Below are 114,520 nucleotides of genomic sequence, written 5' to 3'. Positions count from 1 at the left end.
GCTGATCGTCGCGCAGATGGTCTTCGTGGTGGTCTTCATCGCGTTGTCGCTGAGCCACCTGGGGGCTCAGGCAGAGCCCGTGCCGCTGGTCCAGCCCTTCTATGACGAGCACTTCAGCCTGCCGCTGGTGATGTCCGGCGCGGCGGTGCTGTGCCTGTCGTTCCTCGGCTTCGACGCAGTGTCGACCATGGCCGAGGAGACCCCCGAACCGCGCCGGCAGATTCCCGCGGCGATCATGCTGGTGACCCTGATCGGCGGCGTGCTGTTCATCGTCATGGCCTACTTCGGCCAGCTGGTATTCCCCGAGTGGCAAGCGCTCACCGATGCCGACTCGGCTTCGCTGGACGTGCTGCGCCGCATCGGCGGCGAATGGCTGGTGACCTTCTTCACCGCTACCTATGTGGCCGGCTGCTTTGCCTCGGCGATGGTGTCCCAGGCCAGCGTTTCCCGCGTGCTGTTCGCCATGGGCCGGGACGGTGCGCTGCCCCGCGTGTTCGGCAAGCTGGTGACGAAGAAGCGCGTGCCGGCCACGGCGATCCTGCTGATCAGCCTGCTGTCGCTGATCGCCCTGTTCGTCACCCTGGATACGGTCGCCAACATGATCAGCTTCGGCGCGCTGTTCGCCTTCTCCGCGGTGAACCTGGCCGTGATCAAGCACTATCTGGTCGACGAGCGCCTCACCGGCAAGGGCAACTACCTGCGCTACGGCGCGCTGCCGGCGGTGGGCTTCCTCAGCACCATCTGGCTCTGGTCGAGCCTGTCGGGCATGTCCTTCATGATCGGCTTCGCCTGGATGTGCCTGGGCCTCGTCTGCCTGGCCAGCGCCACGCGGATGTTCCAGCAGCCGCTGCCGGACTTGAACATGGCGGAGTGACCGCTGGCCTGCGCGAAGCCGGGTTTGCCCGGCTTCTTTCAAGCCAGCCCGATACTGGTTAAGGTGGCGCGACTTCGAGGAATCGTCCGGAGCTCGCCATGAAACTGCATCAATTGCGCGCCCTGCGCACCATCGCCGAGAGCGGCAGCATCCAGGAAGCCTCGCGGCTGCTTGACGTCACCCAGCCGTCGCTGTCCAAGGCGGTGAAAGAGCTGGAAGGTGAGCTGGGCGTGCCGCTGCTGGTCCGCTCCAACCGTGGGGTGACGGTCACGCCTTATGGCGAGCGGCTGGTGAGCATGGCCCGGCTGGTCACCGAAGAAGTGCGCCGCGCGCGGGACGAGATCGATACCCTGAAGGGCGAGATGGCCGGCCGCGTGGCCATCGGCGTGTCGCCGGTGACGCCCAATCGCGCCTTCGCCAACTGCTTCCGGCGCTACCGCGAGCTGTACCCCAACGTGCAGCTGCAGATATTTGAGCTGCGTTCGGTGCAGCTGTTCGAAGGGCTGAAGGAAGGCCGGCTGGACCTGGTGCTGACCACCCAGCCGGAGGCGGAAGCTGGCGACGGGCAGGTCTGGCGCGAGTTGGCACCGCAGCCCTCGGCACTGGCCGTGCGCAAGGGGCACCCGCTGGCGGGGGCGCAATCGCTGCAAGAGCTGCTGGACCTCGAATGGCTGCTTTCCGACCCGCTGGAAGTGGCCCTGGCCGGGCAGTTCTTCCGTGAGCGCGAGGTAGCGCCACCCAAGCGCATCACCGAATGCTCCTCGTCGCTGCTCTACCTGGAGCTGGCGGCCAGCACCGATGCGGTGAGCTTCTGGTCGCAGCGCATGCTCGGCCTGCCGATGGTGGCCCAGGTGCTGGAGCCCTTGCAGATCGCCGAGGCCACGCCAGTGGCGAGCATCTCTCTGGTTACCCGGCCGCAGGAGCTGATGACCCGCGAAGCCCTGTTGCTGGCCGAGGAAATGATCGCCGCTTTCCGTGCGGAGCAGGCATAACCAGCCTCAATGCTCATGTGCAGAGATCATTACTCCGCGCTTTCGCGCTGATGCATCCTGCCGGCCGCCATCTGCCCCAGGAAACGGCCGGAGTCCCCATGAATGCATCGTCGTATTTCTCCCAGAGCTACGCCCAGGCGCGCAGCAAATTCCTCGACGCCTGCGCGGCCGCCGGCCTGCTGGTGGAGTCCCACGTCCACCCGCTCACCGGCCGCGACGGCGAGACGCTGGCGGTGGACGTCGCCCGTGAAGGACCGCTGGATGCCAAGCGCCTGCTGATCATCAGCAGCGGTTGCCACGGCGTCGAAGGCTTCTGCGGCTCGGGCGTGCAGAGCGCCCTGCTCGCCGATGCGGCATGGCGCGAGCACGCGCGCCGCAACGACTGCGCGGTACTCTACCTGCATGCCGCCAACCCCTACGGGTTTTCCTGGTGGCGCCGCTGGACCCAGGAGAACGTCGACCTCAACCGCAACTTCCGTGACTTCACCCAGGCCGCGCCGCAGAACCCCGGCTACGCGCAGCTGGACCCGGTGCTCGCGCCCCGGCGCTGGCCCAGCCCGCTGGGGCGCCTGCGTCTGCTCGGCTACGCGCTGCGCCATGGTCGCTGGGAGTTGCAGAAGGCCATCTCGTCGGGCCAGGCCAGCCATCCCGATGGGCTGTTCTTCTCCGGCTCGCAGCCGACCTGGAGCAACCGCACCGTGCGCGAAGTGCTGCGCCAGCATGGCCGGCAGTGCCGCGAAATGGCCTGGATCGATGTGCACACCGGCCTCGGCCCGAGCGGCTACGGCGAGTACATCTACTCGGGCGATCCGCGCCCCGAAGCACTGGTCCGCGCCCGCGCCTGGTGGGGCGACGAGGTGCGTTCGACGGAGGAGGGCAACAGCGTCTCGGTGAAGCTCAGCGGCAAGCTGGTGCACGTGGCGTTCGAGGAGTGCCCGCAGGCGCTGCTGATTTCCATGAGCCTGGAGTTCGGCACCGTGCCCGGCCCGCAGGTCCTCGAAGCACTGCGCGCGGACCAGTGGCTGCACCGCACGCCCGATGCGCCGGCGGCCAAGGTGCGGCGGATCAAGCAGCAGCTGCGCGATGCCTTCTACATCGACACGGACGAGTGGAAACAGGCGGTACTGACTCGCGCGCGGGACGCAGCCTGGCGCGCGGTGGAGGGGTTGCGCCGGGAGATTCCGGCGGAGTTGCGTGGAGGTCATTGCCGCTGACCGGAAAGCGGGGTGAGGCCGGAGCATCGCTTGCCAGGCATCAGCCCCTGGCTTCGAGCGCCTCCAGCGTTCGCGCAGTAACGGCCTCGATCATCCTCGGGTCCTGGTAGATCCGCGCCAGCAGGATGGCGCCTTCGTAGTCGGCCACCAGCTGTCTGCCCAGGGCACGGGCAGCCTCCCTGCCATAGGCGGGGCTGAGTATGTGGGTGAAGGCGAGAGCCCAGTCGTCCATGAAGGCGCGGATCGGCTGCATGAGGTCGGCATTGCTGTAGCTGGCGTCGACCGCGACCACGCCCATCAGGCAGCCGATGGTGTCGTCCTGGAACAGTTTCTGCGCCTTGCGCCCCAGCGTCGACAGGCGCTCGGCGGGGGCCTTGCTGTCGTCGTAGGCGACGGCGAACAGGGATTCCTTGAGCTTCTCATGGGTGGTCTCAAGCACATCCCGCAACAGCGATTCCTTGTTCGGGTAGTGGTGGTAGAACGAGGCCTTGGTCAGCCCGCAGGCACTGGACAGCATGTCCATGGTTGTCCCGTTGTAGCCGTAGCGCTTGAAGGTACTGGCGCATCGTTGCAGCAGCTCATCTCGACTGATCTTCGGCGGGCGCACGGGTCTTTCCTGCTCATGATTCGGTGTGCTGATTGTATGGCATAAGCGATAGCGTCTCAATTTGACGGTTACCGAATGTTTGTTTAGTTTGGACTTACCGAACGGTTGGTAAGTAATTGTCGACCGACGGAGACCCATTCCATTCATCACCCAAAGGTCAGCAAATGAGCGAAGCGAACAGTGGGGCGGGGCGCGTAACCCGCGAGCAGAGAGGGGCGATCTTTCTCATCGGCCTGGACCGGGCAGGCAAGCGCAATGCCTTCGACAGCGCGATGCTGGAGGACCTTGCACTGGCTATCGGCGAGTACGAACGCAACGACGAGCTGCGCTGTGCCGTGATCTTTGCCCACGGCGAGAATTTCACCGCCGGGCTCGATCTCCTGGAACTCACCCCGAAACTGGTCTCCGGCGGTTTCAAGTATTCCGATCTAGGCATCGATCCCTGGGGCGTTTCCCGGCCGCGTCGCACCAAGCCGATGGTGCTGGCGGTGCAGGGCACCTGCTGGACCGCCGGCATCGAGTTGATCCTCAACGCCGACATCGCGGTGATCGCCAGCAATGCGCGCTTTGCTCATCTGGAAGTATTGCGCGGCATTCCACCATCCGGCGGTTCCACCGTGCGCTTCACCCAGGCAGCGGGGTGGGCGGATGCCATGCGCTACATGCTGACCGGTGAAGAGTTCTCTGCCGAGGATGCGCTGCGCATGCGCCTGGTGAACGAAGTAGTGGAGCCAGGCCAGGAGCTGCCGCGGGCCCTGGAGTACGCGGAGCGCATCGCCAAGGCGGCGCCGCTGGCGATCAAGGCCACCTTGCGCTCGGCATTCCAGGCCCGTGACGAAGGTCATGATGCCGCGCTCTCCCAGCTCAACGAACTGCTGTTCACCCTCATCCGCACGGACGACGTTCGCGAGGGCGTGATGGCCATGATGCAGAAGCGCGAACCGCAGTTCCAGGGACGCTGAGCTTCACCCGCAGGGGGCCTTCCGCTTTTCGGGGTGCCCCTGATCACCTGGTTGACCCTTTGGATTGCTTGGCATGAATGCAGTAATGGAACACTCGGAGTGCGCCATCGAAGTGTCCCCGGCCAGCCTGCTGGCGAGGGATGGCTTCAGGCTCGCGGCGTATCGATACAAGGCCGCGGGCCAGGCCAGGGGCAACCTGCTCGTGGCCGGCGCGACGGGGGTGTCGCAACGTTTCTACCGTCGCTTCGCCGAATTCGCCGCCGGTCAGGGCTTCAACGTCCTGACGCTGGATTATCGTGGTATCGGGGAGTCGAAGCCGGGGTCGCTCAAGGGTTTTGACATGTCCTATCTCGACTGGGCCTACCTCGATCTGGCGGCGGCGGTCGAGCTGCTGGACGAGGATGGCCTGCCGATCTACTGGGTCGGGCATTCCTTTGGCGGGCACGCCATCGGCTTGCTGCCCAATCACCGGAAGCTGGTGGCGGCCTACACATTCGGCAGCGGCGCCGGCTGGGCCGGCTGGATGAGCCGGACGGAGGCGCTGAAGGTGCGGCTGCTGTGGCGCTTCGTGCTGCCCGCCATCGTCCGCTGGAAGGGCTACATGGCCTGGAGCGTGCTTGGCATGGGCGACGATCTGCCCCTGGGCGTGTACCAGGACTGGAAGCGCTGGTGCGCCTACCCGCACTACTACTTCGACGCACCGGACATGCAGCACCTGGCCGAGCAGTACGCGCAGGTCCGCACGCCCTGTGTTTTCGCCACGGCGGTCGACGATCCCTGGGCGCCACCGCTCTCGCGCAACGCCTTCGTGAAGGCCTACCGCAATGCGCCGATCCTGCGGCGTGACATCGAGCCCACGGCCGAACTTCCGGTGATCGGGCACATGGGGTACTTCCGCGCGGGGGCGCAATCGCTGTGGGGCGAAGTGCTGCATTGGCTTGCCGCCCAGCCCGCGGGGGCGCAGGCCCGATGCGGAGCGTTACCATGAGTTCCCGGCCGGTACCGGTGCTCCCCATGTCCTGCGCGGCAGAGTTCCGGGCTCTGGTGGAAAGCCGTCGGGCGATCCGACGCTTCACTGCCGAGCTCGTGCCTGACGGGGTGATCCTCGATTGCCTGCAGACGGCGGTGCTTGCGCCCAGTTCGTGCAATCTCCAGCCCTGGTCGTTCCAGGTGGTGCGCGATCCTGCGCTGCTGCAGGAGTTGCATCCGGTCTGCCTGCGTCAGGGGGCGGCGAAGGCGCCTCTGCTGATTGCCGTCCTGGCGCGCCCCGACACCTGGAGACAGGCCTGTGCCGATGTGATCGAGCACTGGCCTGAGCCATTGGTCCCGGAACGCATCCGTCACTTCTACGAGACCATCGCACCGTTCCAGTACAACCAGGGGACTTTTGGTCTGCGGGGATTTTTCAAACGTCTGTTGCTGCGCATGACCGGCCTGAAGCACCCGGTGATGCGCTCCCCGAACAGCCATGAGGAGATGCGCTTGTGGGCCGTCAAGTCCACCGCGCTGGCGGCGCAGAATCTGATGCTGGCCTTCCAGAGCCATGGCTATTCGACCTGTCCCATGGAGGGTTTCGACGACATGCGTCTGCGCGAGGTCCTGCCGATTCCCCCGCACGCGATTCCCATTCTGCTGCTGGCGGTTGGCAAGGAAGGGGAGCACGCCGTCTACAACCCGAGGTTGCGCTTTCCACTGGAGGGGCACGTCACGTGGCACTGAATCGGACCGGATTCTTATCGGCGGGGTTGGGATCATGACCTTGCTCCTGCAGCTTCACCTGTTTGCCGTGGCCTTCTGGTTGGGCGTGGTGGCCGTGGAGTTCCTGCTGGAACGCAGCCGCAGCCAGAGTCGCGGACAGGGCTTTGCAGTGGCTGATCTGCACGGGCGGATCGATCTGCTGTTCGAGACGCCGGCCTTCGTGACCGTATTGTTCAGTGGATTGCTGTTGCTGGACGCTGAGCGCTTCTCCGGGGTTTACGCGGTCAAGGTCGTGGCGGGGATGGTTGCTGTGCTCGGCAATGTGCTCTGCGTCATCCCGGTGCTGCTGCGGCGCACGGCCGCTGGGGCGGGGGACCTGCCGGCGGTAATCCGGTTCTCCCGGCAGATCGATGTCATTTCCCTGCTGGCGATTCCCGCCGGCCTGCTCGCGTTATTGCTCGGCACCTACCTGGTGGTCACTCGCTGACGGGAGTGCTGCCTGTTCCGCGCTGGGTTCGACAGCGCTTTTGGGCCGCCTTCGGGCGGCCTTTTTTTGCACCCGCACACGCCGAGGGTGCATCAATCTTCCAGTTGATTGCGCTGCTCCTCGAACCAGTCGAGCACCGGCTGGCAGGCCGGGTGGGCGGCGCCGCTGTCGCGCAGCCAGAGGGCATAGCGGCCGCCGGTTTTCAGCGCCTCGCCGAAGGGCACGATGAGATCGCCGCGCTGAAGGGCGTCGTGGGCCAGCAGGCGGTCGGTCATGGCCACGCCCAGTCCGCGGGTGGCGGCATCCAGCGCGAGGTCGTCGAGGTTGAACAGCATGTGCTTGAACGACGTGGGTGGCGGTGCGGCCTGGGCACGCAGCCACTGCGGCCATTCCAGGCCGCCGCTGGAGGCGTGGATCAGCGGGTGGCGCGCCAGCTCTTCCAGCGAGCGCGGCGGCGCCTGGCCGTCGTCCAGGCGTGGGGCGCAGACCGGGATCAGGTATTCGTCGTACAGCGGCATCAGCGTGCGGCCCTGCGGGTCGCTGCCGCTGGGCAGGTAGAGCACGTAGGCGTCGCAGTCGCCGCCGTCGTCCACCACTTCGCCGCCCACCGTCTCGATGGACAGGCACAGCTCCGGGTGCCGCGAGTAGAAGGAGCTCAGGCGCGGCAGCAGCCAGCGTACCGCCAGCGAAACGAAGATGCGGATGCGGAAGGGCCGCTCCGCCGAGGCCGGGGCGAGGCGCTCTTCCAGGCGCAGCAGCTGCTGGAGCATGCCCTCGGCCACTGCGTGCACTTCGCGGCCGGCGTCGGTCAGCGCCACCTTGCGGCTGGTGCGATCGAACAGCGGCACGCGGTAGTACTCCTCCAGTTGCTGCACCTGTCGGCTGATGGCGCTCTGGGTCAGGTGCAGCTGTTTCGCGGCGGCCGTGAAGCTGCCGGAGTCGGCGACCTGTACCAGCGCCTGCAGGGCCTGCAGAGAGGGAACGCGAAGCAGTTTGTCCATGACCCTTCCGTGCGCGATCTATGCGCCAATCTATGCGAGATAGGAATACCAGGATGAAAAATGAGCGTTGGTGCGTCCAGCGCAACTGCCCGTAGATTCTGACCATGACGCGCCATCGGGGAAATCGCTTGGATACGCCCGGCGCATGGATTGTGAAGGAGTGCCGGGCAATGAACAATCACTGTGGCTGGATCGCCCTGGCGGGCGAATTGCCCGCGCGGCCGACGCTGAGCGGCACCGAGCGGGCGGACTGGCTGATCATCGGTGGCGGCATCACCGGATTGTCCGCGGCCCATGCGCTGGCGGCGCGATTCCCGCAGCAGCGCGTGGTGTTGCTGGAGCGCCAGCGCATCGCCCAGGGCGCCTCGGCGCGCAATTCCGGGTTCGTCGTGGCCCATGAACTGCCTGCCGCCAGCGAACGCCTCGGGCAGCCCGGCCACGCCGCGTACCAGGTCGCCTCGCGCATCGGCATCGCAGCGGCGCAGGAAGTCCGCCAGTGCATCGCCGCGCTGGGTATCGACTGTGAGCTTTTCGAAGACGGCTATCACTTCGCCGCACACCGGCCCGAGCACCTGGGCGATGTCGACGGCATCCTCGCCACGCTGGCCTCGGTCGGCGCCAGCGCTCGCTACTACGAAGGCGCGGCGCTGGAGCAGCGGCTCGGCAGTGGCTTCTACGCGCGGGCCATTCACTGCGCCGGTGGTAACGCGCTGCTGCAACCGGGGCGCTATGTGAAAGGCCTGGCGGAGAATCTGCCGGAGTCGGTGGAAGTCTTCGAGCAGAGCGGCGTGACCGACCTGCGCCGCAGCGGCCAGGGCTGGGTGGCGCGTACCGAGCAAGGCGAAGTGCATGCGCCACAGGTGCTGGTCTGTCTGGGCGCCTTCATCGCCCGCGTCGGTCTGCACGACAGCGGGGCCTTCCCGCTGGAACTGAGCGCCAGTATCACCCGCCCGCTGGACGAGCCGCGCTGGCAGTCGCTGTTCGGCGAGCGCCAGTGGGGCGTGCTCGCGCCGTTGCCCGGCGGCGGTACCATGCGCCTGCTGCCGGGCCGCCGGCTGCTGATCCGCAACACCGTCGAATACCGTCATCGCGACCTCGACAACCACGCGCTGGCCGAGCGCCGTCGCCGTCATCTGAGCGGTTTGCAGAAGCGTTTCCCCGGCATCGTCGAAGCCGACATCGCCTACAGCTGGACCGGCCACGTCAGCGGCACCCGTTCTGGCGAGCCGTACTTCGCCCGCGTCGACCAGGGCTTGTACGCGGTGGCCGGCTGCAACGGCTCGGGCGTGGCGCGCGGCTCCCTGTGGGGCCGCCTGCTGGTGGAAATGGCCGCGGGCGACAGCTCGCCCGTGCTGGCCGACGTGCTGGCGCAGGCCAGCCCCGGCTACCTGCCGCCCAGCCCGTTCTTCGATATCGGCGCCTCGTTGCGCATGGCCTGGGAAGTGCGCCGCGCACGCGCCGAGGCCTGATCCATCGCTTTACCCACGCACGCAATCCATGAAGACCATCTCCAGAAAACTATTCCCAAGAACAAAAAAACCGAGGGCAGCATGATCAATCGTTCCAAGACTCTGGCCAGCTTCACCCTGGCAGGCCTCGCACTCGCAGCAGTGACCGGCACCACCCAGGCGGCGCAGACCGTCACCATCGCCAACTGGAGCGGCTACATCGCCGAAGACACCCTGGCGAACTTCACCAGACAGACCGGCATCCAGACCACCTACGACCTCGTCGACAGCAACGAGACCACCGAAGCCAAGCTGATGACGGGAGCCAGCGGCTACGACCTGGCCAGCCCGTCCAACCACTTCCTGCCGCGCCTGATCAAGGCCGGCGCCATCCAGGAACTGGACAAGAGCAAGCTGCCCAACTGGAAGAACCTCGACCCCAAGCTGATGAAGATTCTCGAGGCCAACGATCCGGGTAACCGCTATGCCATTCCCTACCTCTGGGTGACCGTCGGCATCGGCTACAACGAAGACAAGATCAAGGCCATCTTCGGCAACACCGACGTCACCCACAGCTGGCAGTTGCTGTTCGATCCGAAGAACGCCGAGAAGCTCGCCCAGTGCGGCATCGCGGTGATCGACAACGCCACCCAGATGGTGCCCATCACCCTCAAGGTGCTCGGCCGCGACCCGGCGAGCCAGAACCCGGACGACTTCAAGGCGGCCGAAGCCGCGCTGCAGGCGGTGCGCCCGTCGATCCGCTACTTCCACCAGTCCAAGTACGTCAGCGACCTGGCCAACGGCAACATCTGCGTCGCCATCGGCTTCAGCGGCGACGTGCTGCAGGCCATGACCACCGCCAGGCAGGCCGGCAACAGCGTGAAGATCGGCTACAGCCTGCCGCGCGAAGGCAGCACCATCGCCGTGGACACCGTGACCATTCCCAAGGGCGCGCCGCACCTGGACAACGCCTACGCCTACATGAACTACCTGCTGCAGCCGGAAGTGATCGCCAACATCAGCAATGCCGTGCAGTACCCCAACGGCAACGCCGCCGCGACCCAGTACGTCGACGCGGAGCTGCGCAGCAACCCGGCCGTCTACCCGCCACAGGAAGTGCTCGACACCCTGTTCCCGATCAAGACCCTGTCGCCGTCCGGGATGCGCATGAGCACCCGCCTGTGGACCCGCGTGATGAGCGGCAAATGACCCAGCCCAAGGACCTGCGCCGCCACGCCCTGGTGGTCGGCGCCGGCGTGGTCGGCCTGGCCACCGCGCTGCAACTGCAACGCCGCGACCTGCGCGTGACCCTGCTGGACCGCAATCCGCCGGGCCTGGCTACCTCGTTCGGCAATGCCTGCACCTTCGCCACCTACTCGGTGGAACCGGTGGCCACCCCCGGCATCTGGCGCAAGGCGCCGGGCATGCTGCTGCGCCCGGACAGCCCGCTGGCGATCCGCCCGGCCTACCTGCCGCGCATTGCGCCCTGGCTGCTGCAGTTCCTGGCGGCCTCGCGGCGTGACCGGGTGGAAGCCATCGGCCACGACCTCAACACCCTGCTGCGCCCCTGCATGGGCGCATGGCAGGGGCTGTTCGACGAGGCAGGCGCCAACGACCTGATCCGCCACGACGGCTCGCTGTACATCTTCGAAGCCCACGAGCGCAGCGATGCGCAAGCCATGGTGGATTACCACCGGCGCTTCGAGGTGCCGATCCGCTTCGTCGAGGGCTCCGAACTGCGCGAGCTGGAACCGGCGCTCAACGCCCGCGCGAGCTGCGCGGTGGAGCTGCCCGGCGTGAGCCGCACGCTCGATCCCTATGCGCTGAGCCTGCGTCTGTTCGAGCGCTTCCTCGCCAGGGGCGGCGAGTTCCGTCGTGGCGAATTGCTGGGCCTGGAACCGGCCGGGCAGGGCAGGGATGCGGTGCAGGCGCAACTGACGAGCGGCGAGCGACTGGCGGCCGACCGCGTGGCGCTGTGCACCGGCGCCTGGTCGCGCACGCTGGTAGACCAGTTGGGCGATAGCGTGCCGCAGGACACCGAGCGCGGTTACCACGTGCTCTTCGGTCACGCCGGGCAGGTGCTCAATCGCCCGGTGTGCTGGGGTGCCGGCGGCTTCTACATGACGCCCATGGCGCAGGGCCTGCGCGTGGCCGGTACGGTGGAATTCGCCGGGCTGGAAGCGTTGCCGAGCCCGGCGCGCTACCGCTACCTGACCCGTGGCGCGCGGCGCTTCCTGCGCCTGCAGCACGAGCCGGTGTCGCAGTGGATGGGCTTCCGTTCCTCGGTGCCGGACAGCATGCCGGTACTCGGCCCGTCCCGGCGCCTGCCGCAGGTCTTCTACAACTTCGGCCATGGCCACATCGGCCTGACCCTTGGCGCTATCACCGGCCAGCTGCTCGCCGAGCAGGCCAGTGACGTCGTCACCAGCGTACCGGTGACGCCCTTCCTCGCCAGCCGCTTCGGCTCTCGCTGAAGCACTGGCATTCACCCCGGACAACAGGAGATTTCGACATGCCCCAGCTGACCCTTGTCGCCCCCCGCAGCCATGCCATGCGCAGCGTGGGTCTGATGCTGTTGTCGATGTTCTGTTTCGCAGTGGTGGATGCGCTGGCCAAGGTGGTGGCGCTGAAGTATCCGGCCAACGAGGTGACCTTCTTCCGCATGGCCTTCGGCGTGCTGCCGGCGTTTCTCCTCTGCCTGCGCGGCCGGCCGCTGGCGCAGCGCTGGCGGCAACTGGACGTGCGCGGCCAGAGCATCCGCGCGGTGACCCTGCTGGGCTCCTCGGCACTCTTCTTCGCCGGGCTGCCTTACGTGGCGCTGAGCGAGGCCATCTCCATCGCCTATTCCGAGGCACTGCTGGTGATCGTGCTGGCGCCGCTGCTGCTGGGCGAACGCCTGCTGCCGCGCAACGCGCTGGCGGCTGTGTTGGGTTTCGTCGGTGTGCTGATGGTGGTCAAGCCGGACAACGCCGAGGCCAGTCTGGTCGGGCCGGGCCTGCTGGTGGCCAGCGCCTTCTTCGGCGCACTGTCGATGATCCAGATCCGCCGCATCCGCGAGACCGACGATTCCACCACCACGGTGCTGTACTTCACCGTGGTCGGCACCCTGGTCACCGGCGCCACGCTGCCGTTTTCCTGGAGCACGCCAAGCCTGCCGGACCTCGGCTTCATGCTCGCCCTCGGCCTGCTCGCGACCCTCGGCCAGCTGCTGTTCACCATCGCCGTGCGCCGCGCCCATGCCGCCACGCTGGCGCCGTACACCTACACCAGCATCATCTGGGCGAGCCTGTTCGGCTACGTGATCTGGGGCGAGGTGCTCAGCCTGCTGTCGCTGGTCGGTATCGTGCTGATCGTCGGCAGCGCCGTGGTCGTGGCGGTGCTGGAGCAGCCACCGGAAGGCTCGGTGGTCTGATTTTTCCTGCTTCCCACCCGGCGCGATGCGCCGTTTCACGAGAGAGATTGCATGCAACACAAAGCCGTACTCGACCAGACCGACGTCACCCGCATCGTCGCCGCCGCTACCGATGAAGCCCGGCGCCAGGGGTGGGCGGTGTGCATCGCCGTGGCCGACGATGGCGGCCACCCGCTGGCGCTGGTGCGCCTGGACGGCTGCGCCCAGGCCAGCGCCTACATCGCCACCGAGAAGGCGCGCAGCGCGGCGATCGGCCGGCGCGAAACCCGCGAGTACGAGAACATGGTCAACGGCGGCCGCACGGCCTTCCTCAGCGCGCCGCTGCTGACTTCTCTCGAAGGTGGCGTGCCGATCCTGGTGGGCGGGCAGGTAGTGGGCGCGGTCGGCGTTTCCGGCGTCCGCGCGGAACAGGACGCGCAGGTCGCCAGAGCGGGGATCGCCGGGCTCTGAGGTACACCCTGGATTTCCCCTGTAGGAGCGGGCCATGCCCGCGAACCGCCGGCAGGGCCGGCGCCTCCCTCCGCCCCGATGTTGGTCCTGTATTGCTGCGTTAGCTTGGGTATATCTGCGTCGCTTCGGCGTGCGCGCGGACTTCGTGTTTCGCCCCCTCGGGCGAGTCCCTTTTGGCAAACGCCCCAAAAGGAACCAAAAAGTCTTGCCCCGGACATCCGGTTTTTCGCTTAGGCGAAAAATACCCTCGTTGAAGCGAAGTTTCAGGGGCACGCGTCGAAGGGCCATCCCTGGCCCATCGCCGCTCTCGCGACATCCATGTCGCTCAACCCCTGAAACTCCGCTTCAACGAGGCCTCCTGAACGGGGCGTTCGGCGTGTGCGGATATTTCGCTGGAAGCCTTCTAAAAGCTCAAAGCCAGAGATATGGGCTTTTCGTAGGAGCGGACTTCATTCGCGATGGTATCCAGGGCGATGCAAAGCTAGGGGGCACCGCCTCGACTACCGGTCAGAATCCGGCCTGCCAGTCTGGTACCATGCCGCGCCGGTATGCCAGCTGGCGCGTGATGCCCCCGCGTCTGGCGATGCCCGCTTCCTTTCGTTCCCACTCTGCTGCAAACAGGCCGCATCGATCGGAAAGCTCCCCTGCACGGCAGGAGCGAAGCGCTTTCCACCGGGTCGATGGGGACCTTCTGGAATCCCGATGCACGATCCGATCAAACTCAAGGACCACCAGCAGGAGGCGACGCTGGTCAACCGCCGCCTGATCGCCTGCGGCGCGCTCGTGGCCCTGATGAGCGTGACCCTGGTGGCAAGGATGTACTTCCTCCAGGTCACCGACTACGCGACCAACGCCACCGTCTCCGAGAACAACCGCATCCATGTCCTGCCGATCCCCCCGGAGCGCGGGCTGATCTTCGACCGCAACGGCAAGGTGCTCGCCGAGAACCTGCCCAGCTTCAACCTCACCCTGACCCGCGAGCGCGCCGGCAATTCCCAGGCGGTGCTGGACCAGGTGACCGATATCCTCCAACTGAGCCCCGAGCAGCGCCTGCAGTGCGACAAGGCGCTGAAGAAGAGCCGCCATCCCTTCGAGCCGGTCGCCATCCTGCATGATCTGAGCGAGGAGCAGATCGCCCTCATCGAGGTCAATCGCTACAAGCTGCCGGGTATCGATGTGGATGCCGAGTTCGTCCGCCACTATCCCTACGGCGAGCACTTCGCCCATTCGGTCGGCTTCGTCGGGCGGATCAACGAGCGCGAGGCGGCGCGGCTCGACAGCACCGAATACCGGGGCACCGAGTACGTCGGCAAGACCGGTGTCGAATACTTCTACGAGCCGCAGCTGCACGGCCACGTCGGCTACGAGGAAGTCGAGACCAATGCGCAGGGCCGCGTCATGCGCGTGCTGAAGAAGGTGCCCCCGGTGGCCGGCGAGAACATCGTGCTGGGCCTGGATGTGGACCTGCAGGTCGCCGCCGAGAAGGCCCTGGGCGATCGCCGCGGCTCGGTGGTGGCGCTGGACCCGAACACCGGCCAGGTGCTGGCGATGGTCAGCAACCCGAGCTTCGACCCGAACCTGTTCGTCAACGGCATCAGCTCGGCGCAGTACGCGCAGCTGCGTGACTCCATCGACCGGCCGCTGTTCAACCGGGCGCTGCGCGGGCTGTATTCGCCGGGCTCGACCATCAAGCCGGTGGTGGCCATCGCCGGGCTGGATACCGGCACCATCACCCCGGCCACGCGGGTCTTCGATCCGGGTTACTTCCAACTGCCCAACTACGACCACAAGTACCGCAACTGGAACCACAGCGGCGATGGCTGGGTGGACCTGGACACGGCCATCAAGCGCTCCAACGACACCTACTTCTACGACGTCGCGCACAAGCTCGGCATCGACCGCATGCACGACTACCTGACACGCTTCGGGCTGGGCAGCAAGGTGTCCATCGACATGGCCGAGGAATCCTCCGGCCTGATGCCGTCCCGCGAGTGGAAACGCGCCACCCGGCGTCAGGCCTGGTTCCCCGGCGAGACGGTGATCCTCGGTATCGGCCAGGGCTACATGCAGGTGACGCCGCTGCAGCTAGCCGAAGCGACCTCGCTGATCGCCAGCAAGGGCGCCTGGCATCGTCCGCGGCTGGCCGAGTCGGTGGGCGGTGAAGACGTGGTCGACAACAATCCCATGCCCGACATCCACCTGAGCAATCCCCACGACTGGGATGCGGTGAACTACGGCATGCAGCTGGTGATGCACGATCCGGGCGGCGGCGCGCGGGCCGCAGGGCAGGGCGCGCAGTACCGCATTGCTGGCAAGAGCGGCACCGCGCAGATCGTCGCGATCCGCCAGGGCGAGCGCTACAACCGCCTGAAGACCAAGGAGCGCCACCGCGACAACGCGCTGTTCGTCGGCTTCGCCCCGGCGGCCGAGCCTTCCATCGTGGTCTCGGTGACCATCGAGAACGGCGAGGCCGGCGGGCGCGTAGCCGGGCCGGTGGTGCGCGAGATCATGGATGCCTGGCTGCTCGATGCGGACGGCAAGCTCAAGCCGCAGTACGCGGTGCCGGCCGAGACGGCTTCGGGCAAGCACGCCTGAGGTCTGCCGCACCCGACCCGGCGCACGAGCCGGGTGCGGTGTGGTCGGTCAGGCTTGCGCCGTTTCCGTCAGCGCCGCCTGCACCAGGGCATGCAACTCGGTGCCCGGATGATTGGCGTGCCAGGCCTTCAGGTCGCGGCGCATGGCCGGCGTCCAGAAGTTCTGCAGGTGCTGCTGCACGCCGTGGACCGCCAGGGCATGGTCCGATTCGGTGGAGAAGTACTGGCCGATCTGGTTGGCCATCTTGATCAGGTTCTCGACGCTCATCGACGGACCTCGGCTCTTTCCTGGTGACGGCGCTCCTTGAGCAGGCGCCGCTGTTCGTCACTGAACGCCTGGTAGCGCTTCTGCCATTCCGAAGGCTGGAACACGCGCACCACCTCCACCGCCGTGACCTTGTATTCCGGGCAGTTGGTGGCCCAGTCGGAGTTGTCGGTGGTGATCACGTTGGCGCCCGATTCAGGGAAGTGGAAGGTCGTGTAGACCACTCCCGGCGCCACGCGCTCGCTGACCCTGGCGCGCAGCACCGTCTGCCCGGCGCGGCTGCCCACGCCGACCCAGTCGCCATCGCTGATGCCACGGCTCTCGGCGTCGCTGGCGTGGATTTCCAGGCGGTCTTCCTCGTGCCAGGCGACGTTGTCGGTGCGCCGGGTCTGCGCGCCGACGTTGTACTGGCTGAGGATGCGCCCGGTGGTGAGCAGCAGCGGGTAGCGGGCGTTGACCTTCTCCTCGGTGGGCACGTAGCCGGTGAGCATGAAGCGCCCCTTGCCGCGCACGAACTGCTCGATGTGCATGGTCGGGGTACCGTCCGGTGCGGCATCGTTGCACGGCCACTGCAGGCTGCCATGGCGGTCCAGTTCGGCGTAGCTGACGCGGGTGAAGGTCGGCGTCAGGCGGGCGATCTCGTCCATGATCTGCGACGGATGGGTGTAGTTCATCGGGTAGCCCAGGGCATTGGCCAGGGCCACGGTGCCTTCCCAGTCGGCCTTGCCGCCGAGGGGCTCCATCACCTTGCGCACGCGGGAGATGCGCCGCTCGGCGTTGGTGAAGGTGCCGTCCTTCTCGAGGAAGGAGCTGCCCGGCAGGAACACGTGGGCGAACTTGGCGGTTTCGTTGAGGAAGATGTCCTGCACCACCACGCACTCCATGGCGGAGAGGGCGGCGGTGACGTGCTGGGTGTTGGGGTCGCTCTGGGCGATGTCCTCGCCCTGGCAGTACAGCGCCTTGAAGGTGCCGCCCAGCGCTGCTTCGAACATGTTGGGGATGCGCAGGCCGGGATCGGGCTGCAGGGTCACGCCCCAGGCCTGTTCGAACTGGCTGCGCACGGTCTCGTTGGAAATGTGCCGGTAGCCGGGCAGCTCATGGGGGAAGGAACCCATGTCGCACGAGCCCTGCACGTTGTTCTGGCCGCGCAGCGGGTTCACCCCGACGCCCTCGCGGCCGACGTTGCCGGTGGCCATCGCGAGGTTGGCGATGCCCATCACCGCGGTGCTGCCCTGGCTGTGCTCGGTGACGCCCAGCCCGTAGTAGATCGCCGCGTTGCCGCCGGTGGCGTAGAGGCGCGCGGCGGCGCGGATTTCTTCGGCGGGTACGCCGCACACCGGGCCGAGCACTTCCGGGGCGTTCTCCGGCAGGCTGACGAAATCGCGCCAGCGGATGAAGTCCGCGGCCTCGCAGCGCGCGTCGACGAAGTCCTGCTTGACCAGGCCTTCGCTGACGATGACGTGGGCCAGGGCATTGAGCATGGCGACGTTGGTGCCGGGGCGCAGTTGCAGGTGCAGCTCGGCGCGGGCGTGGGGCGAGTCGACCAGGTCGATGCGCCGCGGGTCGATGACGATCAGCCGGGCGCCCTGGCGCAGGCGGCGCTTGAGCTGCGAGCCGAACACCGGGTGCGCATCGGTGGGGTTGGCGCCCATCACCAGCACCACGTCGGACTGCATCACCGAGTCGAAGCTCTGGGTGCCGGCGGACTCGCCCAGGGTCTGCTTGAGGCCGTAGCCGGTAGGCGAATGGCAGACCCGCGCACAAGTATCGACGTTGTTGTTGCCGAACGCCGCGCGCACCAGTTTCTGCACCAGGTAGGTTTCTTCGTTGGTGCAGCGGCTGGAAGTGATGCCGCCGATGGAGTCGCGGCCGTATTTCGTCTGGATACGCCGGAACTCGCTGGCGGCGTAGGTGACGGCCTCGTCCCAGCTGACTTCCTGCCACGGGTCGCTGATGTGCTGGCGGATCATCGGCTTGGTGATGCGATCCGGGTGCGTGGCGTAGCCCCAGGCGAAGCGGCCCTTGACGCAGGAGTGGCCGTGGTTGGCCTGGCCGTTCTTGTCCGGGACCATGCGCACCAGTTGGTTGCCCTTCATCTCGGCGCGGAAGGAGCAGCCCACGCCGCAGTAGGCGCAGGTGGTGATGACGGCGCGTTCCGGCTGGCCGATCTCGACCACGCTCTTTTCCATCAGCGTGGCGGTGGGGCAGGCCTGTACGCAGGCGCCGCAGGAGACGCATTCGGAGTCGAGGAAGTTGTCGCCGCCGGCCGCCGCCACGCGGGACTCGAAGCCGCGCCCTTCGATGGTCAGGGCGAAGGTGCCCTGGGTTTCCTCGCAGGCGCGCACGCAGCGGTTGCAGACGATGCACTTGCTCGGGTCGTAGTCGAAGTAGGGGTTGGAGACGTCCTTCTGGTCCTTCAGGTGGTTGGCGCCGTCGTAGCCGTAGCGCACCTCGCGCAGGCCGACCTGGCCGGCGACGGTCTGCAGTTCGCAGTTGCCGTTGGCCGAGCAGGTCAGGCAGTCCAGCGGGTGGTCGGAGATGTACAGCTCCATCACGTTGCGCCGCAGGTCCGCCAGCTTCGACGTCTGCGTGCGCACCACCATGCCTTCGCTCACCGGCGTGGTGCAGGAGGCCGGGTAGCCGCGCATGCCGTCGATTTCCACCAGGCACATGCGGCACGAACCGAAGGCCTCCAGGCTGTCGGTGGCGCAGAGTTTCGGGATGGTCGTGCCGAGCAGGGCGGCGGCGCGCATCACCGAAGTGCCGGCGGGCACGCTGATCTCGCGGCCGTCGATGCTCAGGCTGACCTGCACGTCGCTGTCGCGCGCCGGTGTGCCGAAGTCGATGTCGCTGGCGCTGCCAGCAGACGAGGAGGGATCGAAGTAGTTGATCACTGGTCGGCCTCCGAAGTCGCCAGACCGAAGTCGGCGGGGAAGTGCTTGAGGGCGCTGGCCACGGGGAAGGCGGTCATCCCGCCGAGGGCGCAGAGCGAACCGTATTGCAGGGTGTCGCAGAGGTCGGTGAGCAGTCGCGCCTGTTCTTCGCGCGCGCTGATGTCGGTGGCGGCGATCAGCCGGTCCACCACCTCCACGCCACGGGTCGAACCGATGCGGCAGGGCGTGCACTTGCCGCAGGATTCCTCGGCGCAGAATTGCAGGGCGAAGCGTGCCATGCGCGCCATGTCCAGGCTGTCGTCGGCCACCACCACGCCGCCGTGGCCGAGCATGGCGCCAACCGCGGTGAAGGCTTCGTAATCCAGCGGGGTGTCGAACTGCGCCGGGGGCACCCAGGCGCCCAGCGGGCCGCCGACCTGCGCGGCCTTCAGCGGGCGGCCGCTGGCGGTGCCGCCGCCGTAGCCTTCCACCAGCTCGCGCAGGGTCAGGCCGAAGGCGCGCTCCACCAGCCCGCCGTGACGGACGTTGCCGGCCAGCTGGAAGGGCATGGTGCCCAGCGAACGGCCCATGCCGAAGTCGCGGTAGAACGCTGCGCCCTTCGCCAGGATGATCGGCACCGAGGCCAGGGTGAGCACGTTGTGCACCAGCGTCGGCAGGCCGAACAGGCCCTGCAGCGCGGGCAGCGGCGGCTTGGCGCGGACCACGCCGCGCTTGCCTTCCAGGGAGTCCAGCAGGGCGGTTTCCTCGCCGCAGATATAGGCGCCGGCGCCGACGCGCACCTCCAACTCGAACGCGCGGCCGCTGCCGCAGACGTCTTCGCCGAGGTAGCCGGCGTCGCGGGCGAGCTTCAGCGCCTGGTTGAGGGTGGCGATGGAGTCCGGGTATTCCGAACGCACGTAGAGGTAGCCCATGGTTGCGCCGACGGCGAGGCCGGCGATGGCCATGCCCTCGATCAGCAGGAAGGGGTCGCCCTCCATCAGCATGCGGTCGGCGAAGGTCCCGGAATCACCTTCGTCGGCGTTGCACACTACGTACTTCTGGCTGCCGGCCGCCTCGCGCACCGTGCGCCACTTGATGCCGGCGGGGAAGGCCGCGCCGCCGCGGCCGCGCAGGCCGGAGTCGAGCACCGCGGCGACGACGTCGGCGCCGTCCATGCCGATGGCGCGGGCCAGGCCTGCGAAGCCGCCGTGGGCGCGATAGTCGTCCAGCGACAGCGGCCGGGTGATGCCGGCGCGGGCGAAGAGCAGGCGCTGCTGGCTCTTCAGGTAGGGCAGTTGTTCCACCAACCCGAGAGCCAGCGGATGGCTGGCCGGGTTGCCGGAAAGCGCGTCGAGCAGGGCCGGCACGTCGTCGACCGTGAGCGGGCCGAAGCCCAGCCGGCCGGCGTCGCTGTCCAGCTCCAGCAGCGGCTCCAGCCAGTAGAGGCCACGCGAGCTGGTGCGCTGGATGTCCAGCGGCAGCTGGCGGCGCTCGGCCTCGGCGACCAGGGCGTCGGTCACTTCGTCGGCGCCCACTGCGCGGGCCACCGAATCGCAGGAAACGAACAGCTTCAGCATGCGGCGTCCTCCCGGCAACCGTTCACCAGTTCGCGCAGGCGTTCGGCGGTGAGGCGGGCATGCACTCGGCCGTCCAGTTCCAGCGCCGGCGAGCAGGCGCAGGCGCCCAGGCAGTAGACCGGACGCAGGGCGATACGGCCGTCGGCGCTGGTGCCGTGGTCGTCCAGTTCGAGCTGCTCGCGCAGCTGCGCGGCCAGGGCTTCGGCGCCCCGGCTCTGGCACGACTCGGCGCGGCACAGGCGCAGCGTATGGCGGGCCGGCGGCGCGCTGCGGAAGTCGTGGTAGAAGCTGATTACCCCGCGTACCTCGGCGACGCTGAGGTTCAGGGCGTGGGCGATTTCCGGGAGGGCATCGTCGGGGATGTAGCCGACGCAGTCCTGGATGGCGTGGAGCACCGGCAGCAGGGCGCCGGGCGTGGCCTTGAGACGTTCCAGCACATCGTGGATCAGGGGCAGGTGAAGCGAATCATCAGGCATACAGCGCACCTCGACATCGCGGGCGCCTGCGATGGGCGGCGGCCCGGAATCCTTCGGCGGCGGCGTACCGGCGGGTCTGCGTGGTTCTCCGGGGCGCCATCGTTCTTATGGGGTGTTGCCGTCCGGCCAGGCATCTTTGCGTGCCTGGTCCTCGACAGTAGGAAAGATTGCCATCCCTCTGGATTAGGGATAGCACTCGAACGACCCTGCGCATCCTGAAACCGACAAGGGACCCAAACCGCCACCTTGTCCGCTCAGAGCCCCCTTGTTGGCCGGTAATGCCCTCGGGCGTGGCCGCTGCCCGGCTTAACCTGCCAGCTACCCATGACAACAAGAATCCGCGCCGTCGCCGCGCGCGGGAAGAAAAGGGGAGCACCATGCATAAACCCGCAACACCCTGGCTTGCGCTTGTCTTGCTGGCCCTGACCGGCCTGCTCGGTGGCTGTGGCGAAGAGGCCGCGCCACCCGCTCGCAACGCCGCCACCTTGGCGCCCAGCGACCCCGCGCTGGCGAAGATCTATGACAGCAGCTGCAAGCTCTGCCACGCCAACCCGGCCTCCGGAGCGCCGCAGACCGGTGACGCGAAGGCCTGGCAACCGCGTGTCGCCCAGGGCGCCGACAGCCTGCTGGACCACAGCATCAACGGCTTCAAGGGCATGCCGCCGATGGGCATGTGCATGCAGTGCTCGGAGGAGGAGTTCCTCGCGCTGATTTCCTTCATGTCCGGCCAGTCGGTCCAATAAGCGCGGGGTTCCTTCGATGCCAATTCATCTCACCCGCCGTCAACTGCTGCAGAACGCGGGCATTGCCGGCGCATTCATGGCGTTGTCGAGCAGCCCGCTGGCGGCCGAGCTGGCCCGTGCGCCGCGACTGATTCCCTGGCGCAACTGGTCCGGCGGGCAGAGCTGCCTGCCGGCGGCGCGCCTGGCGCCACAGAGCCTGGACGAACTGGTCCAGGTCATCCGCCAGGCCCAGGGCAAGGTCCGCCCGGTGGGCTCGGCGCATTCCTTCAGCGCCCTGGTGCCCACCGACGGTACGCTGGTTTCGCTGGCCTATTTCAACGGTCTGCTCGACCACGATGCCGACACGCTGCAGGCGGAATTCGCCGCCGGCACGCCCATGTCGCTCATGGGGCCGGCGCTGAAGGAGATCGGCCAGGCGCTGCCGAACATGTCGGACATCGACTACCAGACCCTGGCCGGGGCGATCTCCACCTCGACCCACGGCACCGGGGTTGGCTTCGGTTCCTATTCCTCCCACGTCGCCGGCCTGCAACTGGTGACCGCCAGCGGCGAGGTGCTGGACTGCGACGCCCAGCGCCATCCCGAGGTGTTCAACGCCGCACGGGTGTCCCTCGGCGCCTTCGGCATCGCCACCCGCGTGCGTCTGCAGAATCGCGCGGCCTTCCGCCTGCACGAGCGGCAGTGGATCGCCAGCACCGAAGAGCTGCTGGAGGACGTGGAAAAGAACACCCGCGAGAACCAGCACTGGGAAATGCAGGTGCTGACCCATTCCGACTACGCGCTGTCCATCGCCCTCAACGAGACCACCGACCCGGCAACGCCGCCGCTGGACCCGGCCAAGGAGGGCGGCAACGAGTACGTGAGCATCATCGAGGGCCTGGACAAGTACGGCAGCGATTTCCCCGCCGCGCGACGCTTCCTGCTCAACAGCCTGCGCCACATCGCCAGCTTCGACGACCGCATCGGCGACTCCTACGACGTCTTTGCCAACGTGCGCAACGTGCGCTTCAACGAGATGGAGTATTCGGTCCCGGCCGAACACGGCCCGGCCTGCCTGCGCGAGATACTCAAGCTGATCAACGACAAGGACCTGCGCACCTGGTTCCCCATCGAGTACCGCTACGTGAAGGCCGACGACATCCCGCTGAGCATGTTCGAGGGGCGCGACAGCTGCTCCATCTCCGTGCACCAGCACTACAGCATGGATCACCACAACTTCTTCGCCGCCGTCGAGCCGATCTTCTGGAAGTACGCCGGCCGGCCGCACTGGGGCAAGCTGCACACGCTGAACGCGCGCACGCTGCAACCGCTGTATCCGCGCTGGAAGGAATTCACCGAGGTACGCCGCGAGCTGGACCCGCAGGGCAAGTTCCTCAATGCCCACCTGTCATCGATCCTGGGCGTGGCCTGACAAGGAAGAAAAATCCATGAAACGACGCAACTTCATCGTCGGCGCGGCGGGGGCGGGCGTCCTGCTCGCCGGTGCCGGCGCCTGGCTGCGCCCGAGCGACCACGGCGCCCCGTACGACGACTACTTCGCCCGGCTCAACCGCGAGCTGCGCGAGCACGGGCCGATGCGCCCGGTGATGCTGATCGACCTCGACCGTCTGGATCACAACGTCGACGTGGTAATGCAGTCGGTGGCCCGCACCGGCAAGCACCTGCGTGTGGTGGAGAAGTCCCTGCCGTCGCCGCAACTGCTCGACTACATCGCCAGGCGCGCCGGCACCCGGCGGATGATGTCCTTCCACCAGCCCTTCCTCAACCACGACGCCGAGCGCTTCCCCGATTCCGACCTGCTGCTGGGCAAGCCACTGCCGGTGGGCTCGGCGCAGCAGTTCTACGAGAACCTGCGCGGCCCCTTCGACCCGACCACCCAGCTGCAATGGCTGCTCGATACCCCTGAGCGCCTGCAGCAGTACCTGGCGCTGGCACAGGGACGCAATACCCGTCTGCGGATCAACATCGAACTGGACGTCGGCCTGCACCGGGGTGGCGTGGCCGATCATGAAACCCTGGGCAGGATGCTCAGGATCATCGGCGCCAACCCGCAGCACCTGGAGTTCGCCGGCTTCATGGGTTACGACCCCTTCGTCGGCATGGGCGTGCCCGAGGTCCTCGGCTCCTCGGAGGAACTCTTCGCCAAGGTGATGACGCTCTACGACGGCTTCGTCGACTACGCCCGCACCCAGCACCCGACGCTGTGGAAGCCGGGCCTGACGCTGAATACTGCCGGCAGCCCGAGCTACAGGATGCACGAGAACGAACGCACCAGCACCGAGGTATCGGTGGGCTCGGCGCTGGTCAAACCGACCCACTACGACCTGCCTTCGCTGGTGGACCACCAGCCCGCCGCGTTCATTGCCACCCCGGTGATCAAGAGCACCGGCCCGGTGCGGATTCCGGCGCTGGACGACAAGTCGAAGCTGTTCTCCTGGTGGGACCCGAACCTGCGCGAGACCTTCTTCGTCTATGGCGGCAACTGGATGGCCGAGCCCGAATCGCCCAGGGGCCTGCAGTTCAACGGCCTGTACGGACGCAGTTCGAACCAGGAGATGGTCAACGGCTCCAGCGCCGTGGGCCTGAAGGTGGACGACCAGATGTTCCTGCGGCCGACCCAGTCCGAGTCGATCCTGCTGCAGTTCGGCGACCTGCTGGCGGTGCGGGGAGGGCGCATCGTCGAGCAGTGGCCGGTCTACAGCTGACTGGCGCAGCGCCGGCGCAAGATGGGGAGTCTTGCGTCGGCAGCTGTTTCTACGGCTGCCTGTAATATTCTGTTACGCCCGCTCTTGGCGGGCCTGCGAACGCGTTATGATGCGGCCATCGTGCGCCAGCCACATAACAAGAATCGCCGGCGCCCCCGATCGAGAGCAGCCTGCATGCCCAGTACAAGCATCGATGCGCAATACGACCTGGCCCTGGTTTCGCCCTTCCTGCTGCAGACCCTGGCCGAGGTCGCCGGTGACGAAGGCGTCAGCGGCGAGCGCCTGTGTCGTGGGCTCGGCTTCACCGCCGAGGAGCTGCAGGACCCGGACCAGCGCGTTACCTACCGGCAGACGGTGGCGATGATCCAGCGTGCCCTCGCGGCACTGCCTGAGCGTGGCCTGGGGCTCTGGGTCGGCCACCGCAACGTGCTGGGCACCCTCGGTTTGCTGGGCCATGTGCTCTCCCTCTGCAAGAACCTGCGCGATGCCTTCGAGCTGGGCCGCCGTTTTCAGCACACCACCGGCGGCATCGCGGTCTGCAACCTGATCGAGGGGCCGCAGGAGAGCTTCATCGAAGTGGAATGCCGGCTGCCCTTCGCCGACATCCAGGTGTTCGCCGTGGAGGAGTTCTTCGCCAGCCTGCTGGTCTACAACCGCACCCTGATCGGGCCCCAGTTCCAGCCCCTGCGCTTCGAGTTCACCCACGCCGCGCCGGCCTATGCAGCCGAGTACCGCCGCCTGCTCGGGCCGAACCTGCAGTTCGGCTGCCTGCACAACCGCGTGGCCATCGCCAGCCACTGGCTGGATGTGCAATTGCCCAGCCACCATCCCGTCGCCCTGCGCCAGGCGCTCAGCCTGCTGGAGGCGGAGTCCGCCCCGGTACAGCAGAAGACCGGCCTGCTGGAAACAGTGGAACGCGCCATCGCCCGCGACCTGGCCCACGGCAGCCCGATCGACAAGGTCGCCAGCGAGCTGAACATGAGCAGCCGGACCTTGCGTCGTCGCCTGAGCGAGCACGGCATCACCTTCGATGCGTTGCAGGACCAGGTGCGCCACGCCCGCGCCATGAGCCTGCTGAACAACCCGGAAATGCCCATCGAGCGTATCGCCGAGGCGCTTGGCTACAGTGACGTGCGCGGCTTCCGCCGCGCCTTCAAACGCTGGACCGGGCTGAGCCCGTCCGCCTGCCGTGACGAGGTCGCTCCGGCGCACTGATGCGCCATGGGGCGATTACATTGACACGGCACAAGGGCGTTCCTGGCCCGGGCAGTTAAGGTCGAACTGCCCAAACAACGAGGAGCACAGCATGTACGAGCACGTACTGGCCGCCGTCGACGGCAGCCCCGTTTCGTTCCGAGCCCTGGCCGAAGGCGCACGGCTGGTCCGCATGAGTGGCGGTGAACTGCACGTCATCACCATCGTCGACCGTCCGCTGGGACACCTGCCTTATTACGCCAAGTACTATGACGCCGAGGCGCTGCAGGCCGCCGCGCTCAAAGCTGCCGACGACATCCTGAGCAAGGCGCGGGAGGTGGTCGGCGAGTACGCCGTACCCGCTACTTACCAGCGCGTCACGATGGAGACCACCGGTGAGGAAGTGGCTGACCGCATCGAGTCCGAGGCCGATGCCGTCAAGGCCGACGCCATCGTCATGGGCACCCACAGCCGCCGTGGTGTGCATCGTCTGATGCTGGGCAGCGTGGCCGAAGGCGTGCTGCAGTCGAGCAAGCGCCCGGTGCTGCTGGTACGCGATCAGTAGGCGCGGCTGGGGCCGGCTGCGGGTAGCCGGCATTGCCTTTCGTCGTCCAGTGCGGCGAAGCCTTCGCCGTCCCCGGCAAGCCCCCGGGAAATCGGCTGTACTGGATAGTCCCGATCCCTGCGCGACAGGAGGTGCTGCCATGACCCGTTCCCTGTTCACCGCGATGCTCGCGGCGACCTTCCTCTTCGCCTCGGTTGGGACCGCCTGGGCCACCGAGCAGGGCAGCCAGCGCCGCCAGGCGCGGGATGTGCGCCAGGAAACCCGCCAGGATGCGCGCCAGACCAAGCAGAACTGCCGTGCCGCGGACCAGCAGTACAACGCCCAGTGTCGGCAGGACAAACGCCAGACCAAGCAGCAGGGGCGTGAGACCGCGCGGGACATCAAGTACTGAAAGCGCCAGAGCGCGAAGTGCCGCACGGTGGATGGCCGGGCGGCTGCTACGCTCGGTGTAGCCACGCAGCCATGAAGGAGCGACATGCGTGTTCCCGTACTTGCCCGCAAACCCCGAACGCAAACACCCTGACGCAAGGAGTCGCCTGATGAGTGTGTCCCGTTGGATCTGCCTGTCCCTCGCCGCTGGCGTGCTGGTCGGCTGCCAGAGCCAGAAGAACGATGAGCTGAGTTACCAGTACGACAGCACCGAGTCGGTTGCCAAGGGTGTGCCGGGCGGCGCGATGACCGAGACGGAGGAGATGCAGGCCAGCGTCACTGCCATCGATCGCAGCAAGCGGACCTTCACCCTCAAGGATGACCACGGCAACAGCCGCACCCTCCAGGCGCCGCCGGAGATGCGCAACTTCGACCAGCTCAAGGTGGGTGACAAGGTCCGCGCCATCGTTGCGCTGGAGCGCCTCGTCTTCCTGCGCGAGCCGGGCCAGGAAACCGGCAGCGGCGGCGCCGGGCTGCTGGCTACGGCGCAGCCGGGCAGCAAGCCGGGCATGCTCGCGGCCGACACGGTGGAAATCACCGCCACCGTCAAATCCATGGACACCGCCAAGCGCACTGCCACCCTGCAGTTCGCCGACGGCAGCCAGCACACGGTCAAGGTCCGCCCCGACGTGGTGATGAAGCCCGAGTACCTCGGCCGCCAACTGGTGATGCGGGTGACCTCCGCCGTCGCCGTCAGCGTCCAGCCGCAGTAGGGCGTCCGTTCAGGGCTGGCTCTCCAGCGGCGAGGGCAGGTGGAGCACGATCTGCGCATCCTTGACCACGTCCAGGCGCAGGATGCGCGCCGCGCCCAGGCCATCGAGCAACTGGCTCAGCGGCCCGCCGTTGCGGGCAAGCCGGACGTTGCCGGGCAGCAGCTTCTGCGCGTAGGCGAGGGTGTTGCTCTGCACGCGCGTCTGGTGCCAGCGGCCATCGACCTGATGGACCATGGTGGCAGTGCCCAGGCGCGATTGCGGGGTGGCGATCTCCAGCGCCGGCAGCGGCGCCTGCAGGACGAGGTCGGCTTTGCCGTCGGGCCCCTGGATGCTGGCCGACACTTCGCTGCCGATCTTCACTTCGATACCGGTGCGCCATTTCGGCAACTGGTAGCCATGCACGCCGCGCACCCGCGCGATCTCGGTGGAAACCGGCAGGGCCAGCACATGGGCGACGAAGCTGCGGCGGCGCACGGCGTCGAACAGTTCCAGGGCATGGCTGCCCCTGGCGCCCGGCCTGCGGATGACGATGGCGACCGAGACTTCATCGTACGGGTCGTTGTCGCACACCGAGTAGGAGAAGAAGGTCAGCGCCACCAGCCCCTGGCCGGGCAGGGCGCGCAGCGGTTCCAGCGGCACCGGCAGTGTGGCGCGCAGGCGGTCGATGGGCGCCAGGAACAGCAGCTGGATGCTGCTGGTGCGGTAGTAGAAATTCGGCGCCCAGGTTTGCCCGACGCGCGAGGCGACCATCTGCTTGGGAATGCGCCGGAAGTAGTCGATGTTGCCGGCGGCGGGGTCCTTCGCCACCTCGTTCAGGTCCGGGTTCATCCGGTAGCGGTCGTAATAGCCGCCCTCGATCACTTCAACGCTCTGGGTGCCGAACTCGACTTCCTTGAACCGCGCCTTCATCTGCTGACCTCTGCTTGACACTGGTGGGAGCCGCCCAGTGTTACGAGCCGGGCGGCGGATGGGCTTACCCTAAGTTTAAAGTTAACTTTAATGTCAAGCGGGTTGCTGCGGGGCCGGTGGGTTGCGTATCGGGGGCACAGACAGATAGCGCGCGTCTGCTTCACTGGCTGGCATGGACGTTCCATTGTAGGAGCGCGCCATGCCCGCGATCGCGCGCATGGCGCGCTCCTACAGGCACGTCGTCAGTGGGCGCAGGCCTCAAGGCATTGCCGTGCTCTGCGCTGGTCCGGTGAGTCGAATCCCTCGGTAAAGCGCTGGTAGACCGGCTCCAGCAGTTGCCGCGCGGCCTGCTGTTTGCCCTGCGCGCTCCACAGCTGCGCCAGGCCGGTGGCCGATCGCAGTTCCCAGGCCTGTGCGCCTTGCTCCTGTGCCAGCGTCAGGGCGCGGGTCAGCAGGGTTTCGCCGCCGAGCAGGGATTCGCGGTCGCCGCGCGCCAGCAGGGCGACCGCTTCGTTGCGCAGGATTTCCGGTGCGCACCAGCCGGCCGCGCCGGTGCGTGCGCGCATCAGCTGGGCCTGATCGGCAGGCAGGGGGCGACCGCCGAGGGTCTGCACGATGTCGCGCACCAGGCCGACGGCGGGTGCCGTGGCGCTGGCTGTTTCATCGAGTTGCATGGCCCACGCATAGTGCCGTGCCCAGTCGGTGAACAACGGCACGCGGTGGCGCTCGGCAACCTCGATCATCTGCCGCACGCGGCTGCGGGCCTTGTCGAACTCGCCGTTGTAGAAGGCGATGACGCAGCCGGCCACCGCAAGGCTGTAGGCGATGGAGGCGCTGTGGTCGATCTCGCAGGCCAGCTCGATGGCCTGTGTCGCCATGCGCTCTGCCTGCTCGGGAAAACCGCGTAACCAGAGCGTACGCGCTTGTGTCGCCAGGGAGGCAACCTGCTGGTCGTACTGCACGCCCAGGCAAGGGGCGAAGCGGTTGGCCCGGCGCTGCTCCTCCAGACGCCGCAGCACTTCATCGCCGACGGCCTGGGCGCGTACTTGGTTGCCCGAATAATGCAGCGCCAGCACCTTCAGGCGCAGGGCGCTGGTGGCAAGCATTTCGCCCTGGCCATCGCTCAGCCGGTCGAAGTGCCGGCTCTGCTCGGCCGCCTGCTGGTACTGGCCGGCCCACAGCAGCACGGCCAGGCCGCCGGACAGCGCGGTGAGTTCACCGTTGAGGTCGCCGATCTGCTGGGCGAGGTAGCGGGCGTTCTGGAAGGCTTCGTCCGCCTGGCTGTTGCGCACGTCGTGGTAGGTCGTGTTGCCCAGCGCCAGTTCCAGGCGCATGGCCAGTGGCAACGATGAAGCGGATTCGGCGCTGAGCAGGCCGAGTGCCGCGCTCACATAGGAGCCGTATTCGTGCAGCAGTGACAGCTCCTGCCAGAGCGGCGCCGAGCAGGCCGCGAGGTGAATGGCCTGGGTGTGCCGGACCTCCGCGTGCAGCCCCCAGTCGAGGGCCGCGCGAACCTCGGCGAGCCATGGTGAATGTTGCTTGAGCCAGCCCAGCGAGGCGGACCTTTCCCAGTCGTTCTGCGCGGCCTGCATCGCGCTCTGGCACAGCTGCAGGTGGCGTTCGCGGGCCTCGTGCAGCTCGCCGGCGGCCTGGAGTTTCTCCAGCGCATGCAGGCGGGTCGGTTCGAGCAACCGGTAGGTGACTTCGTCGCTGCGAATCTCGGTGGTCAGCAGCGACTTGGCGGTCAGCTGGTTCACCAGCACGAAAGCCGCACCCAGGTCCGCCGGCTGGCCGAGGACGGCGGCGATGGAGTCCAGGGTGAAGCTGCCGCGGAACACGCTCAGGCGACGCAGGCAGTATTGCTCCGCAGGGCGCAGCAGTGTGTAGCTCCAGTCGAGCATCGCGCGCAGGTGTTCGTGGCGGCTGGGCGATTCATCGGACTGCAGCGGCAGGTCCAGGTAGCCGTCCTGCAGCAGCGCGTCGATGCCGCCGTCGGCTTGGCCCAGGTGGCCGGCGGCCAGTTCCAGCGCCAGCGGAATGCCCTCCAGGCGTCGGCAGATTTCGCCGACGCGGGGGAGGTCTTCGGGGCGGAATTCGAAGTCCTCGTGGGTCTCCTTGGTCCGCTCGATGAGCAGTGCGACGGCGGGGTAGGCGAGGGCGTCCTCGACGCTGCCGACCTGCGCCGGCGGGCATCCGAGCGGCCGTAGCGGCAGGATGTATTCGCCGGTGGCGCGCAGGCTCTCGCGGCTGGTGGCGAGGATGTGGATCTGCGGCGCGTGGCGCAGCAGGCACTCGACCAGGTGCGCGGCCGCCTCGATCAGGTGCTCGCAGTTGTCGATGAGCAGCAGCATCTGCCGGTCGGCGACCTGGCGGCAGAGATGTTCCAGCGATTCGCCGGCCAGTCCCGGAATGCCCAGCGCGCCGGCAAGCGTGCTGTTCAGCGGCCGCGCATCCTGCAGTGGGGTGAGGTCGAGCATGCGGATGCCGTGGGGATACCGGCCGATGAAACGCTCCGCGGCCTGCAGGGCGAGGCTGGTCTTGCCGATGCCGCCACAGCCCACCAGGCTGACGCAGCGACGTCGCGGCAGCTCGGCGACCAGGCGCTCCAGTTCGGCCTCGCGGCCCAGCAGGCGGTTGCGCCGGGGCGGCAGGTTGTGATCCGCCGACTGGCTGTCATTGGGGGCGGGCGTCGCCTGCGCCGACGCCGTCAGTGGCTCGACGAAGCTGTAGCCGCGCAGGGCGACCGTGACGATGAAGCGCCGACCGTTCTGGCCGTCGCCCAGCGCCTTGCGTAGGGCGGTCATGTGGACCCGCAGGTTGCCTTCGTCGATGTCCTGGCCGGGCCAGGCGCGGGCCAGCAGCTCGCGCTTGCTGACCACCTGGCCGGCGCGCTCCAGCAGTGCCAGCAGGATGTCCAGCGCGCGTTGCCCCAGGCGCAGCGGGCGGCCGGCTTCGAGGATCACGCGGGATGCGGGATAGATCTGGTAAGGGCCGAAATGAAGCACGGTTTCGACCGTGGCCGCGGGCTCGGGAGTCATCGTCTGGTAGTCGCTTTCGCACGCTGGGGGCAGATTGCGTGCCGGCCCGGGCGTCAGCCCCGGTGGCACAGGTCCATCGACTCTGCGGTCGATTGGCCATTCTTCTGTGAACGGTAGTCAGGGTAAACGACGGCTCGGCGTTGAGCCATCCTGCGCCGGGCGTGGCGTTCTGCCGGCGGGCTTAATAACGATTAACGCCGGGCCAGCTGCCCCGCTGCCCAACGAGACCAGCCCGGCGCAACGCGTTTTGCCCTACAGGCCCCGCTGCGCGAGGCCCGGCGGCTGATCACAGGTACTTCCACGGGGGGGGGGGAGCGACAGGGCGGCCCCTGGAAACCTTTGCTCGCGAGCGTCGAACCGCTGCTTTTGTTCTGCTGCGGATTAATGCGGTTTAACCAGCTTTAACTCGCCGGTACCCCTGCACCCACAAAGAATGGTTCGCAGACCGCAGGGGAGAGACCAGCATGCTTCAGAGACTCATCAGCCAGATTCCAGTGGACGCCCCCAAGCGCGACCTGGCCCCCTGGCAGAAGGAGCGTGCCCAGGCGCTGCTGCTCAAGCATCTGGACAGCGGCATCACGGTCAGCGACCTGGCCGCCGCCTGCGCACTGTCACGCAGCGACTTCACCCGCAAGTTCAAGGTCACCACCGGCCATTCGCCCCAGGCCTGGATGCGAATCCAGCGGGTGGAGAAGGCCAAGCAACTGATGCGTGAATCGACCTTCCCGCTGGCGGAGATCGGCCTGCAATGCGGCTTCTGCGACCAGGCGCATTTCTGCCGGATCTTCTACCGCATCGAAGGCGTCACGCCGCTGAGCTGGCAGCGACGCTTCTTCGATGGGGTGCGCGAATCCACCTGGCGGCACGCGGGTTAGCCCGATCACCCGGCGGCACCTTTGCGGCAGATCGTTCTTTATATGGAACGCTAGAAGCAATTTTTGCCGTCTGGTGGATCAAGGGTGTCGAATTTAATCTTTGTTCCATGCAGTGACGCACTGCAAACGAGTCCAAACCTTCCCGGCCCAGCCGGCACCCACTGAAAGCAAATCGAGGATTTCACCATGACCAACCCCACCTACAACCGCCTGGACAAAGACAACGCCGCCGTACTGCTGGTCGACCACCAGGCCGGTCTGCTCTCGCTGGTCCGCGACATCGATCCGGACAAGTTCAAGAACAACGTGCTGGCGCTGGGCGACCTGGCCAAATTCTTCAACCTGCCGACCATCCTCACCACCAGCTTCGAAACCGGCCCCAACGGCCCGCTGGTTCCCGAGCTGAAGGCACAGTTCCCGGACGCGCCGTACATCGCCCGCCCTGGCCAGATCAACGCCTGGGACAACGAGGACTTCGTGAAAGCGGTGAAGGCCACTGGCAAGAAGCAGCTGATCATCGCCGGCGTGGTGACCGAGGTCTGCGTGGCGTTCCCGGCGCTGTCGGCCCTGGCGGAAGGCTTTGACGTCTTCGTGGTGGCGGATGCGTCCGGCACCTTCAACGAGATGACCCGCGACGCCGCCTGGCGCCGGATGGAAGCGGCTGGCGCCCAGCTGATGACCTGGTTCGGCGTAGCCTGTGAGCTGCACCGCGACTGGCGCAACGACATCGAAGGCCTGGCTGCACTGTGCTCCAACCACATCCCGGATTACCGCAACCTGATCACTGCCTACAGCACCCTGACTGCTGGCAAGTAATCGCACGCTGAAATGAAAAAACCGGAGCCTCGAAAGGGGCTCCGGTTTTTGCTTTTTCAGAGATCCATCTGCACGTCAAATCACCGCGGAGTACCAACGTAGGATGGTGTGGAGCGCAGCGATACCCATCGCTCCTGTGCACCGAAAACAGCGAGGGTATCGCAGGCTCCACCCATCCTACGCAAGCGTTTGCCGGGGGAGGGTGGCAGAGCATCGTAGGGCGGATAACGCGCCAGCGTTATCCGCCGATGTGGCATCGGCGGATAACCCGTTCCGGGTTATGCGCCCTACGGGGTGTATCCCTTTAGCGGATCGCGGGCATCAGCGGGTGAAATCCTCCGCGCTGTGTCGTTCCGGCAGGGCGTCGTCGCCCCAGGTGCGGTTGACCCGGCGGCCACGCTGCACCGCCGGGCGAGCGGCGATCTCGTCGGTCCAGCGGCGCACATGGGTGTAGCTTTCCACGTCGAGGAATTCAGCCGCCTCGTACACCTGGTTGTTCAGCAGTGCGCCGTACCAGGGCCAGATCGCCATGTCGGCGATGCTGTATTCGTCGCCAGCGATGTAGCGGTTCTCGGCGAGCTGGCGGTCGAGCACGTCGAGCTGGCGCTTGACCTCCATGGCGTAGCGGTTGATCGGGTACTCGTACTTCTCCGGCGCGTAGGCGTAGAAGTGGCCGAAGCCGCCGCCGAGGAAGGGCGCGCTGCCCATCTGCCAGAACAGCCAGTTCAGCGTTTCGGTGCGCTTGGCCAGGTCCCTGGGCAGGAAGTGGCCGAACTTCTCCGCGAGGTACACCAGGATCGAGCCGGATTCGAAAATGCGCAGCGCCGGCTCGACGCTGGTGTCCAGCAGGGCGGGGATCTTCGAGTTCGGGTTGATCTCGACGAAGCCGCTGCCGAACTGGTCGCCGTCGCCGATCTTGATCAGCCAGGCGTCGTACTCGGCGGCGCTCACGCCCAGCTCCAGCAGTTCCTCCAGGAGGATGGTGACTTTCACGCCATTGGGCGTAGCCAGCGAATACAGCTGCAGCGGGTGCTTGCCGCGCGGCAGTTCCTTGTCGTGGGTCGGGCCGGCGATGGGCCGGTTGATGCTGGCGAAGGCGCCGCCGTTGCCCTTGTCCCAGGTCCAGACGCGGGGTGGAGTGTAGGTATCGTTCGCCATCGTGAGTTCTCACCTTGTGGGTTGAATGCCATGGATGCTAACCGCCGGGTCTGCGTTGCGTCAGCCGTTTTTCGGGCGGCTGTTGCTGGGCGAACAGTACGCCTGTGCATGCGCAGCCGGTTGTTAGCATATGCATAAACGATATTAAAAATTAGTTGATGCATGGTTTGAGATTATAAAAGAATCGCCGCTCAGTCCAACGGCGAAGCTCTGAAACGGCGCTTTCGCTCTGCCGCGTCGTATCGAGAGCCCGATGTCCGTCCAACCTGTTTCCGTCCCGTTCCTCCGCCTCGAAGGTGTCGGCAAGTCCTTTGCCGAAAACCGCGTGCTGGTCGATCTGGGCCTGGAAATTCGCCCCGGCGAGGTCCTTGCCCTGCTCGGCGCCAACGGTGCGGGCAAGTCGACGCTGGTGAAGATCATCGCCGGCTCCCATGGCCACGACGCCGGGCAGTTGCTGATCGACGGCCATGAGGTTCATTTCACCTCGCCCCACGACGCCCGTCGCCACGGCATAGTTGCCGTGCATCAGCAGGTGGAGCAGGGTGTGGTGCCCGGCCTGAGCGTCGCCGAAAACCTCCTGCTGGACGAATTCTGCGGCGCCTCCGGTTCCCTGATCTTCCGTCCGCGCGAGGCGCTCAGGCGCGCAGCTGAAATCGCCGCCGGCCTGCAACTGCACCTGCCACTGCAAGCGCCCATCGAAACCCTCGGCACCGCCGAACGGCAACTGGTGATCCTGTCCCGCGCGCTCGCGCTGAAACCGCGCCTGCTGATTCTCGACGAGCCCACTGCATCGCTGTCGACCGTCGAGGCCGAGCGTCTGTTCCATCTCATCGACCACCTGCGCGAACGCGGCGTGGCGATCCTCTACATCTCCCATCGGCTGTCGGACCTGCAGCGCGTGGCGGACCGCGCGCTGGTCCTGCGTGACGGCCGCCTGGTGGGCGAGTTCAGTGCACCGCTGGATCTCGGCGCCGCCGTGGAATCCATGCTCGGCGCCGCGCTGGGTGCAGTGCAGTTGCAGCCCCTGGAGCGCGGCGAGACGGTGCTGTCCCTGCGCGACTGGCAGCTGGAAGCTCACAGCGCAGCATTCGACCTGGACCTGCACGAAGGCGAAGTGGTCGCCCTGACCGGCCTGCTCGGCGCCGGCAAGAGCGAGATCGCCGAAGTGCTGTTCGGCCTGCGCCGCCATCACGCCGGATCGATCCGCCTGGATGGCCGCGACTGGCTGCCCCGCACGCCGCGCGAAGCGATTGCCGCCGGCGTGTTCTTCGCCGCCGAGGACCGCGCGCGCAACTCGCGGGTACCGGGCTTCTCGGTGCGAGCCAGCATGACATTGCCGTTCCTGTGCAGTTTTACGCGCTTCGGCTTCATCGATCGCACGGCCGAGCGCGCCAAAGTCGCCGAGCAGATCGAAGCGCTCGGCATCAAGGGGCCCGGCCCCGAGCATCCGCTCGAACTGCTCTCCGGCGGCAACCAGCAGAAGGTCATCCTCGCCCGCTGGCTGCTGGGGCAGGGCCGCGTGCTGATCCTCGACGAGCCCTTCCAGGGCGTCGACGTGCGCGCCCGCCGCGACATCGGCCAGCGCATCCGCGCCAGCGCCACCGGCCGCGCCACGCTGGTGATCTGCAGCGACCCGGACGAAGCCCTGGAAATCGCTGACCGCATCCTCGTCGTGAGCGACGGCGCGGTGGTCGCCGAGCTGCCCCGGCACAACCTGCAACGCAGCGAAATCGTCGCCCATTTCACCCCATCCAACCCTTCACGCCAGGAAACTGCGCGTATCTAGAAAGGAGCCGTGCGTGTCCAGAACTGCCGTGGGCAGCCCAGCGACGTCGCCCGTCGCACGCTTGCTCGACTTCCTCATCCACTACGCGCTGCTCTTGCTGCTGGCCCTGTTGGTGCTGGTGTTCGCGCTGCTGGAGCCGGCCTTCCTGCGGGTCGGCAACCTGTTCCTGGTGCTGCAGTCGGTGTCCATCGTCGCGCTGCTCGCGCTGGGTGTGACCCTGAGCATGGCCGTGGGCGGGCTGGACCTGTCCATCGGTGCGGTCGCCGCGCTGAGCCTGATGACCGCCAGCTATGTGATGGTGGTGCTGGACTGGGGCCCGCTCGCGGCGATCTTCATCAGCCTAGGCCTCGGCACCCTGGTGGGGCTGCTCAATGGCTGGCTGATCGTGCGCATGCGCGTGCCGGATATTCTCGCGACCCTTGGCAGCATGTTCCTGGTAGTCGGCGTGCAACTGATCCCCACCGGCGGCCGCTCCATCGCCGTCGGTATGACCCTGCCCAACGGTGACGAAGCGCCGGGCGCCTTTGCCGGCTGGTTCATCGCCCTCGGCCGCGCGCAGTTGTGGGACCGCGTGCCGGTGCCCGTGGTGATCATGCTCGGCTGCGCGTTGCTGGTCTGGCTGTTCCTCGAGCGCACGCGGCCGGGCCGGCTGTTCTACGCCATCGGCGGCAACGAGCAGGCCGCACGCCTCGCCGGTGCGGCGGTGGAGCGCTACAAGCTGCTCGCCTACGTGCTCTCGGCGCTGCTCGCTTCACTGGGCGGATTGCTGCTGGCAGCGCGCCTCGGACGTGGAGACGTCAGCTCCGGCAACGGGCTGGTGCTCGATGCCCTTGGCGCTGCGCTGATCGGTTTCGCCGTGCTCGGCGCGCAGAAGCCCAACGCCTTCGGAACCCTGGTGGGCGCGGTGCTGGTCGCGACCCTGCTCAATGGCCTGACCATGCTCAACGCGCCGTATTACGCCCAGGATTTCGTCAAGGGCGCCGTGCTGGTCTCGGCCCTGATGTTCACTTTCGGTCTGGCCCGGCGCGGGCGCTGATCGTCACCTTATTCGGAGATTCAACGGATGAAATTCACCCCTCTGCGCGCGCTGTTCGCCGCCGGGCTGTTGTTGTCCGGCGCAGCCAGCGCCGTCGCCGCCGGGCTACCCGGTGCGCCCGCACCCTTCGACAAGGGCGGCGTGCAGATCGCCCTGGTCGGCTACCTGTTCTCCGGCGACTTCCCCGAGGCCTATCTGCGTGGCGTCGAGAAGCAGGCCAACGCGCTGGACGTGAAGCTGCGAGTGTTCGACGCGCGCCAGCAGGCGGCCACCCAGCGCGAGATGCTGGAGCAGGCCATCGACCTGGGCGTGGACGGCATCATCGTCCAGCTCGGTCTCGCCGAAACGCTCAAGGACTCCATCGACAAGGCACTGGCCAAGGGCATCAAGGTGGTGACCTTCGACGTCGACGTGAACGACCCGCGCATCACCCGCGTCGAGCAGGACCACCGTGAGCTGGCGCGCCTGGCGCTCAAGCAGGTGCTGCAGGACAACGGCAACCAGTTCGACGCCGGCTACGTGTACATCGACGGCTTCACCCCGATGGAGCGTCGCGACGAAATCTGGCGCCAGGTGAAGGCCGAGAACCCCGGCATCGTCGAGAAGGCGAGCTTCGGCACGCTCAACGCGCCGATCGCCAACTCGGTGGCCGACCAGGCCAGCGCGGTGCTGCGCGCCAACCCGGACATCACTGTGTTCTTCGCGCCCTTCGACGAGTTCGCCAAGGGCGTGAAGATCGCCGTGGACGAAGCCGGGCTGGGTAAGCAGGTGAAAATCTACAGCGCCGATATTTCCACTGCCGATATCCAGATCATGAAGGAGCAGGGCAGCGCCTGGAGCGCCACCGCCGCGGTCAACCCGGAAGTGGCCGGCGCCATCAGCGTGCGCAGCCTGGCGCTGCGCATCGCCGGGGAGAATCCCGGCGAGCAGGTTCTGGTGCCGCCGACCCTGATCACCCGCCAGCAATTGCTCGACCTCGACGTGAAGAACGTCCGTGACCTGGCGCGCAAGGTGCCCGCCTTCGGCGAGGCGCAGAAGGTGGCGCAGGCGCCGTGGATTCCGCTGGCGAACTGAAGCATGAGCCTGCACGACAAGGCCCGGCGCCTGAAGAGGGCGCGCTCGCCGGCTGGCGACCCGCGTTATGGCGAGCGCCTGCCTCCGGGTCAGGTGCTGACCGAGCGCTTCCCGATCCTCCACGAAGGCGAGGTACCCGAATACGACCGCGCGACCTGGCGCCTGCGCCTGTCCGGGGCACTGACCAAAGCGCTGGAACTGAGCCTGGACGACCTGCTGGCGCTGCCGCAGCGCGAGCTGGTCTGCGATATCCATTGCGTCACGCGCTGGTCCAAGTTCGACACCGCGTGGCGCGGCGTGCACCTGTCTGACCTGCTCGCGCACTACGGCGTGGAACCGGCCGGGCAGTTCGTCATGGCCTACGCCGACCATGACTACGAGACCAACCTGCCGCTGGAGGACCTGTTGCGCCCTGACAGCCTGCTCGCCACGCATTACGCCGGCGAGCCGCTGACCCCGGTGCACGGCTGGCCGCTGCGGCTGGTGATCGCCGGGCGCTATTTCTGGAAGAGTGCGAAGTGGCTGCGCGAGCTGGCATTCAGCGACAGCGACCGCCTCGGATTCTGGGAGCGCAATGGCTTCCACAACGAGGCTGATCCGTTCCGCGAAGAGCGTTTTTCCGGCGAGGCGCTGGATATTCCCGAGGACGAATGGCAGCGCAAGGCCTTTGATTGACGGGCGTCGCTGTTGCTGGGCAAACACTTTGAGCTGTTGCTCGGCGAACACCGTAACCAGTTATAAACAAAGCATTTTTTATTCGTTTGAAAGCACTCTGCCACTAGCTAGGATGACGCCTTCCCCATCTGGTCAGGGATGACCGGCGATACCGAGAGCCGCGCCTTTTCGCTCATCACGAAGAGAGACCGGCCGTGACACCTGGAGCGCTTTCCCGAGCACTGTTTTCTCCATCCTGAGGGGAACAGTCGCTCGCGGTTTCCGGACTTCCGACACCAACCGCTCGAGCCCATCAGAAAAACACATCAGCGGAGTTCCGGACTCGCCGCCAACGGCGAGTGGCGCTCTTTAAGCGAGACAGGAGTACTTCGCGTGTTATCCCGTTCCCTCATTGCCGTTGCGGTGGCCTCGGTCATCGCCCAGTCTGCCGCGCACGCCGACGAAACCCCGTCGACCTCCGAGGCCACCACCAAACTCGAAACCGTGCTGGTCACCGGCACCCGCGGCAACAACCGCACCCTGCTGGATTCCCCGGTGCCGGTGGACGTGCTCACCGCGCAGGACCTCAAGTCCACCGGCGCTGTCGGCGGCGAGCTGGGCCAGGCCCTGGCGACGCTGCTGCCGTCCTTCAACTTCCCACGGCAGTCCAACTCCGGCGGCGCCGACCATGTGCGCGCCGCCCAACTGCGCGGCATGAGCCCGGACCAGGTGCTGGTGCTGATCAATGGCAAGCGCCAGCACACCTCGGCGCTGGTCAATGATTCCTCGAAGATCGGCCGTGGCACCGCGCCGGTGGACTTCAACTCGATCCCCATCAGCGCCATCAAGCGCATCGAAGTGCTGCGTGACGGCGCCGGCGCGCAGTATGGCTCCGACGCCATCGCAGGGGTGATCAACATCATCCTCGACGACGCTCCCGAAGGCGGCGAGGTGACCACCAGCTACGGCGCCTACCACACCCACCAGGACGCGATCGACAAGACCACCACCGACGGGCAGAACTCCTACACCGCCGCCAAGGCCGGCACGCGCCTGGGCGAAGACGGCTTCGTCCGTGGCGGCGCCGAGTTCATCAACCGCGAGCCGACCAACCGCGCCGGCTACGACGGCTTCGCCGATACCCCCGGTCAGCGCAACTACGTGATGGGCGATGGCCTGGCGCGCGACGTCAATGCCTGGTTCAACGGCGACCTCGCGCTGGGCGGCGGCAAGCTCTACTCCTTCGGCCTGTACAACGAGCGCCACACCACTGGCGCGGAGTTCTACCGCTACCCGGACGAGCACCCGGAGATCTACCCCAACGGCTACCTGCCGCAGTCCCTGGGCGACAACACCGATCTTTCCGCCACCCTCGGCTACAAGGGTCTGATCGCCGACACCTGGGACTACGACGCCAGCGTCACCCACGGCCGCAACCGTTTCGAATCCTCGACCCGGCGCACCCTCAACGCATCGCTCGGCGAGGACACGCCAACGCGCTTCGATACCGGCGACTACGAGCTGCGCCAGAGCGTCGCCAACCTCGACCTCAGCCGCGAGCTGAGCCTCGCCGGGCGACCCTTCGTGCTCGCGGTCGGTGGCGAGTACCGCTACGAAAACTACATCACCACCGCCGGCGACGAAGCCTCCTACTACGGCGTTGGCGCGGACGGCGCCAACGGCCTGCGCCCGAGCGAAGAGGTGGACATCGATCGCAACGTCTTCGGCACCTACGTGGACCTGTCGGGCGATCTCACCGACAAGTTCTTCGTCGACGCCGCCGCGCGCTGGGAACGCTACGACGACGCCGGCAGCAAGCTCACCGGCAAGCTCAGCGGGCGCTATCAGCTGACCCCGGTGCTGGCCCTGCGCGGGGCGGCCTCCACCAACTTCCGCGCGCCCTCGCTGGCCCAGGTGGGCTTCCAGAACACCACCAGCAACTTCGGCGACGGCGGCACGCTCACCGACATCCGTGTGCTCTCGGTGAACGACCCGATCGCCCGCGCGCTGGGCGCCGAGAAGCTCGACCCGGAGACCTCGAAGAACTTCAGCCTGGGCCTGACCGCGCAGCTGAACGAGCGCTTCGACCTGTCCTTCGACGTGTTCCGCATCGACGTCGATGACCGCATCACCCTGTCCCAGCGCATCGGCAGCGACGCCATGGAGCAGTTCATCCAGGACAACTTCGGCGTGGCCGGCGTGCATGACGTGAACTTCTTCACCAACGCCGCCGACACCCGCACCGATGGCGCCGAGCTGGTGCTCAACTACCACCAGCCCTTCGTTGGCGGGCAACTGGGCGTGACCACCGCGTACACCTACAACCACACCAAGGTACGCAGCACCAAGGGCACGCCGCAGCAGCTCTCCAACCTCGGCATCGGCGAGGACGCACTGGTGGGCGTGGAGGAGCGCAACACCCTCACCGATGCCGCGCCCAGGGACCGCTTCATCCTCACCACCACCTGGAGCGATGCGCAGTGGAACCTGCTCGGCCGTCTGACCCGACAGGGCGAGACCACCCGCGTGTTCGACTTCGGCGACGGCTACCACCCGGAGCAGACCTACGGCGCGGTCTGGCAGCTGGATGCCGAGGTGGCCTACAAGTTCACCCCGCAGTTCAGCCTGGCGGTGGGCGGCAACAACCTCACCGACAACTACCCGGAACGTTCCAGCTCGGAGATCAACTACGGCGGCAACCTGCCGTATGACGTGCTCTCGCCGATCGGCTCCAACGGCGCGTACTACTACGCCCGCGCGAGCTATTCGTTCTAGAGGCAGTCGCTCTGGTAGCTGGCGTTCTGACCGGGCCGCCTTGCGGCCCGCTTACTTTTGCGGAGCCGACTCATGGCTGACAATTTTGCCGCTGACAGGCCAGCCGGCCCGCGCCGGCACCTGGGCGCCGTCCACGCGCTGCTGCTGACGCTGGGCATGGTGATCACCAGCGACATCCTGAAAACCGCGCCCACCGTGGCACTCAACGTCGGCCAGGAGCATTTCTACCTGGTGTGGGTGCTCGGCGGCGTGCTGTCGATGGTCGGTGCGCTGTGCTACGTGGAGATGGCCTCGGCCTTCGCCCATCCCGGCGGCGACTACCACTTCCTCGAGCGCGCCTACGGGCAGCGGGTGGGCTTCCTGTTCGCCTGGTCGCGCTTCGCCATCCTGCACACCGGCTGGATAGCGCTGATGGCCTTCCTCTTCGCCGACCACTTCAGCGCCTTGCTCGGCCTCGGCCGGCTGGGCAACGTGCTGCTGGCGGGCGGGCTGGTCAGCGCGCTGGTGGCGCTCAACCTGATTGGCTGGCGGGTCAGCCTTGGCACCCAGGCCGGGTTGGTGGCGCTGGTGGCGGCGGGCTTCCTCGGCATCTTCGGCGCCGGCCTATGGCTGGAGTGGCGCGGCTTCGTGCCACCCGCCGTGGCGCCGGTGCAGCCGGAGCAGGTCGGCGTTGCCGGGTTCTCCGCCGCGTTGATCTACGTCTTCCTCGCCTTCGGTGGCTGGAGCGATGCAGCCACGCTGTCGGCGGAGCTGCGCGACAACCGCCGGGGCATCTTCACCGCCATGCTCGGCGCGCTCGCCGCCTTGCTGCTGATCTACCTGGCGCTGAACTGGGCGTTCATTCGCGGGCTGGGCTTCGATGGCCTGGCCGCCAGCGGCGCGCCGGCACTGGAACTGCTCGGGTTGGCCTTCGGTGCGCCGGGCATAGGCCTGATCATGGCGGTGGTGGTGGTGTCCGCCGTCACCAGCATCAACTCCACGCTGATCGTCGGTAGCCGCACGACCTACGCCGCCGCGCGTGACGTTCCAGCGCTGGCGGTGCTCGGTCGTTGGGACGTGCGCCATGGGGTGCCACGCGCCGCGCTGCTGGCCGAGGGCGTGGTGGCGCTGCTGCTGATTGCGGTCGGCGGCTGGAGTGGCCAAGGCTTCAACACCATGGTCGAGTACATGACCCCGGTGTACTGGCTGTTCCTCAGCCTGAGCAGCGTGGCGCTGATCGTCCTGCGCCGCCGTCACCCGGAAGTGCCGCGGCCGATCCGCGTCCCGCTGTACCCGTGGCTGCCGTTGGGCTTCCTCGCGGTGTGCCTGTACATGCTGTATTCCAGCGTCGCCTATGTCGGCTGGGGCGCGTTGCTCGGCGTGGCCGTGCTGGCACTGGGCGCGTTGTTGCAGCTGCTTCTGCGCCCGCGAGCGGCACAGACGCAAGGCTGGCCGGAGGAGGGCGCATGAAGCGTGCAAAAGCACTCTGGCGCAATGGCGCCGTGGCTGTGTTGCTGGCGGCTCTGGTCGGGCTATGGCTCAACGAGCCGTCAGCCAGCGCCAGTGGTGAAGCCAGCGGCCGGCGCATGCTGCGCACCGAGCTGTACCTGGAAGCGGTGGAGCTGTCGCAGTGGGAAGACTTCCTCGCCCGCGAGGTGACGCCGCGCTTCCCCGACGGCCTGAGCTGGCTCGACCTGCACGGCCAGTGGCGCGGCCCCAGCGGCGGGCCGGAGAAGCTGCCGTCGCGGATGCTGATCCTCATCCACGCCGACAACCCCTACACGCGCCAGGCACTCACGGATATCGGCGCGCACTTCAAGCAGCGCTTCGGCACGGCGGTGCTGCAGGTCAGCAGCCCGGTTCGCGCCCGCGACCCGGACTGGACGCCGCAGCGCCTGGACAACCCTCAGCTGTCGCGCTGAAGCCCGGCCTCGATCAGGTCGAGCATGTAGCGCGGCAGGGCGAACGCCGCCTGGTGCACCTCGGGGGTGTAGTAGCGGGTCACCAGGCCACTTTTCGCGAAGCGCTGGCGCAGGGTTTCCAGGTCGGTGCGGCGCACCTTCTCGCTGTTGGACGCCCAGCCGAAGGCCATGCTGCCGCCGATATAAGTCGGCACCGCCGCGTGGAAGAAGCCCCAGTCGGCGAAGGTATCGGCCAGCCGCCGCGCCGTACCGCCCAGTTCCTCCGGCTGGAGGAAGGGCACGCCGTTCTGCGTGGCGAGGATGCCGCCGCTGCCCAGGCGCAGCTGGCAGTTGCGGTAGAAGGCGTCGGTGAACAGGCTGGCCGCCGGGCCGCCCGGATCGGTGGAATCGCAGAGGATCAGGTCGAAGGTCTCGCGGCTCTGCGCGAGGTACTCCAGGCCGTCGGCGTAGATCAGCTGCAGGCGCGGATCGTCCAGCGCGCCAGCGCAATGCAGCGGCAGCAGCTCGCGGCACAGTTCGACCACCTGCGGGTCGATCTCCACTGCGACTATCTCCTCGATGCCGGCGTGACGGACGATCTCCCGCAGGATGCCGCCGTCGCCCACGCCGATCACCAGCACGCGGCGCACCGCGCCATGGGCGAGGATCGGCACATGGGCGAGCATCTCGTGGTAGACGAACTCGTCCGCCTCGGTGGTCTGCACCACGCCGTCCAGCGTCAGCACGCGGCCGAACCGGCGGTTGCGGAACACCTGCACCTCCTGCTGGCCGGTGTTGCCCTGGTAGATCGGCTCGTCGACGGTCAGCGCCTGCGCGTAACCGTCATGCAGCGACTCGCGGAATTCGCCCATCAGAAGGAAACCTGCGCCGGTTGCGACAGACGCAGCACGGAGAGGTCCCCGGTGATGCGCTTCCACGCCAGGCGGATCGCCTCGATGTCCTTGCCGCGCGCGGCAGTGTCTTCATGCAGGATCACGATCACCTTGGTGCTCAGCCGCTCCGGTTCCGGCGCGCCGTGGTCGCGCCACTGGCCGTAGGCGTCGTAGGCGGTGAAGCCATCCGGGAAGCGCGGCGTCACCTCCTGGTCAAGGAACTGCCGCCAGCGCTGCTCGCTGATCTTCTCCTTGCCGCTCTCCTGGCCCAACGCGAAGTACAACTCGGTACGCAGCCACTGCGCCTGCGCCGGCCGGGTCGGGTCGCCCTGCAGGGTCGAGGTCGCGGGGTCGGTGGTATGGACGGAAGGAGCGGGCGGGGTGGCGCAGCCGAACAGCGCCAGGGCGAGGCTGGCGGCGAGCAGATGGCGGAGCATGGGACTTCCTTGCGCTGATGAGAGTTGAACCAGATCGCCACTATAGGATGTCGGCTGTTATTTCCTTAAATACTGAAAAAGCATTCTCATATGCTTATTTAAGAGTCTTGTCGAGAAGGCAGCGAGCTCTCTAGGACGGGCTTCAGCGCCAGGAATGGTTTTTTCAGGGGCTGGTTAGATTCAATATTCACTACGGTTCTTTGCTCAGCACTGGATGAGATATCCATGTTGCTGAAATAGCGGCTTTCAGTTCGAGCGTGTTCGCTATAGCGCCAGTGTTGAAAGCATTGCGAACAACATCTCCGACATCGAATCCGAATCGTGGGTCGAAACAGCAAAACCCGCCGTTCCCTCGCCATCTTGTCCCTCCGCCGCGCCTTCCTAGAATCGGCCCCATTCGCAGCACTTCATTCCAATCGATTCAGGGAGCCCCACCATGATGAACGCCATGCAGATGCCGATGAACACCAACGCCATGATGCCGATGATGGGCATGCCGATGATGATGGCGACCATGGAATGCGAGATGCTCGCTGACGGCATGATGTGCAAGATGAAGCCGGCGATGGGCATGGAAATGGCCATGTTCCGCAACAGCGCCGAGATGATGGCGATGATGATGAACTGCGGCATGCCGATGATGATGCACTGCGGCAACATGATGATGATGGGTATGTCCCAGTCCGCCATGGCCATGATGCCGATGATGGGCATGATGAACCCGATGATGCAGATGCCGATGATGGGCATGAACATGGGCGTGCCCGGCATGAAGTGCATGATGGAATGCTCCATGCAGGGCGACATGATGATGTGCAAGATGATGCCGATGCAGGGCATGAGCATGGACATGCTCAAGAACTGCTGCCTGCTGATGAACAAGATGATGGAATGCGGCATGCCGATGATGATGAGCTGCAACGGCATGCCGATGATGTGCTGCACCTGCTGATCGCGGGGCGCTGAAATGAAAAAGGCCCGGTGGGGAAACCCGCCGGGCCTTTTTTATTGCCTTGGTTTCAGTATCTGGAACGGCTCAATCCAACCGCTCCGCATAGGTCGTCACCAGGTACGCCACTGCCTCGCTGTCCGCCGGGTTGCGGTAACTGTGCGGCTGGTCGGCGTAGAAGAGGATGGAGTCGCCGGTGCCGAGGAGGAAGCGTTCTTCGTTGACGCTGATTTCCAGCACGCCCTGGGCGACCACCAGGTTTTCCTGGGTACCGGGGGCGTGGCCGGTGGAGTGTTCGGTGGCCAGGCCCTTCAGGCGCAGTTCGTAGAATTCCACCTGGCGCGAGACGTCGAAGGGGAACAGGGCGCGGCTGACGAAGGCGCCATCGCCGCTGACCAGGCGTTTGCTGTCGCGCGCCGGCAGCACCGCTACGCCGTCGAAGGCGCGGTCATCGAGGAAGGCGGCGACCGAGACCTTGAGGCCCTGGGCGATCTTGCTCAGTACCTTGATCGACGGCACGCTGCGGCCGGATTCGATCTGCGCAAGCATGGTACGGCTCACGCCACACAGGCGGGCGAGGCCGTCGAGAGAGAGGTTGCGCTTGGCGCGCAGGCGCAGCAGGTTGCTGGCGACGCGCTCGCCGATGGGATCATCCGACGCGCTGGAGGTATTTTGTGCAGCGTCGAACGCCACGGCGGGCAGGTCCGTGGCGAGCGGCAGGCCCATGGATCAAGCCTCGCGGCGGCCGCTGTCGCGGCTCTGCTGGACGATCTGGAAGGCGTCGTAGCCGGCGCGCTGGGCATACAGCATCCACATCAGCTCGGCCTGGCGGCGGGCCTGACGGCGCGTGCGGTGGCGGGCGAGGTCGATGATGTTGTCGGTGCGGTCCATGGCGGCTCCAGAAGGCTTGCAGACAAGCCGGTTGCGGTGAGTTGGAGCTACCTTAGCCGTGATCCTGTTAGAACAAGAAATACTGAATTAGCATTTGTTAATTACTTATTCGGCTATATCGGGCGTGAAGGAAAATCCGCCTGAACCGCCACGGACACCGCGTCCGGCCGCCAGAATTCCTGGTCGAATTCCACCAGCAAGCCGTCCTCGGCGTAGTTCAGCCGCTCCAGCACCAGGTTGCTGGCGCCGGAGGCCAGTTGCAGCAGCTCGGCGTGGTCGTCGTTGACCGTGCCCAGCCGCAGGTTGAGCGTGCAGCGCGTCTGCACCTTGCCGAAGCGCTCGCGCAGCACGGTGGTCAGCGAGCGATCCAGCCGCGCGTCGAGCAGGTCCGGGCACCAGCTGGCGAGCAGGGTGTTGATCTCCACCAGCACCGGGCGGCCGTCGATCAGCCGGCGGCGGTGCAGGCGGAACACCGGTTCGTCCGGCGATGGCAGGTTCATCCGGGCGGCGAGCCAGGCCCCGGCGCGGCGGCGTTCGGCGCTCAGGCATTCGGTCTGCGGTTCGCGGCCCTGCAGGCGCACGTAGTCCATGAAGCTGACCAGCCGCGTCGGGTCGTAGTCGATGCGCGGCGGGCTGAGGTACCAGCCGCGGCGGTTCTCGCGGTAGATCAGCCCCTCGGTTTCCAGTTGCTGCAGCGCCCGGCGCAAGGTCACGCGGGTGCACTCGAAGCGCTCGGCGAGGTCGCGCTCGGGAGGCAGTTTCTGCCCGGCGAGAAAGCGCTTCTGGGCGATGTCCGCGGCCAGCTGGTCGCGGATGCGCGCGTAGTGCGGCGGGATGGCCTGGTAGAGCATGACGGTCCTCAGGAATTGCCGCTGGCCAGCGCCGGAGTGCTGGGTGGTTCGTCGTGCAGTTCGCGCCGCCAGGCCAGCAGGCCGTAGATAGCGAGGCCGACGAAACCGGCGTACAGCCCGGCGGTGAGGTACAGCGCCTTGTAGAGGAATACCCCGGTGTAGAGCACATCGAGGATGATCCACAGCCACCAGCTGGCGACGTACTTGCGCGCGGCCCAGAAGCTCGCCACCAGGCTGAAGGCGGTGAGCGCGGCGTCCAGCCAGGGCAGGGCGGCGTCGGTGTGGGTATGCATGGCCCAGCCCAGGGCCAGGGCGCCAACGGCACCGGCCAGGCAGCTGGAGAGGGCGGTCGTCAGCGGCAGGCGTTCCACGCGAACCTTGCCGTGGTCGCTGCCACCCTGGCTCCACTGCCACCAGCCGTAGAACTGCAGCACCACGAAGACCAGTTGCAGGAGCATGTCGGAGTAGAGCTTCACGCTGAAGAAGATCCACGCGTAGAGCAGCACCGCCACCACGTTCACCGGCCAGCACCAGCGAATGCGCCGGGCCGTGAGCCAGACGCCGAGCACGTTGACGATCACCGCGATGATTTCCAGAGCAGACATTGCCGCTTTCCTCAGAAGTTGACGCTCGCCGTCAGGCGAGCCGTGCGCGGCGCACCCTGGAACAGGTAGCCGTCGCCGAAATATTCACCGACATCGCGCCAGTAGCGCTTGTCGAACAGGTTGTCGACGCTCAGCCGCAGCGTGGTCGGGTAGTCGCCGATCCGTGTGCTGAAGCGCGCGCCGGCGTCATAGACGGTGTAGCCGCCGACCTCCACCGCGCCGTCACGGTCGGCGTACTTGGCGCCGCTGTAGCGCGCCGTGCCCAGCAGCGAGAGCCCCGGCACTTCGGCCAGCGCGTAGTCGGCCTGGAGGCTGGCGCGCAGGCGCGGGACATTGATCGCCTGGTGGCCTTCGTAGTCGTCCGTGTCGCTGCCCACCACCCGCGAGCGGATGGCCGCGACGCTGCCGCTCAATTGCAGCGCGGAGGTTACCCGGCCACTGGCGGACAACTCCAGCCCGCTGTTCTTCTGCTGGCCCTGCTGCACATAGGTGAAGGTGCCATCGCCGTTGGGCCGGGCGAACTGGTAGGCCTGGTGGATCTGGAACAGCGCGGCGCTCCAGTCGAAGCCGGGCAGTTCCTGCTTGACGCCTAACTCGACCTGGCGCGAGGAGGTGGGCGCCAGGGTATCGCCGGCGTTGCTGGCGAACCAGGGTGCCTCGCCGCCCAGGGACAGGCCCTTGCTGTAGCTGCCGTAGATCGAGATGTCCTCGCGCGGCTTGAAGATCAGCGCGCCATTGGGCAGGAACTCCGAGCGCCGGGTGTGGCGGGTGGTGTCGCCGTCACTGTCGAAGGTGCGTTCGTCCAGGCGCACCTGGCGACCGCCGAGCACCAGTTGCCATTGCTCGCTCAGGCTGATGCGGTCGCTGGCGAACAGGCCGTACTGGCGGCTGTCGAGGTGACGGTAGCTGTGGCCGGGCTCGCCAGCGAAGGGCTCCACGGCGCCGATGCCGGTGTAGATGTTGCCGGTGCCGACCCATTCGTTGAGTTCGGGGCGGCTGTCCAGTACACGGCGGAAGGCCGAGGTGCCGACAGTCAGCTCGTGGCGCAGCCAGCCGGTGGCGAACTGGCCGTGCAGCGCGGCTTCCAGTTCGTCGTTGCGACGGGTGTCGTCCGGGCTGCGGAAGTCGTAGAGGTCGTAGTCGCCTTCGGGGCTGAAGTAGTTCGGTACGGCCGAGTCGGCGCAGCTGGCGGCGCCGTAACAGCCCCACGGGAAGGCACTGTAGTCGTCGATTACCACCTTGCTGCGCGAGGCGCTGAGGGTGCCGGTCCAGGCGTCGTCGAAGCGGTACTCGAAGCGCGTGTTGAGGTTCAGCGACTCGATGCGTACCGGGTCGGCCCAGCTCTGGTAGCCGATGCGGTCGTGCGGGTCGATGCCGTGGGGCAGTTCGCTGCCGCCCAGCAGCTGGTAGCCCGGCGCCGAGGGCTGGCGGCGGTTCTGGTATTCGGCGTCGAACTGCCAGATGGCGTTGGGCGAAAGATTCCAGTCCAGTGCCAGGGAGGCGAAATCACGGTTGCCGTCGGTGTGGTCGATGTAGGAACGCAGGTCCTCGTGGGCCAGGTTCACCCGCACGCCGACGGTCTGCTCGGCGTCCAGCCAGGCGCCGACATCAGTGGCCAGGTAGCGGCCACCTTCCGCGTCGGTGCCGAGGGTTACCGAACGCACGTCCTGCGGCCGCTTGGTGACGTAGTTGATTACCCCGCCGGGTTCGGACACGCCGCTCTGCAGGCCGGACAGCCCCTTGAGCACCTCGACCTGTTCCTTGTTTTCCAGCGCCACGTTCTGCTCGCCGGTGATGGTACGGCCGTTGATCTTGTAGCTGCTCGCAGCATTGAGCGAGTAGCCGCGGATCTCGAAGTTCTCGTAGTAGCCCACCGGCGCGTAGGCTTCTCCGGTGGAGGCGTCGTTCTTCAGCACGTCGCTGAGCAGGCGCGCCTGCTGGTCCTTGAGCAGCGCCTGGTTGAACACCGAAATGGAAGCGGGCGTATCCAGCAGCGGCGCCTCGCCGAAGCCGCCGACCGAGGCGCGGTCGCTGGCGTAGCTCCCGGTGTCCTGGCCGATCACCGTGACGGTATCCAGGGTGGTGGCTTCTTCGGCCTGGCCGGTGCCGCTGGCCAGCAGCACGGCCAGGGTCAGCAGGCTGAGGGGAAATCGCGTGCGCGCGGGGCGCGGCAGGTACTGCATGGAACGCTCCTGAATATTGCCGGGGCGTGCGCCGGGAATGTGCGGGGCAGAACCCCTCCCGCGCGAAACGGATGGCCTTGGATGTGAGACGTGATTGCCCGCGGGCGGGCTGTCAGACCGGAGCTGCTCCGGTGGTCAATGGCAGGGAAGGCTCTGCGGCCCACTCCTGCAGCGAGCCGTCGTAGATCGCGACCCGCGTTTCCCCGGCCAGTGTCAGCGCCAGGGCGAGGGCGGCGGCGGAGATGCCGCCGCCGCAGTACAGCAGCAAGGGTGGTTCAGCTTGACGCAGCCCGGTGAGGGCCTCGCTCAGGGCTGCACCGCGCCGGTAGCAGCCGTCTTCGTCGAACAGGTTGCGCGCCGGCAGGTTGCTGCTGCCGGGGATGTGCCCGCGACGGGCATAACGGGTGACGGCGCTGCCGTCGAACAGGGCGGCGGACAGGGCGCAGACCAGCGTGCCGTGAGCATTGCCGGCCACCACCTTCTCGACGTCGTGACGTTCGATCCAGAAGCCGCTTTGGTACTTCGCCGGGGTCGAAAGCTTCCCGCGTCGGGCAACGACCCCCTCACCTTCTTCCAGGGGGAAGCCGTGAGCGATCCACGCCCGCAGCCCACCATCCAGCACGGCCGCGTCGATGCCCAGGCTGCGCAGCATCCACCAAAGGCGTGCGGCCCAGAAACCATCGGTGCGGTCGTAGATCACGATCAGCGAATCGTCGTGGATGCCCAGCTTCTGCAACGCGTCCAGCGCTGCCCGAGCTTCCGGCAGGGCGAAGCTGAAGGGCGCGTGGGCATCCGCCAGATCGCCCAGCAGGTCGGCATGCCGCGCGCCGCGAATGTGCCCGGCGAGCCAACCGGCGCAGCCGCTCTGTGCGCGGTAGTCGCCGTCGAACTGCGGGGCGGCGAGTTCGACGCTGGCGTCCAGCAGGCACAGGCGCGGGTCGTCCAGTGCGTTGGCGAGCCAGTCGGCGCTGACCAGAGGTTCGCTCATCTCAGTTCACCTTCGCGGCCAGTTGACGCACATGGTTCAGCAGCCGCTGACCTTCGCTGTCGAGGAACCAGCGGGTGTGGCCGATCAGGTAGTTGTCGTAGGCCAGCGAAGCGCTTTCGGCCGAACCGAGGATGCCGTGGAAGTAGATGACCTCGGACAGCGCGAAATCCGCATGCACCAGCGGCAGCAGCGCGGCCAGCGCGAGCAGGTCGTCGCGGCTCAGCGGGCGCACGCTGGAGTAACCCGCCAGCAGTGCGTCCAGCGCGTCGAGGTCGGCCACGGCGGCGCGGCCCTGGTCCAGCTCCAGCCAGGGCACCAGGTTGCGCTCGATGGCGGTGGCCAGGTCGAACAGCGCGAAGCTGCGGTCGCTCAGGCCGAAGTCCAGCACCGAGACCACCTGTGCCTGCGCGCCGTCCTCGCTCCACAGCAGGTTGGAGGCGTGCCAGTCGTTGTGGGTCCACAGCGCCGGCTGGCGCCGCAGGTAGGGCAGCAACTCGCGTTGCAGCGGCAGATGCAACTCGCCCAGGGTCTCTTTCCACGGCCGCGCCTGCAGGTAGTCGGCGAGGGCGGGGGCCTGAGGGAAGGTTGCTTCAATGGCAGCGAGCGGGTCCGCCGCGCCGAACAGGTTCAGGTTGCTGAGCAGCACACCGGCACGCCGCGAGGGGGCATCGAAACCTTCGGCGGCGCGGTGCAGTTTCGCCAGCGCGGCGCCGGCGGCGAAGGCGTGGGCGTTGTGCTGGAAGGGCGTCCAGGACAGCGCATCCCGGTACAGGTCCAGGCCTTCGGCCTTCTCATGAACCTCATAGGTCCAGCCGTCCCGCTCGATGGCGCTGCGGCCATGGCGGTCGCGCAGCACGCGGGCGACCGGCGCGCCACGGCGGGCCAGGTGATCGAGGAAGGCGTGTTCTTCGGCCAGCCAGTCAGCCGTGCGCACGCTGGGGTGGTGGCGCTTGACGAACAGCGGGCCGTTGTCGGTCTCCACCAGCGCGGCGGCGGAGAAGGGGCGGGGGCTGTGCCAGATCAGGCGGGCGTCGCCGCCCGCCTCGGAGAAGTCCGCCAGCACGGCGGCGACTTCCGCTTCGGTCAGCGCGGGCCAGTCGGCCTCCACCGGTTCCAGGCCCATGCCGTGGCTCAAGCGTTTCGTCATGCTGGGCTCTCCCCTTGCCAGGCATTGCTGGTGGCGCCGCGCCAGATTTCCGGGTCGCGCAGCACACCATGGTCATGCAGCCACTGGGCATAGGGCTGCAGCAGTTCTTCGCGCTGCTCGCCCCAGCGGCCCTGATGCAGCCAGCTGGGCGCGATGCGCCGCAGGGATTCTGCCAGCATCTCGCGGGGAAAGTAGGGAATGGTGCGTTCGTAGACCGGCAATGCGGCGTCCGGCTCGGCCGCCGCGGCGAGGAATCCCCGTGCGGTGACGGCGATAAAGCGCCGGGCGACGTCTGCGTTTGCATCCAGCCAGTCCTCGCGGGCACCCAGCAGGTAGCTGTGGTAGGGCGGCGCGCCGATCTCGTCCACCGGCAGGACGACGCGGCGTTCGTCGGCGATGGAGCTCGGCAGCAATGCCTCCCAGGCCCAGTAGCCGCCGAAGCTGGCATCGGCGTGGCCGGCGGCCAGGTCTTCCGGGCGCAGCTCGCGGAAGCCGGCATCGACCAGTTGCACCGTGTCCGGGTCGCCGCCATCGCGGGATACCAGGTGGCGCACCATGGCCACGCCGCGCGGCGTCGGGTTCAGAGCCAGGCGTTTGCCCTGAAGGTCTCGGGGGCGGCGGATGCCGCTGTCGGTGAGGGTCTGGATCGATTCCAGAGCGCGATGGTTGATCGCCGCCACGCCGATCAGCGGCTGACCCAGTTCGCGCCGCACCAGCAGGCGATTGCTGGGGAACACGCCGAAAGCAGCAGCGCCGCGCGCCAGGTGGTCCAGGGTGTCGCCGTGGTAGGGGTCGTGCACCACCAGTTCCACGTCCAGCCCCGCGTCGCGGTACCAGCCGCGTTCACGGGCGAGGTAGAAACCGGCCGAGTTGGGCCAGGGATGGAAGTATTCGAGCATGACCCGCAAGGCAAACATGGAACCTATCTCCGATACGGCCAGCGGCCGGCGACTGCGATGGAGCGTATTGAAGAGGAGGACATTTGGTATATACCAATATGAATTTAACTGGTTTTTATAATCACATGGAATAAAAAGACTGTCGGCGGGCTGAGCAGGACCTGCAGGACATGGAAACCACAAGATTCTCGCGAATCGCTCTGGCGCGGGCGTTTCGGGTTATGACCTCATGCGATTTAGATATTTATGGTTATAAGAAGTCGGGGATAAAGTAACGGCTTCATCTAAGGCAGGCTGCAAGCAGGACCCATGAGCCAATCACCCTGGGGCGCGACGCCCGTGCTGACCTTGCCGCAGGGCGAGAAGCAGCCGCTGTCCATTCGCGCCAAGGCGCTGGTGTTCGCCGATCCGCGCTCGCGCCAGTTGCTGGAATTCCTCGACCGCGTCGGCCCCAGCGAGGTACCGGTGCTGATCAACGGCGAGACCGGTACCGGCAAGGAACTGGTGGCGCGCTACATCCACAGTGCCAGCGGGCGCAAGGGCGCCTTCGTCGCGGTGAACTGCGGCGCGATCAACGAGAACCTCGCCGAAAGCGAGCTGTTCGGCCACGAGGCGGGGGCCTTCTCCGGCGCCACCGGGCGCCGTGCCGGATGGTTCGAGGAGGCCGACGGCGGCACCCTGTTCCTCGACGAGATCGGCGACCTGCCGATGCCGCTCCAGGTGAAGCTGCTACGCGCCTTGCAGGAGCAGGAGATCGTCCGCGTCGGCTCGCGCAAGCCGATCAAGGTGGACATCCGCCTGGTCACCGCCACCAACGTCGACCTCGAGCAGGCGGTGGATGCCGGCAATTTCCGTCTCGACCTGTTCTATCGGATCAATGTCGCCCAGGCCCGCGTGTTGCCGCTGCGCGAGCGTCCGCTGGACATCATGCCGCTGGTGGAGCACTTCCGCCGGCTCTACGCCCAGCGCCTGAAGATTGCCGAGCCGATGTTCTCCGAGGCCGCCGTCAGCGCACTGCTGGACTACGCCTGGCCGGGCAACATCCGCGAGCTGGAGAACGTCGTGCACCTGGCCCTGCTGGTGGCGGGGGAGAAGGCGGTGCGACCCGAGCACCTGAAGTTCTCCGCTGCGCTGTCGGGGCAACGGATGGGCTCGGGAGCGCCAACCGGACTGCCGCAGGAGATCATCCGCGACCAGTTGCAGCGCCTCTTCGAAGTGCCGGGGGAAACCCTGCTGCATGATCTGGAGGACCTGATCGTCCGCGAGTCCTTCGCCCACTGCGGCTTCAACCAGCTGCGTACCGCCGCGCTGCTGGGCATCAGCCGCAATGCCATGCGCACGCTGCTGGTCAACCACGGCCTGCTCAAGGGCCGCGCCAAGGCCTGATCAGTCGCGGCGGCGCTGGCTGCTGCTGGCCACGGCGGCGTCACGGCGCAGCAGGGGCAGCAGCTCCTCGCCGAGGTGGATCGCTTCTTCCAGGTGCGGATAGCCGGAGAGGATGAAGGTGTCCACGCCCAACTGGTGGTACTCCTCGATGCGCTCGGCCACTTCCGCGTAACTGCCCACCAGCGCGGTGCCAGCGCCACCGCGCACCAGGCCGACACCCGCCCAGAGATTCGGTGAGACCTCCAGGTCGCGCACGCTGCGCGCACGGCCCTGGGTCAGGCTGATCTGCCGCGATTGCCCCACCGACTCGTAGGCCGCCAGCTGTTGCTGGGCCCGTTCGATGGCGTCGCGGGGAATCTCTTCCAGCAGGCGTCCGACGTGGGCCCAGGCCTGGCGCGAGTCCGCGGCGGCGAACACGTGCAGACGCAGGCCGAAGCGCAGCTCGCGGCCGTGTCCAGAGGCCAGCTCGCGCATGCGCAGGATGCGCTCGCGGATCATCGCTGGCGGCTCGCCCCACATCAGGTAGCTCTGCGCATGGCTGGCGGCGATACGCTCGGCCACCTCCGAAGCACCGCCAAAACAGATGGGCGGCAGCGCGGCTTCGCGGGCGATCGGCACCGGGCTGCCGGTGCGGTAGTGCCGACCATGGTGCTCGCGTCCGGCCCAGGTGGCGCGGAACACATCGAGGAATTCGGCGCTGCGGGCATAGCGCTCGTCGTGTTCGAGAAAGTCGCCCAGGGCGCGCTGCTCGAAGCGGCTGGAGCCGCTGACCAGGTGCAGCAGCAGGCGGTTGTCGCTGAGTTGCTGGAGAGTGGCGGCCTTGTGCGCGGTGTGCGCGGGCAGTTCGACGCCAGGACGCAGGGTCAGCAGGAACTTCAGCCGGCGTACTTCCTGGACCATCAGCGCGACGATCAGCCAGGGGTCTTCGAAGCCGCTGGCGGTCGGCACCATGATGCCGTCGAAGGCCGCCTGCTCGGTGGCGCGCACCACCTGGCGCAGGTAGTCGAGGGTCGGCGCGCGCTCACCCTGCTGGAACAGGCCGACCTTGGGCAGGCCGCTGCTGGTGAGGTGGTGGCCGTCGCCGTTGGTGGGCAGGAACCAGTCGATCTCGATGCGTTGGCGTTTGGGTTCAGCGACCAATCCGGGTGTCCTTTTCCGCTTCGTTGCGCAGCAGTGGCAGGACCCGTTCGCCGAAGCGCAGGACCTCGCGCACCGCGTTGGGGGCATGCAGGATGATCTGCTCGAGGCCGGCGCCGCACAGCTCATGCAGGCGGCTGACGATCTGCTTGTAGCTGCCCACCAGCACGGGCGATTCGCCGGGTGCGGGCAGCCACAGGTTCGGGTGGATCTCGCTGCGCCGGGCGGGGTGCTCGGCGCGCTCGGCAAGCAATTCGACCACCGTGGCATCGGCGCGGCGTTTGCCCCGGGGCGGCGCGGCTAACGCCTGGGCCTGGCGAGCGGCCTCGTCCCAGGCCTGCTCCTCGCTGTCGCGGGCGATGATCCCGAAGCTGGCGACATGGCCCAGGGAGCGGCCGGCAGCCAGCGCGGCCCGGTTCAGGCGCTCGATGGTTTCGCCCAGCTGCGCGACGCCGTTGCCCTGGACGAAACAGAGGTCCGCGCGGCTGGCGATGCGTTCGGCGCCCAGGGTTTCGTCCAGCAGCAGCGGCGTGGGTGGCAGGTCGCGCAGGCCGAGGCCGGCGTTCTCCAGCTGGAAGTAGCGGCCGTTGTGGTCCAGTGGGGTGGCCGGGGCGTGCAGCAGGCGTTGCAGGATGTCGAGGAACTCGTCGATGCGTTCGTGGCGCTGGTCGCGGTTGAGCACCTCGCCGAAGGCCCGGCGCAGGCTGCCGCGGTCGCTGTCGGGCAGGTGCAGGCGGACCCGTCCGGCGGACAGCGATTGCAGGCTTTGCAGGGTGGCCGCCAGCGCGGCCGGGAGCATGGCTTCCGCCGGCAGGCTCAGGGTCAGCCCGAGCTGCCGGGTATGTGCGCACAACGCAGCGGCGACCATCAGGCTGTCCGGCTGGCTGGGGCCCCCGGGCAGGTAGAGGTCGTCGAAGCCTGCGTATTCCGCGGCCTGGGCCAGCTGCACCCATTCCGATGGCTGCGCCTGCCAGTCCAGTCCGCGCCGGGTGCCGCCGGCGCAGAGCTTCCAGGCGAAGCGCAGGCTCATCCGGCGACCGCCAGACGCTCGCCGGCGCTCGTCCAGCCCAGCGCCGGGGCGATGTCACGCGCCAGTTGCTCCAGGCGCCGCAACACCTGGGCCTGGGTGGAACTTTCCGACTGCACCACGGCGATGAAGTAGTCCGCGTAGGGCAGCAGCGATGGGTCGTTGCGCACGCTGGCGATCACTTCCTCAGGATGACCGTGGTGGACGTTGAGCAGGCGCAGGTGGCTTTCCAGGTCGGCGGCTTCGTCGATCAGGCCCTCGCGGATCAGCCTAGGTACGTGCAGCTCGATGTCCGGCGCGAGCTCCGCGCGGGACTGGGTCTTGTCTTCAGCGGGAAATACCGCGCGGACTACACCGATACGCGGCCGCCGGGTTTCGTCCTGCCAGGCGCCAAGGTAGGCGTCGGCCAGCGGCTTCTGCACCGTCAGCGGGTCGTGGGTGGCGGTGCCCAGCAACAGGCCGTTGCCTTGCTCGGCGGCATACACCGCGCCGGCTTCGCTGCCATGGGAATGCCAGAGCCGCTCCCGCAGCCCGGCCGCCGGCGGATGCAGGCGCAACTGCGCTTCACCGGGCAGCGGCGCGCCTAGCAGGGCGGCCTGCAGTGCTCGCTGGGCTTGCTGGAAATCCTCCTGGCGGCGCTGGGCGTCTCGGCCGAAGGCATTGAACATGTCCAGGTTGGCGCCGCCGCTGCCCAGGCCCAGTTGCAGGCGGCCGGCGGACAGTGCGTCGAGCACGGCGGCGTCTTCGGCCAGGCGCAGGGCGTCTTCCAGCGGCAGGGTGACCACCGCCGTGCCCAGCTCGATGCGCCGGGTACGTGCGGCAATGTTGGCGAACAGCAGCAGCGGTGAAGGCAGCTGGCCGAAGCCGCCGCTCAGGTGGTGCTGGGCGATCCAGCCGCCGTCGAAGCCCAGCGCCTCGGCGAACTCGAACTGCTCCTGCAGGTCGCGGTAGACCTGGCGCGGGTCGCTGCCGAAGGCATGGGTGAGGAAGCCGAGCTTGAACGGCTGCCGGGTTTGCAGTGCACTCATGCCGGTATCTCCTGTGCGGGTGCGCGCTGCTGGCGCGGTTGCCAGCCCAGCGCGGGGGCGATGTCGCGGGCGACGGTTTCCAGGTGGCGCAGGGCTTCGGCGAAGCCGGTCGAGGTGGTCTGCACCTGGACGATCAACTGGTCATCGGCGCCCAGCGGTGCATCCGCACGCAGCTGCTCGGCGATCTTCGACGGGTCGCCGTGCAGCACGCCGAGGGCGTCGAGCACCGCTTCGAAGCCCTGTGCCGGGTCCGCATGGCCAATGCCGATGCGGCGCTGGCGTTCGACGTAGGTGAGGATGTCCCGGCGCAGGGTCGAGCCGGCTGCGGCAGCGTCGGCACCGGGGAAGACTGCGCGCACCAGGGCAACGCGGGGCGTTCCTGCGTGGGTGGGATTCCACGCCTGGCGGTAGCGTTCGATCACCAGCGAGCGCGGCTCGGCACCGGCGTTGGGGTTGGGTGCGAGGATCAGCCCGTTGCCGCGCGTGGCGACCTGTTCGACGCGGGACGTCGCCTCCCACAAGCGTTGTTCAAGGCCATGGGCGGCGGGGCGCAGCACGCGCCCTTCGGCATTCAGCGGCTCGCCGGCCAGGGCCTGGCGCAGACGCTCCAGGCGCTGGTCGTACTGCGCGTGGCGGCCTTCCAGGCTCTGGCCGAAGGCGGCGAAGCTGTCGGGGTCGAAGCCGGCGCCCAGGCCCAGCTGCAGACGGCCCTGGCTGATCAGGTCGAGCACCGAGGCGTCCTCGGCCAGGCGCAGGGCGTTCTCCTGGTTGAGCACCACGATGCCGGTGCCCAGCTGGATGTGCCGGGTGCGCTCGGCTGCCGCGCCGAGCAGCACCAGCGGCGAGGGCAGGCGGCCGTTCTCGCTGGCGAAGTGGTGCTGGGCCAGCCAGCCGCTGTCGAAGCCCAGCTCCTCGGCGGCCTCGAACAGTTCCAGGGTCTGCTGGTACAGGCGCGGCTCGAACTGCGGGGCGTATACGCGGTTGAGGAAACCCAGGCGGAAGCTGCGGTGGGGAGTACGGCGGATCATGGTTCTTGCTCCGTGAGGTCGGCCTGGCCCAGCAACGGCGTCAGCGCGGCGTCGAGGCGCCCGCTGTCGGCCGGCGCGCCGGGCAGGGCGCTGAATGGGCTGAGGGTGAGGTAGCCCCTGGCGACCCACACCGCTTCGTCCTCGGCGTTGCTGGCGTCCGGCGGCGGCGACCAGGCGAAGCCGATGCCCGGCTTGCCCGCCAGCTTCGCGTCGAGCTTGCCGAGGTCCTCGGTGTAGAGGGCGTGGAAGGGCACGTAGCTGCCGATGCGGGTCAGTCGCGCGCCCTGGAGTTTTTCCAGCGGCGGCAGGTTGAGGTTCAGGCCTACGCCCCTGGGCAGCAGCGCGCCATTGGCTTGTCGGTGCTTGTCCAGCGCGTCCACCAGGCGGGTGACGATGGCGGCGATGCGCGGGCTGTCCTGCTCCTTCAGGTCGGCGCTGACGGCCAGGGCGGGCACGCCGGAGAGCACCGCGACGCTGGCGGCGTTGAAGGTGCCCGAGGCGCTGTTGAGGGCGCCGAGGTTGTTGCCGGGGTTGGGCCCGACTATGACCAGGTCCGGGTGCGGCAAGACCTTCTCCAGCCCCAGCAGCACGGCCATGACCGGCGTGCCGCTGATGCGGATATCCACCTGCTGGCCGGCGCAGCGGGCGCTTTCGCAGAGGCCCTTCTCGGTGGTGGTGAGGTAGTAGCTGTCGGGATAGGCCGGATCGTCATCACGGCCGACCTGTGTCTCGCGCCCGAAGAAGAAGGCACCGCCACGCGCGCTCTGGTCGCTGTAGGGCGCGGCTATGCGCACCGTGTGCCCGTCGGCCTTCAGCGCGGTGTACAGCGCGCGGATGTTCGGGTGGCGGTAGCCGTCATCGTTGCTGAGCAGGATGTTCAGCGCGAACGCCGGCTGCGCAAGAGCGCAGCCGGCAGCCAGCAGCAGGGGCGCGAACCTCATGCCGCGCTCCCGGCGAAACGGTTGGCCGGACGCACCAGGCCGAGGTTCTCGCGCAGGGTTGCGCCTTCGTATTCGCGGCGCAGCAGGCCGCGCTCCTGCAGCAGCGGCACCACCTCGTCGACGAACACCTCGATGCCGCCCGGCAGGTACGGGAAGAACACGTTGAAGCCATCGCAGGCGCGGGCCTGGAACCAGGCATCGAAGGTATCGGCGATGTCTTCGGCGGTGCCGATCACCGGGTTGCCGCCGGCCAGGCGCAGGTACAGCTGACGGATCGTCAGGCCTTCGTTGCGCGCCAGTTCCAGCACCTTGTCGCGGCGGCTGCCGCGCTGGCCGACCGGGGTTTCCGGCAGCGGGCCGTCGAGGTCATGGGCGGAGAGGTCGATGTCCTCGCCGAGGGTGTCGGCCAGCAGGCGCAAGCCGAGCACCGGGTCCACCAGGCTCTGGAATTCCTCGAACAGCTCGCGGGCCTCTTCGCGGGTGCGGCCGATGAAGGGGGTGACGCCGGGGAGGATCTTGATGCCGTCCGGGTCGCGGCCCAGCGCGGCGGCGCGTTGCTTCACGTCGCTGTAGAAGGCCTGGGCGGCGGGAATGGTCTCGGCCATGGCGAAGATGACTTCCGCCACGCGCGCGGCCAGCGCCTTGCCGGCATCCGAGGCGCCGGCCTGCACCAGCACCGGGTGGCCCTGCGGCGGGCGCGCCACGTTGAGCGGCCCACGCACCGAGAAGTACTCGCCCTTGTGGTCGAGCACGTGCAGCTTGGCCGGGTCGAAGTACTGTCCACTGGCCTTGTCGCGCAGGAAGGCGTCGTCCTCCCAGCTGTCCCACAGGCCCTTGACCACGTCGTGGAACTCTTCGGCGCGACGGTAGCGCTCGGCGTGGTCGATGTGGGCTTCGCGGCCGAAGTTCCAGGCCTCGTCGGAGACCACCGAGGTCACCAGGTTCCAGGCGGCGCGGCCCTTGGACAGGTAGTCGAGCGAGGCGAACTTGCGGGCGATGTGGTACGGCTCGTTGTAGCTGGTGGTGGCGGTGGCGATCAGGCCGATGCGGCTGGTGACGGCGGCCAGCGCGGCCATCAGGGTCAGCGGCTCGAAGTGCTCGCCGCGCGCGGTGCGGCTCAGGGCGTCGAGGTGGTGGCCCCAGAGGGCGACCACGTCGGCGACGAACAGCGCGTCGAAACGGCCGCGCTCGGCGGTCTGCGCAACCTGCTTGAAGTAGTCGAAATCCAGGCTGGCGTCGGCCTGTGCCTTGGGGTGGCGCCAGGCGGCGACGTGGTGGCCGCTGTTGGCGAGGAAGGCGCCGAGCTTGAGCTGGTCGGTGCGGCGGGTCATGTCTTGTCTCCCGTTCGGGCGGGCGCCGCCTGGGCGCCCGCCGGCTTGTGCCAGGTCAGAAGTTGTAGGCCAGGCCCGTGTACCAGTAGCCGCCGGTAGTGCCGTAGGGCGAGAAGTTGCCGTACGGGAAGGCGCCGGAGGTGCTGGGCAGGTTGGTGCGGTCGGGGTAGACGTTGAACAGGTTGTTCGCCCCGGCGGTGAGGGTCAGGTTGCGGGTCAGGTGGTAGTCGACGTTGAGGTCGGTGATCCACTGCGGGTCGAAGGTACGGTCGTAGACCTCGGCGGTGCCGTACTGGGTGTACTCGCCGTAGCGGGTCAGGTTCAGGCTCACGTCGAACTGGCCGATGCTCCAGTCGGCGCCCAGCAGCAGGCGCGATTCGGGCTGGCCGTGCTTGAGGTTGCCCTGGCGCTGGCGGTCGTAGCCGCCGTCCGGGCCGAGGGCGGACTGGGCCACGGAGGAGGCGTGGATCTTGTCGATCTCGGTGGTGTTCCAGTTGAAGCCGGCGTTGTAGCGGATGCTGCCGTAGGCGCCCAGCTCCTGGCGGTAGTCGCCGACGATGTCGACGCCGCGGGTGGTGGTGTCCAGCGCGTTGGTGAAATAGGTGACGTACTGGTTGGGGTTGAGGCCGGCGCCGGCGAGGATGTCCTGGATCGCCTGGGTGCCGCCCAGGTAGCCGGTCTGGGCGATGCGGTCGCGGATCTTGATCTGGTACGCGTCGATGGTCAGGCTGCTGGCCGGGGTCGGCTGCAGGGTCAGGCCGACGCTGTAGTTGGTGGACTTCTCCGGGCTCAGGGTAGATGCGCCCAGAGCCTGGGCCACGTCCGAACTCACCGCGACGTTGCGGTAGTCGATCAGGTTGCCGTTGACGCTGCTCTGCGAGGTGGAGCTGTAGATCTGCTGGGCCAGCGAGGGCGCGCGGAAGCCGGTGCTGGCGGTGCCGCGCAGGGCCAGGATCGGGGTCAGCTGGTAGCGGGTGGAGAGCTTGCCGTTGGTGGTCACGCCCGAGCCGTCGTTGTAGTGCTCGTAGCGCCCGGCGAGGTCGACGTGCCACTTGTCGGTGAAGTCCTGGCCGATCTCGCCGTAGCCGGCGTAGCTGGTGCGGCCCTTGGAGGCGGCGTCAGCCGGGGTGGTGCCGGCGCCGGAGATGGTGCCGGGGGCGATCAGCGCGCCGTTGGCGCCGTACTGGTAGTCGCCGTAGCCGTAGGAGGCGTACTCGCCCTTGCCGATCTTGTAGTTCTCGTAGCGGTGCTCCAGGCCCCAGGAAATCTGCGTGGGCTTGGCCAGGCCGAGGTCGAAGGCGCGGGTCAGGTCGAGGTTGCTGGTCCACTGGCTGAAGGTCTTCACGCCGGTGTCGACGTTGGTCGGCGAGTCCGCGCCGTAGCTGAGGTTGTAGGTATCGGTCAGCGTGGCGCGGGCGTGGTCCTGGCCATAGGTGGTGGACAGGTCGTAGTCCCAGCCGGCCGCTTCGCCCTTGCCGCCGAAGGCGAACTGGAAGTCGTTCTCGATGAACCGCAGGTTGTCCTCGATGCCCTCGGGGTAGGGCGTCGGGATGCCGTTGAAGCTCGCCGGCTGGTGGAACGCCAGCGGCTTGGACGACTCGCGGTTGGTATAGGTGGAGAAGGAATACAGGGTCAGCGCGTCGTTCACCGGCAGCTCGGCGTTGTAGCCCAGGCTGAAGTTCTCCACCTTCGGCAGGCCGGTGCCGTAGTAGGTGTGCTGCAGGCTGGTGTTGCCGGCGGAGTCGGTATAGGGCGCGTTGTCGGAGCGGTCGGAGACGTTCTGGTGCTTGTAGTCCAGGGCAAAGTTGACGAAGCCCTCGTTGCCCAGTTCGAAGCCGATGTTGCCGCTCTGCCGGGCGGTCTCGCCGTCGCCGTTCTCGTAGTTCTGGCCGTAGGTGCTGGCCAGGCGGCCGCCGTGGTCGGTCTGCTTGAGCACCACGTTGATCACCCCGCCGATGGCATCGGAGCCGTACTGCGCGGAGGCGCCGTCACGCAGGACTTCGACGTGGTCCACCAGGGCGGTGGGGATCATGTCCAGGTCCACCGGCTGCGAGCCGGAGTTCAGGTAGGTGCCGTTGTTGAGCAGGGCGCTGTTGTGCCGGCGCTTGCCGTTGACCAGCACCAGCACCTGGTCGCCGTTGAGGCCGCGCAGGCTGATCGGGCGGACCACGGAGGTAGAGCCGAAGCCGGACGAGGCGGGCAGGTTCAACGAGGGCAGAACGCGGCTCAGGGCGCGGGTCAGGTCGCCCTGGCCGGTGGCTTCCAGCTGCTTGCTGGAGATGACGTCCACCGGTGCCGGGCTGTCGGCCAGGGTGCGCGCCTGGCCACGGTTGCCGACCACCACCACGGTGCTCAGGCGGTTGTCGGTGGTGCTGCCGTTGGCGCTGGCATCGGCATCGGCGGCGCGCGCCGGCAACGCCTGGGTAACGGCGAGGAACAGAAGGCTATGGGTGAACAGCGTGCGGGCGGTCGATGCGCTCCGGGCACGGGTGACTGCGGTCATGGTTACGCTCCAAGGTTTGCTCCCGGCTGGCGCCCGTCTGGGTGGCCGCTGCGGGTTATCGTGTCGACGGCATCGGGGCCGCGTTGGCGAACGGCTTGTTGCTGGGAGGGACTGGTCGCGTTCAGTCGGAGGGCAGGCTCAAGCTCATGGCGGTGACTAGGCAAGCGCTGTGCCAGTCTGGAAAGGCCTTGTCTTTCAGTGGCTTGCCGGTGGTGCTGGAAATTCCCTGCTGGGTTTGCAGCAGCGCCGACCCAGGCTGTTGCTTTTCATCCAGCCGCTGGTGAGGCGCAGGTCCCGGGCGGCGCGATGCTGCATTTGCAGCAAGGGCCACGCAGGCAGGTTCGAGCCTTCACCTTGGTGCTGGCACAGGCCTTGCTCCGGCGCTGCTTTCACTTATCTGCCTGGAGAGACGCATGCCCAGACCCGGCCCGCGCAACCTGATCACCGATATCCCCGGCCTGCTGGTCGGCCATGCCACCGATGAACGTGTGCGCACCGGCGTCACCGTGCTGCGCCCGAATGGCGTGTGGACGGCCAGCGTCGATATTCGCGGCGGCGGCCCCGGCGGGCGCGAGTCCGCTGCGCTGGAGCCGGAGAACATGGTGGGACAGCTGCATGCGCTGGTGTTTTCCGGCGGCTCGGTGTTCGGTCTGGGCGCGGCGGATGGCGTGAGCGCGGAGCTGTCTGCGCGGGATATCGGCCTGCACCTGAAGGCTGGTGCGCCGGCCATTCCCATCGTGCCGGCGGCCGTGCTGCATGACCTCGCCAATGGCGGCGACAAGGGCTGGGGCATCGATCCGCCATACCGCGAGCTGGGCCGCGAGGCGCTGGCCAACCTGGATGTGGAGTTCGCCCTGGGCGCGGTCGGTGCCGGGCGCGGTGCCATGGCCGGTGTGCTGCCCGGCGGGCTGGGTTCGGCTTCGCTGAACCTGGGCGATGGCCTGGTGGTGGGGGCACTGGTGGTGGCCAATCCCATCGGCAGTGTCTACATGCCCGACGGCAAGACCTTCTGGGCCTGGCCCTGGGAGCAGGGCGGCGAATTCGGTGGGCGCGTACCGGCAGAGCGGATGGACTGCAGCGAGCCGATGCCGGAGCTCTCACGGCTCGATTCCATGGGCCGCTTGCAGGCCGGCGCCAACACCACGCTGGCGGTGGTGGCGTGCAATGCGCGGTTGACCACCGCCGAGTGCAAGCGCCTGGCGATCATGGCCCAGGATGGCATCGCCCGCGCGGTGCGCCCGGCGCACCTGCCGTTCGACGGCGACAGCCTGTTCGCCATGGCGTCCGGCGATGTCGAGCTGGTGGATGGCCAGCGCCGTCAGGTGGAGCTGTCGCGTATCGGCTCGGCGGCTGCCGACTGCGTGGCGCGGGCCATTGCCCGTGGCGTGTACCTGGCCCGTTCCCTGTAGGAACGGGCAATGCCCGCGATCGCGCCCACGGGCGCTCAGTGGCTGGGCAAGTACGGATTATCGCCCAGTGCTCGCGCCACCCGGCGGGCCGCGCGTGCGGCTTCCTGGGGGAGGCCGAGGGCGCCATAGACCCGCTCGAGATGGCGGTTGCCAGGCACGTCCAGGGCGTCGTAGCGGCGCCGCAGTTCCAGTGCCTGTTGCGCCGCCAGCCATTCCCCGGCGCGCAGTTGCGCATCCAGTTCGATCAGTGCGAACAGGTCGCGCTGGGCGTGGCTGCCGCCGATCTCGCCCAGGCGCGGCAAAGCCTGGCCCAGTCGCCGCGCCGCCAGTGCGTACTCGCCACGGGCATGGGCGTACAGGCCTTCCGCGGCGGGCAGTGTCACGTCGGCCCACGCCGCGCGGCTGAACTCCGGTGACTGGCGTGCCTGCTGCCGCAGTGCCTCGAGCAATTCGGCGGCTTCGTCCTGCCCGGCGCGGGCCAGGCCATAGAGGTATTGCAGGCTGAGGAAGGGCTGTACGACATCCGCCCGGCGTTCGCGCAGGTAGGGCACCAGTGCTTCCCAGCGCCGGCCGACATCGATGCCGGCAAACTCCAGGCGGGCCAGCAGCGAGACCGCGCCGATCTGGTCCTGGGAGTACTCGGGGAAGATGCCCCAGACGTGCCGGTCGTAGATTTCCAGCACGCGCTGCTGGTTGCCGCGCGCCAGGTGAAACAGCGCCAGGTGCCACCAGTTGTGGGTGTACATGAAGGAGTTGAGGCCCTGCCAGCCGGCGCTGGCTTCCTCGAGAAACTGCGTGCCTTCCTCAATGCGACCACGGGTCAGCAGTACGTGGGCGAGGGCGTGTTGCGCCCAGGGCTCGCCGGGCAGCAACTGCAGGGCATAGCGCGCCGCCGCTTCGGCTTCCTCCAGCAGGTGACACTGCTCGTAGGCGAAGGCCAGCATGCCGTAGGCCTGGGGTACATCCTCGGCGCCTTTCACGGCTTTCAGGGCGATGCGCAGCATGGCCGGCGAGTTGCCGCGGTTGAACTCGAAGTACTGGTTGAGCTTGGCGGCCAGCAGGTCGCGTGGGTGCTCATCGAGCAGCAGCTCGCTCAGACGCAGCGCCTCGGGCAGATCGTCAGCGCTCCAGGCGGCGAGCAGCGCGGTGTAGCGTTCGGCGCGGGGAATGCCGGGGCCGGCGGCCCAGGCCCGTTGCAGGTAGCGTGCGGCGAGGCTGGGCGCCTGTGGCGATTCGGCGAACATCATCAGCAGGCCGGCGAAGGCGTTGGCCAGCACCGAGGCCGGGTCTGCGTCGGCACCGGCGAGGATGTTTTCCGCGCGGGTCTGGTAGGCGAGTACACCGCCGGTGAAATCATCGATGGCCTGGCGGGTGTCCGCGCGCTCGCTGTCGATGGGGTTGCCGAGATAGTCCTGGGTCATGCGCTGCTGCTCCAAGTAGAAGATGCAGGCTAGTCGCAAAGCCTGTGCCAGTCGCGCAGGCCATGCCGTGCGTGGGGCTGCGCAGCAGCGGCTGCTGCTTTTGAGGCAATGCGCCGGCGGCACTGTGTGATTTGCACCAGCGGCCCTCGCGCCAAGGCGCCGCAAACCCCGTAGCGGCGGGCCTGCAGGGCCATGGCACAGCGCTTGCTCAAGCCCCTGGCAAAGCCGATTTGCGGCGCTGATCCTGCAGGAGCTTCCATGCCCAGTCCCACTTTCCGCCTCGCGTCACGGCGCCCACGTCACGCCCGGCTGCTTGCCGGCCTGCTGGCGGCCGGCCTGGCCATGGCGGGCGCCGCCGTGGCGGAGCCGACCCGCGGCGGCCAGCTCGACCTGGTGGCGCAGCCCGAGCCGCCATCGCTGTCCCACGCGGTGGTCAGCCACGTCGCGACCCAGTACGTCGGCGGCAAGATCCTCGAAGGGCTGATCACCTTCGACACCGACCTCAAGCCGCAGCCGGTGCTGGCCCGCAGCTGGACGGTATCGCCGGACGGCCTGACCTACACCTTCGACCTGCAGCCCGGCGTGAAATGGCATGACGGCCAACCCTTCAGCGCCGATGACGTGGTGTTCAGCTTCCAGGATTTCTACCCGGAGGTGGACAAGCGCATGGCGAGCATCTTCGGCGAGTACGTGCAAAGCGTGCAGGCCAATGGCGCCGATCAGGTGGTGTTCCAGCTGAAGAAACCCTTCTCGCCACTACTGTCGGCGCTGGGCAGCGGCCTGCGGCCCATCGTGCCCAAACACCTGTACGCCGGCACCGACTTCCGTAGCAACCCATACAACCTCAAGCCTGTCGGAACCGGCCCGTTCGTGTTCCAGGAGTGGAAGCGCGGCGCGTACATCCGCCTGGCGCGCAACCCGGATTACTGGCACAAGGGCCTGCCGTACCTTGACGGTATCGTCTATCACGTCATTCCCGACGCAGCCGCCCGCGCGGCCGCCTTCGAACGTGGCGAGGTACAGGTGCTGCGCAGCGGCGATGCCGATTACGCCGACCTCAAGCGCCTTTCTCAGTTGCCGGGCGTCGAGGCATCCGAGAAGGGCTACGAGCTGTATCCGGGCCTGGCCTTCCTGCAGATCAACACCCGCAAGCCGGGCCTGGACAACCCCAGGGTGCGCCAGGCGATCCTCTATTCGCTGAACCGCCAGTTCATCGTCGACAACATCTTCTTCGGCACCGGCCGCGTGGCCGCCGGGCCTTTCCTCGGTGCCTTCCACGACCCGAAACTGCCGCAGTACGGCTATGACCCGGCCAGGGCCAAGGCGCTGATCGCCGAGTCCGGCGTGGACGTCAGCAAGCTGCGCGTGCGCCTGCTCAACGGCGAGAAGGGCGGCGCCTGGGAGCGCCTGGCCGAGTACACCAAGCAGGCGCTGCAGCCGCTGGGCATCAAGGTGCAGGTGGCGACCTCCGATGCGGCCACCTGGTACCAGCGCGCCAGCGACTGGGACTTCGACCTGACCTACAACTTCATCTTCCAGATCGGCGATCCCTACCTGACCACCGCCTACCTGTACCGCACTGACTACATCCTCAAGACCTCGCCCTTCGCCAATATCACCGGCTACAGCGATGCCGCCGCGGACGCGCTCTGGCAGCGTGTCGCCAATACGCCCGAGGGCCCCGGACGCCAGACCGTGTACGGCGAGCTGGAGCGCAAGCTCAACGATGACCTGCCGATCGCGCCGATCTTCGAGATGCGCTTCCCCACGCTCTACCAGCAGCGCGTGCACAACCTGATCCGCAGTGCCACCAGCCTCAACGACAGCTACGCCGAGGTTTACCTGGAGCCCGCCAAGCAATGAATGTGCTGCTGTACGCCGGCGCGCGCCTGGGGCGTGCGCTGGCCCTGATAGTCGCGGTACTGGTCGGTGCCTTCCTGCTGCTGCGCCTCGCGCCGGGCGACCCTGCGCTGCTGATGGCGGGCGAGGCGGGCAGCGATGACGCCGACTACATCGCCCGGCTGCGCGGCGAGATGGGCCTCGACCTGCCGCTGCCCGTGCAACTGTGGCGCTACCTTGCACAGATTGCCCACCTCGACCTGGGCTACTCCTACCGCAACCAGGAAAGCGTCTGGCAACTGATCGCCGAGCGCCTGCCAGCGACGTTGCTGCTGATGGGTTCGGCCTTCGCCGTGTCACTGACCTTGGGCGTCGCTCTTGGTGTGCTGGCTGCACGCAGCCAGCAGGGCAGTGGCCGCCTCGACCGCTTCATTGGCCGCGCCGTCTGGGTGCTGTTCGCCACGCCGCCGTTCTGGCTGGCGCTGCTGCTGGTGCTGCTGTTCTCCGTGCAGCTGGGCTGGCTGCCGGCCTTCGGCATGCAGAGCGTTGGCGCGGACCTGAGCGGCTGGGACTGGTGGGCGGATCGCCTCGGCCACCTGCTGCTGCCGTGCCTGTCGCTGAGCTTCCTGTCGCTGGCGATGTACGTCCACCTGACCCGCAGCGCCATGCTCGACATCCTGCCCCAGGAACACGTGCGCCTGGCGCGCGCCAAGGGGCTGGGCGAAGGGCGCATCCTGCTCGCCCACGTGCTGCGCAATGCGCTGGTGCCGGTGGTGACCTTCGCTGGCCTGCAGCTCGGCCAACTCGCCAGCGGTGCGCTGCTGATCGAAGTGGTCTACGCCTGGCCGGGTATCGGCCGGCTGCTCTACGACGCGCTCAGCCAGCGCGACTACGCACTGCTGCTGGGGGTATTCCTGGTGATCTCCTGCCTGGTGGTGGCGTTCAACTTCCTCACCGATCTGCTCTGCCGCCTGCTCGACCCGCGCATCGGCGCGGCGGGGGAGGTGCGATGAGCCTGCGCCGTGCGTTTTACCGCCCCGGTGCGTTGCTCGCTGCCGGTTACCTGATCCTGCTGGCAGCGGCGGCCATCCTCGCGCCGTGGCTGTGCTCGGCCTCGCCCTGGGAGATGCTGGCGCGGCCGCTGATGCCGCCATTGCATGACGCCAGCCATTGGCTGGGCACCGACATGCTCGGCCGCGACATCGCCACCGGACTGCTCTACGGCGCGCGCACCTCGCTGACTGTCGGGCTGCTGGCGACGCTGGCGACCCTGTTGCCGGCCCTGCTGGTCGGCGCCACGGCTGGCTACTTCGGCGGCTGGATCGACGAGTTGCTGATGCGCATTGCCGAGTGCTTCCAGATCATCCCGCAGCTGGTACTGGCGGTGGTGCTGGTGGCGCTGATGGAACCCTCCGTGGGCTCGGTGGTGCTGGCTCTGGCGCTGGTGGCCTGGCCACCAGTGGCGCGGCTGGTGCGCAGCGAATTCATGAGCCTGCGTCAGCGCGAATTCGTCCAGGCGGCGCTGGTACTTGGCCAGCGGCCGGCACGCATCGTCTTCGTGCAGATCCTGCCCAACGCGCTGTCGCCGCTGCTGGTGAGCCTGACCTTCATCCTGGCCGCCGCCATCCTCACCGAAGCCGCGCTGGCCTTCCTCGGCCTGGGCGATCCCGAGGCGATGAGCTGGGGCTACATGATCAATGCCTCGCGCAATCTGCTGCGCGAGGCCCCTGCGATGAGCCTGCTGCCGGGCGTGGCGATCCTGCTCACGGTGCTGTCCGTGCAGCGTGTCGGCGAGGCGCTGCGCGAAGCCGTGCAGGCGCCTGGAAACCAGGGAGGACGCCCATGAGCGAGAAACTGCTGGAGGTGCGTGACCTGCGCATCGATCTGCCGGCGGGCGGCGACCGTGCCAGTGCGGTCAGCGACCTGTCCGTCGACCTGGCGGCCGGTGAAGTGCTTTGCGTGGTCGGTGAGTCCGGCTCGGGCAAGTCGATGCTCGCCAATGCCATCCTGCGCCTGCTGCCGGGGCACCTGAAGCCGGTGGAAGGCAGCATCCGCTTTCGCGGCGAGGACCTCGCCGGGCGCAGCGAGGAGGGCATGCGCGAGCTGCGCGGCAAGGACATCGCCATGGTCTTCCAGGAGCCCATGAGCGCGCTCAACCCGTTGATGAGCATCGGCCGGCAGATCGACGAAAGCCTGCGTGCCCATGGCGTTGCGCAGGCTGCGAAGCGGCGCGAGCGGGTGCTTGACCTGCTCGGCTACGTCGGCTTGCCCGAGCCGGCGAATCTCTACCATGCCTATCCCTTCCAGCTCTCCGGCGGCCAGCGTCAGCGGGTGGTGATCGCCATCGCCCTGGCGCTGGAGCCGGCGCTGCTGATCGCCGACGAACCGACCTCGGCACTGGACGTCAGCACCCAGGCGCAGGTCCTCGAATTGCTGCGGCGCATCCGCCGCGAGAAGGGCATGGCGGTGCTGCTGATCACCCACGATTTCGCCGTGGTGGAGGCCATTGCCGACCGCGTGCTGGTGATGGAAAAGGGCCGCGTGGTGGAACAGGGCGCACTGCGCCAGGTGCTGGATGCACCGCAGCATCCCTATACCCGCCAGCTGCTGGCGGCGCTGCATCAAGGACCGCGCGGCCCGCGCCGCTTCGATGCAGACGCCGCGCCCTTGCTGGAGGTGGCTGGCCTGCACAAGCACTACGAGTGCCGCCAGGGTTTCTGGCGGCGGCGCCGCGTTGCTGCATTGGCCGACGCCTCGTTCAGCCTGCGTCCGGGTGAGTGCCTGGGCATCGTCGGCGAGTCCGGCTCGGGCAAGACCACCCTGGGCCGCGCACTGGTGCGCTTGCTGAGACCGGACGGCGGGCAGATCCTGCTGCGGGGGCAGGACCTGGCGTCATTGTCCCAGCGCCGGCTGCGTCCGCTGCGCCAACAGGTGCAGATGGTCTTCCAGGACCCGTTCGCCTCGCTCAATCCGCGCCAGCGTGTCGGGCGGCAGATCATGGCCGGGCCGCTGGCCCATGGTGTTTCCGCCGCCGAGGCGGAACGCCGCGCGCGGGAGTTGCTGCAGCAGGTCGGCCTGCCGGAAGCTGCCTTCGAGCGTTACCCGCGGGACTTCTCTGGCGGCCAGCGGCAGCGTATCGGCATCGCCCGTGCGCTGGCCCTGCAGCCCGAGGTACTGGTGGCCGACGAATGCGTCTCGGCGCTGGATGCACTGGTGCAGCAGCAGGTGCTGGAGCTGCTGGAAAGACTCCAGCGCGAACTGGGCCTGAGCCTGGTCTTCATCACCCATGACCTGCAGGTGGCCGCGCGCCTGTGCGATCGCATCGCGGTCATGCAGGGCGGGCACATCGTCGAGCTGGGGGAGGCGCAGCAGGTATTGCGCGCCCCGCAACATGACTACACACGCCGGCTGCTGGCCGCGCATCCGTTGCGCGAAGTGGAGGAGCCCGCATGACGGCGCCGCGACAGATGGCGCTGGGCGCTTTCCTCATGGCCACCGGGCATCACCTGGCCGGTTGGCGGCATCCCCGTGCGCACGCTGCTGGCGGGCTGGATGTGGCGCACTACCAGGCGCTGGCGCGGACTGCCGAGCGTGGCTGCTTCGATGCGATCTTCCTCTCCGACACCCTCGCCATGTTGCCCGGCCGGCTGGATGCGCTGAGCCGCATGGCGCGCACCGAACATTTCGAACCGCTGACGCTGCTGGCGCATCTGGCTGTCAGCACCCGGCACATCGGGCTGGTGGCCACCGTCACGTCCTCGTACAACGATGCGGCGAATGTGGCGGACACCTTCGCCACCCTGGAATCCCTCAGCGGCGGCCGCAGCGGCTGGAACCTGGTGACCTCGAGCAACGCCGAGGAAGCCGGCAACTTCGGCCGCGACCGGCACTTCGAACACGCCTGCCGCTACCGCATGGCAGAGGACTTCCTCCTGCGCGTGCGCGAGCGCTGGACCACCCGTGGCGTGGCGCCGGTACAGGTGCTGGCTGGCGCGTCGGAAGCTGGCAAGGAGCTGGCGGCGCAGCATGCGGAAGTGCTCTTCACGGCGCAGCCGGAATTGACCGGTGCGCAGGCTTTCTACCGCGATATCAAACAGCGGATGGCGCACCATGGCCGCGCTCCGGGGGCGCTGAAGGTGATGCCCGGCGTGCTGCCGATCCTCGGCGCGAGCCGTGCGGAGGCCGACGAGCGCCGTGCGCAGTTGCAGGAACTGGTGCAGCCGGTGGTGGGGTTGTCGCTGTTGTCGGACGTGGCCGGTGGCTTTGACCTCTCGCAACTGCCGCTGGATGGCCCGCTGCCGGAACTGCCGACCACCGAATCCGGCGTCAGCCGCCAGCACCTGCTGCTGGAACTGGCACGGCGCGAGGGACTGAGCATCCGCCAGCTCTACCAGCGCATGGCCGACGCCCGTGGCCATCGCGTGGTCGTCGGCACCGCCGTGGATATCGCCGACCAGTTGCAGGAGTGGTTCGAGTCCGGCGCAGCGGACGGTTTCAACATCATGCCGCCGTACCTGCCCGGCGGCCTCGACGATTTCGTCGCGCAGGTGGTGCCTCAACTGCAGCATCGCGGCCTGTTCCGCCGGCGCTACAGTGGCAGGACCCTGCGCGACCATCTGGGCCTGGCCCACAGCAAGGAGACTGCCGAACATGCCTGAACACTGGACGCAAGCACTGCCGCTGGTTCGCGGCGAGCGCGTGGAAATCCGCCCCGGCCGGCACATCAGCCTGGCCCACAGCAAGGGGCATCGCTACCCGCAGACCGTGGTGTTCTTTGCCCACGGGGGCGGCGGCAACAAGGACCAATGGCGCGAACAGTGGCGTGAGCTGGCGACCGAGGGCTACAGCCTGGTGGCCTGGGACCTGCTCGGCCACGGCGCCAGCGACAAGCCACGGCGCGCGACGGACTATGCCTGGGATGAGCTGGTGGCCGATCAGGTGGCGGTACTGCGGCGCTACGCCGGCGAGCGCAACATCCTCGCCGCGCATTCCTTCGGCACTGGCCTGAGCGTCAGCAGCCTGTTGGCATTGCAGGCGCAGGGGCAGGGCGCGCTGATCGATTCGGCGCTGCTGCTGGGCACTCAGCTCAACCGCCCGCTGGGGCGCGGCGGCCTGCTGTCGTTACCGGCTTGGCTGCTGGAGTGGTTCCGGCCTGTCCTGTCGAAGGGATTTCGTGAGCGCGCCTGGCACGCCGATGCCGATCCGGAGTTGATCGATTACGAAGAGCAGTTGACCCGCAGCAACCGACTCGATGTGTTCAAGGCGCTGGTGAGTCAGGCGAGCTGGTTGCCGGAGCCGGAGCTGGATCGCCTGCTGCTGCCGGTGCGAATCGTCTCCGGCGACAGCGACGGCCTGACGCCCGCCGAGCGCGCACGGGCCTTGCACCAGCGGCTACCCAATTCGCAGTTCGAAGTGCTGGAGAACTGTGGCCATCAGTTGATGCTGGAGAAGCCACAGACCGTCAATCGCCACCTGCGCGAACTGCTCGCCACCGCCTGATCCGGATCTTTATTGAAATGACCGATACCCGCCAGCAACTCACCCGGCAGATCATCGACGCCGGCCGCTTCCTCTACGGCCGTGGCTGGTCGCCGGCCACCAGCAGCAACTATTCGACACGCCTGACGGCGGATCGCGTTCTGCTCACCGTTTCCGGCAAGCACAAGGGCCAGCTGGGCGAGGACGATGTGCTGGAAACCGATCTGGCCGGCAACAGCCTGGAGCCGGGCAAGAAGCCTTCGGCGGAAACCCTGCTGCATACCCAGCTCTATGCGTGGCGACCGGAGATTGGCGCGGTGCTGCACACCCACTCGGTGAACGCCACCGTGCTGTCGCGCCTGACCGTCGGTGATCGTCTGCAACTGGAGGATTACGAGCTGCAGAAGGCCTTTGCCGGCGTCAGTACCCATGAAGGCCGCGTCAGCGTGCCGATCTTCGACAACGACCAGGACATCGCCCGCCTGGCCACCCAGGTGCAGCCCTGGCTCGACGCCCACCCGGATTGCCCCGGCTATCTGATTCGCGGCCATGGCCTGTACACCTGGGGCGCGCAGATGAGCGATGCGCTGCGCCAGGTGGAGGCGTTCGAGTTTCTCTTCGAGTGCGAGCTGAAGGTGCTGAGCCTGCGCGGCTAGGAGGCTTCGACTGAGGCGCAACGGAAGCCGACCACCCGGTTGCGTCCGCCATCCTTTGCCCGATACAGCGCGCTGTCGGCAGACTGCAGCAACTCGGCCCAGTCGGCGGGGCTGAATTGCGAGGTGCTGGCCACGCCGATGCTCAGGGTGAGCACCCCCAGCGGGCCATGCTCGTGCGGCACGGCGAGGGCCTGCAGGCTGGCGCGGATGTGCTCGGCCAGCTCCAGGGCATCGGCTTCCTCGCTGTCGCCCAGCAGCACGACGAATTCCTCGCCGCCGAAGCGCGCCGCGCAATCGGCGGGGCGCCGTGCCCACTCGGCGATCACCCGGGCCACGGTCTTCAGTGCGGCGTCGCCGGCGGGGTGACCGTAGTGGTCGTTGTAGGCCTTGAACTTGTCGATATCCATCAGCATCACTGACAGCGCGGCGCCGCTGCGCTGGTAGCGCGACCACTCGTGGTTGGCGCGCAGGTCGAAGGCGCGGCGGTTGTTCAGGCCGGTCAGCGGGTCGGTGCTGGCGGCCTGCCGCAGTTCGGCTTCCTGGCGGTCGCGCTCACGCATCTGGCGCAGGGCGAGCAGCGCGAGACCGATGACCGCGCCGACCAGGGAAACGCCCAGCAAGCCGATCAGGCTGGCGCGCCAGTACCAGTCCTCGTAGATCTCGCGCGATGGCAGGGCGACGCTGAACACCAGCGGGTAGCCGTCCACCGGGCGGAAGTCGTGCCAGCGCTCCAGCCCGTCGCTGTTGGTGTCGAAGAAGTTCTCCGCGCCGTTGCTGCGGTAGCGCTCGAAGGACTCGCCCAGCGTCGCGGCGGGCTCCGTGTCCGGCCAGTGCGCGAGCAGGGTGCCGTCGCGCATGTGCAGGCTGACCGTGCCGCCTTCGCCGAGGTTGAGGTCGCTGAACAGTTCGCTGAAGTAGGCCAGTTCCAGGTTGGCGCCGACGACCCCGGCGAAGCTGCCGTCCTCGTGCTCCAGGCGTCGGCTCAGCGCAACGCTGTTGCGGGCGTCGCTGGAGTAGGGGATGTACGGGTGGCTGAGGTAGGGCGCGTCGCCCTGCGATACACGTAGCGCGTGAAAGTACTCGCGGCCGGAGAGGTCGATGCGTGCCGGTACTTCCTTGCCGAAGCTGTAGGTGGCGATGCCGTCGGCGTTGGTCAGGAACACCGAGCCCATGCCGCGAGTGGGCGCGGTGTAGGCGCGCAGCAGCAGGTTGCGCGTGTCCATGGACAGCCCGCGTATCTCCGGCTGGGCGTGGGCGTGGACCACGGCCTGCAGGGTCATGTCGTAGAGGTCGAGGTTGCGCTGGATGTCGCGCTGCACCAGCAGGGCGATGTTGTGGCCGTTGGCACTGGCGACTTCGAGGGCGTCGTGGCGCATTTCCAGAATGGCCCAGGTCGACAGGACGCCGATGGCGCCGGTCAGGCCCAGGCTGGCAAGAAGGATGGTGCTTGAACGGCGGATCGGCATGCCGGTATCCATACAGGGAGGGGCGGCTGCACATCGGTGCGTGCCTCAAGGCATATAGCAGCAATCGGCCGGGTTGTCCGGTATTCCCCGGCAGGAAGAACATGGGCTGCTCCTGCCGGTGTGCCCCGACTGGCGGGCAAAAAAAAATGCTGCCTGGAACAGGCAGCATTCATGGGTCACGCACCATTGGTGACTGGCTTCAGTCTGCCGGCGCAAGATTAAGCTTTGATGAAGGCCCGATTCTCAATACGTCGCACGCACGGTCAGCATGAAGTTGCGCGGGTCGCCATAGACGTTGCCATAGGTCGAGGTGCCGACCGTCTGGTAGTACTTCTTGTCGAACAGGTTGTTGCCGTTGAGCGCGACGTTCCAGTGTTCGTCCAGCTGGTAGTCGACCAGCGCATTCCACACCGCGTAGCCGCTTTGCTGGTAGTCGTACGGCACGTCGGCCTGCGTCACGTTGCCGTTGCTGTCGTAGTAGGAGGCGGTGCCGCTGACCTTGGTCGCGCTCTGGATATCGACGCCGCCGCCGACGCGGAACTTCGACCAGTCGCCCGGCAGGCGGTAGGTGCTGAACAGCTTGGCCAGGTGCTTGGGCGTGATGGTGCTCAGCTCGCCGCCGACGGTGCGGTTCTTGTTGAGGTTGAGGGTGTAGCTGGCCATCACCATCCAGTCCGGCAGTACCTCGCCGGAGATTTCCATGTCCACGCCCTTGCTGACGACTTCGCCGCCGTTGACGTAGCAGCAGTTGCCGCCGAACAGCACCGAGGTGGCGTCGTACTGCGGGTCGAGCACGGCCTGGTCTTCGCGCTTGGTGTAGTAGAGCGCCACGCTGGTGTTCACCCTGCCGTCGAACAGCTCGCCCTTCAGGCCCGTCTCGTAGGTCTTGCCGGTCATGGGGTCGAGGGTGCTGCCGCTGCCCAGCGGGCCGGCCATGTAGTTCTGCTGCGGCTTGAAGATTTCCGCGTAGCTGGCGTAGGCGGCCCACTCGTCGCTGAGGTCGTAGACGATGCCGCCGAACGGCGTGGTCCTGGTCGGTTCGCGCATGTCGACGCGCGACTGCGTGTTCCAGGTGCCGTTGGCCAGGGTCTGGTAGGTCTGGTCGAACTTGTAGCGTTGCACCCGCGCGCCAAGGATCAGGTGCAGCGGCTCGGCCAGCTGCAGGCGCAGGCTGGAGTAGAGGCCGTACTGGGTCTGGCTGTTGGGGCTGTAGTTGCGGGTAACGTCCGGGCGGGTGCCGGGGTCGGTCCAGGGCGTGGAGTTCGGGTCGAACACGTCCACCGCGCCGCCGGCCGTGGCGAAGCGCGGGGTGCCCTGCCAGCGGCTGTCGATGTCCTGGTAGTCGCCGCCGACGGTGAGCTGGTGGTTCAGGCCGAACAGGCTGAAGTTGCCCGAGACGTTGGCGTCCCAGAGGTCCTGCTCGCTCCACTGGGTGATCCAGGTGCCGTAGCGGGTGACCCCGGTGCCGGTCACCGGGTTCACCGAACCCAGGGTGGTGGCGTTGTTGGTTTCGATGGTGTCGTAGATGTTGGTGTAGCTGAGGTTGAGCTTCCAATCGTCGTTCAGGCGGTGGTCGAGCTTGGCGAAGTACTCGCGGGAGAAACCATCCGCGTAGGCCCAGGTGGTGGACAGCCCGGTATGGCGCGGCAGGCCGAGGTCGACGCCGTTGCTGTAGCGCGGCACGGCGTTGGCGGTGCCGGTTTCGTGGACCTGGTTGAAGCGCATCCCGCCGGTGAGCAGGGTGTCGTCGGTGACATCGGCTTCCAGCACGCCGTAGAAGATCGGCTTGTCGGTGGCACGGTTGTCGGTGAAGTACTGGCGATCCTGGTAGGCCACCACCGCGCGCCCGCGCAGCTTGCCGTCGAAGCCCAGCGGCCCGGTCACGTCCAGCTCGGAGCGGTAGTTGTCCCAGGTGCCGGCGGAGGCGCTGAATTTCAGCTGGTAGGTATCCAGCGGGCGCTTGCGCACCAGGTTGATGATGCCGCCGGGGTCGCCGGTGCCGCCGAACAGCGCCGAGCTGCCGCGCAGCACTTCGACGTGGTCGAACTCGGCCATGTCGTAGACGTTGGAGGAGTAGAACGAGCCGGCGGTGGTGCCCAGGGCCATCGGCGCGGCGCCGTCGAGCTGGATGTTCTGGATGGCGAAGCCGCGCGAGTAGTAGTCCTGCAGGCGGAAGGTGCCGCTCTGCACGGTGATCCCCGGTACCGCCTTCATGGCCTCGTTGATGTCGGTGATCTGGCGGTCGTCCATCAACTGGCGGGTGATTACCGAGACCGACTGCGGGGTTTCCTTCAGCGAAGTCGGCGTCTTCGAGCCGACGCTGGTCAGGCCCGGCGTGTAGCTGCCGCTGTTCTCGGTGGCCTGGCCCATGCCCTGGCCCATGATGGTGGTGTCGGTCATCTCCAGCGCGGCGTCGTCCCGCGGGATCGGCACCAGCTGGTAGCGGTTGCCATTGCGCAGGGCTGCGAGGCCGCTGCCCATCAGCATCACGTCCAGCGCTTCCTCGGCGCTGTAGTTGCCACGCACGGCCTGGCTCTGGCGGTCGCGGGTCAGCTCGGCGTCGGCGGCCAGCAGCAGGCCGGTCTGCGCGGCCAGCTCATTGAGCTGGCGGGCGAGGGGGCCGGCGGGAATGTCGAAGCTCTGGCGCTGAGCTTGCTCGGCCATCGCCGTGGAGGTTGCCGTGAGCGGGGCGACGGTGGCCAGGCTCAGGGCGATGGCGAGAAACAGGGGATGCTTTTTGCTCGGGAAGTGCTGGTCTTGGCGTGACATTCCGGTTCCTTGGCGTCCGGTTATTAGGAGTGTTTCCTAGTAATCCGAAGCAGAACGGAAAATCGGAACCATTCTCGAAAACTTTTTTGCAGGGTGCCACCTGAGCGGGGAGGCTGTTGCTCGCCAACACACGTCGCGCGGATATCGCGTCAGCGTTATCCGCCGCGAGCTTGACGGCGGATAACCCGTTCCGGGTTATGCGCCCTACGAATGCGTTCAGCGCCTGGCTAGCTTCGTGGAACCACCGTCACCCACCAGTCGAAACGCCGCTGTACGCGCACCGGCAGCGCCTCTTCCAGCTGTGCCAGGGCCTGGTCGGTGTCGGCCAGCGGGAAGCTGCCCATGACGCGCAGCCGTGCCACGGCGGGGGCGACGCCCAGGTGGCCGCGCCGGTAGCCGCCGAGTTCGGCGATGAATTCTTCCAGCGGCATGTCCTCGGCCAGCAGCAGGCCGCGGCTCCAGGCTTCGCGGCGGGCTTCGGCGCGGGTCAGCGCACCGGCTTCGCGGGCATCGAAGACGACGCCCTGGCCCGCCTGCAGGGTGAGGCTGGCGCCGCTGTCCTGCAGGGTGGCGCGCACCGCGCCCTGGTAGACATTGAGCTGCGTGCGCGGGCCGATTTCGCGCACGCTGAAGCGCGTGCCCAGCGGCTGCAGCAGGCCGGCACGGGTGCGGACCTGGAAGGGGCGGCTGTCGCCGTGGCCGGTCTCGATCAGCACTTCACCGGCGTACAGCACCAGCTCGCGGCGGGCGTCGTCGAAATGAACGTCCAGTGCGCTGTCGCTGTTGAGCCAGACTTGTGTGCCGTCGCTCAGCCGCTCGCTGCGGCGCTCGCCGACCGCCGTGCGGTACTGGGCGCGCCACGCGTGCAGGCTGGCGATGGGATTTGCTCGCCAACCGAGCCAGCCGAACAGGCCGGCGCCGGCCAGCACGCTGAACTGGCTGAGCAGTCGACGGCGGGTCTGCTTGCCGGTGCGCAGGCTGGCCAGCGTCCGGTGCGCGGCAGGGCCCTGCTCCTGCAGGCCGGCAAAGCGCTGGCCGATGCGTTCGATGTAGCTCCAGGCCAGGCGCTGTGATTCGCCCTGGTCGAGCCAGCGGCGCCATTGCGCGCGCAGTTCGGCGTCGTTGGGGGATTCCTGCAGGCGTGCGAACCAGTCGGCGGCGCATTCCAGCGTGGCGTGGTCGAGGCCGGGGCGCGCGCTCATTGCAGCACTCCGTCCAGTTCCGCCTCGAGCAGGGCGCACTGGAACATGGCCTGGGCGATGTACTTGGTCACCGTACGGACCGAAACGCCAAGCTCCTCGGCGATCTCCCGGTAACCCATGCCGTGCAGCTGCGACAGGCTGAAGGCGGCGGCGACCTTGGGCGGCAGCCGTTCCAGCAGGTCCTGCAGCTGGCCAAGGGTTTCCAGGATGATCGCCTGGTGCTCCTGCGACGGCCAATGGCTTTCCGGCACCAGCGCCAGGGCTTCGAGCCAGGCTTTCTCCAGTTGCTTGCGGCGCCAGAAATCGACGCACAGGTGCAGCGAGATGCGGCTCAGGTAGGCGCGGGCGTGGACGTCGCTCTCGAACTCCCGTGGCTGCGCCAGCAGGCGCACGAAGACGTCCTGGGCCAGCTCGGCAGCATCGCTGGCGTTGCCCAGGCGACGATTGATCCACTGCTGGATCCAGCCGTGGTTCTCGCGGTAGAGGCTGGCCACTTGGGCTCGATGGGCGCAGGCGATGGGTCGTGTCATGGGCGGCCGGACGATGGATCGCGCAAATGCGAATTATTATCAAAATAACCGAATGCCTGGCCTCAGGGCAATAACGCTTTGCAGGGAATGTTCGAGTGATCGTCGGTATCGCTGGGCTGCTGGAGGTGCGCGTCATGCGCGCGACCACAGGCCTGGTGCCACTGGCGCAGCAGTGTGTTTGCTCTGGTAGGGCGGACAACGCGCCAGCGTTATCCGCCGTCAGGCTGCCGGCGGATAAGCCGTTCCGGGTTATGCGCCCAACGGAGCGGAGCGGCATTGAGTCGATCGCGGGTGTGGCGGACTCAGGCCTTCAGCGCGCGCCGATGCTCGATGGGCGCCATGCCGAACCAGCGGTGGTGCGCGCGGCAGAATGAGGTGGTGCGGCGGTAGCCCAGCTCCTGGGCGATCCGCGCGATGGGCAGGTCGGACTGGCCGAGCAGTTGTTCGGCGCGACGGCGGCGGATCTGGTCGACGTGCTCTTCGAAGTCGATACCGTCGTTGGCCAGCCGACGCTGCAGGGTGCGCGGGTGCAGGTCGAGCAGTTGTGCCACCTGTTCCAGGTTGCAGCGCTGCCGGGGCAGCAGGGCGTGGATGTGCCGCTCGACCTCGAAGCCGAGTTTCTCGTCGGCGCCTGAATGTGCTTCCAGGTAGAACTTAACGATGGCGTGCAGCGTGGCGTCGTGGCGTACGCAGGGACGTTGCAGGTCACGCTGGGAGATCGCCAGGGCGTTGTATTCCTGGCCGAACAGCACCGGGCAACCGAAGTAGCGCCGGTACACCGCCAGCTCGGCTTGCGGCTGGTGGCGCAGCAGCACGGTGGTGGGCTGGAAGGGCGTGCCGAGCAGTTCGGCCATCATCAGCCGGCCATGCAGCAGGGACTTCTCGACGATCTGCGGAATCTCTTCGATGCATGGCAGGGCGTTGTCGAAGCAGAGCAGGGTGCAGTCGTTGCGGCGCTCGAGGTGGAAGAGGATCGAGGGACTGTAGAGGCGCATGTAGCGCACCACCGCAGCCAGCCCTTCGCCGGCAGTGGGCGCGGTCTGCGCCAGGTGTTGCAGGGGACCGAGCAGGGTGGATTTCTGCCGGCTCGCCAGTTCCAGGCCGAATTCCGGCATGGCCAGTGAGCGGGCGCTGCCTTCGAAGATCTGCACCAGGCTGCGGTAGGAGAACTTCTTCTCGTAGTCGCCGACGACGTTCAGGTCGATGCGATGCGGCGTGAGGTGAGCGCGCAGCGAGGCGCCGCGCTCGGCGAGCAGTTCGCCGAACTGGAGGAAAGCGGTGCCGCGAACGGTATCCATGTGAGGGGCCTCCAGGACTGCGAGGAAAGCGCCAGGCCGGCGGCGCGTGCCGCCGGCCTGGCTGTTGCGGCCCGGTCAGGGCGTGACGATGTTGAACCAGAAGTCGAAGTTGTCCATGTAGCTCATGAGCTCTTCGAGCTTGGCCTGGTCGCCTTTGACCTTGATGTCGCCCGAGGCCTCGGCATCCTTCAGCGTCGCCTGCTTGAGCATCAGCTTGTTGAGGGTGTCGCGGGTCAGGGTGATGGTGGCGTCGGCGTCCTTGGCCTGCAGACCTTCGGTGTGGTTGAGCACGCCGTTTTCCATCTGCAGCAGGTACTTCTGCTTGAGGTCGGTGAAGTCGAAGTTCAGGGTGATCTTCTTGTCCTCGACTTCCGGGCCTTTCAGGCGCATGGCCAGGTAGTCGAAGAACAGATCAAGGTCCATCGCCTTGACGGTGTCGGGGCTGGCGGTGTCCGGCGTCGGCAGCTTCTGCACGCCGTTACGCAGCTCCTGCGCGCCGGTCAGGTAGAAGTTGCGCCACGGGCCGCTCTCGGCCTGGTAGCCCATCTGCTCGAGGGCATCGGCCTGCAGGTTCTTCGCCGCCTGGTTGTTCGGGTCGGCGAAGACCACGTGGTTGACCACCTCGGCTACCCAGCGGTAGTCGCCCTTGTCGTAGTACTCCTTGGCCTTCTTCAGCACCGCGTCGGCGCCGCCCATCATGTCGACGTAGCGCTTGCCTTCCTCGTCCGGCGGCAGCTCGTGCAGGGTCGCCGGGTTGCCGTTGAACCAGCCCAGGTAGAGCACGTAGGTCGCCTTCACGTTGTGGTTCAGCGAGCCGTAGTAGCCACGGTTGGAGAACTTGGTGGCGATCGCCTTGGGCAGCTTCACCTGCTCGGCGATCTCGGTCATGGTCAGGCCCTTGTTCGCCAGGCGCAGGGTTTCGTCGTTGATGTAGCGGTACATGTCGCGCTGCAGGCCGATGTGCTCGTTGACTTCCTTGTTGCCCCAGACCGGCCAGTGGTGCATGGCATACATCACCTGGACGTCGTCGCCCCACATCTTCAGCGCCTGGTTGAGGTACTTGGACCAGGGCAGCGGCTCGCGGATTTTCGCGCCGCGCAGCGAGTAGGTGTTGTGCAGGGTGTGGGTGGAGTCTTCGGCGGTGTTCAGCGCCTTCATTTCCTTGATGTAGTACATCATCTCGGCCGGGGCCTCGCTGCCCGGTGCGTAGAGGAACTCGTAGTGCAGGCCGTCGATGACGTGCTTCTCGCCGGTCTGCGAGATGATGTCGGTCGGCGGGATCAGCGTCACGGTGCCGGCAGAGGTGGTGGTGCCCAGGCCCGCGCCGAGCTGGCCGGTGTCACTCGGTGGCAGCAGGTTGCCGTACATGTAGCTGGCACGACGGCTCATGGCGGTGCCGGCCATCACGTTCTCGGCCACGGCGTGTTCGAGGAAGCCCTTGGGTGCGTAGATCTTCACCTTGCCGGCCTTGACGTCTTCCTCTTTCACCACGCCCTTCACGCCGCCGTAGTGGTCGACGTGGCTGTGGGTGTAGATCACCGCCACCACCGGTTTCTTCGGCCGGTGCTGGTAGTACAGCTCCAGCGCCGCGCGGGCGGTTTCCTCGGAGATCAGCGGGTCGAAGATGGTGATGCCGGTCTTGCCCTCGACGATGGTCATGTTCGACAGGTCGTAGTTGCGCACCTGGTAGAGGCCCTTGGTGACCTCAAACAGACCGGAGATGTTGATCAGCTGCGATTGCCGCCACAGGCTCGGGTTGGTCGAGGCCGGCGCGGCCTGGCCTTCCTTGATGAAGTTGTACTTGGCCGGGTCCCAGATCAGGTTGCCTTTCTCGCCCTTGATCGGCTCGGACGGCAGCGGCGCGATGAAACCCTTGTGCGCCAGCTCGAACGAGGTCTTGTCGTCGAACGGCAGCTCCTTGAGCAGGGCGTCGTTGGCGGACTTGGTCGCGTCGGTAGCAGCCTTGGGCGCTTCGGCGGCCCAGGCCTGGGTGGTCATGGAGATGGCGGCGGCCAGGGCGAACGAGGCACTGAATTTCCACAGGCCTTGGCCTGGCAGTTGGCCAAACGGCTTCAGGGATCGGGCAATCGCTTTCATTTCAAGCTCCTTCTTGCGGAATGCGCTGTACCTGCGGGGCAACTGCCAGCGTTGAATGTCGGTGACTTCCTCACTGCATCGGGTGGTGCGTCGGGGCCTTGTGGGCATGGCCCGCCGGCTGGCGGGCCATGCAGGGGGTTACTTGTGTTTCAGTTGCTCATAGGACTTGAGCATGTCCCGCGCCCAGCCATCGAGCACGGCCTTGGCGTCGTTGGCGCTCATGACCTGGGAGGAGTTCTCCAGCTCGGTGCCGGCGCCCTTGCGCACGACCTGGGCGACCACCTTGCCGTCACTGCCGTCGAGGAAGGCCGCTTCGGTGGCGATGCTGGTGTCCTGGTCGCGGATGCCGGTGGCGGTGCTGACGCCGGCGGCGATCAGGGCGATCGGGATCACCTCGTAGGGTTGCAGGCCCTTGGTCTCGGCGCTGACGGCGGTGATCGCCGGGCGCACGATCAGCACGCCCGGGCCGGGGCCGGTGGCGAGCGGCAGGGCCTTGGAGAATTGCGTCTGCAGCGCCTGGTCGTAGTACTGGGTGATGCCGTCCAGGGTGCTCTGCGGGATCTTCTCGCTGGGCTGCGGTTTCGGGTAGAGCTGGCTCGGCTCGACGTAGACGCTGGTGAACTGGCTGACGTCGATGCCGGGTTTGATCCAGCGCATCACCGGCGCGCCGGAGGGCGATTTCTCTTCCTTGAGGACGCTGTAGTCCTTGAGGAAGCCTGAGTAGTTCTCCGGCTCCACGTACTTGCTGGCGCAGCCGGAGAGGGTAAGGGTGGCCACGCACAGCGGCAGGGCCAGGAATTTCAGGTTCATTGCAGTGCTCCTTAGGGATGTTTCTTGTGGAAGGTGTCGTATCGCAGTGTCAGGGCCGCGCTCTTGTCGTCGCGTAGGCCGTCAGAATCGCCAGGTCGCACCGCCGCCGATGATGTGCAGGGCGGCGTTGTTGTAAGTGCCGGAAAGGGTCTCGCCGGAGCGTGACTTGGTCTGCTCGACGTCCATGTCGCCGAGCCAGACGAGGGTGTAGGCCAGGTGCAGGTCGAGGCCTTCCTCGACCTGGTAGTTGATGCCGGTCGCCAGGCGCCAGGTCTCGGCCATGGGGTTGTCCACGGTGCGGTCCTTGTCGTCCACCGCCGAGCTGTCGTAGCCCAGGCCGAGGCTCCAGCGCCATTGCGGGGTGGCCTGGTACTGGGTGCCGATGGAGGCGTGCCAGGTGTCCTTGTACTTGCGGTCGACAGTACGGTCGACGCCGCCGGCGTTGGCGTCGACGTCCACGCCGATCTCGCCGAACTCGCTCCAGTCCTGCCAGCCCAGGCTGCCCAGCAGCTTCCACTGCGGGTCCAGCTGGTGGGCGATGCTCAGGGTCGCCGTCTGCGGGATGTTCACGTCCAGCTCCAGCGAGCTGACGTCCAGGCGGTTGAGCGCGGCATTGATGATCGGGTTGCTGATCTTGCTCACGTCGGGGCTGTCTTCGAATTCCAGCTTCACCTTGCTGGTGTAGGCGAGGCCGATCTGCGTGCGCTCGCTCAGGTCATAGAGCAGGCCCAGGTTGACCCCGACGCCGACGTCGGTGTCCTTGTATTCCAGCTGGCCGTCGGGGTTGTCGCGCAGGCCCAGCAGGTTGTTGTTGATGGCCATCTCGGTGCGGTAGTAGCCGTAGACGATGCGCGGGCCGATGCCGACGGTGAGGTCGTCGGTGAACTTGTGCGCGATGGTCGGCTGGAAGGACACGCCGATGATCGCCGTTTCCTGGCTGAAGTAGCGGCCGGCCCAGTCATCGTCATAGTTCAGCGCCAGGCCGAAGTTGCCGTACATGCCGAAGCCGATGGCCGAGCGCTCGTCGATCTGCTGGCTGACGAAGAAGCTCGCGCCGGGCAGCCATTCCAGGGCGTTGCCGCCTTCGTTGCCATCGAACTGGTTGTTGTCGTCACGGGAGAAACGCAGGTCGCCGAGGATGACCTGGGCGTTGGCGCTGATCTGCGTGCCCTTGAGCCTGGCGATACCGGCGGGGTTGCTCATCAGCACGCTGGGGTCGCTGGCCAGGGCGGCGGAGCCGGCGTTGGCCAGGCCCATGCCTTCCTGCCCGGCCTCGTAGATCATGATGCCGCCCGCGGCGGCGGGGCCGGAGAACAGGATACAAAGCGATGTGGCAATGGTGGCGCTGATGGCCTTTGCGGCGCCTGTGCTGTCTCTGGTCATCGAGCATCCCCTGCTGATCCCTGACTGGCTCTCGCGTCGCCTCGGCGACATGAAAGGCATTCGCTCCGAATGCGCTCTGGAGACGTTGAGCCTGCTACCCATAGGACATGGGGAAGCAGGTTGTGTGAAAGAGCCTAGATAGCGATCCGGGATATGCAACACGGGTTTTGCTTCAAGACGCGATAGATGTGCAGGAGACGACACAACCAGCGGCAGAAAGAGTCTCCAATCGTCTGGCCTGGCGATTGGCCCGTTACCGGACGACTGTGCCCCCGCAATGTGGCATTGGCCCCGTGCGGGTGGCGGCTGTCGCGAAATGAGTGAGGCCCCTGCCGCGATGCCGTGGCTTGCGCTGGGCGTGGCGCCTCGGTCAGCATGCCGGCCGCCATTCTTCGAAAAGACCTGCCACCCATGCGCCGCCTGCCCTCGCTTACCGCCCTGCGCACCTTCGAGTCCGCTGCCCGCCATGCGCACTTCGGCCGCGCCGCCGCCGAGCTGTGTGTCACCGACAGTGCGGTCAGCCACCAGATACGCCAGCTCGAAGAGCAACTGGGGGCGACGCTGTTCGAGCGCCAGGGTCGCCAGGTGCAGCCCACTCCCCAGGCGCGGCGCCTGCTGCGCAGTTTGCAGCAGGCCTTCGAGCTGATCGGTACGGCATGCGATGAGTTGCGCGATCCGGGCTCCCAGGCACAGCTGCATATCGCCGTGACGGTGGAGCTGGCGCAGAAGTGGCTGGTGGGCAGGTTGGCGGATTTCGCCGAGCGCTATCCGGAGGTAGTCCTGCACCTGCATGAACAGCCGCTGGAGGCGCCGGGGCCGGCCGCCGAGATCGACCTGGCGATCACCTACGGCACCGGTCCGGCGGACGCCAGCACCTACTTCGTGCGGCCGTTGCCGACCCTGCAGTTCTTCCCGGTGTGCAGCCCCGGCCTGTTCAACCAGTCGCCGCTCAAGCATCCACGCGACCTGGCGCGCCACTGCCTGCTGCACGACGACCAGGACGGCAAGTCCTGGACTGCCTGGCTGACCACCCACGCCAGCGACATCCGCCCCAGCCGCCACGTCTACCTTGGCCACGCCGGGCTGACCATGGAAGCGGCGGTGCGCGGGCAGGGCGTGGCGATCGGCGACAACCTGACCAGCGCCGAGGACCTGGCCAGCGGCCGGCTGGTGCGCCCGTTCGCCGCGCAGATCACCTCTCTGGGGCAGTACGCGCTGGTTTGCGAACGCCTGCGTCTGGAGAAGCCGGCGGTAGCGGATTTCATCGAATGGATGACCGACCAGCTCAATGACATGTGAGTCCGGCGCGGTCTGTTCTGGCGGCTTGACCTGCATCTCGCAGGATGAACGCCAGGTAGGATGGCGTGGAGCGCAGCGATACCCATCGATGCGCCGTGAAGCCCAGGCAGCATGGGTATCGCAGGCTCCACCCATCCTACGGCGAGGTTTGCCGGTAAAGTCGGTACTGTTGGTGGGTCTCATCTTTTTGCTGGTTTTCGATGAATTGAATTCAGCTATTCCGCGAAATTCATCAATGGTGCTCTCCGCGGCGAGCCGGCAACCTTGAGGCATTCCAGTCCCTGATTGCGGAGTACCACCGATGTCTCGCACCCACTCGACACTGCCCAAGGCCGACGGCTTCCGCCTGCCCGGCGAATTCGAACCCAAGGCCCGCTGCTGGCTTGGCTGGCCCGAGCGCACGGACGTCTGGCGCAACGGCGGCAAGCCGGCGCAGAAGATCTGGGTCGAGGTGGTCAGCGCCATCGCCAGCAGTGAGCCGGTAACCGTCTGCGCCTCCGCCGCGCAGTACGCCAACGCCCGGCGCATGCTCCCCGAGAATGTGCGCGTGGTGGAAATGACCTGCAACGACACCTGGTTCCGCGATAGCGGCCCGGCGTTCCTGGTCAATGACGCCACCGGCGAGATGCGCGGGGTGGACTTCCGGTTCAACGCCTACGGCGGGCTTGATGGCGGCCTTTATTACCCCTGGGACAAGGACGACCAGATCGCGCAGAAAATCCTCGAGATCGAAGGTTTCGACCGCTATCGCGCGTCGATCGTCGCCGAGATGGGCAGCATCCGCAGTGACGGCCAGGGCACCCTGCTGACCACCGAGCAGTGCCTGCTCAACCGCAACCGCAATGCCCACCTGGGCAAGGAAGAGGTCACCCGCCGGCTCTGCGACTACCTGGGCGCCGAGCACGTGATCTGGCTGCCGCGCGGGTGCAAGTTCGACGAAACCGACGGCCACGTCGACGATCTGGCCTGCTTCGTGCGGCCGGGCGTGGTGGTGATGCAGTGGACGGACGACCGCAGCGACCCGCAGTGGGAAATCTACCAGGAGGCCTACGACGTGCTGCGCAGCGCCCGCGACGCCCGTGGCAATGCGCTGGAGGTGCACAAGCTGCCGCAACCGCAGGTGCTGGAGTGGACGGCTGCCGAGGCCGAGGGCCTGGACCAGGTCGACGGCAGCTTCGACCGCCAGGAAGGCACGAAGATCTGCGCCTCCTACATCAACTTCTACACCGGCAACTCGGCCATCGTGATGCCGTTCTTCAACGACCCCAACGACCGCATCGCCCAGGGCGTGCTGGCCGAGCTGTTCCCGGACAAGCGCGTGATCGGCATCGACAACTCGCGGGAAATCCTCCTGGGCGGCGGCAACATCGGCTGCATCACCATGCCCCAGTACGCGGCGCCGGCGCGCCACACCTGAGGTCCCCACACGGCCCGCCTTGCGCGGGCCGCGTTGCTCCTATCCGCTCGAATCAGCCCAGGCGCAGCGGATCGCCACCGGCCACCGTGCGGTCCATCAGGCGGATGCTGTCACGGCCGCCGCGCTTGGATTCGTAAAGCGCAGCGTCGCCTTGCTCGATCAGCGCGGCGAGGCTGGCCGGTGGCTGGTCGAACAGGTTGGCGCCGATGCTCAGGGTGACTGCCTGGGGCGTGGCGAAGTTCTGCGTGGCGGTGGTCTGGAACTGCTCGCGCAGCTTGCCGGCCAGTTCCATCACCTGTTCGCCGCTGATATTGCTCAGCAGGATGACGAACTCGTCACCGCCCAGGCGCGCCGCCACGGCCCGCTCGGGCAAAGCGGCGCGGATCATCTCGCTGAGCGCCACCAGCAGGCGGTCGCCGGCGGTGTGGCCGTGCAGGTCGTTGACCTGCTTGAAGTTGTCGATGTCGATCAACAGCAGCGCGCCGGGGCGGTCCGGGGAGGTCTCCTCGAACACGCGGGGCGCACGGACTTCGAGGGCGCGGCGGTTGTACAGGGCAGTCAGCGGGTCCCGCGCGGCAAGCCGGGCGATGCGTTTCTCGCGGCGATAGCGCTCGGTGCCGGTCATCGACAGGGCGATCAGCATGATCGCCATGGCGCCTTCGACCAGGGAAATCTGGATGATCTCGCCACGGAAGGCGGCCAGGTCGATCAGCGTGCCGGGGATGATCACCGTCGCGCCCTTGGCCAGGTAGAAGGCGCCGTGCACCAGCATCACGTAGCGCAGCTGCACTGCGCCCACGCTCAGGGACTTGCCGTGGGGCCGCAGCAGGTAACTGGCGCGCAGGGAGAGCAGGGCGACCAGCCAGGAGTTGGCCAGCAGCATGAGCTTGGACCACAGCGGGCCGCCGTCGGGGAGCGCCAGCAACGCAATCCAGGTGAGCGGGACGAGCAGCCAGCCCCGCGACAACCTCGCTTCGGTGAACTTCGCCACGCCGCTGAGGAAGAACCAGTGCGCCAGCACCAGCAGGCCGTTGGCGAACCAGATGCCCACCAGCAGGTAGCCGCTCATGCGCAGCAGGGCGAGGGTGGAGCCGATGGTGATGGTGGCGAAGCCCGCGCTCCAGTAGAGCAGCGAGCGTTCGCGCACGCTGCGCCATTCGATGGCCAGGTACAGCGCTGCGGCCGCCGCGAGGGCGACCGTGATGGTCAACATGGTGGGTGGATCGAGCGACATTTTCGAAACCGTACTGCACTGTCGGCAAAAACCGTGATTGTAAGCGCCCTTGCTGGTTTTCCGGTATGCCAGCCGGGCGCTTCCGGTCGGGTTTGCAGCGCTCCTGCCGTGTCTGGGAAGCGCTTCTTGCGCTTTCGTCGCATTGCGGAAGCGGCCAGTGGCCATCAGACTGCGCGGGTTCGTGAGTATTCGCTGGGGGGCTGGGAGGCCCGAAGCCATGGAGAAGCCACCGCGCCGGCGCTGGAGTCCGTTCTGGATGCTGATCGTCGCCGCCAGCTACCTGATTGCCATCCTGTTCACCGTTGCGCTGGCGGGGCTGGGCTGGATTCTCTTTTCCGGTGGCATGGACGTGACCGTGGTGAAGGAGCGCCGCTACCTGCTGCTGGGTAGCGGCGGACTGATGCTGGCGGTGTCAGCCTATATCCTGCTGATGTCGATCCCGACCAGCCTCCTCACGACGGTGCGCCGCGACCGCTCCTGAGCCTGGCGAGTCAGAGCCCGATATCGCTGCGCCGGTTGCCGGAGCCTTCGATGGGGTCTTCATCCAGGCTGAAGCCGCGGACACCGATTTCCTTCTCCAGCGCCAGCAGGTACTGGCGCAGGGCGTGGCGGGTGGATTCCTCGCGCAGGCTGTGGTGTACGTGGTTGGCGACCTGGGCATAGGGCAGCGGCTTGCGTTCCTGGCGCTCGTCGATGCTCACCACGTGCCAGCCATAGCGTGACGCCAGTGGCCGGTCGTGCAGGCCTACCGGCAGGCGCTGGATGGCCTGGTCCAGCTCGGCGACGGTCTGCCCGGAGGTCAGCCAGCCCAGTTCGCCGCCTTCGTCCTTCGACGGGCAGGCGGAATGCCGCTGGGCCAGGTCGGTGAAGCGCTCCGGGTGCTCGCCCAGCTCCTTCAGCAGCTTCTCGCCCAGCCGGTAGTGCGCGTCGCGGGCCTTGGCGTCTTCCGGTGCGGCGGGCAGCAGGATGTGCCGCACGCGCAGGCGGGTCGGTTCGGAGAAGCGCTCGCGGTGGGTGTCGAAGTAGCGCCGGCAGCTGGTTTCGTCCGGCTCCGGGACGTTCAGCTCGCGTTCCAGCAGGGTCGCGACGGCCTGGTCATCATCCTCGATGTTCGCTGTCAGCCCGAGCATGGCGGCGCGCTGCGACAGCAGCTCGCGCACGACCAGTGCGCGCACGGCGCTGAGCTGCGCATCGGCCAGCGAGGAGGCCGGGTGGAAGGGCGTCTCCTTGGCGATGTCGGCCTCGGTCAGTTCGGTGTCGCCGACGCGGATCACCGGGATCGGCGCATCGGGGAGGTTCTCGACGGCAATCATGTCCATTGGCTTTTTCCTTAGCCGCGACGGCGGACGATCTGGTAGTTACGGCCGAAGTAGCCCAGCGGAATGCTCCACACGTGCACCAGGCGGGTGAAGGGGAACAGCAGGATGATGGTCAGGCCGATGAAGATGTGCAGCTTGAAGATCAGCGGGGCTTCCATCACGAAGTCGGCGGCGCCGCCGCGGAAGAACACGATGGCCTGCGCCCAGTTGGCCAGCGCCAGCATCATGCCGCCGTCCAGGTGGTCCATGGATTCGAAGATGGTGGTCAGGCCCAGGCAGGCCTGCAGCAGGAGCAGGGCGATGATCAGGTTGTCCATCACGCTGGAGGAGGCGCGCACGCGCGGGTTGGTCAGCCGCCGCCAGAGCAGCATGGCGCCGCCGATCACGCAGAGCACCCCGGCGATGCCGCCGAAGATGATCGCCATCAGCTGCTTGTGCCCGGCCGAGAGGAACGGCGCGTAGACCCAGTGCGGCGTCAGCAGGCCGACCAGGTGGCCGCCGAAGATCGCCAGGATGCCGATGTGGAAGAGGTTGCTCGCCAGGCGCATGTGCTTCGACGAGAGCATCTGGCTGGAGCCGGTCTTCCAGGTGTACTGGCCGTAGTCGTAGCGCATCAGGCTGCCGATCAGGAACACGGTGCCGGCGAGGTAGGGGTAGATGCCGTAGATGAATTGGAGCAGGTATTGCTCGAACATGATGGGCCTCCGTTCATTCTTTGCCGGGTTCAGGGGCGCTCTGACGGCATGATCTGCACGACCTGGGGCAGCGCTTCGTACTTGCGCTCGGCCAGGCGTCGTCCTTCGGCTGACTGCAGGCTGCAGTCCTTGTCGGTTTCGGCGTGGAAGCGCACGGCTTCTTCCTCCCACACCGCGTCCAGCGCCTGGGGCGTGTTGTCCGGTGCTTCGCCGGCGGCCACCGGGCGCTGCTCGTCGATGGCCTCGGTGGCGCCGATCAGCGCGAGCAGGGCGCGCGGCACCAGCGCGTAGCGGGTGTCGCGCTCCTCAAGACGCGCGGTGAGCAGGGCGAGGATGTGCTGGATGTCGCCCAGCCACTGGCCGATCTCCTCATGGCTGCGGGTCGACAGGTACTCCAGGAACAGCGGCAGGTAGTCCGGCAGCTCGCGGGCGTCGAGCTGGAAGCCGGCGGCCTCGTACTCGGCCAGCAGGTTGACCATGGCCTGGCCGCGGTCGCGGGATTCGCCGTGCACGTGCTCGAACAGCAGCAGCGAGGTGGCGCGGCCACGGTCGAAGAGCTCGACGTAGGCTTCCTCGAGGTCGAGCAGGTCGCCGGCGGCCAGTTCAGCGCACCACTGCGCCAGTTCCGTGCGCAGCTTCAGTGGCAGGCGGTCCTCGCCGTCGAGAATCTCCACGGCTTCGGCGCAGGCCGCCTGCAGCTCGGCGGTGGGGTAGTCGAGCAGGCGCGCCAGCACGCGCAGGCTGAGCAGGCCGACGATGGGGCCGTCGTGAGGTTTGGGAATGGCTTCGTAGTTACCCATGGCGGCTGTCCTCCACCGGGTCGAAGGTCTGCACCGGCTTGACCAGCGTGGTGGTGTTCTTGCGTCCGCCGAACAGGCTGACCTGGTTGTTGCCGCCACCGTTGCAGCCGTCGCCGAAGGTGAAGCCGCAACCGCTGCGTTCGGCATAGGCCTCGGGGATGTGCTCGCGGTGGCCGGTGGGGATGACGAAACGATCCTCGTAGTTGGCGATGGCCAGGTAGCGGTACATCTCCTCGACCTGGTTCTGGGTCAGGCCGACCTGTTGCAGCACCTCGGTGTTCAGCTCCTTGTCGACGTGCTTGGCGCGCATGTACACGCGCATCGCCATCAGGCGCTTGAGGGCCAGCACCACCGGTGCTTCCTCGCCGGCGGTGAGCATGTTGGCCAGGTAGCGCACCGGGATGCGCAGCGACTCGACCTTGGGCAGCACGCCATCGAACTCCACGTGCCCGGCCTCGGCGGCGGACTGGATGGGGGAGAGCGGCGGCACGTACCAGACCATCGGCAGGGTGCGGTATTCCGGGTGCAGCGGCAGGGCCAGCTGCCAGTCGATGGCCAGCTTGTAGACCGGCGAGGCTTGCGCTGCGGCGATCACGTTGTCGGGGATGCCGTCCTTGCGCGCCTGGGCGATGACTGCCGGGTCGTGCGGGTCGAGGAAAATCTCGCACTGGCGGTGGTAGAGGTCGCGGTCATCCTTGGAGGCGGCCACTTCCTCGATGCGGTCGGCGTCATAGAGCAGCACGCCGAGGTAGCGGATGCGCCCCACGCAGGTTTCCGAGCAGACCGTGGGCTGGCCGGTCTCGATACGCGGGTAGCAGAAGATGCACTTCTCCGACTTACCGCTTTTCCAGTTGTAGTAGATCTTCTTGTACGGGCAGCCACTGATGCACATGCGCCAGCCGCGGCACTTGTCCTGGTCGATGAGGACGATGCCGTCTTCCTCGCGCTTGTAGATCGCGCCGCTGGGGCAGGAGGCCACGCACGCCGGGTTCAGGCAGTGCTCGCACAGGCGCGGCAGGTACATCATGAAGGTGTTTTCGAACTGCCCGTAGATGTCCGCCTGGACCTGGTCGAAGTTGATGTCCTTGCGCCGCTTGGCGAACTCGGTGCCCAGCAGTTCTTCCCAGTTCGGGCCCCATTCCACCTTGTCCATGCGCTGCCCCGAGATCAGCGAGCGCGGCCGCGCCACCGGCTGGTGGTCGCCCTGCTTGGCGCTGTGCAGGTGCTGGTAGTCGAAGGTGAAGGGCTCGTAGTAGTCGTCGATCTCCGGCAGGTCCGGGTTGGCGAAGATGTTAGCCAGTACCCGCCACTTGCCGCCGATGCGCGGGTTGATGGAGCCGTCGGCGTTGCGCACCCAGCCGCCGTTCCATTTCTTCTGGTTCTCCCATTCCTTGGGGTAGCCGATGCCGGGCTTGGTTTCGACGTTGTTGTACCAGGCGTATTCGATGCCTTCGCGGCTGGTCCAGACGTTCTTGCAGGTGACCGAGCAGGTGTGGCAACCGATGCACTTGTCGAGGTTCAGGACCATCCCGACCTGGGAGCGAATCTTCATTTGACGGCCTCCTGCTGATAGTCGTTGCCTTCGCCGTCGAGCCAGTCGATGCGGCGCATTTTGCGCACGATGACGAACTCGTCGCGGTTGGAACCCACGGTGCCGTAGTAGTTGAAGCCGTAGGAGAGCTGCGCGTAGCCGCCGATCATGTGGGTCGGCTTGGGACAGACCCGCGTGACCGAGTTGTGGATACCGCCGCGCGTGCCGGTCATCTCCGAGCCTGGGATATTCAGGATGCGCTCCTGGGCGTGGTACATCATCGCCATGCCCGGGCGCACCCGCTGGCTCACCACCGCGCGGGCGGCGATGGCGCCGTTGGCGTTGTACAGCTCGATCCAGTCGTTGTCGGAGACACCAATGGAGCGTGCGTCGTCCTCGGACATCCAGACGATCGGCCCGCCGCGCGACAGGGTCTGCATCAGCAGGTTGTCGCTGTAGGTGGAGTGGATGCCCCACTTCTGGTGCGGGGTCAGCCAGTTCAGGGCGATCTCCGGGTTGCCGTTGCTTTTCGGCGCGGCAACGCTGGCGGCGGCCTTGGTGTCGATGGGCGGCCGGTAGACCATCAGGCTTTCACCGAAGGCGCGCATCCACGGGTGGTCCTGGTAGAACTGCTGGCGGCCGGTGACGGTGCGCCAGGGGATCAGCTCATGCACGTTGGTGTAGCAGGCGTTGTAGCTCACGTGCTCGTCTTCCAGGCCCGACCAGGTCGGGCTGGAGATGATCTTGCGCGGCTGCGCGACGAGGTCGCGGAAGCGGATTTTCTCCTCTTCCTTGGGCTTGGCCAGGTGCGTGTGGTCGCGCCCGGTGATCTTCGACAGCGCCGCCCAGGCCTTCACCGCCACCTGGCCGTTGGTTTCCGGCGCCAGCGCGAGGATCATCTCGGCGGCGTCGATGGCCGAGGCGATCTTCGGCCGGCCGGCGGCGGAGCCTTCGAGCTTGCGGTAGTTGAGCTTGCCGAGCAGGTCGACCTCGGTCTCGGTCTTCCAGGCGATGCCCTTGCCGCCGTTGCCGATGGTGTCCAGCAGCGGGCCGACGGAGCTGAAGCGCTCGTAGGTTTCCGGGTAGTTGCGCTTGACCTCGATGAGCGACGGCATGGTCTTGCCGGGGATTGCCTCGCACTCGCCTTTCTTCCAGTCACGCACTTCGGGCTGGGCCAGCTCGCCGGGGCTGTCGTGCTGCAGGGGCAGGGTGACCAGGTCGGTTTCCTCGCCCAGGTGGCCGACGCACAGGCGCGAGAAGGCCTGGGCGATGCCGTCGTAGATCTGCCAGTCGCTGCGCGCTTCCCACGCCGGGTCGGTGGCGGCGGTGAGCGGGTGGATGAAGGGGTGCATGTCCGAGGTGTTGAGGTCGTCCTTCTCGTACCAGGTGGCGGTGGGCAGCACCACATCGGAGTAGAGGCAGGTGGTGGACATGCGGAAGTCCAGGGTGGTCAGCAGGTCGAGCTTGCCTTCGATGGGGTCGTCCTTCCAGACCACCTCCTCGGAGCGCTGCTTGCCCGCTTCGCCCAGGTCCTTGCCGAGTACGCCATGCTTGGTGCCCAGCAGGTACTTGAGCATGTACTCGTGGCCCTTGCCGGAAGAACCGAGCAGGTTGGAGCGCCAGACGAACAGGTTGCGCGGGTGGTTCTGCGGGTTGTCCGGGTCTTCGCTGGCAAAACGCAGCTGGCCGCTTTTCAGTTGCTCGACGGTGTAGTCCACGGTGCTCTTGCCGGCGGCCTGGGCGGCGGCGGCCAGGCGCAGCGGGTTGATCCCCAGTTGCGGCGCGGAGGGCAGCCAGCCCATGCGCTCGGCGCGCACGTTGAAGTCCACCAGGCTGCCGCTGAAGTCCTGCGGGCGGGCGAGCGGGGAGAGCAGCTCCTTCACTTCCAGCTTCTCGTAGCGCCACTGGCTGGAGTGGTTGTAGAAGAAAGAGGTGCCGTTCATGTGGCGCGGCGGACGGTGCCAGTCGAGGGCGAAGGCCAGCGGCGTCCAGCCGGTCTGCGGGCGCAGCTTTTCCTGGCCGACATAGTGCGACCAGCCGCCGCCGCTCTTGCCGATGCAACCGCAGAGGATGAGCATGTTGATCAGCCCGCGGTAGTTCATGTCCATGTGGTACCAGTGGTTCATCCCGGCACCGACGATGATCATGGAACGGCCATGGGTCTTGTCGGCGTTGAGGGCGAACTCGCGGGCGATGCGGATCATCTGTGCCGCCGGCACCCCGGTGATCGCTTCCTGCCAGGCCGGGGTGTAGGGATTCATCTGCCCGTAGTCGCTGGCGCCGTCGTCCTCGCCCGCACCGCCGACGGTGGCTTGCAGGCCACGGTCGATGCCGTAGTTGGCGGCGGTCAGGTCGAACACGGTGACCGCCAGCACCTCGCGGCCATCGGCCAGTTTCAGGCGCTTGGCCGGCACATGGTGGTAGATGACGTCGCGCACTTTCACGTTGGGGAAGTGCTGGCGCTCGATGCCGCCGAAGTAGGGGAAGGCCACCCGCGCCACTTCGTCATGCTGGCCGAGTTGCGACAGGCGCAGGCTGATCTCCTTGCCGTCGGCGTCGACCTGCTCCAGGTTCCAGTGGCCGCTCTCGCCCCAGCGGAAGCCGATGGCGCCGCGTGGTACCACCAGGCGGTCGCCGCTCTCGTCCCAGGCCACGGTCTTCCATTCGGGGTTGTTGGCCTGCTCCAGGTTGCCGTCGAAGTCGCTGGCGCGCAGCTGCTTGCCCGGCACCAGGCTGCCGTCGTCGCGCTGTTCCAGCTCGACCAGGATCGGCATGTCGGTGTAGCGGCGGATGTAGTCGGTGAAGTAGGCGCTGGGTTTCTCCAGGTGGAATTCCTTGAAGATCACATGGCCCATGGCGATGGCCAGCGCGGAGTCGGTGCCTTGCTTGGCGCTCATCCACTCGTCGCAGAGCTTGGAGATTTCCGCGTAGTCCGGGGTGATGGCGATGGTCTTGGTGCCCTTGTAGCGCACCTCGGTGAAGAAGTGCGCGTCGGGGGTGCGGGTCTGCGGGACGTTGGAACCCCAGGCGATGATGTAGCCGGAGTTGTACCAGTCGGCGGACTCGGGCACGTCGGTCTGCTCGCCCCACACCTGGGGCGAGGCGGGCGGCAGGTCGCAGTACCAGTCGTAGAAGCTCAGGCAGACCCCGCCGATCAGCGACAGGTAACGGGTGCCCGAGGCGTAGGAGACCATCGACATCGCCGGGATCGGCGAGAAGCCGGCGACGCGGTCCGGGCCGTAGGTCTTCACGGTGTAGACGTTGGCGGCGGCGACCAGGGTCTGCATCTCGTCCCAGTCGGCGCGGACGAACCCGCCACGGCCACGGATGGACTTGTACTGCTTCGCCTTCTGCGGGTCCTCGACGATGCTCGCCCAGGCCAGCACCGGGTCCTTGTGGGCTGCCAATGCCTCGCGCCAGAGCTGCACCAGCGCCTTGCGCACCATGGGGTACTTGAGCCGGTTGGCGCTGTACAGGTACCAGGAGTAGCTGGCGCCGCGCGGGCAGCCACGGGGCTCGTGGTTGGGCAGGTCGGGGCGGGTGCGCGGGTAGTCGGTCTGCTGGGTTTCCCAGGTGACCAGGCCGTTCTTCACGTAGATCTTCCAGCTGCAGGAGCCGGTGCAGTTCACCCCGTGGGTCGAGCGGGCGATCTTGTCGAACTGCCAGCGCTGGCGATAGCCGTCTTCCCAGTCGCGGCTCTCATCGCGGGTTTCGCCGTGGCCGCCGGCGAACTCCGGGGGACGCTTGACCAGGTAGCGCAGGCGGTCGATGAAGAAGCTCATGTTTCTCCTCCTTGGCAGGGCGCGCGGTCAGCAACGCGCCTCTCTAGCAACGCGACTCTTCAGCAACGCAGCTCGTCAGCAACGAACTTCGGCATTGCCACGGGTGTAGTAGAACCAGGTCAGCGCGATACACAGCACGTAGAACACGATGAACCCGTAGAGCGCCCATTCCGGGCCTCCGGTGAGGTCGAACGAACTGCCGAACGATTTCGGGATGAAGAAGCCGCCGTAGGCCGCTACCGCCGAGATGAAGCCCACCGCTGCGGCAGACTCCTTCTCGCTCTGCAGGCCCTGTTGCTCGGCGGGCAGGCTGGGGAACAGGCGGGGTGTCATGATCCGGAAGATCGCCGGGATCATCTGCGTGGTGCTGGCATTGCCCACCCCGGAGAAGAAGAACAGCAGCAGGAACATCGTCAGGAAGCCCCAGAAGGCGCCCGGCTGGTCCTTGCCTTCGATGAAGAACAGCACGCCGCCGACGCACACGGCCATGGCGACGAACACCCAGAGGCTGATCCGCCCGCCGCCGAAGCGGTCCGCCAGGCCGCCGGTGAAGGCGCGGGCGAGGGCTCCGATCAGCGGGCCGAGGAAGGCGAACTTGAGCACGTCGACGCCGGGGAACAGGTGTCCGGCCAGCAGCGGGAAGCCGGCGGAGAAGCCGATGAAGCTGCCGAAGGTGCCGGTGTAGAGCACGCTCATCAGCCAGGTGTGCTTGCGCTTGAAGATCGCCATCTGGTCGGCGAAGGACGACTTGGCGCTGGCGATGTCGTTCATGCCGAACCAGGCGGCGATGGTCGCCAGGATGATGAACGGCACCCAGATGAAGCCGGCGTTCTGCAGCCACAGCGGCGTGCCGGCGGCGGTCATCTGCGGCTCGCCGCCCAGGCTGCCGAACACCGCCATGGTGATGCACAGCGGCACGGCGAACTGCATGACGCTCACGCCCAGGTTGCCCAGTCCGGCGTTCAGGCCCATGGCCGCGCCCTTGGCCTGTTTGGGGAAGAAGAACGAGATGTTCGCCATGCTCGAGGAGAAGTTGCCGCCGCCCAGGCCGCAGAGCAGGGCGAGGATCAGCATCACGAGGTACGGCGTGTTCGGGTTCTGCACGGCAAAGCCGATCCACAGCGCCGGCAGCAGCAGCGACGCGGTGGACAGCGCCGTCCAGCGCCGGCCGCCGAAGATCGGCACCATGAAGCTGTAGAAGATGCGCAGGGTGGCGCCGGACAGGCCGGGCAGGGCGGCCAGCCAGAACAGCTGGTTGGCACTGTACTCGAAGCCCGCCAGCGGCAGCTTGGCTACCACCACCGACCAGACCATCCAGATGGCGAAGGCCAGCAGCAGGTTGGGGATGGAGATCCACAGGTTGCGCGTGGCGATGCGCTTGCCGGTCTGCTCCCAGAATGCCGGGTCCTCGGGGTGCCATTCGCGCAGGACGAAGCTGCTGGGGGTGGAGAGCTCCGGCAGATCGCGGGAGGAGCTGCGCTCGGCCCATTCCACGCGCTCGGCCATGCGGATCGCGTAGTGCATCCACGCCAGGGCGCCGGCGGCGATGAGGAACAGCAGCATGAAGCAGCTCTGCCAGATGCCGACCACGTCGTTGAGCATGCCGAAGGTCAGCGGCAGCAGGAAACCGCCCAGTCCGCCCATCATCCCGACCAGGCCGCCGACCACGCCGACGTGCTGCGGGTAGTAGGTGGGGATGTGCTTGAACACCGCCGCCTTGCCCAGGGACATGAAGAAGCCCAGCACGATGATGATCGCGGAGAAGCCGATCAGCCCCAGGTGCATGGCGAACTCCACCTCGCCACGCACGCCGGTGACCACGTAACGGGTCGGTGGATAGCTGAGCAGGAAGGTGCAGATCACCGACAGGCTCAGGGTCCAGTACATCACCCGGCGCGCGCCGTAGCGGTCCGACAGCCAGCCGCCGAGGATGCGGAACAGCGAGGCCGGCACCGTGTACAGCGCGGCGACGAAACCGGCGGCGGCCAGGCCCAGGCCGTAGACCTCCATCAGGTAGTGCGGCAGCCACAGGGCCAGCGCGACGAAGGCGCCGAAGACGAAGAAGTAATAGAGCGAGAAGCGCCACACGCGCAGCTCGGCCAGCGGCGCCAGTTGCTCGGCCAGCGGGATGGCCTTGGCCTGGCGGGTGGCAGCCTGCGGGTCGGTCTTGGCCAGCAGGATGAACAGGATGCCCATGACGCCGAGCACGATCGCATACACCAGCGCGGCGCCGCGCCAGCCGAGGGCGAGCATCAGCAGCGGGGCGGCGAGGTTGGTCAGGCCGGCGCCGACGTTACCGGCGCCGAAGATCCCCAGCGCAGTGCCCTGTTGCCCGGCTTCGAACCAGGTGGCGGTGTAGGCAGTGCCGACGATGAAGCCGCCGCCGGCGAGGCCCACGCCAAGGGCGGCCACCAGCAACATCGGGAAACTGTTGGCGAAGGTCAGCAGATAGACGCAGACGGCCGACACCAGCATCAGCAGGCCGAACACCCAGCGGCCGCCGTAGCGGTCGGTCCACAGGCCGAGGAAGATGCGCGAGATCGAGCCGGTCAGCACTGGCGTTGCCATCAGCAGGCCGAGCTGGGTATCGCTGAGACCGAACTCGTTCTTGATCTGCAGGCCGAGGATGGAGAACAGCGTCCATACGGCGAAGCACAGGGTGAAGGCCAAAGTCGACAAGCCGAGAGCGCGATAGCGGTCGCCGGCTGGAATTGAAGTAGCCATTCTGCACGCAGTCCCTTGAAGGTACCGTCAGCAACGGTTCGTTCCATCCAGCCGTAACGACGCCGGGGCAGGTCAGTGGGTACCTGCGCTCGCGGGCATTGCCATTAGCCGAATCACGGTGTCTTGTGGAATCTCTGGTTATCTTGGCACCGCTGGGGTGCTGCAGAGGTCCAGCCTAGACGCAGATCACCGGGAATTCCAAAACGAGGCGGGATATTGCTGCGAACGTGCGCAACTTGGTGTTTCGCTGTATAGAAATATAAATAGCGATGGCCATTGGATTGCCATTGCGTGAACAGGCGTGCTGCCATCGATCAGCAACTACTGTAGGAACGTGGAGATTCGTCCTGCACGACAGAACTTCTTGATCCTGCGCAGGAGGCGCGTAGCTTGAGCGGAGTATCGTGCGGCGGCGACTCGCAGCGACAGACTGCCAGCGCCTCAGGAGCCCGTGTCATGCCCGAATCGATGAGTTTCAACCGCGCGCTGGTGGAGAAGTACGACCGTCCCGGCCCGCGCTACACCTCCTATCCCACCGCGCCGCAGTTCCATGGCGCGTTCGCCGCCGACGACTACCGCGCGGCTGCCCGGCGCAGCAACCACCCCACCGACGGGAGCGCGGCCAAGCCGCTCTCGGTGTACATCCATATCCCGTTCTGCAAGAGCCTCTGCTACTACTGCGCCTGCAACAAGATCATCACCCAGAAGACCCACCGCGCCGTGGAATACCTGGACTACCTCAAGCGCGAGATCGCCATGCAGGCCGAGCTGTTCGACGGCGCCCGCAAGCTCACCCAGCTGCACCTGGGCGGCGGCACGCCGACCTACCTCACCAGCGAGCAACTGGGCGAGGTGATGGACAGCCTGCGCGAGCACTTCAACCTCGACGAAAGCGACGCCCACGAGTTCTCCATTGAAGTCGACCCGCGCACCATCAGCCGTGAGCGCATCGCCGAGCTGCGCGCCCAGGGCTTCAATCGCCTGAGCTTCGGCGTGCAGGATTTCGACGAGAAGGTGCAGGAAGCGGTCAACCGCGTGCAGAGCGAGCAGCAGGTCTTCGACCTGGTCGCGGCGGCGCGCGAGGCGAAGTTCAAGTCGGTCTCCGTGGACCTGATCTACGGCCTGCCGCTGCAGACCGTGGCGAGCTTCGACACTACCCTCAGCAAGATCATCGCCCTGCGTCCCGACCGCATCGCCGCCTACAGCTACGCCCACCTGCCCGAGCGGGTACGCGCGCAGCGGCTGATCCGCCGCGAGGACATGCCGCCACCGGAGCGCAAGCTGGAACTGCTGGAACTGACCATCCAGCGGCTGACCGAAGCGGGCTACGTCTACATCGGCATGGACCACTTCGCCCTGCCCGACGACGAACTCACCGTGGCCCGCAGCAACGGTACCCTGCAGCGCAACTTCCAGGGCTACTCGACCCACGCCGACTGCGACCTGATCGCCCTGGGCGTGTCGTCCATCAGCAAGGTCGGCGACACCTACGGGCAGAACGTGAAGGAGCTGTCGCAGTATTACGCGCGGCTCGACGAAGGCCTGCTGCCGGTGCACAAGGGCTACCGCCTGACCGACGACGACTGCCTGCGCCGCGAAGTGATCAGCGCGCTGATGTGCCATGGCCGCGTCGACTATGCCCCGCTGGAAGAGCGCCACGGCATTCGTTTCGGCGAGTACTTCGAGGGTTCGCTGCGGCAGTTGCGCGAGCAGGTCGGCGACGGCCTGATCGAACTGCATGACGACGCGCTGGTGCTGCTGCCCCAGGGGCAGCTGATGATGCGCAGCGTGGCCATGGCCTTCGACGCCTACCTCGGTGGCGAGCAGGCGGAGCGCTTCTCGCGCACCATCTGACGCTGCTGCCCGATACAGAACGGCCCGCCTTCCTGGCGGGGCGTTGTATTTTTCGCAGCCCCCGAGATAAAAATCCCCGGCCTGGACCGGGGATTTTTCTTTCAAGGCTTCTACGCGCGCCGCCGCCGGCGGTCATGTTCCGCCTGGTACAACGACTGTGCATCGGAGATCAGCAAGAGCAGCGCGCGGCAGATCAGGAAGACGTTGGGTATCGCAGCGTCGTCCTGGTCGACCCTCTCGAGGACCGCCAGCATGTCGAGGGCGGCGCTCATTCGATCTTCCGCGGCATCGTACAAGGCCTCGTCGGGGGCGTCTGCGCGCAGGAACAGCGCAGCGTCCGGGGCGAAGTAGCTGTGTTGTGACGTCGTCGCCAGGGGGATGAAGCGGGGGCCGGCGGGACGCGGGGTTGGGGATGTCGTATCATCGGCGTTAGCCATGGTCAGCTCCTTAATGGTCAGCTCCTTAAGAGCTGGTTGTGGTCAGCGGGCCGGCGGTGTTACAGCACCTTCGGCCCGCGTCTTTTGCGTTATCGCAAACTCCTTTACCTGATCCGCGCCGTTCGGCACCTCTGGATCATGTCTGTGTCGGTGCGCCGCTCCTTTGCCCAAGACGAGTGCTCAGGAACGTGCCTGCAATGAGCGGCGTACTGCCGGAAATGTGTCGCTATTTTATCTACTCCCGATGCGAGGGCTCCAGGCGTTGGAATGGATTCCTCCCTATCTGGTCGGGGCTTGGGAAAAGGCTGACGTGTTTCCTAGGTACCTTCGGCCACGGTGGCTCCGTTGACCACTCGACAGGGAGCATTGGCTACCTGAAGTCCGCGAGGCCCATGGTGGTGATGGGCTATTGAAACGGTCGCGAGTCGCTTGCCCGCTCGGCAACGGGCAGGCAATCGACATCCGCGGCGGAGGTTTTGGCTGAGAAATGGACATGACGCACGCAGAGCTTTGCGAGATTGCCCGAATGTGGCTTACCCGGCGAAATACGCTGTGCAACCACGGTTGCCACTTGGGCTTGCTGGGACGGGAGTGGATGAAGGGGGCGCATGTGCCCGATGTATTGGGGTTCAAGGCGGTCGGGAAGCGGGTCGAATCCGTGGCGATTCAGGTTCGGCTGGCCTGGTCCGATGCCGATGAATCGGCGCGCAAGCAGCCACCCGCGAAGACGCTGGGGATGGGGCTGTACCGCTATTATCTCTGCCCCGAGGGGGCCATTCAGCCCTACCAGTTGCCACCACGGTGGGGAATGTTGTGGGTGACGCGCAAGGGGCAGGTAGTCCCTATGGCGGGTGCTGTTGCGGAGTCCTGGAACCGGCTTACGTTCCATTCCGTGGCCCAGGACTGGCAGCACGAACGGGATATCGAGCAGGAAAGCTGGCTCCTGGTTCGTGCGATGACCCGACAACCGTTTAGCTTGCCTTAAGCCCAAGCGACGTGAACGGCCCGCCCTCATGGCGGGCCGTTGCGTTCTCAGCGCTTAGCGGCGATCGACCCACACGGTCTGTGCGTTGCAGAACTCGCGCACGCCGAAGTGCGACAGCTCGCGACCGAAGCCGCTCTTCTTCACGCCGCCGAAACCGACGCGGGCATCGCTGGCGCTGTAGCCGTTGATGAATACGCCACCGACGTCCAGCTCGGCGGTCATCTGCCGGGCGCGGGCGAGGTCGGCGGTGAACACCGTGGCGGTCAGGCCGAAGTCGCTGTCGTTGGCCAGTTCCAGCGCGTGGCGGGCGTCCCTGGCGCGGATGATCGAGGCCACCGGGCCGAACAGCTCCTCGCGGAACGAGGTCATGTCCGGTGTCACGTCCGCCAGCACGGTGGGCTGGTAGAAGTTGCCCGCGCCTTCGGCCTTGCCGCCGCCCAGCAGCAGGGTGGCGCCTTCGGCCAGGGTGCGTTGCACCTGGTCGTCCAGTTCGTCGCGCAGGTCGTAGCGGGCCATGGGGCCGACGTAGGTCTGCGCCTGGGTCGGGTCGCCCATCAGCAGTTCGCGGGTCGCGGCGAGGAAGCGCTCGGTGAAGGCGTCGGCGATGCTGTCCTCGATAATGAAGCGCTTGGCGGCGGCGCAGACCTGCCCGGAGTTCTGGAAGCGTCCGGCGACGGCGGCCTTCACGGCCACGTCGAGGTCGGCATCGGCGAGCACGATGAAGGCGTCCGAGCCGCCCAGTTCGAGCACGCACTTCTTCAGCGCGGCGCCGGCCTGGGAGCCGATGGCGGAGCCGGCGCGCACGCTGCCGGTCACGGTGACGGCGGCGATGCGGTCGTCGCGGATGGCCTGGGATACCAGGTCGTTACCGACGTTGATCACCTCGAACACGCCGGCCGGGAAGTCCGCCTGCTGGAACGCCTGCAGCATTCCGTAGGCGCTGCCCATGACGTTCGGTGCGTGCTTGAGCACATATGTGTTGCCCGCCAGCAGCGCCGGCACCGCGCCGCGCAGCACCTGCCAGATCGGGAAGTTCCACGGCATCACCGCGAGGATCGGGCCCAGCGGGCGGTACTCGATCCAGGCGCGCTCGTGCTCCACGCTGGTGGGCTCCGGGGCGAGCATCTGCGGGCCGTTGGCGGCGTACCAGTCGCACAGGCCGGCGCACTTTTCCACTTCGCCACGGGCCTGGGTGATGGGCTTGCCCATCTCGGCGGTGATAGTGGCGGCAAGGGCATCGGCGTTGGCGCGCAGCGCCTGGCCGAGGCGTACCAGGGCGGCGGCGCGCTGCTCCAGCGGGGTGCGCTTCCAGGTCGCGTAGCCCTGGGCCGCGCGGGCCAGGGACTGCTCCAGCGCCTGTGCGGATTCGAAGGCGTAGCTGTCGATCACCTCGCCGGTGGCGGGATTGCGGGAGATCGCGTGGGTCTGCGGGGAGATGCTCATGGCTCGCTCCTGGAGGGTGGGTTGCAGGAAGTGGAGCCAGTGTCGCGTTGAATCATACTTATGAAAACTGAATAATAATGACGATTACGCTCTCGTTTGGAGAATGAAATGGACCTCGTCCAGCTGGAAATCTTCTGTGCCGTGGCGGCCCACAAGAGCATCGCCGCCGCCGCCCAGGCCATGCACCGCGTGCCGTCCAACCTGACCACGCGGATCAAGCAGCTGGAAGCGGACCTGGGCGCCGACCTGTTCATCCGCGAGAACAACCGCCTGCGCCTGTCCCTGGCCGGGCACGACTTCCTCGTCTACGCCACGCGCATCCTCGGCCTGGTGGAAGAGGCGCGGGTGGTGGTGTCGGGCAAGGAGCCCACGGGGCGCTTCCCCATCGGCTCGCTGGAGAGCACGGCGGCGGTGCGCATCCCGCGCCTGCTGGCGCGCTACCACCAGCAGTACCCGAAGGTGGAGCTGGACCTCTCCACCGGCCCGTCGGGCGACATGATCGACGGGGTGATCGCCGGCGAGCTGATCGCCGCCTTCGTCGACGGGCCGATCAAGCACCCGGCACTGGAGGGCGTGCCGGTGTTCGACGAGGACATGCTGGTGGTCGCGCCGTCACACCACACGCCGATCCAGCGCGGCCAGGATGCCGACGGCGAGATGATCTACGTGTTCCGCGACAACTGCTCCTACCGCCATCACTTCGAACGCTGGTTCGCCGCTGACGGCGCGGCCCCCGGCGCCATCCGCGAGCTGGAGTCCTACCACAGCATGCTCGCCTGCGTGAGCGCCGGCGGCGGCCTGGCGGTGATGCCGCGCAGCATGCTGAGCAATATGCCCGGCAGCGCCTCGGTCAGCGCCTGGCCCATGAGCGGCGACTTCGCCCGGCTGAACACCTGGCTGATCTGGCGCAGCGATTCGCGCTCTCGCTCGCTGGAGCTGTTCCGCCAACTGGTCGACGAGCAGGCGACGGCGCTGGACATGGCGGGGGGCTGATCTTCTCGATAAAGGCGCTGCGTGGATGGTCGGCGGTGCCTATGCTGTTGCGGACGGAAACCGGCTCGGGGCAGGGTAGCTATGGCCAGGGTTTTGCTCGCGGATGCGACACCGATAGTGCGCGATGCCTTGCGCACGTTGCTGGAAGAAATGGGCCACGAGGTGGCGGCGGAGGCGATCGATGTGCCCAGTGCCCTGAGCCTGGCGCGTGAAGCCCGCCCGGACCTGGTGATCCTCGAACTGAACCTGCCGGGGGCAGGCGGGCTCGACCTGCTGCGGCGCCTGCGCGCTCGCGATGCCCGGCAGAAGGTGCTGGTCTACAGCCGGCAGAACCCGGCGCATTTCGCCCCGCTGTGCTTCCAGGCCGGCGCCAGTGGCTTCGTCAGCAAGCATGAAGACACCGCCCTGCTGCGCAAGGCCATCGTCGATGTGCTCGCCGGCCGCGGTCACTTCGCCCGCGAGCACATGCAGTCGGGCCCCGGAGATGTGCTGGGCAGCCTGACACCGCGCGAATTGTCGGTACTGCAACTGATCGCCGAGGGGCAGTCGAACGTGCGCATCGCCGAGCAGCTGCGCATCAGCTTCAAGACGGTCAGCACCTACAAGGCGCACCTGCTGGAGAAGCTGCGCGTTGGCTCCAACGTCGAGCTGGCCGAAATCGCCCGTCGTGCAGGCCTGGTAGCGGATTATCCGTCGGGTGCGGCGGTGGCCGAAGCGCTGCCCGCCGAGATCGGCCTTTTGCGCGAACTGGTCGATGCCGCGCCCAATCCGATGTTCGTGCGGGGTGTCGACAGCCGCCTGCTGTTCTGCAACCAGCGCTTCCTCGACTTCCACCAGGTCAGCGCGGACGAAGCGCTGGGCGCCACGCTGGCCGGCAGCACCTGGCTGCCGGCACAGCATCGCGAGTCCCTGCCGGGCCGCTTCCAGACCGTGATAGAGAAGGGCGTTCCGGTGACCTTCACCCTGCGCGCCGAGCTGCATGGCAGGCATCGCGTGCTGCACAACTGGATGGTGCCCTGCCGCGACTCCAGCGGCCAGCCGAGCGGCGTGCTGGGTGGCTTGCAGGACATTACCGACAGCGAGGACGAGCTGCTCGAATGGCGCGACCGCGCCCTGGCCGCCGAAGCCGGGCTGCACCGGCTCCGCGAGATCAGCACGGCGGCGCTGGACGAGCTGCACTCCCGCCTGGACGGGCTCGAACTGCACCCGGCAACACCGGGCCTGGACGGAGTCGTCGAAGCGCTGCGTCGGCTCAAGAGCACCAGCAACCCGAAAGAGGATCACCCCGCGCCGTCGCTGACGCCTTGTGACCTGGGGGACCTCATCGAGCGCGGCCTGGCTCAGTACCCGGCCTGCCGTTTCGACAACCAGTGCAGCGAACGGCTGCGCAGCTGGCTGGATGCAGAGCTGTTTTCCCATTGGTTGAACGGCGCGCTGGAGCTGCTTGTCGCGCCACGGGGTGTGATGCTTGCGGCCCGGGCGGTGCAGCAGGGGCAACTGCTGGTGCGCCTGGAGCTGAGTGGTGTGGGCGGAGGCAACAGCATCATCCTCCAGCAGTACGTCCTGCGCCTGGCGCAGCGGCTGAATGCGCGCATGGGCATCCAGCGCAGCGCGGAGCACCTGGCCATCGATCTGGAACTGGAGCTGCGCCTGGCGGCCAGCTGATTGCGGAACAACTCTGATGCCGGGGCGGGGAGGACTCCTAGTTCGCTCCGCACGCGCCATTCCTAGCATGACGGCAACTCGAACATTTACAGGAGTTGCCGCCATGAACCCTCTCTCGAAAACCGCCGATCGCAGTCGCTCCGGCAAGCTTTCCACCATCGCCCTGGCATTGCTGGTCGCCACGGGGTCGGCCCTGGCCGGCCCGGCGCAACCGGTGCCGCAGGCGCCCGCGCAAACCGTCGCACAACCCCTGGTGCTGCTGGCCCACCAGCAACTGCTCGAAGGTGACCTCGCTTCGGCCCAGGCGCTGCTGCGCGAAGCCGGCGCGCAAGGGCAGGGCGGCAGCCGCGCCCTGGCCGAGCAGGCCTTCATCGAGGATGCCGGCGGCCGCCACATGCGCGCCCGGCAGTTCTACGACGCCCTCAAGGGCAGCGACCAGGCGGCGGTGATCGCCTTGCCGTCGGCAGTGAACCTGGCCGCGCTGGGCCGCTTCGAGCAGGCCGGCAAAGCCTTCGCAGAGCTGCAGAAGACCTCCCCCAATCCGCAGGTACAGGCCTACGCCGGCCTCTGGAACCTCTGGGTAACCGCCCGCCAGGCCAGCGATGCCGGAGTCAAGCCGGCCGTCACCAAGGCGCGTGTGGAGAAACTCGCCCGTGCCATCAAACCGGTCGACGAGCACCAGCGCGCCATGCTCGCGCTGTTCCAGGGCAAGTCCGACAGCTCCGCGGTGTTCGCCCAGATCGATGGCCTGCAGGCCCCCGACGCGGTCAAGCGTGACCTGCGCACCGAGGCCGGATTGTTCGCCGGTGGCTACCTCGACTACGTCCGCCAGGACCACGCCGGGGCACTGCGCCTTTACGAGCGCGCGCTGCAGCAGTCGCGCCCGACGGCCATGGAACGCCCGCAACTGATCCAGTCCAGCCGCGCCCTGCAGCTGTCCTCCCGCTGATTTCCCTTCGCAGAAATCCGGGGGCAGCGCCCCTGGAAGGAGCTTCTCATGAACAGGATTTATCGTCTGGTGTGGTCGCGCAGTCGCGCTGCCTGGTGTGTTGCCTCGGAGCTGACCAGTCGCGTCGGCAAGAGTGGTCATCTCGGTGCCGGCGCGGGGCGTCCGTTAATGCAGGCCCTGTCTCTGCTGGCGTTGAGCGTCGGCCTTGCCGTCAGCGGGATGGCCGGTGCGGTGGCAGGTAACCCCGGTCTGTACGTCAACGACAGCACCGATCCAGGTTGCATCTTCGTGCATGACACCGGTGCCACTGGTAGCACGGGCTGGAAGTATGACGGCCCCGACAGCGGGAACGAAAACTGTCTTTCCAATGACAAATCGACCCAGACTGGCCGGGTGCTGTTCTATGGAACCGGCTCCCAGGCGGATGGCAGCAACTCGCTGACCCTGGGCAACGAGCTCTTCGTCAACGGCGGTCGAATCGGTCTGAACAACAAGATCGATGGCAGCAATTCCATGGCCATCGGCAACGTCAATGATGCCAATGGCACCAGCGCCACTGGCGCCGATGCCATCGCCATCGGCAACAACGCCCAGAGCCTGAGCCAGTATGCCAGCGCCTTCGGGACAGGGGCGAAGGTCGGCAGCGAGTCGAGCCAGGGTCTGGCCGTGGGCAACAACGCCCTGGTGCAGGGCAGCAAGGGCATCGCCATCGGCAACGGCGCGCAGACCCTTTCCAACGACGCGCTCACGCTGGGCAATGGCGCGACCGTCAATCACGGCGCCACCGACAGCATGGCGCTGGGCAACAACAGCCAGGTTGCCGCGAACGCCAACAAAGCGACAGCGCTGGGCTTCGGAGCCAATGCTCAAGCTTCCCGGTCCACGGCGCTGGGCGAAAGTTCGGTGGCGGGTGCAGCGGGCTCCGTTGCGATGGGCAGCGCTGCGAAGGTCGGCCAGAGCGCCACCGACAGCCTCGCGCTGGGCAGCGGCAGCCTGATCGCCGACGGTGCCCAGAACGCTGCAGCCCTTGGCAAGGGCGCGACTGCCAATGCCAACAACTCGCTGGCTCTGGGCACATCCGCCGTGACCGGCGCGACCAATTCCGTAGCGCTGGGCAGCTCTGCCGTGGTCGGTACCAACTCCAGCAATGGCCTGGCCCTGGGGAGTAGCAGTCAGATCGGAGTCGGCGCGAGCAACACGGTGGCTTTGGGTACAAAGGCAATGGTCGGTGACCGTGCCAGCAACGGCATGGCGCTGGGCAACGGCAGCAGTGTTGCGGTGGATGCCAGTAACGCAATTGCCCTGGGCAACGCGAGCTCAGCCAGTCGCTCCAACTCGGTGGCCATCGGCAATGGTGCGCAAGCCAACGGGCTGAACAGCATCGTGCTGGGCGCCAACAGCACCAGCACTGCCGGCAGAAGCATACGCACGGAAACTGCCTACGTTCCGGCTGGCGCCACCAGCGTTGCCGGCAGTGTTGCCGATAGCGAGTTCTCCATCGGTCGTGCTGGCGACACCACCAACACTCCCATCGTCCGGCGCCTGACCAATCTTGCCGCTGGCGCGCAGGATACCGACGGCGTCAACGTCAGCCAGCTGAAAGCCCTGGGCGACCAGGTGGCCGACGGCGACGCCGGCGCGGTCAAGTACGAGCGCAACCCGGTCACCGGCACCATCAACTACAACAAGGTGGTGATGCAGGGCGATACCTACAACTCGGTGACCAGGACCGGTGGCACGAAGATCACCAACGTCGCCCGTGGTGCGGATGACAGCGACGCGGTGAACATGTCGCAGCTCAACGAGACCAACGAGAGTGTCACCAACGTCGATAACCGCGTCACTCAGGTCGACAACCGGGTGAACAATGTCTTCGGCAACGACAGCGACGCCAACGTTGCCGATAACGGACGCGGCATCCGCTATGTTCGCACCAATGACAATGGCCTGCCGGTCGACGACGCCTATGCCACCCACCCGGGTTCCACGGCGGTGGGCTACCAGGCACGGGCCACCGCTGAAGGCTCCCTGGCTCTGGGACAAAATGCCACCGCCAGCACCGCCAACAGTGTGGCGCTGGGGGCGGGCAGCAGCACCGGCGCCAATCTGGGCCAGGAGGCCTTCATGGGTGGCGGCCAACCGGCCAGGGGCCGGGCAAGCGGCGAGGTCTCGGTGGGCTCTCCTAACGCCGAGCGCCGTATCACCAACCTCGCCGGCGGCGCCGAGGACACCGATGCGGTGAACGTCTCGCAACTGCGGGGTGTTTCCGAACGAGCCGAGCGCGCCGAGCAACTGAGCCAGGATGCGCTGCTCTGGGATTGGAGCAGCAACAGCTTCAGCGCCACCCACCACGGCAACGGGCCGAACAAGATCACCAACGTCGCGGCCGGCGATATCAACGACAACTCCACCGATGCAGTGAACGGTTCGCAGTTGTCCGCGACCAACACTCAGGTGACGAACCTGGGTGGCCGCGTCACCAACGTGGAAGGAGATGTCTCCAACCTGGGCGACCACGTCGAGAATATCTACAACACGGGCACCAAGTACTTCCACGCCAACTCCACCGGCACTGATTCTGCGGCGCTCGGCCAGGACTCCGTCGCCATTGGCATGGGCGCGGTGTCCAGCCATGACGGCAGCGTGGCGCTGGGCGCAGGTTCCGTCGCCGATGGCAGCACCCTGGGACATCAGGCGTATCTGGTGGGCGGCAGTGCGACAGGTGAAGTCAATGTCGGCAACCGCCGTGTCACGGGTGTCGCGGCAGGCGCGGATGAGACCGACGCGGTGAACGTCTCGCAACTCAAGGGTGTCTCCGACCGCACCGACCAACTGAGCCAGGATGCGCTGCTCTGGGACCCGACCGCCAATGGCGGCAACGGGGCCTTCAGCGCCAACCACGGCGGGCGCGGGCCGAGCAAGATCACCAACGTCGCCGCCGGCAATATCGACGCCACTTCCACCGACGCGGTGAACGGTTCGCAGCTGTACGAAGTGACCACCCAGATCAGCAACATCACCCTGGGCGGCATCAGGTACTTCCACGCCAATTCGCAGAAACCCGACTCCATCGCCAGCGGCGCCGATTCCATCGCCGTCGGCCCGGCCGCCCAGGCTTCCGGGACTTCCTCCCTGGCCATGGGGGATGGCGCCAATGCCAGCGCCAGCAACGCCAGCGCCATCGGCAGCAACGCCGTTGCCAGCGGCGAAGGCGCCACGGCGGTCGGGACCGGCTCCAGCGCCAGTGGCAGCTCCTCGGTAGCGATGGGCGAAGGCGCTTCCGCCACGGGTGAACGCAGTTCGGCCATCGGCGCCGGCGCCAGTGCCGAAGCCACCAACAGCGTGGCCCTGGGCGCCGACTCGGTGGCCGATCGCGATAACAGCGTCTCGGTGGGCAGCGCCGGCAACGAACGGCAGATCACCAACGTCAAGGCCGGCGAGGCCGACACCGATGCGGTCAACGTCTCGCAGTTGCGCGACCACGGCGACACGGTCAACAGCACCATCAACAACGTCGACAACCGCGTCACCCAGGCGAAGACCGACATCACCCAGCTGCAGAACGGCACCGATGGCATGTTCCAGGTGAACAACAGCAGCAGCCTGCCCAAGCCGCGCCCCACCGGCACCGATGCGGTGGCCGGCGGCGCGGGAGCGGAGGCCTCCGGCAACAACAGCGCGGCCATCGGCACCCGTGCGCGGGCCAGCGGCAGCAATGCCACGGCGCTGGGCAACGGCTCCAGCGCCCAGGCGCAGAACTCGGTGGCGCTGGGCGCCAACTCGGTGGCCGACCGCGCCAACAGCGTCTCGGTGGGCAGCGCCGGCAACGAGCGGCAGATCACCAACCTTGCCGCCGGCACCGCGCCGACCGATGCGGTGAACGTCAGCCAGCTGCAGCAGAGCATGGGTGACATCTCCAACCAGTTCTACGACTACACCGACTCCCGCTACAACGCGCTGCGCCACGACCTGAAGAAACAGGACGACATCCTCAGCGCCGGTATCGCCGGGGCCATGGCCATGGCGACCCTGCCGCAGCCGCACTCGGCCGGAGCCAGCATGGCCACCGTCGGGCTGGGCAACTACCGCGGCCAGGGTGCGCTGGCGATTGGCGTCTCGCGTATCTCCGACAACGGCAAGTGGGTCACCAAGCTGCAGGGCAGTACCAGCAGCCAGGGTGAAGCCGGCGTCGCAGTCGGTCTCGGTTACCAGTGGTAAGTCATTGCGTCGCGGCCCGGCTCCGACCGGGCTGCGCGAAGGAGGTCAAGATGAACACTTTCACCATCCGCAACCTGTGCACCCTGGCCCTGGCCTGCAGCGGACTGCTGCTGGCGGCCTGCGGCAGCCACAGCGTGGTCGATGCCCAGGGGCACAGTGCCGATCCGCAATTCCCCGCGATCAGCGACTCCTACCGCCCGCAGGGCAGCTACGTGAACCTGGAAAACCTCGGCAAGGTGCAGCCGGGCATGGGCAAGGCCCAGCTCTACGAACTGCTCGGCACCCCGCACTTCCAGGAAGGTCTGTTCGGCGTGCATGAATGGGACTACGTCCTGCGCTTCCGCCGTCCGGGCCAGCAGGACCTGATCTGCCAGTACAAGGTGCTGTTCGACAAGGACATGCACGCGCAGACCTTCCTGTTCTCGCCGGCCGACTGCCTGGAGCAGGCCCGACCGGCCCCGGCTCAATCACCCGTGACGGCACCGGCTGCTTCGCAGCGCGTCACCCTCGGCGGTGACGCGACCTTCGCCTTCAACAGCGCTGAACTCAGCCCGGCCGGCCGCGCCAGCCTGGCGCGCCTGGCCGAACAACTGAAGGCGCAGCAGCCATCGCAGATCAGCATCACCGGGCACACCGACCGTCTTGGCTCGCCGGCCTACAACCTCGAGCTGTCGCGGCGCCGTGCCGAAGCGGTGCACGACTACCTGGCCGCCGCTGGCGTGCCGTTCGCCTCGATGCACGTACGCGGTGCCGGGGCCGCTGAGCCGGTAGCCGATTGCCCGGACCTGCCGCGCGCCCAACTGATCAACTGCCTGGCGGCCGACCGCCGGGTCGTCATCGAATCCAGCGCCGTTGCGGCGCAAGCCCAAGAGTGAGGAACACGCCATGAACATCCAGAGCAAATGGCTGACCGCGATGCTGATCCCCGTCTGCCTGCTGGCCGGCTGCAAAGGCTCCGACCAGACTCCCGCCAGCGATGCCAAAGCCACCGCCCAGCAACACCTGGGCACGCTGGACTACCCGGCGCTGCCGATCATCCGCAACGCGGTGTTCAGCATGAGCCCGCTGGTGGACGGCAAGCGCAACCCCGCCGTGATGCAGCAGATCTGCGGCCTGGCCCGAGGTGAATCCACCCAGGCGGATGTGGACCGCTTCGTTGCGGCCAGTGGCGAAAGCGCGCAGCACCTGAAAGAGAAGGGCGGCGTCACAGCGCTGCTGGTGAACGGCAATCATGCCGGCCAGCAGATCGCCTGTGCCGCCTACCTGGCGACCGCGCCGATGATCCAGGTGGACGGCAACGAGTTCATTGCTCC

94 protein-coding genes (2 of these 94 running past the window's edge) are annotated in these 114,520 nt (G+C 67.1%); 50 read left to right on the top strand and 44 right to left on the bottom strand.

Annotated features, from left to right (window positions below; genetic code table 11):
* The 3 genes from IB261_RS17980 to IB261_RS17970 form a co-directional block, all read left to right on the top strand.
* Positions 1-874 carry the 3' portion of an APC family permease gene (locus tag IB261_RS17980; protein ID WP_151187512.1) on the top strand. 506 nt of this gene lie to the left of the window's left edge, so 874 of the gene's 1,380 nt are visible here — the last part of the coding sequence; the start codon falls outside the window, past its left edge; it ends in the stop codon at positions 872-874.
* Between the two features lie 98 nt (positions 875-972).
* Positions 973-1,866: a LysR family transcriptional regulator gene (locus tag IB261_RS17975; protein WP_192382748.1), complete on the top strand. Its 894-nt coding sequence runs from the start codon at positions 973-975 to the stop codon at positions 1,864-1,866.
* Between the two features lie 98 nt (positions 1,867-1,964).
* A complete protein-coding gene (locus tag IB261_RS17970; protein ID WP_192382747.1) occupies positions 1,965-3,080 on the top strand; it encodes a M14 family metallopeptidase in 1,116 nt (371 codons plus the stop codon).
* A 40-nt stretch (positions 3,081-3,120) separates the two neighbouring features.
* On the opposite strand, the gene IB261_RS17965 is transcribed toward IB261_RS17970, so the two are convergent.
* A complete protein-coding gene (locus IB261_RS17965) occupies positions 3,121-3,687 on the bottom strand; it encodes a TetR/AcrR family transcriptional regulator (RefSeq protein ID WP_151187509.1) in 567 nt (188 codons plus the stop codon).
* Between the two features lie 164 nt (positions 3,688-3,851).
* On the opposite strand from IB261_RS17965, the gene IB261_RS17960 reads away from it, so the two are divergent.
* The 4 genes from IB261_RS17960 (at position 3,852) to IB261_RS17945 (ending at position 6,834) form a co-directional block, all read left to right on the top strand.
* Complete coding sequence (locus tag IB261_RS17960; protein ID WP_151187508.1) at positions 3,852-4,649, top strand: crotonase/enoyl-CoA hydratase family protein; 798 nt, start codon at positions 3,852-3,854, stop codon at positions 4,647-4,649.
* Between the two features lie 73 nt (positions 4,650-4,722).
* Positions 4,723-5,637: an alpha/beta hydrolase family protein gene (locus IB261_RS17955; protein WP_151187507.1), complete on the top strand. Its 915-nt coding sequence runs from the start codon at positions 4,723-4,725 to the stop codon at positions 5,635-5,637.
* A complete protein-coding gene (locus IB261_RS17950) occupies positions 5,634-6,368 on the top strand; it encodes a nitroreductase family protein (RefSeq protein ID WP_192382746.1) in 735 nt (244 codons plus the stop codon). The genes IB261_RS17955 and IB261_RS17950 overlap by 4 nt, the downstream gene beginning before the upstream one ends.
* Before the next feature lie 34 nt (positions 6,369-6,402).
* Complete coding sequence (locus IB261_RS17945; RefSeq protein ID WP_151187506.1) at positions 6,403-6,834, top strand: hypothetical protein; 432 nt, start codon at positions 6,403-6,405, stop codon at positions 6,832-6,834.
* Positions 6,835-6,926: 92 nt separating this feature from the next.
* On the opposite strand, the gene IB261_RS17940 is transcribed toward IB261_RS17945, so the two are convergent.
* Entirely contained in the window at positions 6,927-7,835 is a 909-nt protein-coding gene (locus IB261_RS17940) for a LysR substrate-binding domain-containing protein (RefSeq protein WP_151187505.1), read from the bottom strand.
* A gap of 170 nt (positions 7,836-8,005) precedes the next feature.
* On the opposite strand from IB261_RS17940, the gene IB261_RS17935 reads away from it, so the two are divergent.
* The 6 genes from IB261_RS17935 to mrdA all read left to right on the top strand — a co-directional run bounded on the left by IB261_RS17935 (position 8,006) and on the right by mrdA (position 15,740).
* Positions 8,006-9,304 carry an NAD(P)/FAD-dependent oxidoreductase gene (locus IB261_RS17935; RefSeq protein WP_192382745.1) on the top strand — a complete coding sequence of 433 codons (1,299 nt, stop codon included), beginning with the start codon at positions 8,006-8,008 and terminating at the stop codon, positions 9,302-9,304.
* Positions 9,305-9,385: 81 nt separating this feature from the next.
* Positions 9,386-10,492: a polyamine ABC transporter substrate-binding protein gene (locus IB261_RS17930; protein ID WP_192382744.1), complete on the top strand. Its 1,107-nt coding sequence runs from the start codon at positions 9,386-9,388 to the stop codon at positions 10,490-10,492.
* Positions 10,489-11,757, top strand: a complete 1,269-nt coding sequence (locus IB261_RS17925; protein ID WP_192382743.1) for an NAD(P)/FAD-dependent oxidoreductase — start codon at positions 10,489-10,491, stop codon at positions 11,755-11,757. The genes IB261_RS17930 and IB261_RS17925 overlap by 4 nt, the downstream gene beginning before the upstream one ends.
* A gap of 38 nt (positions 11,758-11,795) precedes the next feature.
* The gene (locus IB261_RS17920; protein WP_192224472.1) at positions 11,796-12,695 is read left to right on the top strand and encodes a DMT family transporter; all 900 of its coding nucleotides are present in this window, start codon (positions 11,796-11,798) and stop codon (positions 12,693-12,695) included.
* Positions 12,696-12,746: 51 nt separating this feature from the next.
* Entirely contained in the window at positions 12,747-13,145 is a 399-nt protein-coding gene (locus IB261_RS17915; protein WP_081518391.1) for a heme-binding protein, read from the top strand.
* Between the two features lie 702 nt (positions 13,146-13,847).
* On the top strand, positions 13,848-15,740 hold the full coding sequence (gene mrdA / locus IB261_RS17910) for a penicillin-binding protein 2 (RefSeq protein ID WP_192382742.1): 1,893 nt from the start codon (positions 13,848-13,850) through the stop codon (positions 15,738-15,740).
* 48 nt (positions 15,741-15,788) lie between these two features.
* On the opposite strand, the gene IB261_RS17905 is transcribed toward mrdA, so the two are convergent.
* The 4 genes from IB261_RS17905 to IB261_RS17890 are packed head-to-tail and all read right to left on the bottom strand — an operon-like array spanning position 15,789 to position 20,930.
* Positions 15,789-16,007 (bottom strand): formate dehydrogenase subunit delta, encoded by a 219-nt coding sequence (locus IB261_RS17905; protein ID WP_192382741.1) that lies wholly within the window; start codon positions 16,005-16,007, stop codon positions 15,789-15,791.
* On the bottom strand, positions 16,004-18,898 hold the full coding sequence (gene fdhF, locus IB261_RS17900) for a formate dehydrogenase subunit alpha (RefSeq protein WP_192382740.1): 2,895 nt from the start codon (positions 18,896-18,898) through the stop codon (positions 16,004-16,006). Before fdhF ends, IB261_RS17905 begins: the two co-directional genes overlap by 4 nt.
* Positions 18,895-20,454 carry a formate dehydrogenase beta subunit gene (locus IB261_RS17895; protein ID WP_192382739.1) on the bottom strand — a complete coding sequence of 520 codons (1,560 nt, stop codon included), beginning with the start codon at positions 20,452-20,454 and terminating at the stop codon, positions 18,895-18,897. Before IB261_RS17895 ends, fdhF begins: the two co-directional genes overlap by 4 nt.
* Positions 20,448-20,930, bottom strand: a complete 483-nt coding sequence (locus IB261_RS17890; RefSeq protein WP_192224478.1) for a formate dehydrogenase subunit gamma — start codon at positions 20,928-20,930, stop codon at positions 20,448-20,450. The genes IB261_RS17895 and IB261_RS17890 overlap by 7 nt, the downstream gene beginning before the upstream one ends.
* A gap of 377 nt (positions 20,931-21,307) precedes the next feature.
* Between IB261_RS17890 and IB261_RS17885 the strand changes: the two genes are divergently transcribed.
* From IB261_RS17885 to IB261_RS17855, 7 genes are all read left to right on the top strand, one after another.
* Positions 21,308-21,673 carry a c-type cytochrome gene (locus IB261_RS17885; RefSeq protein ID WP_192382738.1) on the top strand — a complete coding sequence of 122 codons (366 nt, stop codon included), beginning with the start codon at positions 21,308-21,310 and terminating at the stop codon, positions 21,671-21,673.
* Between the two features lie 76 nt (positions 21,674-21,749).
* Positions 21,750-23,084, top strand: coding sequence for a D-arabinono-1,4-lactone oxidase (locus IB261_RS17880; protein ID WP_412548395.1), 1,335 nt, complete (start codon positions 21,750-21,752; stop codon positions 23,082-23,084).
* Positions 23,085-23,100: 16 nt separating this feature from the next.
* Entirely contained in the window at positions 23,101-24,378 is a 1,278-nt protein-coding gene (locus tag IB261_RS17875; RefSeq protein ID WP_192382737.1) for a DSD1 family PLP-dependent enzyme, read from the top strand.
* Between the two features lie 174 nt (positions 24,379-24,552).
* Positions 24,553-25,593, top strand: a complete 1,041-nt coding sequence (locus tag IB261_RS17870) for an AraC family transcriptional regulator (protein ID WP_081518382.1) — start codon at positions 24,553-24,555, stop codon at positions 25,591-25,593.
* Positions 25,594-25,684: 91 nt separating this feature from the next.
* Entirely contained in the window at positions 25,685-26,137 is a 453-nt protein-coding gene (locus IB261_RS17865) for a universal stress protein (RefSeq protein ID WP_151187493.1), read from the top strand.
* A 139-nt stretch (positions 26,138-26,276) separates the two neighbouring features.
* Positions 26,277-26,528: a hypothetical protein gene (locus tag IB261_RS17860; protein WP_151187492.1), complete on the top strand. Its 252-nt coding sequence runs from the start codon at positions 26,277-26,279 to the stop codon at positions 26,526-26,528.
* Positions 26,529-26,676: 148 nt separating this feature from the next.
* Positions 26,677-27,279 (top strand): hypothetical protein, encoded by a 603-nt coding sequence (locus IB261_RS17855; RefSeq protein WP_081518379.1) that lies wholly within the window; start codon positions 26,677-26,679, stop codon positions 27,277-27,279.
* A gap of 9 nt (positions 27,280-27,288) precedes the next feature.
* Here IB261_RS17855 and IB261_RS17850 read toward each other — a convergent pair whose 3' ends face one another.
* Both IB261_RS17850 and IB261_RS17845 read right to left on the bottom strand, forming a co-directional pair.
* Positions 27,289-28,188 carry an acetoacetate decarboxylase gene (locus IB261_RS17850; protein ID WP_081518378.1) on the bottom strand — a complete coding sequence of 300 codons (900 nt, stop codon included), beginning with the start codon at positions 28,186-28,188 and terminating at the stop codon, positions 27,289-27,291.
* A gap of 242 nt (positions 28,189-28,430) precedes the next feature.
* Positions 28,431-31,226, bottom strand: coding sequence for an ATP-binding protein (locus IB261_RS17845; RefSeq protein WP_192382736.1), 2,796 nt, complete (start codon positions 31,224-31,226; stop codon positions 28,431-28,433).
* Positions 31,227-31,690: 464 nt separating this feature from the next.
* Here IB261_RS17845 and IB261_RS17840 point away from each other — a divergent pair, with 464 nt between their 5' ends.
* Positions 31,691-32,101 (top strand): helix-turn-helix domain-containing protein, encoded by a 411-nt coding sequence (locus IB261_RS17840; protein WP_081518376.1) that lies wholly within the window; start codon positions 31,691-31,693, stop codon positions 32,099-32,101.
* Between the two features lie 186 nt (positions 32,102-32,287).
* Positions 32,288-32,917 (top strand): isochorismate family cysteine hydrolase YcaC, encoded by a 630-nt coding sequence (ycaC, locus tag IB261_RS17835; protein ID WP_192224483.1) that lies wholly within the window; start codon positions 32,288-32,290, stop codon positions 32,915-32,917.
* A gap of 321 nt (positions 32,918-33,238) precedes the next feature.
* Here the strand turns inward: ycaC and yghU are convergent, their stop codons facing one another.
* Positions 33,239-34,075 carry a glutathione-dependent disulfide-bond oxidoreductase gene (yghU, locus tag IB261_RS17830; protein ID WP_151187489.1) on the bottom strand — a complete coding sequence of 279 codons (837 nt, stop codon included), beginning with the start codon at positions 34,073-34,075 and terminating at the stop codon, positions 33,239-33,241.
* Positions 34,076-34,328: 253 nt separating this feature from the next.
* Between yghU and IB261_RS17825 the strand changes: the two genes are divergently transcribed.
* From IB261_RS17825 to IB261_RS17795, 7 genes are all read left to right on the top strand, one after another.
* A complete protein-coding gene (locus tag IB261_RS17825; protein WP_192382735.1) occupies positions 34,329-35,861 on the top strand; it encodes a sugar ABC transporter ATP-binding protein in 1,533 nt (510 codons plus the stop codon).
* Positions 35,862-35,874: 13 nt separating this feature from the next.
* On the top strand, positions 35,875-36,897 hold the full coding sequence (locus IB261_RS17820; RefSeq protein WP_192382734.1) for an ABC transporter permease: 1,023 nt from the start codon (positions 35,875-35,877) through the stop codon (positions 36,895-36,897).
* Between the two features lie 27 nt (positions 36,898-36,924).
* The gene (locus IB261_RS17815) at positions 36,925-37,971 is read left to right on the top strand and encodes a substrate-binding domain-containing protein (RefSeq protein ID WP_192382733.1); all 1,047 of its coding nucleotides are present in this window, start codon (positions 36,925-36,927) and stop codon (positions 37,969-37,971) included.
* Positions 37,972-37,974: 3 nt separating this feature from the next.
* On the top strand, positions 37,975-38,646 hold the full coding sequence (locus IB261_RS17810) for a sulfite oxidase-like oxidoreductase (RefSeq protein ID WP_225606080.1): 672 nt from the start codon (positions 37,975-37,977) through the stop codon (positions 38,644-38,646).
* Positions 38,647-39,018: 372 nt separating this feature from the next.
* Positions 39,019-41,400, top strand: a complete 2,382-nt coding sequence (locus tag IB261_RS17805; protein ID WP_081518370.1) for a TonB-dependent receptor plug domain-containing protein — start codon at positions 39,019-39,021, stop codon at positions 41,398-41,400.
* A gap of 72 nt (positions 41,401-41,472) precedes the next feature.
* Positions 41,473-42,849: an APC family permease gene (locus IB261_RS17800; RefSeq protein ID WP_192382732.1), complete on the top strand. Its 1,377-nt coding sequence runs from the start codon at positions 41,473-41,475 to the stop codon at positions 42,847-42,849.
* The gene (locus IB261_RS17795) at positions 42,846-43,301 is read left to right on the top strand and encodes a DUF3574 domain-containing protein (RefSeq protein WP_151187483.1); all 456 of its coding nucleotides are present in this window, start codon (positions 42,846-42,848) and stop codon (positions 43,299-43,301) included. Before IB261_RS17800 ends, IB261_RS17795 begins: the two co-directional genes overlap by 4 nt.
* Here the strand turns inward: IB261_RS17795 and speE are convergent.
* Together speE and IB261_RS17785 are read right to left on the bottom strand one after the other, a co-directional pair.
* Entirely contained in the window at positions 43,286-44,152 is an 867-nt protein-coding gene (gene speE, locus IB261_RS17790) for a polyamine aminopropyltransferase (protein ID WP_081518367.1), read from the bottom strand. The genes IB261_RS17795 and speE overlap by 16 nt on opposite strands.
* Entirely contained in the window at positions 44,152-44,610 is a 459-nt protein-coding gene (locus tag IB261_RS17785) for a DUF3574 domain-containing protein (protein ID WP_138214538.1), read from the bottom strand. The genes speE and IB261_RS17785 overlap by 1 nt, the downstream gene beginning before the upstream one ends.
* Positions 44,611-45,046: 436 nt before the next feature.
* Here IB261_RS17785 and IB261_RS17780 point away from each other — a divergent pair, with 436 nt between their 5' ends.
* Positions 45,047-45,562 (top strand): hypothetical protein, encoded by a 516-nt coding sequence (locus tag IB261_RS17780; protein WP_192382731.1) that lies wholly within the window; start codon positions 45,047-45,049, stop codon positions 45,560-45,562.
* An 84-nt stretch (positions 45,563-45,646) separates the two neighbouring features.
* Here the strand turns inward: IB261_RS17780 and IB261_RS17775 are convergent, their stop codons facing one another.
* The 8 genes from IB261_RS17775 to IB261_RS17740 all read right to left on the bottom strand — a co-directional run bounded on the left by IB261_RS17775 (position 45,647) and on the right by IB261_RS17740 (position 53,141).
* Positions 45,647-46,285, bottom strand: a complete 639-nt coding sequence (locus IB261_RS17775) for a helix-turn-helix domain-containing protein (RefSeq protein ID WP_192382730.1) — start codon at positions 46,283-46,285, stop codon at positions 45,647-45,649.
* A gap of 3 nt (positions 46,286-46,288) precedes the next feature.
* Positions 46,289-46,450, bottom strand: a complete 162-nt coding sequence (locus IB261_RS17770) for a hypothetical protein (protein WP_017519129.1) — start codon at positions 46,448-46,450, stop codon at positions 46,289-46,291.
* 113 nt (positions 46,451-46,563) lie between these two features.
* A complete protein-coding gene (locus IB261_RS17765) occupies positions 46,564-47,301 on the bottom strand; it encodes a UTRA domain-containing protein (protein ID WP_192382729.1) in 738 nt (245 codons plus the stop codon).
* Positions 47,302-47,309: 8 nt separating this feature from the next.
* Positions 47,310-47,906, bottom strand: a complete 597-nt coding sequence (pnuC, locus tag IB261_RS17760; RefSeq protein ID WP_192382728.1) for a nicotinamide riboside transporter PnuC — start codon at positions 47,904-47,906, stop codon at positions 47,310-47,312.
* A gap of 11 nt (positions 47,907-47,917) precedes the next feature.
* Positions 47,918-50,089 carry a TonB-dependent siderophore receptor gene (locus IB261_RS17755; protein WP_192382727.1) on the bottom strand — a complete coding sequence of 724 codons (2,172 nt, stop codon included), beginning with the start codon at positions 50,087-50,089 and terminating at the stop codon, positions 47,918-47,920.
* 112 nt (positions 50,090-50,201) lie between these two features.
* The gene (locus IB261_RS17750) at positions 50,202-51,077 is read right to left on the bottom strand and encodes a sulfurtransferase (RefSeq protein WP_192382726.1); all 876 of its coding nucleotides are present in this window, start codon (positions 51,075-51,077) and stop codon (positions 50,202-50,204) included.
* A 1-nt stretch (position 51,078) separates the two neighbouring features.
* The gene (locus tag IB261_RS17745; RefSeq protein WP_192382725.1) at positions 51,079-52,224 is read right to left on the bottom strand and encodes a phosphotransferase enzyme family protein; all 1,146 of its coding nucleotides are present in this window, start codon (positions 52,222-52,224) and stop codon (positions 51,079-51,081) included.
* Positions 52,221-53,141 (bottom strand): ABC transporter substrate-binding protein, encoded by a 921-nt coding sequence (locus tag IB261_RS17740; protein ID WP_192382724.1) that lies wholly within the window; start codon positions 53,139-53,141, stop codon positions 52,221-52,223. Before IB261_RS17740 ends, IB261_RS17745 begins: the two co-directional genes overlap by 4 nt.
* Positions 53,142-53,432: 291 nt before the next feature.
* Here IB261_RS17740 and IB261_RS17735 point away from each other — a divergent pair, with 291 nt between their 5' ends.
* Positions 53,433-54,509, top strand: coding sequence for a sigma-54 interaction domain-containing protein (locus tag IB261_RS17735; RefSeq protein WP_081518353.1), 1,077 nt, complete (start codon positions 53,433-53,435; stop codon positions 54,507-54,509).
* Here the strand turns inward: IB261_RS17735 and IB261_RS17730 are convergent, their stop codons facing one another.
* From IB261_RS17730 to IB261_RS17700, 7 genes are read right to left on the bottom strand one after another with little or no spacing between them, the layout of a single operon-like run.
* The gene (locus IB261_RS17730; RefSeq protein ID WP_225606079.1) at positions 54,510-55,649 is read right to left on the bottom strand and encodes an LLM class flavin-dependent oxidoreductase; all 1,140 of its coding nucleotides are present in this window, start codon (positions 55,647-55,649) and stop codon (positions 54,510-54,512) included. It lies immediately after the preceding gene.
* Positions 55,639-56,676: an LLM class flavin-dependent oxidoreductase gene (locus IB261_RS17725; RefSeq protein ID WP_192382722.1), complete on the bottom strand. Its 1,038-nt coding sequence runs from the start codon at positions 56,674-56,676 to the stop codon at positions 55,639-55,641. The genes IB261_RS17730 and IB261_RS17725 overlap by 11 nt, the downstream gene beginning before the upstream one ends.
* Positions 56,673-57,701, bottom strand: a complete 1,029-nt coding sequence (locus IB261_RS17720; RefSeq protein ID WP_192382721.1) for an LLM class flavin-dependent oxidoreductase — start codon at positions 57,699-57,701, stop codon at positions 56,673-56,675. Before IB261_RS17720 ends, IB261_RS17725 begins: the two co-directional genes overlap by 4 nt.
* Positions 57,698-58,729, bottom strand: a complete 1,032-nt coding sequence (locus tag IB261_RS17715) for an LLM class flavin-dependent oxidoreductase (protein WP_192382720.1) — start codon at positions 58,727-58,729, stop codon at positions 57,698-57,700. The genes IB261_RS17720 and IB261_RS17715 overlap by 4 nt, the downstream gene beginning before the upstream one ends.
* Positions 58,726-59,670, bottom strand: coding sequence for a 5'/3'-nucleotidase SurE (locus IB261_RS17710; RefSeq protein WP_192382719.1), 945 nt, complete (start codon positions 59,668-59,670; stop codon positions 58,726-58,728). Before IB261_RS17710 ends, IB261_RS17715 begins: the two co-directional genes overlap by 4 nt.
* Entirely contained in the window at positions 59,667-61,001 is a 1,335-nt protein-coding gene (locus tag IB261_RS17705; RefSeq protein WP_192210787.1) for an LLM class flavin-dependent oxidoreductase, read from the bottom strand. Before IB261_RS17705 ends, IB261_RS17710 begins: the two co-directional genes overlap by 4 nt.
* Positions 61,002-61,056: 55 nt before the next feature.
* Positions 61,057-63,504, bottom strand: a complete 2,448-nt coding sequence (locus tag IB261_RS17700) for a TonB-dependent receptor plug domain-containing protein (protein ID WP_081518346.1) — start codon at positions 63,502-63,504, stop codon at positions 61,057-61,059.
* Between the two features lie 413 nt (positions 63,505-63,917).
* Here IB261_RS17700 and IB261_RS17695 point away from each other — a divergent pair, with 413 nt between their 5' ends.
* Positions 63,918-64,913 carry a P1 family peptidase gene (locus IB261_RS17695; protein ID WP_192382718.1) on the top strand — a complete coding sequence of 332 codons (996 nt, stop codon included), beginning with the start codon at positions 63,918-63,920 and terminating at the stop codon, positions 64,911-64,913.
* A gap of 35 nt (positions 64,914-64,948) precedes the next feature.
* On the opposite strand, the gene IB261_RS17690 is transcribed toward IB261_RS17695, so the two are convergent.
* Positions 64,949-66,334 (bottom strand): tetratricopeptide repeat protein, encoded by a 1,386-nt coding sequence (locus tag IB261_RS17690; RefSeq protein ID WP_192382717.1) that lies wholly within the window; start codon positions 66,332-66,334, stop codon positions 64,949-64,951.
* Between the two features lie 342 nt (positions 66,335-66,676).
* Here IB261_RS17690 and IB261_RS17685 point away from each other — a divergent pair, with 342 nt between their 5' ends.
* Genes IB261_RS17685 through IB261_RS17655 form a run of 7 tightly spaced genes read left to right on the top strand, consistent with a single transcriptional unit; the run spans position 66,677 to position 74,307 of the window.
* On the top strand, positions 66,677-68,197 hold the full coding sequence (locus IB261_RS17685; RefSeq protein WP_318653068.1) for an ABC transporter substrate-binding protein: 1,521 nt from the start codon (positions 66,677-66,679) through the stop codon (positions 68,195-68,197).
* The gene (locus tag IB261_RS17680; protein WP_045214324.1) at positions 68,194-69,186 is read left to right on the top strand and encodes an ABC transporter permease; all 993 of its coding nucleotides are present in this window, start codon (positions 68,194-68,196) and stop codon (positions 69,184-69,186) included. Before IB261_RS17685 ends, IB261_RS17680 begins: the two co-directional genes overlap by 4 nt.
* The gene (locus IB261_RS17675; protein WP_192382715.1) at positions 69,183-70,019 is read left to right on the top strand and encodes an ABC transporter permease; all 837 of its coding nucleotides are present in this window, start codon (positions 69,183-69,185) and stop codon (positions 70,017-70,019) included. Before IB261_RS17680 ends, IB261_RS17675 begins: the two co-directional genes overlap by 4 nt.
* On the top strand, positions 70,016-71,626 hold the full coding sequence (locus tag IB261_RS17670) for an ABC transporter ATP-binding protein (RefSeq protein ID WP_192382714.1): 1,611 nt from the start codon (positions 70,016-70,018) through the stop codon (positions 71,624-71,626). Before IB261_RS17675 ends, IB261_RS17670 begins: the two co-directional genes overlap by 4 nt.
* Positions 71,623-72,831: an LLM class flavin-dependent oxidoreductase gene (locus tag IB261_RS17665; RefSeq protein WP_225606076.1), complete on the top strand. Its 1,209-nt coding sequence runs from the start codon at positions 71,623-71,625 to the stop codon at positions 72,829-72,831. The genes IB261_RS17670 and IB261_RS17665 overlap by 4 nt, the downstream gene beginning before the upstream one ends.
* Complete coding sequence (locus tag IB261_RS17660; protein ID WP_192382713.1) at positions 72,824-73,672, top strand: alpha/beta fold hydrolase; 849 nt, start codon at positions 72,824-72,826, stop codon at positions 73,670-73,672. The genes IB261_RS17665 and IB261_RS17660 overlap by 8 nt, the downstream gene beginning before the upstream one ends.
* 17 nt (positions 73,673-73,689) lie before the next feature.
* Positions 73,690-74,307 (top strand): methylthioribulose 1-phosphate dehydratase, encoded by a 618-nt coding sequence (locus tag IB261_RS17655; protein WP_081518339.1) that lies wholly within the window; start codon positions 73,690-73,692, stop codon positions 74,305-74,307.
* Here IB261_RS17655 and IB261_RS17650 read toward each other — a convergent pair.
* The 8 genes from IB261_RS17650 to IB261_RS17615 form a co-directional block, all read right to left on the bottom strand.
* A complete protein-coding gene (locus IB261_RS17650; protein WP_192382712.1) occupies positions 74,304-75,773 on the bottom strand; it encodes a sensor domain-containing diguanylate cyclase in 1,470 nt (489 codons plus the stop codon). The two genes, IB261_RS17655 and IB261_RS17650, sit on opposite strands and share 4 nt — an antisense overlap.
* 243 nt (positions 75,774-76,016) lie before the next feature.
* Positions 76,017-78,542: a TonB-dependent siderophore receptor gene (locus IB261_RS17645; protein ID WP_192382711.1), complete on the bottom strand. Its 2,526-nt coding sequence runs from the start codon at positions 78,540-78,542 to the stop codon at positions 76,017-76,019.
* A 227-nt stretch (positions 78,543-78,769) separates the two neighbouring features.
* Positions 78,770-79,744 (bottom strand): FecR domain-containing protein, encoded by a 975-nt coding sequence (locus IB261_RS17640; RefSeq protein ID WP_192382710.1) that lies wholly within the window; start codon positions 79,742-79,744, stop codon positions 78,770-78,772.
* Positions 79,741-80,274 (bottom strand): sigma-70 family RNA polymerase sigma factor, encoded by a 534-nt coding sequence (locus tag IB261_RS17635; protein ID WP_081518335.1) that lies wholly within the window; start codon positions 80,272-80,274, stop codon positions 79,741-79,743. The genes IB261_RS17640 and IB261_RS17635 overlap by 4 nt, the downstream gene beginning before the upstream one ends.
* Before the next feature lie 302 nt (positions 80,275-80,576).
* A complete protein-coding gene (locus IB261_RS17630; RefSeq protein ID WP_151187468.1) occupies positions 80,577-81,572 on the bottom strand; it encodes an AraC family transcriptional regulator in 996 nt (331 codons plus the stop codon).
* Between the two features lie 75 nt (positions 81,573-81,647).
* The gene (locus IB261_RS17625) at positions 81,648-83,669 is read right to left on the bottom strand and encodes an alkyl/aryl-sulfatase (RefSeq protein WP_192210781.1); all 2,022 of its coding nucleotides are present in this window, start codon (positions 83,667-83,669) and stop codon (positions 81,648-81,650) included.
* A 138-nt stretch (positions 83,670-83,807) separates the two neighbouring features.
* Positions 83,808-84,479: a DUF3313 domain-containing protein gene (locus IB261_RS17620; protein WP_081518333.1), complete on the bottom strand. Its 672-nt coding sequence runs from the start codon at positions 84,477-84,479 to the stop codon at positions 83,808-83,810.
* Positions 84,480-84,560: 81 nt separating this feature from the next.
* Entirely contained in the window at positions 84,561-85,862 is a 1,302-nt protein-coding gene (locus tag IB261_RS17615; protein WP_151187465.1) for an OmpP1/FadL family transporter, read from the bottom strand.
* Positions 85,863-86,273: 411 nt separating this feature from the next.
* Here IB261_RS17615 and IB261_RS17610 point away from each other — a divergent pair, with 411 nt between their 5' ends.
* Positions 86,274-87,161: a LysR substrate-binding domain-containing protein gene (locus tag IB261_RS17610; protein ID WP_081518331.1), complete on the top strand. Its 888-nt coding sequence runs from the start codon at positions 86,274-86,276 to the stop codon at positions 87,159-87,161.
* 301 nt (positions 87,162-87,462) lie between these two features.
* Positions 87,463-88,578, top strand: a complete 1,116-nt coding sequence (gene aguA / locus IB261_RS17605) for an agmatine deiminase (protein ID WP_192382709.1) — start codon at positions 87,463-87,465, stop codon at positions 88,576-88,578.
* Between the two features lie 52 nt (positions 88,579-88,630).
* Here aguA and IB261_RS17600 read toward each other — a convergent pair whose 3' ends face one another.
* Positions 88,631-89,812, bottom strand: a complete 1,182-nt coding sequence (locus tag IB261_RS17600; protein WP_192382708.1) for a GGDEF domain-containing protein — start codon at positions 89,810-89,812, stop codon at positions 88,631-88,633.
* Positions 89,813-90,029: 217 nt separating this feature from the next.
* On the opposite strand from IB261_RS17600, the gene IB261_RS17595 reads away from it, so the two are divergent.
* On the top strand, positions 90,030-90,293 hold the full coding sequence (locus IB261_RS17595) for a hypothetical protein (protein WP_192382707.1): 264 nt from the start codon (positions 90,030-90,032) through the stop codon (positions 90,291-90,293).
* Positions 90,294-90,303: 10 nt separating this feature from the next.
* Here the strand turns inward: IB261_RS17595 and IB261_RS17590 are convergent, their stop codons facing one another.
* The 6 genes from IB261_RS17590 to IB261_RS17565 all read right to left on the bottom strand — a co-directional run bounded on the left by IB261_RS17590 (position 90,304) and on the right by IB261_RS17565 (position 100,663).
* Positions 90,304-91,131 (bottom strand): peptidylprolyl isomerase, encoded by an 828-nt coding sequence (locus tag IB261_RS17590; RefSeq protein WP_192382706.1) that lies wholly within the window; start codon positions 91,129-91,131, stop codon positions 90,304-90,306.
* 11 nt (positions 91,132-91,142) lie between these two features.
* Positions 91,143-91,826: a respiratory nitrate reductase subunit gamma gene (narI, locus tag IB261_RS17585; protein ID WP_081518326.1), complete on the bottom strand. Its 684-nt coding sequence runs from the start codon at positions 91,824-91,826 to the stop codon at positions 91,143-91,145.
* A gap of 29 nt (positions 91,827-91,855) precedes the next feature.
* Positions 91,856-92,626: a nitrate reductase molybdenum cofactor assembly chaperone gene (narJ, locus tag IB261_RS17580; protein ID WP_081518325.1), complete on the bottom strand. Its 771-nt coding sequence runs from the start codon at positions 92,624-92,626 to the stop codon at positions 91,856-91,858.
* Positions 92,619-94,178 (bottom strand): nitrate reductase subunit beta, encoded by a 1,560-nt coding sequence (gene narH / locus IB261_RS17575; RefSeq protein ID WP_081518324.1) that lies wholly within the window; start codon positions 94,176-94,178, stop codon positions 92,619-92,621. The genes narJ and narH overlap by 8 nt, the downstream gene beginning before the upstream one ends.
* Positions 94,175-97,939 carry a nitrate reductase subunit alpha gene (locus tag IB261_RS17570; protein ID WP_192382705.1) on the bottom strand — a complete coding sequence of 1,255 codons (3,765 nt, stop codon included), beginning with the start codon at positions 97,937-97,939 and terminating at the stop codon, positions 94,175-94,177. The genes narH and IB261_RS17570 overlap by 4 nt, the downstream gene beginning before the upstream one ends.
* A 75-nt stretch (positions 97,940-98,014) precedes the next feature.
* Positions 98,015-100,663, bottom strand: a complete 2,649-nt coding sequence (locus IB261_RS17565; RefSeq protein WP_192382704.1) for a nitrate/nitrite transporter — start codon at positions 100,661-100,663, stop codon at positions 98,015-98,017.
* A 456-nt stretch (positions 100,664-101,119) separates the two neighbouring features.
* Between IB261_RS17565 and hemN the strand changes: the two genes are divergently transcribed.
* A complete protein-coding gene (gene hemN, locus IB261_RS17560; protein WP_192382703.1) occupies positions 101,120-102,517 on the top strand; it encodes an oxygen-independent coproporphyrinogen III oxidase in 1,398 nt (465 codons plus the stop codon).
* A 110-nt stretch (positions 102,518-102,627) separates the two neighbouring features.
* Here the strand turns inward: hemN and IB261_RS17555 are convergent, their stop codons facing one another.
* Positions 102,628-102,954, bottom strand: a complete 327-nt coding sequence (locus tag IB261_RS17555; protein WP_192382702.1) for a hypothetical protein — start codon at positions 102,952-102,954, stop codon at positions 102,628-102,630.
* Between the two features lie 493 nt (positions 102,955-103,447).
* On the opposite strand from IB261_RS17555, the gene IB261_RS17550 reads away from it, so the two are divergent.
* Positions 103,448-103,939, top strand: coding sequence for an adenylosuccinate synthase (locus tag IB261_RS17550; RefSeq protein WP_139791572.1), 492 nt, complete (start codon positions 103,448-103,450; stop codon positions 103,937-103,939).
* Positions 103,940-103,993: 54 nt separating this feature from the next.
* Here IB261_RS17550 and IB261_RS17545 read toward each other — a convergent pair whose 3' ends face one another.
* Entirely contained in the window at positions 103,994-105,382 is a 1,389-nt protein-coding gene (locus IB261_RS17545; RefSeq protein ID WP_192223746.1) for an aldehyde dehydrogenase family protein, read from the bottom strand.
* A gap of 108 nt (positions 105,383-105,490) precedes the next feature.
* Between IB261_RS17545 and ptrR the strand changes: the two genes are divergently transcribed.
* From ptrR to IB261_RS17515, 6 genes are all read left to right on the top strand, one after another.
* A complete protein-coding gene (gene ptrR / locus IB261_RS17540) occupies positions 105,491-106,375 on the top strand; it encodes a putrescine utilization regulator PtrR (protein ID WP_192223745.1) in 885 nt (294 codons plus the stop codon).
* A gap of 117 nt (positions 106,376-106,492) precedes the next feature.
* On the top strand, positions 106,493-108,040 hold the full coding sequence (locus tag IB261_RS17535; protein ID WP_192382701.1) for a LuxR C-terminal-related transcriptional regulator: 1,548 nt from the start codon (positions 106,493-106,495) through the stop codon (positions 108,038-108,040).
* A gap of 103 nt (positions 108,041-108,143) precedes the next feature.
* Complete coding sequence (locus tag IB261_RS17530; RefSeq protein ID WP_081518313.1) at positions 108,144-108,989, top strand: hypothetical protein; 846 nt, start codon at positions 108,144-108,146, stop codon at positions 108,987-108,989.
* Between the two features lie 48 nt (positions 108,990-109,037).
* On the top strand, positions 109,038-113,207 hold the full coding sequence (locus tag IB261_RS17525) for a YadA-like family protein (protein ID WP_192382700.1): 4,170 nt from the start codon (positions 109,038-109,040) through the stop codon (positions 113,205-113,207).
* Between the two features lie 50 nt (positions 113,208-113,257).
* The gene (locus IB261_RS17520) at positions 113,258-114,082 is read left to right on the top strand and encodes an OmpA family protein (protein ID WP_192382699.1); all 825 of its coding nucleotides are present in this window, start codon (positions 113,258-113,260) and stop codon (positions 114,080-114,082) included.
* A gap of 10 nt (positions 114,083-114,092) precedes the next feature.
* On the top strand, positions 114,093-114,520 hold the start of the coding sequence (locus IB261_RS17515; RefSeq protein WP_192382698.1) for a hypothetical protein. The gene runs 442 nt beyond the window's last position; only the first 428 of its 870 coding nucleotides appear in the window; it begins with the start codon at positions 114,093-114,095; the stop codon falls past the right edge of the window.

Origin of the sequence: Pseudomonas sp. PDM20 (assembly GCF_014852575.3) — a bacterium.
Classification (GTDB): domain Bacteria; phylum Pseudomonadota; class Gammaproteobacteria; order Pseudomonadales; family Pseudomonadaceae; genus Pseudomonas.
The sequence above is the reverse complement of the archived record's forward strand: the minus strand, read 5'-3'. Positions and strand labels throughout refer to the sequence as shown.

Coding starts and splice junctions, on each gene's coding strand:
- IB261_RS17975 (WP_192382748.1), top strand. CDS start 973: ATGAAACTGCATCAATTGCGCGCCCTGCGCACCATCGCCGAGAGCGGC.
- IB261_RS17970 (WP_192382747.1), top strand. CDS start 1,965: ATGAATGCATCGTCGTATTTCTCCCAGAGCTACGCCCAGGCGCGCAGC.
- IB261_RS17960 (WP_151187508.1), top strand. CDS start 3,852: ATGAGCGAAGCGAACAGTGGGGCGGGGCGCGTAACCCGCGAGCAGAGA.
- IB261_RS17955 (WP_151187507.1), top strand. CDS start 4,723: ATGAATGCAGTAATGGAACACTCGGAGTGCGCCATCGAAGTGTCCCCG.
- IB261_RS17950 (WP_192382746.1), top strand. CDS start 5,634: ATGAGTTCCCGGCCGGTACCGGTGCTCCCCATGTCCTGCGCGGCAGAG.
- IB261_RS17945 (WP_151187506.1), top strand. CDS start 6,403: ATGACCTTGCTCCTGCAGCTTCACCTGTTTGCCGTGGCCTTCTGGTTG.
- IB261_RS17940 (WP_151187505.1), bottom strand. CDS start 7,835: ATGGACAAACTGCTTCGCGTTCCCTCTCTGCAGGCCCTGCAGGCGCTG.
- IB261_RS17935 (WP_192382745.1), top strand. CDS start 8,006: ATGAACAATCACTGTGGCTGGATCGCCCTGGCGGGCGAATTGCCCGCG.
- IB261_RS17930 (WP_192382744.1), top strand. CDS start 9,386: ATGATCAATCGTTCCAAGACTCTGGCCAGCTTCACCCTGGCAGGCCTC.
- IB261_RS17925 (WP_192382743.1), top strand. CDS start 10,489: ATGACCCAGCCCAAGGACCTGCGCCGCCACGCCCTGGTGGTCGGCGCC.
- IB261_RS17920 (WP_192224472.1), top strand. CDS start 11,796: ATGCCCCAGCTGACCCTTGTCGCCCCCCGCAGCCATGCCATGCGCAGC.
- IB261_RS17915 (WP_081518391.1), top strand. CDS start 12,747: ATGCAACACAAAGCCGTACTCGACCAGACCGACGTCACCCGCATCGTC.
- mrdA (WP_192382742.1), top strand. CDS start 13,848: ATGCACGATCCGATCAAACTCAAGGACCACCAGCAGGAGGCGACGCTG.
- IB261_RS17905 (WP_192382741.1), bottom strand. CDS start 16,007: ATGAGCGTCGAGAACCTGATCAAGATGGCCAACCAGATCGGCCAGTAC.
- IB261_RS17895 (WP_192382739.1), bottom strand. CDS start 20,454: ATGCTGAAGCTGTTCGTTTCCTGCGATTCGGTGGCCCGCGCAGTGGGC.
- IB261_RS17890 (WP_192224478.1), bottom strand. CDS start 20,930: ATGCCTGATGATTCGCTTCACCTGCCCCTGATCCACGATGTGCTGGAA.
- IB261_RS17885 (WP_192382738.1), top strand. CDS start 21,308: ATGCATAAACCCGCAACACCCTGGCTTGCGCTTGTCTTGCTGGCCCTG.
- IB261_RS17880 (WP_412548395.1), top strand. CDS start 21,750: ATGGCGTTGTCGAGCAGCCCGCTGGCGGCCGAGCTGGCCCGTGCGCCG.
- IB261_RS17875 (WP_192382737.1), top strand. CDS start 23,101: ATGAAACGACGCAACTTCATCGTCGGCGCGGCGGGGGCGGGCGTCCTG.
- IB261_RS17870 (WP_081518382.1), top strand. CDS start 24,553: ATGCCCAGTACAAGCATCGATGCGCAATACGACCTGGCCCTGGTTTCG.
- IB261_RS17865 (WP_151187493.1), top strand. CDS start 25,685: ATGTACGAGCACGTACTGGCCGCCGTCGACGGCAGCCCCGTTTCGTTC.
- IB261_RS17860 (WP_151187492.1), top strand. CDS start 26,277: ATGACCCGTTCCCTGTTCACCGCGATGCTCGCGGCGACCTTCCTCTTC.
- IB261_RS17855 (WP_081518379.1), top strand. CDS start 26,677: ATGAGTGTGTCCCGTTGGATCTGCCTGTCCCTCGCCGCTGGCGTGCTG.
- IB261_RS17850 (WP_081518378.1), bottom strand. CDS start 28,188: ATGAAGGCGCGGTTCAAGGAAGTCGAGTTCGGCACCCAGAGCGTTGAA.
- IB261_RS17845 (WP_192382736.1), bottom strand. CDS start 31,226: ATGACTCCCGAGCCCGCGGCCACGGTCGAAACCGTGCTTCATTTCGGC.
- IB261_RS17840 (WP_081518376.1), top strand. CDS start 31,691: ATGCTTCAGAGACTCATCAGCCAGATTCCAGTGGACGCCCCCAAGCGC.
- ycaC (WP_192224483.1), top strand. CDS start 32,288: ATGACCAACCCCACCTACAACCGCCTGGACAAAGACAACGCCGCCGTA.
- yghU (WP_151187489.1), bottom strand. CDS start 34,075: ATGGCGAACGATACCTACACTCCACCCCGCGTCTGGACCTGGGACAAG.
- IB261_RS17825 (WP_192382735.1), top strand. CDS start 34,329: ATGTCCGTCCAACCTGTTTCCGTCCCGTTCCTCCGCCTCGAAGGTGTC.
- IB261_RS17815 (WP_192382733.1), top strand. CDS start 36,925: ATGAAATTCACCCCTCTGCGCGCGCTGTTCGCCGCCGGGCTGTTGTTG.
- IB261_RS17810 (WP_225606080.1), top strand. CDS start 37,975: ATGAGCCTGCACGACAAGGCCCGGCGCCTGAAGAGGGCGCGCTCGCCG.
- IB261_RS17800 (WP_192382732.1), top strand. CDS start 41,473: ATGGCTGACAATTTTGCCGCTGACAGGCCAGCCGGCCCGCGCCGGCAC.
- IB261_RS17795 (WP_151187483.1), top strand. CDS start 42,846: ATGAAGCGTGCAAAAGCACTCTGGCGCAATGGCGCCGTGGCTGTGTTG.
- speE (WP_081518367.1), bottom strand. CDS start 44,152: ATGGGCGAATTCCGCGAGTCGCTGCATGACGGTTACGCGCAGGCGCTG.
- IB261_RS17785 (WP_138214538.1), bottom strand. CDS start 44,610: ATGCTCCGCCATCTGCTCGCCGCCAGCCTCGCCCTGGCGCTGTTCGGC.
- IB261_RS17780 (WP_192382731.1), top strand. CDS start 45,047: ATGATGAACGCCATGCAGATGCCGATGAACACCAACGCCATGATGCCG.
- IB261_RS17775 (WP_192382730.1), bottom strand. CDS start 46,285: ATGGGCCTGCCGCTCGCCACGGACCTGCCCGCCGTGGCGTTCGACGCT.
- IB261_RS17770 (WP_017519129.1), bottom strand. CDS start 46,450: ATGGACCGCACCGACAACATCATCGACCTCGCCCGCCACCGCACGCGC.
- IB261_RS17765 (WP_192382729.1), bottom strand. CDS start 47,301: ATGCTCTACCAGGCCATCCCGCCGCACTACGCGCGCATCCGCGACCAG.
- pnuC (WP_192382728.1), bottom strand. CDS start 47,906: ATGTCTGCTCTGGAAATCATCGCGGTGATCGTCAACGTGCTCGGCGTC.
- IB261_RS17755 (WP_192382727.1), bottom strand. CDS start 50,089: ATGCAGTACCTGCCGCGCCCCGCGCGCACGCGATTTCCCCTCAGCCTG.
- IB261_RS17750 (WP_192382726.1), bottom strand. CDS start 51,077: ATGAGCGAACCTCTGGTCAGCGCCGACTGGCTCGCCAACGCACTGGAC.
- IB261_RS17745 (WP_192382725.1), bottom strand. CDS start 52,224: ATGACGAAACGCTTGAGCCACGGCATGGGCCTGGAACCGGTGGAGGCC.
- IB261_RS17740 (WP_192382724.1), bottom strand. CDS start 53,141: ATGTTTGCCTTGCGGGTCATGCTCGAATACTTCCATCCCTGGCCCAAC.
- IB261_RS17735 (WP_081518353.1), top strand. CDS start 53,433: ATGAGCCAATCACCCTGGGGCGCGACGCCCGTGCTGACCTTGCCGCAG.
- IB261_RS17725 (WP_192382722.1), bottom strand. CDS start 56,676: ATGAGCCTGCGCTTCGCCTGGAAGCTCTGCGCCGGCGGCACCCGGCGC.
- IB261_RS17720 (WP_192382721.1), bottom strand. CDS start 57,701: ATGAGTGCACTGCAAACCCGGCAGCCGTTCAAGCTCGGCTTCCTCACC.
- IB261_RS17715 (WP_192382720.1), bottom strand. CDS start 58,729: ATGATCCGCCGTACTCCCCACCGCAGCTTCCGCCTGGGTTTCCTCAAC.
- IB261_RS17710 (WP_192382719.1), bottom strand. CDS start 59,670: ATGAGGTTCGCGCCCCTGCTGCTGGCTGCCGGCTGCGCTCTTGCGCAG.
- IB261_RS17705 (WP_192210787.1), bottom strand. CDS start 61,001: ATGACCCGCCGCACCGACCAGCTCAAGCTCGGCGCCTTCCTCGCCAAC.
- IB261_RS17700 (WP_081518346.1), bottom strand. CDS start 63,504: ATGACCGCAGTCACCCGTGCCCGGAGCGCATCGACCGCCCGCACGCTG.
- IB261_RS17695 (WP_192382718.1), top strand. CDS start 63,918: ATGCCCAGACCCGGCCCGCGCAACCTGATCACCGATATCCCCGGCCTG.
- IB261_RS17690 (WP_192382717.1), bottom strand. CDS start 66,334: ATGACCCAGGACTATCTCGGCAACCCCATCGACAGCGAGCGCGCGGAC.
- IB261_RS17685 (WP_318653068.1), top strand. CDS start 66,677: ATGGCGGGCGCCGCCGTGGCGGAGCCGACCCGCGGCGGCCAGCTCGAC.
- IB261_RS17680 (WP_045214324.1), top strand. CDS start 68,194: ATGAATGTGCTGCTGTACGCCGGCGCGCGCCTGGGGCGTGCGCTGGCC.
- IB261_RS17675 (WP_192382715.1), top strand. CDS start 69,183: ATGAGCCTGCGCCGTGCGTTTTACCGCCCCGGTGCGTTGCTCGCTGCC.
- IB261_RS17670 (WP_192382714.1), top strand. CDS start 70,016: ATGAGCGAGAAACTGCTGGAGGTGCGTGACCTGCGCATCGATCTGCCG.
- IB261_RS17665 (WP_225606076.1), top strand. CDS start 71,623: ATGACGGCGCCGCGACAGATGGCGCTGGGCGCTTTCCTCATGGCCACC.
- IB261_RS17660 (WP_192382713.1), top strand. CDS start 72,824: ATGCCTGAACACTGGACGCAAGCACTGCCGCTGGTTCGCGGCGAGCGC.
- IB261_RS17655 (WP_081518339.1), top strand. CDS start 73,690: ATGACCGATACCCGCCAGCAACTCACCCGGCAGATCATCGACGCCGGC.
- IB261_RS17650 (WP_192382712.1), bottom strand. CDS start 75,773: ATGCCGATCCGCCGTTCAAGCACCATCCTTCTTGCCAGCCTGGGCCTG.
- IB261_RS17645 (WP_192382711.1), bottom strand. CDS start 78,542: ATGTCACGCCAAGACCAGCACTTCCCGAGCAAAAAGCATCCCCTGTTT.
- IB261_RS17640 (WP_192382710.1), bottom strand. CDS start 79,744: ATGAGCGCGCGCCCCGGCCTCGACCACGCCACGCTGGAATGCGCCGCC.
- IB261_RS17635 (WP_081518335.1), bottom strand. CDS start 80,274: ATGACACGACCCATCGCCTGCGCCCATCGAGCCCAAGTGGCCAGCCTC.
- IB261_RS17630 (WP_151187468.1), bottom strand. CDS start 81,572: ATGGATACCGTTCGCGGCACCGCTTTCCTCCAGTTCGGCGAACTGCTC.
- IB261_RS17625 (WP_192210781.1), bottom strand. CDS start 83,669: ATGAAAGCGATTGCCCGATCCCTGAAGCCGTTTGGCCAACTGCCAGGC.
- IB261_RS17620 (WP_081518333.1), bottom strand. CDS start 84,479: ATGAACCTGAAATTCCTGGCCCTGCCGCTGTGCGTGGCCACCCTTACC.
- IB261_RS17615 (WP_151187465.1), bottom strand. CDS start 85,862: ATGACCAGAGACAGCACAGGCGCCGCAAAGGCCATCAGCGCCACCATT.
- IB261_RS17610 (WP_081518331.1), top strand. CDS start 86,274: ATGCGCCGCCTGCCCTCGCTTACCGCCCTGCGCACCTTCGAGTCCGCT.
- aguA (WP_192382709.1), top strand. CDS start 87,463: ATGTCTCGCACCCACTCGACACTGCCCAAGGCCGACGGCTTCCGCCTG.
- IB261_RS17600 (WP_192382708.1), bottom strand. CDS start 89,812: ATGTCGCTCGATCCACCCACCATGTTGACCATCACGGTCGCCCTCGCG.
- IB261_RS17595 (WP_192382707.1), top strand. CDS start 90,030: ATGGAGAAGCCACCGCGCCGGCGCTGGAGTCCGTTCTGGATGCTGATC.
- IB261_RS17590 (WP_192382706.1), bottom strand. CDS start 91,131: ATGGACATGATTGCCGTCGAGAACCTCCCCGATGCGCCGATCCCGGTG.
- narI (WP_081518326.1), bottom strand. CDS start 91,826: ATGTTCGAGCAATACCTGCTCCAATTCATCTACGGCATCTACCCCTAC.
- narJ (WP_081518325.1), bottom strand. CDS start 92,626: ATGGGTAACTACGAAGCCATTCCCAAACCTCACGACGGCCCCATCGTC.
- narH (WP_081518324.1), bottom strand. CDS start 94,178: ATGAAGATTCGCTCCCAGGTCGGGATGGTCCTGAACCTCGACAAGTGC.
- IB261_RS17570 (WP_192382705.1), bottom strand. CDS start 97,939: ATGAGCTTCTTCATCGACCGCCTGCGCTACCTGGTCAAGCGTCCCCCG.
- IB261_RS17565 (WP_192382704.1), bottom strand. CDS start 100,663: ATGGCTACTTCAATTCCAGCCGGCGACCGCTATCGCGCTCTCGGCTTG.
- hemN (WP_192382703.1), top strand. CDS start 101,120: ATGCCCGAATCGATGAGTTTCAACCGCGCGCTGGTGGAGAAGTACGAC.
- IB261_RS17555 (WP_192382702.1), bottom strand. CDS start 102,954: ATGGCTAACGCCGATGATACGACATCCCCAACCCCGCGTCCCGCCGGC.
- IB261_RS17550 (WP_139791572.1), top strand. CDS start 103,448: ATGACGCACGCAGAGCTTTGCGAGATTGCCCGAATGTGGCTTACCCGG.
- IB261_RS17545 (WP_192223746.1), bottom strand. CDS start 105,382: ATGAGCATCTCCCCGCAGACCCACGCGATCTCCCGCAATCCCGCCACC.
- ptrR (WP_192223745.1), top strand. CDS start 105,491: ATGGACCTCGTCCAGCTGGAAATCTTCTGTGCCGTGGCGGCCCACAAG.
- IB261_RS17530 (WP_081518313.1), top strand. CDS start 108,144: ATGAACCCTCTCTCGAAAACCGCCGATCGCAGTCGCTCCGGCAAGCTT.
- IB261_RS17525 (WP_192382700.1), top strand. CDS start 109,038: ATGAACAGGATTTATCGTCTGGTGTGGTCGCGCAGTCGCGCTGCCTGG.
- IB261_RS17520 (WP_192382699.1), top strand. CDS start 113,258: ATGAACACTTTCACCATCCGCAACCTGTGCACCCTGGCCCTGGCCTGC.